The 104,888-nt window shown below is 67.3% G+C and carries 103 protein-coding genes, 1 tRNA gene and 1 pseudogene; 67 read left to right on the forward strand and 38 right to left on the reverse strand.

Features of this window, described 5'->3' with window-relative positions; all coding sequences use genetic code 11:
* Positions 1-208 precede the first annotated feature (208 nt).
* From AC07ZS_RS07915 to AC07ZS_RS07940, 6 genes are all read left to right on the forward strand, one after another.
* Positions 209-502, forward strand: a complete 294-nt coding sequence (locus AC07ZS_RS07915) for a DUF1330 domain-containing protein (RefSeq protein ID WP_494798044.1) — start codon at positions 209-211, stop codon at positions 500-502.
* A 106-nt stretch (positions 503-608) separates the two neighbouring features.
* Positions 609-1,490, forward strand: coding sequence for a TauD/TfdA dioxygenase family protein (locus tag AC07ZS_RS07920; RefSeq protein WP_494798045.1), 882 nt, complete (start codon positions 609-611; stop codon positions 1,488-1,490).
* A 22-nt stretch (positions 1,491-1,512) separates the two neighbouring features.
* A complete protein-coding gene (locus tag AC07ZS_RS07925) occupies positions 1,513-2,520 on the forward strand; it encodes an ABC transporter substrate-binding protein (protein ID WP_494798046.1) in 1,008 nt (335 codons plus the stop codon).
* A 1-nt stretch (position 2,521) separates the two neighbouring features.
* Complete coding sequence (locus AC07ZS_RS07930) at positions 2,522-3,418, forward strand: ABC transporter ATP-binding protein (RefSeq protein ID WP_494798047.1); 897 nt, start codon at positions 2,522-2,524, stop codon at positions 3,416-3,418.
* Positions 3,415-4,290 (forward strand): ABC transporter permease, encoded by an 876-nt coding sequence (locus AC07ZS_RS07935; RefSeq protein ID WP_494798048.1) that lies wholly within the window; start codon positions 3,415-3,417, stop codon positions 4,288-4,290. The genes AC07ZS_RS07930 and AC07ZS_RS07935 overlap by 4 nt, the downstream gene beginning before the upstream one ends.
* Positions 4,287-5,810: an FAD/NAD(P)-binding protein gene (locus AC07ZS_RS07940; protein ID WP_494798049.1), complete on the forward strand. Its 1,524-nt coding sequence runs from the start codon at positions 4,287-4,289 to the stop codon at positions 5,808-5,810. Before AC07ZS_RS07935 ends, AC07ZS_RS07940 begins: the two co-directional genes overlap by 4 nt.
* Here AC07ZS_RS07940 and AC07ZS_RS07945 read toward each other — a convergent pair.
* From AC07ZS_RS07945 to AC07ZS_RS07960, 4 genes are read right to left on the reverse strand one after another with little or no spacing between them, the layout of a single operon-like run.
* On the reverse strand, positions 5,729-6,160 hold the full coding sequence (locus AC07ZS_RS07945) for a tetratricopeptide repeat protein (protein WP_494798050.1): 432 nt from the start codon (positions 6,158-6,160) through the stop codon (positions 5,729-5,731). The genes AC07ZS_RS07940 and AC07ZS_RS07945 overlap by 82 nt on opposite strands.
* Positions 6,161-6,943, reverse strand: coding sequence for an ABC transporter ATP-binding protein (locus AC07ZS_RS07950; protein ID WP_494798051.1), 783 nt, complete (start codon positions 6,941-6,943; stop codon positions 6,161-6,163).
* A gap of 5 nt (positions 6,944-6,948) precedes the next feature.
* On the reverse strand, positions 6,949-7,788 hold the full coding sequence (locus AC07ZS_RS07955) for an ABC transporter permease (RefSeq protein WP_494798052.1): 840 nt from the start codon (positions 7,786-7,788) through the stop codon (positions 6,949-6,951).
* A gap of 7 nt (positions 7,789-7,795) precedes the next feature.
* Positions 7,796-8,887: an ABC transporter substrate-binding protein gene (locus AC07ZS_RS07960; protein WP_494798053.1), complete on the reverse strand. Its 1,092-nt coding sequence runs from the start codon at positions 8,885-8,887 to the stop codon at positions 7,796-7,798.
* 175 nt (positions 8,888-9,062) lie between these two features.
* Between AC07ZS_RS07960 and AC07ZS_RS07965 the strand changes: the two genes are divergently transcribed.
* A complete protein-coding gene (locus AC07ZS_RS07965; protein ID WP_494798054.1) occupies positions 9,063-9,908 on the forward strand; it encodes a transporter substrate-binding domain-containing protein in 846 nt (281 codons plus the stop codon).
* Complete coding sequence (locus tag AC07ZS_RS07970; protein ID WP_494798055.1) at positions 9,905-10,909, forward strand: cytochrome-c peroxidase; 1,005 nt, start codon at positions 9,905-9,907, stop codon at positions 10,907-10,909. Before AC07ZS_RS07965 ends, AC07ZS_RS07970 begins: the two co-directional genes overlap by 4 nt.
* A 1-nt stretch (position 10,910) precedes the next feature.
* On the opposite strand, the gene AC07ZS_RS07975 is transcribed toward AC07ZS_RS07970, so the two are convergent.
* Positions 10,911-12,263, reverse strand: a complete 1,353-nt coding sequence (locus AC07ZS_RS07975; RefSeq protein WP_494798056.1) for an LLM class flavin-dependent oxidoreductase — start codon at positions 12,261-12,263, stop codon at positions 10,911-10,913.
* Between the two features lie 332 nt (positions 12,264-12,595).
* On the opposite strand from AC07ZS_RS07975, the gene AC07ZS_RS07980 reads away from it, so the two are divergent.
* The 4 genes from AC07ZS_RS07980 to AC07ZS_RS07995 are packed head-to-tail and all read left to right on the forward strand — an operon-like array spanning position 12,596 to position 16,542.
* Entirely contained in the window at positions 12,596-13,063 is a 468-nt protein-coding gene (locus tag AC07ZS_RS07980; protein WP_494798057.1) for a rhodanese-like domain-containing protein, read from the forward strand.
* Positions 13,063-13,983: a serine O-acetyltransferase EpsC gene (gene epsC, locus AC07ZS_RS07985; RefSeq protein ID WP_494798058.1), complete on the forward strand. Its 921-nt coding sequence runs from the start codon at positions 13,063-13,065 to the stop codon at positions 13,981-13,983. Before AC07ZS_RS07980 ends, epsC begins: the two co-directional genes overlap by 1 nt.
* A 50-nt stretch (positions 13,984-14,033) precedes the next feature.
* Entirely contained in the window at positions 14,034-14,963 is a 930-nt protein-coding gene (locus AC07ZS_RS07990) for a family 2A encapsulin nanocompartment shell protein (RefSeq protein WP_494798059.1), read from the forward strand.
* On the forward strand, positions 14,938-16,542 hold the full coding sequence (locus tag AC07ZS_RS07995) for a family 2A encapsulin nanocompartment cargo protein cysteine desulfurase (protein ID WP_494798060.1): 1,605 nt from the start codon (positions 14,938-14,940) through the stop codon (positions 16,540-16,542). Before AC07ZS_RS07990 ends, AC07ZS_RS07995 begins: the two co-directional genes overlap by 26 nt.
* 3 nt (positions 16,543-16,545) lie before the next feature.
* Here the strand turns inward: AC07ZS_RS07995 and tam are convergent, their stop codons facing one another.
* On the reverse strand, positions 16,546-17,310 hold the full coding sequence (gene tam / locus AC07ZS_RS08000; protein ID WP_494798061.1) for a trans-aconitate 2-methyltransferase: 765 nt from the start codon (positions 17,308-17,310) through the stop codon (positions 16,546-16,548).
* A gap of 169 nt (positions 17,311-17,479) precedes the next feature.
* On the opposite strand from tam, the gene AC07ZS_RS08005 reads away from it, so the two are divergent.
* Complete coding sequence (locus AC07ZS_RS08005; RefSeq protein WP_494798062.1) at positions 17,480-18,442, forward strand: tripartite tricarboxylate transporter substrate-binding protein; 963 nt, start codon at positions 17,480-17,482, stop codon at positions 18,440-18,442.
* Positions 18,443-18,445: 3 nt separating this feature from the next.
* On the opposite strand, the gene AC07ZS_RS08010 is transcribed toward AC07ZS_RS08005, so the two are convergent.
* From AC07ZS_RS08010 to AC07ZS_RS08020, 3 genes are all read right to left on the reverse strand, one after another.
* The gene (locus AC07ZS_RS08010; protein WP_494798063.1) at positions 18,446-19,366 is read right to left on the reverse strand and encodes an MBL fold metallo-hydrolase; all 921 of its coding nucleotides are present in this window, start codon (positions 19,364-19,366) and stop codon (positions 18,446-18,448) included.
* A gap of 81 nt (positions 19,367-19,447) precedes the next feature.
* A complete protein-coding gene (locus tag AC07ZS_RS08015) occupies positions 19,448-20,785 on the reverse strand; it encodes an LLM class flavin-dependent oxidoreductase (protein WP_494798064.1) in 1,338 nt (445 codons plus the stop codon).
* Positions 20,782-21,348 carry a cupin domain-containing protein gene (locus tag AC07ZS_RS08020; RefSeq protein WP_494798065.1) on the reverse strand — a complete coding sequence of 189 codons (567 nt, stop codon included), beginning with the start codon at positions 21,346-21,348 and terminating at the stop codon, positions 20,782-20,784. The genes AC07ZS_RS08015 and AC07ZS_RS08020 overlap by 4 nt, the downstream gene beginning before the upstream one ends.
* A gap of 178 nt (positions 21,349-21,526) precedes the next feature.
* Between AC07ZS_RS08020 and AC07ZS_RS08025 the strand changes: the two genes are divergently transcribed.
* From AC07ZS_RS08025 to AC07ZS_RS08065, 9 genes are all read left to right on the forward strand, one after another.
* Complete coding sequence (locus tag AC07ZS_RS08025; protein WP_494798066.1) at positions 21,527-22,171, forward strand: peroxiredoxin; 645 nt, start codon at positions 21,527-21,529, stop codon at positions 22,169-22,171.
* A gap of 11 nt (positions 22,172-22,182) precedes the next feature.
* Positions 22,183-22,743: an RBBP9/YdeN family alpha/beta hydrolase gene (locus tag AC07ZS_RS08030; RefSeq protein WP_494798067.1), complete on the forward strand. Its 561-nt coding sequence runs from the start codon at positions 22,183-22,185 to the stop codon at positions 22,741-22,743.
* Between the two features lie 296 nt (positions 22,744-23,039).
* A complete protein-coding gene (locus AC07ZS_RS08035) occupies positions 23,040-24,080 on the forward strand; it encodes a 3-oxoacyl-[acyl-carrier-protein] synthase III C-terminal domain-containing protein (protein WP_494798068.1) in 1,041 nt (346 codons plus the stop codon).
* Positions 24,081-24,103: 23 nt separating this feature from the next.
* Entirely contained in the window at positions 24,104-25,144 is a 1,041-nt protein-coding gene (locus tag AC07ZS_RS08040) for a 3-oxoacyl-[acyl-carrier-protein] synthase III C-terminal domain-containing protein (protein ID WP_494798069.1), read from the forward strand.
* Positions 25,145-25,164: 20 nt separating this feature from the next.
* Positions 25,165-27,678, forward strand: a complete 2,514-nt coding sequence (locus AC07ZS_RS08045) for an ATP-binding response regulator (protein ID WP_494798070.1) — start codon at positions 25,165-25,167, stop codon at positions 27,676-27,678.
* Between the two features lie 122 nt (positions 27,679-27,800).
* Complete coding sequence (locus AC07ZS_RS08050) at positions 27,801-28,799, forward strand: sulfate ABC transporter substrate-binding protein (protein WP_494798071.1); 999 nt, start codon at positions 27,801-27,803, stop codon at positions 28,797-28,799.
* The gene (gene cysT, locus AC07ZS_RS08055) at positions 28,800-29,705 is read left to right on the forward strand and encodes a sulfate ABC transporter permease subunit CysT (RefSeq protein WP_494798072.1); all 906 of its coding nucleotides are present in this window, start codon (positions 28,800-28,802) and stop codon (positions 29,703-29,705) included.
* Positions 29,702-30,619, forward strand: coding sequence for a sulfate ABC transporter permease subunit CysW (gene cysW, locus AC07ZS_RS08060; protein ID WP_494798073.1), 918 nt, complete (start codon positions 29,702-29,704; stop codon positions 30,617-30,619). The genes cysT and cysW overlap by 4 nt, the downstream gene beginning before the upstream one ends.
* The gene (locus tag AC07ZS_RS08065; protein WP_494798074.1) at positions 30,616-31,704 is read left to right on the forward strand and encodes a sulfate/molybdate ABC transporter ATP-binding protein; all 1,089 of its coding nucleotides are present in this window, start codon (positions 30,616-30,618) and stop codon (positions 31,702-31,704) included. The genes cysW and AC07ZS_RS08065 overlap by 4 nt, the downstream gene beginning before the upstream one ends.
* A 58-nt stretch (positions 31,705-31,762) precedes the next feature.
* Here the strand turns inward: AC07ZS_RS08065 and AC07ZS_RS08070 are convergent, their stop codons facing one another.
* Complete coding sequence (locus tag AC07ZS_RS08070) at positions 31,763-31,975, reverse strand: hypothetical protein (RefSeq protein WP_494798075.1); 213 nt, start codon at positions 31,973-31,975, stop codon at positions 31,763-31,765.
* A 168-nt stretch (positions 31,976-32,143) separates the two neighbouring features.
* Here AC07ZS_RS08070 and AC07ZS_RS08075 point away from each other — a divergent pair, with 168 nt between their 5' ends.
* Together AC07ZS_RS08075 and AC07ZS_RS08080 are read left to right on the forward strand one after the other, a co-directional pair.
* Positions 32,144-32,383 carry a hypothetical protein gene (locus tag AC07ZS_RS08075; protein WP_494798076.1) on the forward strand — a complete coding sequence of 80 codons (240 nt, stop codon included), beginning with the start codon at positions 32,144-32,146 and terminating at the stop codon, positions 32,381-32,383.
* Between the two features lie 64 nt (positions 32,384-32,447).
* Positions 32,448-33,167, forward strand: coding sequence for a hypothetical protein (locus tag AC07ZS_RS08080; protein WP_494798077.1), 720 nt, complete (start codon positions 32,448-32,450; stop codon positions 33,165-33,167).
* On the opposite strand, the gene AC07ZS_RS08085 is transcribed toward AC07ZS_RS08080, so the two are convergent.
* From AC07ZS_RS08085 to cadR, 3 genes are all read right to left on the reverse strand, one after another.
* On the reverse strand, positions 33,151-33,885 hold the full coding sequence (locus AC07ZS_RS08085) for a Crp/Fnr family transcriptional regulator (RefSeq protein ID WP_494798078.1): 735 nt from the start codon (positions 33,883-33,885) through the stop codon (positions 33,151-33,153). The genes AC07ZS_RS08080 and AC07ZS_RS08085 overlap by 17 nt on opposite strands.
* Positions 33,886-34,019: 134 nt before the next feature.
* A complete protein-coding gene (locus tag AC07ZS_RS08090; RefSeq protein WP_494798079.1) occupies positions 34,020-34,352 on the reverse strand; it encodes a YnfA family protein in 333 nt (110 codons plus the stop codon).
* 16 nt (positions 34,353-34,368) lie between these two features.
* Entirely contained in the window at positions 34,369-34,800 is a 432-nt protein-coding gene (cadR, locus tag AC07ZS_RS08095; RefSeq protein ID WP_494798080.1) for a Cd(II)/Pb(II)-responsive transcriptional regulator, read from the reverse strand.
* A 75-nt stretch (positions 34,801-34,875) separates the two neighbouring features.
* Here cadR and AC07ZS_RS08100 point away from each other — a divergent pair, with 75 nt between their 5' ends.
* From AC07ZS_RS08100 to AC07ZS_RS08115, 4 genes are all read left to right on the forward strand, one after another.
* Positions 34,876-35,229 carry a DUF3703 domain-containing protein gene (locus tag AC07ZS_RS08100; protein ID WP_494798081.1) on the forward strand — a complete coding sequence of 118 codons (354 nt, stop codon included), beginning with the start codon at positions 34,876-34,878 and terminating at the stop codon, positions 35,227-35,229.
* A complete protein-coding gene (locus tag AC07ZS_RS08105) occupies positions 35,229-35,546 on the forward strand; it encodes a hypothetical protein (RefSeq protein WP_494798082.1) in 318 nt (105 codons plus the stop codon). Before AC07ZS_RS08100 ends, AC07ZS_RS08105 begins: the two co-directional genes overlap by 1 nt.
* Before the next feature lie 132 nt (positions 35,547-35,678).
* Positions 35,679-36,095 (forward strand): disulfide bond formation protein B, encoded by a 417-nt coding sequence (locus tag AC07ZS_RS08110; RefSeq protein ID WP_494798083.1) that lies wholly within the window; start codon positions 35,679-35,681, stop codon positions 36,093-36,095.
* Entirely contained in the window at positions 36,092-36,748 is a 657-nt protein-coding gene (locus AC07ZS_RS08115; protein WP_494798084.1) for a DsbA family protein, read from the forward strand. Before AC07ZS_RS08110 ends, AC07ZS_RS08115 begins: the two co-directional genes overlap by 4 nt.
* 18 nt (positions 36,749-36,766) lie before the next feature.
* Here AC07ZS_RS08115 and AC07ZS_RS08120 read toward each other — a convergent pair whose 3' ends face one another.
* The gene (locus AC07ZS_RS08120; protein WP_494798085.1) at positions 36,767-37,078 is read right to left on the reverse strand and encodes a high-potential iron-sulfur protein; all 312 of its coding nucleotides are present in this window, start codon (positions 37,076-37,078) and stop codon (positions 36,767-36,769) included.
* Between the two features lie 96 nt (positions 37,079-37,174).
* On the opposite strand from AC07ZS_RS08120, the gene hpnD reads away from it, so the two are divergent.
* From hpnD to AC07ZS_RS08135, 3 genes are all read left to right on the forward strand, one after another.
* Positions 37,175-38,041 carry a presqualene diphosphate synthase HpnD gene (gene hpnD, locus AC07ZS_RS08125; protein WP_494798086.1) on the forward strand — a complete coding sequence of 289 codons (867 nt, stop codon included), beginning with the start codon at positions 37,175-37,177 and terminating at the stop codon, positions 38,039-38,041.
* A 2-nt stretch (positions 38,042-38,043) separates the two neighbouring features.
* On the forward strand, positions 38,044-39,405 hold the full coding sequence (hpnE, locus tag AC07ZS_RS08130; protein WP_494798087.1) for a hydroxysqualene dehydroxylase HpnE: 1,362 nt from the start codon (positions 38,044-38,046) through the stop codon (positions 39,403-39,405).
* Positions 39,406-39,493: 88 nt separating this feature from the next.
* Positions 39,494-39,955 carry an SH3 domain-containing protein gene (locus tag AC07ZS_RS08135; RefSeq protein ID WP_494798088.1) on the forward strand — a complete coding sequence of 154 codons (462 nt, stop codon included), beginning with the start codon at positions 39,494-39,496 and terminating at the stop codon, positions 39,953-39,955.
* 10 nt (positions 39,956-39,965) lie between these two features.
* Here AC07ZS_RS08135 and AC07ZS_RS08140 read toward each other — a convergent pair whose 3' ends face one another.
* Together AC07ZS_RS08140 and AC07ZS_RS08145 are read right to left on the reverse strand one after the other, a co-directional pair.
* Positions 39,966-40,616 carry a glutathione S-transferase family protein gene (locus AC07ZS_RS08140; protein ID WP_494798089.1) on the reverse strand — a complete coding sequence of 217 codons (651 nt, stop codon included), beginning with the start codon at positions 40,614-40,616 and terminating at the stop codon, positions 39,966-39,968.
* A gap of 2 nt (positions 40,617-40,618) precedes the next feature.
* The gene (locus AC07ZS_RS08145; RefSeq protein ID WP_494798090.1) at positions 40,619-41,335 is read right to left on the reverse strand and encodes an HAD family hydrolase; all 717 of its coding nucleotides are present in this window, start codon (positions 41,333-41,335) and stop codon (positions 40,619-40,621) included.
* A gap of 19 nt (positions 41,336-41,354) precedes the next feature.
* Here AC07ZS_RS08145 and hemH point away from each other — a divergent pair, with 19 nt between their 5' ends.
* Positions 41,355-42,446: a ferrochelatase gene (gene hemH / locus AC07ZS_RS08150; protein WP_494798091.1), complete on the forward strand. Its 1,092-nt coding sequence runs from the start codon at positions 41,355-41,357 to the stop codon at positions 42,444-42,446.
* 25 nt (positions 42,447-42,471) lie between these two features.
* Here hemH and AC07ZS_RS08155 read toward each other — a convergent pair whose 3' ends face one another.
* The 8 genes from AC07ZS_RS08155 to AC07ZS_RS08190 all read right to left on the reverse strand — a co-directional run bounded on the left by AC07ZS_RS08155 (position 42,472) and on the right by AC07ZS_RS08190 (position 50,937).
* Entirely contained in the window at positions 42,472-43,359 is an 888-nt protein-coding gene (locus AC07ZS_RS08155; protein ID WP_494798092.1) for a YihY/virulence factor BrkB family protein, read from the reverse strand.
* 111 nt (positions 43,360-43,470) lie between these two features.
* Positions 43,471-44,346, reverse strand: a complete 876-nt coding sequence (locus tag AC07ZS_RS08160) for an alpha/beta fold hydrolase (RefSeq protein ID WP_494798093.1) — start codon at positions 44,344-44,346, stop codon at positions 43,471-43,473.
* Positions 44,343-45,446 (reverse strand): branched-chain amino acid ABC transporter permease, encoded by a 1,104-nt coding sequence (locus AC07ZS_RS08165; RefSeq protein WP_494798094.1) that lies wholly within the window; start codon positions 45,444-45,446, stop codon positions 44,343-44,345. Before AC07ZS_RS08165 ends, AC07ZS_RS08160 begins: the two co-directional genes overlap by 4 nt.
* A gap of 14 nt (positions 45,447-45,460) precedes the next feature.
* On the reverse strand, positions 45,461-46,447 hold the full coding sequence (locus tag AC07ZS_RS08170) for a branched-chain amino acid ABC transporter permease (RefSeq protein ID WP_494798095.1): 987 nt from the start codon (positions 46,445-46,447) through the stop codon (positions 45,461-45,463).
* Positions 46,444-47,181: an ABC transporter ATP-binding protein gene (locus AC07ZS_RS08175; protein ID WP_494798096.1), complete on the reverse strand. Its 738-nt coding sequence runs from the start codon at positions 47,179-47,181 to the stop codon at positions 46,444-46,446. The genes AC07ZS_RS08170 and AC07ZS_RS08175 overlap by 4 nt, the downstream gene beginning before the upstream one ends.
* The gene (locus AC07ZS_RS08180; RefSeq protein WP_297401241.1) at positions 47,178-47,939 is read right to left on the reverse strand and encodes an ABC transporter ATP-binding protein; all 762 of its coding nucleotides are present in this window, start codon (positions 47,937-47,939) and stop codon (positions 47,178-47,180) included. The genes AC07ZS_RS08175 and AC07ZS_RS08180 overlap by 4 nt, the downstream gene beginning before the upstream one ends.
* A 134-nt stretch (positions 47,940-48,073) precedes the next feature.
* A complete protein-coding gene (locus tag AC07ZS_RS08185) occupies positions 48,074-49,282 on the reverse strand; it encodes a substrate-binding domain-containing protein (protein WP_494798097.1) in 1,209 nt (402 codons plus the stop codon).
* A 167-nt stretch (positions 49,283-49,449) separates the two neighbouring features.
* Positions 49,450-50,937 (reverse strand): sigma-54 interaction domain-containing protein, encoded by a 1,488-nt coding sequence (locus AC07ZS_RS08190; protein WP_494798098.1) that lies wholly within the window; start codon positions 50,935-50,937, stop codon positions 49,450-49,452.
* Positions 50,938-51,146: 209 nt separating this feature from the next.
* Between AC07ZS_RS08190 and AC07ZS_RS08195 the strand changes: the two genes are divergently transcribed.
* On the forward strand, positions 51,147-52,388 hold the full coding sequence (locus tag AC07ZS_RS08195) for a hypothetical protein (protein WP_494798099.1): 1,242 nt from the start codon (positions 51,147-51,149) through the stop codon (positions 52,386-52,388).
* A 5-nt stretch (positions 52,389-52,393) separates the two neighbouring features.
* On the opposite strand, the gene AC07ZS_RS08200 is transcribed toward AC07ZS_RS08195, so the two are convergent.
* The 4 genes from AC07ZS_RS08200 to AC07ZS_RS08215 form a co-directional block, all read right to left on the reverse strand.
* Entirely contained in the window at positions 52,394-53,347 is a 954-nt protein-coding gene (locus tag AC07ZS_RS08200) for a DUF6882 domain-containing protein (protein WP_494798100.1), read from the reverse strand.
* Between the two features lie 265 nt (positions 53,348-53,612).
* The gene (locus tag AC07ZS_RS08205; RefSeq protein WP_494798141.1) at positions 53,613-55,112 is read right to left on the reverse strand and encodes a tripartite tricarboxylate transporter permease; all 1,500 of its coding nucleotides are present in this window, start codon (positions 55,110-55,112) and stop codon (positions 53,613-53,615) included.
* A gap of 22 nt (positions 55,113-55,134) precedes the next feature.
* Complete coding sequence (locus AC07ZS_RS08210; protein WP_494798101.1) at positions 55,135-55,668, reverse strand: tripartite tricarboxylate transporter TctB family protein; 534 nt, start codon at positions 55,666-55,668, stop codon at positions 55,135-55,137.
* A gap of 73 nt (positions 55,669-55,741) precedes the next feature.
* A complete protein-coding gene (locus AC07ZS_RS08215) occupies positions 55,742-56,701 on the reverse strand; it encodes a tripartite tricarboxylate transporter substrate binding protein (RefSeq protein ID WP_494798102.1) in 960 nt (319 codons plus the stop codon).
* Between the two features lie 135 nt (positions 56,702-56,836).
* Between AC07ZS_RS08215 and AC07ZS_RS08220 the strand changes: the two genes are divergently transcribed.
* Genes AC07ZS_RS08220 through AC07ZS_RS08230 form a run of 3 tightly spaced genes read left to right on the forward strand, consistent with a single transcriptional unit; the run spans position 56,837 to position 59,417 of the window.
* Entirely contained in the window at positions 56,837-57,514 is a 678-nt protein-coding gene (locus AC07ZS_RS08220) for a response regulator transcription factor (RefSeq protein ID WP_494798103.1), read from the forward strand.
* A gap of 56 nt (positions 57,515-57,570) precedes the next feature.
* Positions 57,571-58,962, forward strand: a complete 1,392-nt coding sequence (locus AC07ZS_RS08225; protein WP_494798142.1) for a sensor histidine kinase — start codon at positions 57,571-57,573, stop codon at positions 58,960-58,962.
* Positions 58,959-59,417, forward strand: a complete 459-nt coding sequence (locus AC07ZS_RS08230) for an RNA-binding S4 domain-containing protein (RefSeq protein WP_494798104.1) — start codon at positions 58,959-58,961, stop codon at positions 59,415-59,417. The genes AC07ZS_RS08225 and AC07ZS_RS08230 overlap by 4 nt, the downstream gene beginning before the upstream one ends.
* Positions 59,418-59,435: 18 nt before the next feature.
* Here AC07ZS_RS08230 and AC07ZS_RS08235 read toward each other — a convergent pair whose 3' ends face one another.
* From AC07ZS_RS08235 to cysS, 8 genes are all read right to left on the reverse strand, one after another.
* On the reverse strand, positions 59,436-60,350 hold the full coding sequence (locus tag AC07ZS_RS08235) for a DMT family transporter (protein WP_494798105.1): 915 nt from the start codon (positions 60,348-60,350) through the stop codon (positions 59,436-59,438).
* 28 nt (positions 60,351-60,378) lie between these two features.
* Positions 60,379-62,130 (reverse strand): tetratricopeptide repeat protein, encoded by a 1,752-nt coding sequence (locus tag AC07ZS_RS08240; RefSeq protein WP_494798106.1) that lies wholly within the window; start codon positions 62,128-62,130, stop codon positions 60,379-60,381.
* A gap of 121 nt (positions 62,131-62,251) precedes the next feature.
* Positions 62,252-62,344: transfer RNA gene (locus AC07ZS_RS08245), tRNA-Ser, on the reverse strand.
* A gap of 53 nt (positions 62,345-62,397) precedes the next feature.
* Positions 62,398-63,678: an aspartate kinase gene (locus AC07ZS_RS08250; RefSeq protein ID WP_494798107.1), complete on the reverse strand. Its 1,281-nt coding sequence runs from the start codon at positions 63,676-63,678 to the stop codon at positions 62,398-62,400.
* Positions 63,679-63,769: 91 nt separating this feature from the next.
* A complete protein-coding gene (gene tilS / locus AC07ZS_RS08255; protein ID WP_494798143.1) occupies positions 63,770-64,798 on the reverse strand; it encodes a tRNA lysidine(34) synthetase TilS in 1,029 nt (342 codons plus the stop codon).
* Entirely contained in the window at positions 64,752-65,738 is a 987-nt protein-coding gene (locus tag AC07ZS_RS08260; RefSeq protein ID WP_494798108.1) for an acetyl-CoA carboxylase carboxyltransferase subunit alpha, read from the reverse strand. Before AC07ZS_RS08260 ends, tilS begins: the two co-directional genes overlap by 47 nt.
* Positions 65,739-65,790: 52 nt before the next feature.
* The gene (locus AC07ZS_RS08265; RefSeq protein WP_494798109.1) at positions 65,791-66,441 is read right to left on the reverse strand and encodes a DNA-3-methyladenine glycosylase family protein; all 651 of its coding nucleotides are present in this window, start codon (positions 66,439-66,441) and stop codon (positions 65,791-65,793) included.
* On the reverse strand, positions 66,441-67,826 hold the full coding sequence (gene cysS, locus AC07ZS_RS08270; protein ID WP_494798110.1) for a cysteine--tRNA ligase: 1,386 nt from the start codon (positions 67,824-67,826) through the stop codon (positions 66,441-66,443). Before cysS ends, AC07ZS_RS08265 begins: the two co-directional genes overlap by 1 nt.
* A 342-nt stretch (positions 67,827-68,168) precedes the next feature.
* Between cysS and AC07ZS_RS08275 the strand changes: the two genes are divergently transcribed.
* The 6 genes from AC07ZS_RS08275 to AC07ZS_RS08300 all read left to right on the forward strand — a co-directional run bounded on the left by AC07ZS_RS08275 (position 68,169) and on the right by AC07ZS_RS08300 (position 73,606).
* Positions 68,169-69,188: a tetratricopeptide repeat protein gene (locus AC07ZS_RS08275; RefSeq protein WP_494798111.1), complete on the forward strand. Its 1,020-nt coding sequence runs from the start codon at positions 68,169-68,171 to the stop codon at positions 69,186-69,188.
* Between the two features lie 107 nt (positions 69,189-69,295).
* Positions 69,296-70,669: a L,D-transpeptidase family protein gene (locus AC07ZS_RS08280; protein WP_494798112.1), complete on the forward strand. Its 1,374-nt coding sequence runs from the start codon at positions 69,296-69,298 to the stop codon at positions 70,667-70,669.
* Positions 70,669-71,373, forward strand: a complete 705-nt coding sequence (locus AC07ZS_RS08285; RefSeq protein WP_494798113.1) for a peptidylprolyl isomerase — start codon at positions 70,669-70,671, stop codon at positions 71,371-71,373. Before AC07ZS_RS08280 ends, AC07ZS_RS08285 begins: the two co-directional genes overlap by 1 nt.
* Before the next feature lie 2 nt (positions 71,374-71,375).
* Positions 71,376-71,882 (forward strand): peptidylprolyl isomerase, encoded by a 507-nt coding sequence (locus tag AC07ZS_RS08290; RefSeq protein ID WP_494798114.1) that lies wholly within the window; start codon positions 71,376-71,378, stop codon positions 71,880-71,882.
* Positions 71,883-71,912: 30 nt separating this feature from the next.
* On the forward strand, positions 71,913-72,731 hold the full coding sequence (locus AC07ZS_RS08295; RefSeq protein ID WP_494798115.1) for a UDP-2,3-diacylglucosamine diphosphatase: 819 nt from the start codon (positions 71,913-71,915) through the stop codon (positions 72,729-72,731).
* A 20-nt stretch (positions 72,732-72,751) separates the two neighbouring features.
* On the forward strand, positions 72,752-73,606 hold the full coding sequence (locus AC07ZS_RS08300; protein ID WP_494798116.1) for a M90 family metallopeptidase: 855 nt from the start codon (positions 72,752-72,754) through the stop codon (positions 73,604-73,606).
* A gap of 4 nt (positions 73,607-73,610) precedes the next feature.
* Here AC07ZS_RS08300 and AC07ZS_RS08305 read toward each other — a convergent pair whose 3' ends face one another.
* Together AC07ZS_RS08305 and AC07ZS_RS08310 are read right to left on the reverse strand one after the other, a co-directional pair.
* On the reverse strand, positions 73,611-76,322 hold the full coding sequence (locus AC07ZS_RS08305) for a DUF349 domain-containing protein (RefSeq protein WP_494798117.1): 2,712 nt from the start codon (positions 76,320-76,322) through the stop codon (positions 73,611-73,613).
* 112 nt (positions 76,323-76,434) lie between these two features.
* Complete coding sequence (locus tag AC07ZS_RS08310; RefSeq protein WP_494798118.1) at positions 76,435-80,097, reverse strand: DUF748 domain-containing protein; 3,663 nt, start codon at positions 80,095-80,097, stop codon at positions 76,435-76,437.
* Between the two features lie 710 nt (positions 80,098-80,807).
* Between AC07ZS_RS08310 and AC07ZS_RS08315 the strand changes: the two genes are divergently transcribed.
* The 25 genes and pseudogenes from AC07ZS_RS08315 to AC07ZS_RS08435 all read left to right on the forward strand — a co-directional run.
* Positions 80,808-81,704: a transglycosylase SLT domain-containing protein gene (locus AC07ZS_RS08315; RefSeq protein ID WP_494798119.1), complete on the forward strand. Its 897-nt coding sequence runs from the start codon at positions 80,808-80,810 to the stop codon at positions 81,702-81,704.
* Positions 81,705-81,941: 237 nt separating this feature from the next.
* Entirely contained in the window at positions 81,942-83,186 is a 1,245-nt protein-coding gene (gene glyA, locus AC07ZS_RS08320; RefSeq protein ID WP_494798120.1) for a serine hydroxymethyltransferase, read from the forward strand.
* Between the two features lie 34 nt (positions 83,187-83,220).
* A complete protein-coding gene (gene nrdR, locus AC07ZS_RS08325) occupies positions 83,221-83,670 on the forward strand; it encodes a transcriptional regulator NrdR (protein ID WP_494798121.1) in 450 nt (149 codons plus the stop codon).
* A gap of 110 nt (positions 83,671-83,780) precedes the next feature.
* Positions 83,781-84,395 (forward strand): GspH/FimT family pseudopilin, encoded by a 615-nt coding sequence (locus AC07ZS_RS08330; protein ID WP_494798122.1) that lies wholly within the window; start codon positions 83,781-83,783, stop codon positions 84,393-84,395.
* A gap of 6 nt (positions 84,396-84,401) precedes the next feature.
* Positions 84,402-84,878 carry a type IV pilus modification protein PilV gene (gene pilV, locus AC07ZS_RS08335; RefSeq protein ID WP_494798123.1) on the forward strand — a complete coding sequence of 159 codons (477 nt, stop codon included), beginning with the start codon at positions 84,402-84,404 and terminating at the stop codon, positions 84,876-84,878.
* A gap of 56 nt (positions 84,879-84,934) precedes the next feature.
* Complete coding sequence (locus AC07ZS_RS08340; protein WP_494798124.1) at positions 84,935-85,972, forward strand: prepilin-type N-terminal cleavage/methylation domain-containing protein; 1,038 nt, start codon at positions 84,935-84,937, stop codon at positions 85,970-85,972.
* Positions 85,973-86,018: 46 nt separating this feature from the next.
* Positions 86,019-86,516, forward strand: a complete 498-nt coding sequence (locus tag AC07ZS_RS08345) for a pilus assembly PilX family protein (protein WP_494798125.1) — start codon at positions 86,019-86,021, stop codon at positions 86,514-86,516.
* Between the two features lie 39 nt (positions 86,517-86,555).
* Positions 86,556-90,923, forward strand: coding sequence for a pilus assembly protein (locus AC07ZS_RS08350; protein ID WP_494798126.1), 4,368 nt, complete (start codon positions 86,556-86,558; stop codon positions 90,921-90,923).
* Positions 90,924-90,927: 4 nt separating this feature from the next.
* Complete coding sequence (locus AC07ZS_RS08355; RefSeq protein WP_494798127.1) at positions 90,928-91,356, forward strand: type IV pilin protein; 429 nt, start codon at positions 90,928-90,930, stop codon at positions 91,354-91,356.
* Positions 91,340-92,539 carry a bifunctional diaminohydroxyphosphoribosylaminopyrimidine deaminase/5-amino-6-(5-phosphoribosylamino)uracil reductase RibD gene (gene ribD / locus AC07ZS_RS08360; protein ID WP_494798128.1) on the forward strand — a complete coding sequence of 400 codons (1,200 nt, stop codon included), beginning with the start codon at positions 91,340-91,342 and terminating at the stop codon, positions 92,537-92,539. Before AC07ZS_RS08355 ends, ribD begins: the two co-directional genes overlap by 17 nt.
* A gap of 55 nt (positions 92,540-92,594) precedes the next feature.
* Positions 92,595-93,170, forward strand: a complete 576-nt coding sequence (locus tag AC07ZS_RS08365) for a GspH/FimT family pseudopilin (RefSeq protein ID WP_494798129.1) — start codon at positions 92,595-92,597, stop codon at positions 93,168-93,170.
* Positions 93,167-93,703, forward strand: a complete 537-nt coding sequence (gene pilV / locus AC07ZS_RS08370; protein ID WP_494798130.1) for a type IV pilus modification protein PilV — start codon at positions 93,167-93,169, stop codon at positions 93,701-93,703. The genes AC07ZS_RS08365 and pilV (AC07ZS_RS08370) overlap by 4 nt, the downstream gene beginning before the upstream one ends.
* Positions 93,700-94,476 carry a PilW family protein gene (locus AC07ZS_RS08375; RefSeq protein WP_494798131.1) on the forward strand — a complete coding sequence of 259 codons (777 nt, stop codon included), beginning with the start codon at positions 93,700-93,702 and terminating at the stop codon, positions 94,474-94,476. The genes pilV (AC07ZS_RS08370) and AC07ZS_RS08375 overlap by 4 nt, the downstream gene beginning before the upstream one ends.
* A complete protein-coding gene (locus AC07ZS_RS08380; protein ID WP_494798132.1) occupies positions 94,473-95,234 on the forward strand; it encodes a pilus assembly PilX family protein in 762 nt (253 codons plus the stop codon). The genes AC07ZS_RS08375 and AC07ZS_RS08380 overlap by 4 nt, the downstream gene beginning before the upstream one ends.
* A gap of 4 nt (positions 95,235-95,238) precedes the next feature.
* The gene (locus tag AC07ZS_RS08385) at positions 95,239-98,526 is read left to right on the forward strand and encodes a pilus assembly protein (protein WP_494798133.1); all 3,288 of its coding nucleotides are present in this window, start codon (positions 95,239-95,241) and stop codon (positions 98,524-98,526) included.
* A complete protein-coding gene (locus tag AC07ZS_RS08390; protein WP_494798134.1) occupies positions 98,523-98,942 on the forward strand; it encodes a type IV pilin protein in 420 nt (139 codons plus the stop codon). Before AC07ZS_RS08385 ends, AC07ZS_RS08390 begins: the two co-directional genes overlap by 4 nt.
* 46 nt (positions 98,943-98,988) lie before the next feature.
* Positions 98,989-99,633, forward strand: coding sequence for a riboflavin synthase (locus tag AC07ZS_RS08395; RefSeq protein WP_494798135.1), 645 nt, complete (start codon positions 98,989-98,991; stop codon positions 99,631-99,633).
* Positions 99,630-100,760 (forward strand): bifunctional 3,4-dihydroxy-2-butanone-4-phosphate synthase/GTP cyclohydrolase II, encoded by a 1,131-nt coding sequence (gene ribBA, locus AC07ZS_RS08400; protein ID WP_494798136.1) that lies wholly within the window; start codon positions 99,630-99,632, stop codon positions 100,758-100,760. The genes AC07ZS_RS08395 and ribBA overlap by 4 nt, the downstream gene beginning before the upstream one ends.
* A gap of 48 nt (positions 100,761-100,808) precedes the next feature.
* Positions 100,809-101,273, forward strand: a complete 465-nt coding sequence (gene ribH, locus AC07ZS_RS08405) for a 6,7-dimethyl-8-ribityllumazine synthase (protein WP_297399099.1) — start codon at positions 100,809-100,811, stop codon at positions 101,271-101,273.
* Between the two features lie 2 nt (positions 101,274-101,275).
* A complete protein-coding gene (gene nusB, locus AC07ZS_RS08410; RefSeq protein WP_494798137.1) occupies positions 101,276-101,794 on the forward strand; it encodes a transcription antitermination factor NusB in 519 nt (172 codons plus the stop codon).
* Entirely contained in the window at positions 101,791-103,011 is a 1,221-nt protein-coding gene (locus AC07ZS_RS08415; RefSeq protein ID WP_494798138.1) for a pyridoxal phosphate-dependent aminotransferase, read from the forward strand. The genes nusB and AC07ZS_RS08415 overlap by 4 nt, the downstream gene beginning before the upstream one ends.
* Positions 103,008-103,445, forward strand: coding sequence for a tol-pal system-associated acyl-CoA thioesterase (gene ybgC, locus AC07ZS_RS08420; RefSeq protein WP_494798139.1), 438 nt, complete (start codon positions 103,008-103,010; stop codon positions 103,443-103,445). The genes AC07ZS_RS08415 and ybgC overlap by 4 nt, the downstream gene beginning before the upstream one ends.
* Positions 103,446-103,493: 48 nt before the next feature.
* Positions 103,494-104,192, forward strand: coding sequence for a protein TolQ (gene tolQ / locus AC07ZS_RS08425; RefSeq protein ID WP_494798140.1), 699 nt, complete (start codon positions 103,494-103,496; stop codon positions 104,190-104,192).
* A 1-nt stretch (position 104,193) separates the two neighbouring features.
* Entirely contained in the window at positions 104,194-104,637 is a 444-nt protein-coding gene (locus AC07ZS_RS08430) for an ExbD/TolR family protein (RefSeq protein ID WP_291112118.1), read from the forward strand.
* A 15-nt stretch (positions 104,638-104,652) separates the two neighbouring features.
* Positions 104,653-104,888: pseudogene (locus AC07ZS_RS08435) on the forward strand (cell envelope integrity protein TolA); the annotation flags it as partial.

Below are 104,888 nucleotides of genomic sequence, written 5' to 3' on the forward strand. Positions count from 1 at the left end.
CGGCGGGAGCGGGCGGGGGTGCTGCGGCGGGGGAGCCTCCGGAACCGCCACCACAGGCGGCGAGAAGTGCACACAGATTGAGGGCCCAAAAATTCCGATGCGTGAAGACAGACAACATTTCTTGGTATGGTGATTGGAGTTGTAACTGAACGGTTTCGACCTTAACAGCTTCTTGTTGCAGCCCTCACCCCAACCACAAGGAATTGACATGCCGAAGGCTTACTGGATTGCCACCTACCGCTCCATCAACGACCCCGCCGCCCTGGCGGCGTACGCCCAGCTCGCCGGCCCGGCCATCCAGGCGGCGGGCGGGCGCTTCCTGGCACGCGGCATGCCGACCCAGGTGTATGAGGCCGCGGTCCACCAGCGGGCGGTGCTGATCGAATTCGACAGCGTGGCGCAGGCCACCGGGGCACACGACAGCCCCGAGTACCAGGCCGCGTTGAAGGCCCTGGGTAACGGCGCGGAGCGCGACATCCGCATCGTCGAAGCGGTGGCATAAAGGCCCGCACCCTGGCCCAGGCGGCCCCGCATATCCGTTTTTCGCATATCGCTGCTCGATAAGGATCGTTCCCTGCGCGCGGTGGGCTCCCTAGCATGGGCCCACCATGATCCTTGTTGAGCTTCCCCCCGTGCGGCAGGACTTCGACATCCGGCCCCTGAGCGACGCGCTCGGTGCCGAGGTGTTGGGCCTGGACCTGTCCGCGCCCCTGTCCGACGACGACTTCACCCGCCTGCACCGCGCGCACCTGGCGCACCACGTGCTGGTGTTCCGCGACCAGCGCATCACCCCCGCACAGCAAGTCGCCTTCAGCGCGCGCTGGGGCCCGCTGCAACGCCACGTGCTGCACCAGTTCGCCCTGCCCGAACAGCCCGAGGTGCTGATCGTGAGCAACATCGTGGAGAACGGCAAACCCATCGGCCTGGGCGATGCAGGCGTGTTCTGGCACTCGGACCTGTCGTACAAGGACAAGCCCAGCCTGGGCTCGTTCCTGCACGCGCAGGAGTTGCCCGCCGAGGGCGGCGACACCCTGTTCGCCAACCAGCACCTGGCCTGGGACGAGCTGCCCGCCGAGCTCGCGCGCGCCGTGCAGGGCCGCCGCGCCGAGCACAGCTACCTCAAGGTGTACGCCGAGCTGCAGCGCCGCAGCCCCTGGCGGCCCGACCTCTCGCCCGCACAGATCGCCGCCGTGCCCACGGTGAGCCAGCCCATCGTGCGCACGCACCCCGAAACCGGCCGCCAGGCCCTGTTCGTCAGCGAGCACTTCACCACCCGCGTGGTGGGCCTGCCCGACGACGAGAGCGAGGCGCTGCTGCAAGCCCTGTACGCCCACAGCACGCAAGACCGCTATGTCTACCGCCACCACTGGCTGCCGCGCGACATGGTGTTCTGGGACAACCGCTCGGTGCTGCACCTGGCCGCGGGTTGCCCCGCCGACCAGCGCCGCCGCCTCTACCGCACCACCATCGAAGGTGATGCGCCCTTCTGACCCTCACCCTGCAAAGACCTTCATGAAAAAACGCACTTTCGTCCACGGCCTGCTGGCCGCCGCGCTGACCGCCTCGGCGTCGTTCGCCGCCCACGCCGAAGGCCAGATCCGCATCGCCCAGCAATTCGGCGTGGTGTACCTGCTGCTCAATGTGGCGGAAGACCAGAAGCTGATCGAGAAGCACGGCAAGGCCGCCGGCGTGGACGTGAAGGTGGAGTTCGTGCGCCTCTCGGGCGGCAGCGCGGTGAACGACGCGCTGCTCTCGGGCCAGATCGACATCGCCGGCGCCGGCGTCGGCCCGCTGCTGACCATCTGGGACCGCACCAAGGACAAGCAGAACGTGCGCGGCGTGGCCTCGCTGGGCAACTTCCCGTACTACCTCGTCAGCAACAACCCGGCGGTGAAGACCATCGCCGACTTCACCGACAAGGACCGCATCGCCCTGCCCGCCGTGGGCGTGTCGGTGCAGTCGCGCGTGCTGCAGCTGGCCTCGGCGCAGCGCTGGGGCCAGGACCAGTACAACAAGCTCGACAAGCTGCAGGTGGCCGTGCCCCACCCGGACGCGACGGCCGCCATCATCAAGGGCGGCACCGAGATCACCGGCCACTTCGGCAACCCGCCGTTCCAGAACCAGGCGCTGGCCGGCAACCCGAACGCTCGCATCGTGCTCAACAGCTACGACGTGCTCGGCGGCCCCTCGTCGGCCACGGTGCTGTACGCGACCGAAAAATTCCGCAGCGAGAACCCCAAGACCTACCGCGCCTTCACCGCCGCGCTGCAGGAAGCCGCTCAGTACATCACCGCCAATCCCGAGGGCGCGGCCGACATCTACCTGCGCACCGGCCAGGGCGCCATCGACCGCCAGCTGCTGCTGTCCATCATCAAGAGCCCGGAGGTGCAGTTCAAGCTCGCACCGCAGAACACCTTCAAGCTCGCGACCTTCATGCACGGCATCGGTGCGATCAAGAGCAAACCCGCCTCGGCGAAGGACTATTTCTTCGACGACGCACACAGTGCGGCGGCGAACTGACATGAATTCGGCCCACGTCCTGCAGCGCCACGCCATCGGCACGCCGATGCAGGACCTGCTGCGCGCCACGCGCGAGCAGGAGGGCGGTGCCGTGTTCGGCCCCGAGAAAGTGCCCGCGGCCGCCCTGCCCCGGCCGCTGCTGGACTTCGACGGTGTCTCGCTGGAATACGCCACCGACCGGCAGGTGGTGCGCGCCACACACCGCGTGAGCCTGTCGGTGTTCGAGGCCGAGCGCTATGTGCTGCTGGGCCCCTCGGGCTGCGGCAAGAGCACGCTGCTGAAGGCGGCGGCGGGTTTCATCGCACCGCGCGAGGGCCAGATCCGGCTCGACGGCCAGGCCATCCAGGGCCCCGGGCCCGACCGCATCGTGGTGTTCCAGGAATTCGACCAGCTGCCGCCGTGGAAGACGGTGCTGGGCAATGTGATGTTCCCGCTGCGGGCCACCGGGCGCCTGGCCCGCGCCGAGGCGCTGGAGCGCGCGCACGCGGTGCTCGAACAGGTGGGCCTGGCCGATTTCGCCGACGCCTACCCGCACCAGCTTTCGGGCGGCATGAAACAGCGCGTGGCCATCGCGCGCGCCCTGGCCATGCAGCCGCGCGTGCTGCTGATGGACGAACCCTTCGCCTCGCTGGACGCCCTCACGCGCCGGCGCATGCAGGAAGAATTGCTGGCGCTGTGGGAGACCGTGCGCTTCACGCTGCTGTTCGTCACGCACTCGATTGAAGAGGCGCTGGTGGTGGGCAGCCGCATCGGCGTGCTCTCGCCGCACCCGGGCCGCCTGCGCGCCGAGATCCAGGCGCACGAATTCGGCCTGGGCAGCAGCGGCGGGCCCGCCTTCCAGGCCGCCACCCAACGCATCCACGGCCTGCTGTTCGGGCCCGAGAATCCCACCCCATGAGCCTGTCCCACGCCCTGCCCCCGATCCGACCCGAGGCCGAATACCCCCTGCCCGCGCTGGCAGACACCCCGGCCGAGCGCCCGCTGCCCTGGCACCAGCGCGTGTGGCAGCAGGCCTGGCTGCGCAAGGCCGTGATCCTGCTCGCGCTGGCGCTGCTGTGGGAGTTTCTCGCGCGCTGGCAGGACAACGACCTGCTGCTGCCCACCTTCGGGCAGACCGCGCATGCCTTCGTCGACGGCATCGCGGGCGGCGAGCTGCTGCTGCGCGCCCGCGCTTCGCTGGCGGTGCTGCTGCAAGGCTACCTGCTGGGCATCGTGGCGGCCTTTGCGCTCACCACACTGGCCGTGTCCACCCGGATCGGGCGCGACCTGCTGGCCACGCTCACGTCCATGTTCAACCCGCTGCCGGCGATCGCACTGCTGCCGCTGGCGCTGCTGTGGTTCGGCTTGGGGCAGGCCAGCCTGGTCTTCGTGCTGGTGCACTCCGTGCTGTGGCCGCTGGCCCTGGCCACCTTCGCGGGCTTCCAGGCCGTGCCCGACACCCTGCGCATGGCCGGGCGCAACTACGGCCTGCGCGGCGTGCGCTACGTGCTGCTGATCCTGGTGCCCTCGGCCCTGCCGGCCATCCTCTCGGGCCTGAAGATCGGCTGGGCCTTTGCCTGGCGCACACTGATCGCCGCCGAGCTGGTGTTCGGCGTTTCCTCCGGCAAGGGAGGATTGGGCTGGTACATCTTCCAGAACCGCAACGAGCTCTACACCGACAAGGTGTTCGCCGGGCTGGTCACGGTGATTCTCATCGGCCTGCTGGTGGAGAACGTGGTGTTCCAGACGGTCGAGAAACTGACCATCCGCCGCTGGGGGGTGGCGCGATGAGCGCGCCGCGCCGCGTCACCATCGTCGGCGGTGGCTTCTCCGGCGTGAGCGCGGCCGTGCAGCTGGTGCGCCACAGCCCGGTGCCGCTGGCCATCACGCTGATCGAATCGCGCGACCGCGTCGGCCCCGGCCTGGCCTATGCCACGCACGACCCCGACCACCGCCTCAACGGCCCGACCTGGGTGCATGCGGTCGATCCCGTCGACGGCGAACATTTCACGCGCTGGTGCGAAGCGCACGGCGTGTTCGAGGCCGACCCGCAGGCCGTGCAGGCCAACGGCACGGCTTTCGTGCGCCGCGCGGTGCTCGGTGCCTACCTCGAAGCCATGGTGCGCAGCCACGCCAGCTGGGCGGCCACGGGCTCGACCATCCGCACGCTGCAGGACCGCGCGGTGCATGCCTGGGAGGCCGACGGCGAGGTCACCACGGTCACCGAACACGGCCAGACACTGGCGGCCGACCTGCTGGTGCTGGCCACCGGCAACGCCGAGCCGCGCCTGCAGGCCCCGCTGGACCCGGCGCTGGCCCGACACCCGGGCGTGATCGAGAACCCGCTGGTGACGGCGCGGCTGCTGGGCATTCCGCGCGAGGCGCGCGTGCTCATCATCGGCAGCGGCCTGACCTCGCTGGACGTGGTCTCCACCCTGCAGCGCCAGGGCCACGCCGGCGGCGTCACGGTGGTCTCACGCCGGGGCCTGCGCCCTCGCCCGCAACCGCTGGCCAACGGCGTGGTCACCCACCCGGTGGGCCGCCAGAACCTGGACCGCCTGCTCGGCCCCGCGCCCGCTTTCCTCACCGAGGTGAAGCCCGAGCTGCGCACCTGGATCAAGACCCTGCGCGCGCGCATCCGCGACACCGTGGCGCGCGGCGAGTCCTGGAACCTGCCGTTCGACGAGCTGCGCGATGCCGTGTGGCAACTCTGGCCCACGCTGCCCGCCGCGCAGCAGCGCCGCTTCCTGCGCAGCGTGCGCCCCTGGTACGACGTGCACCGCTTCCGCTCGCCTCCGCAGACGGAAGCCATCAACCGCGAGGCCCTGGCCGCCGGCCGGGTGGTGCATGTGGCGGCGCGGCTGCGCTCGCTGGCGGTGCAGGCGGGCACGCACCGCATCGAAGCCGTGCTGCAGCCCTCGGGCGGCGGCGCGCCGCGCACCGAGGCCTTCGACGTGGTGGTGAACTGCACCGGCCTGGACGCCGCCGCGCGCACCGCCGGCAACCCCCTGCTGCAGGCCCTGGTGTCGCACGGCACGCTGCGCTCGGATGCCGCCGGCATCGGCTACGCGGTGGATGCGAACTGCCGCGTGATCGACAGCGAAGGCGAAGCGCTCTCGCGCATCCGCCTGATCGGCCCGCCCACGCTGGGCACCTTCGGCGACCCGGGTGGGGCCATGTTCATCGCGGCGCAGATCCACCGCATGCTGCCGGACGTGTTCGAGACGCTTCAGCGCCCCGCCTTGTCGACCGCTTTTTTGAGCAGCTCGTATTCCGCGCAAGGCCTGGCGGTGCAGAGCAGCTCCAGATAACGCAGGTTCTTGCGCGCGCCGGCCACGTCGCCCAGCGCCAGGAACAGCTCGCCCTGGTACTCCAGCGCGGGCCGGTGTTCGGGGTCGTACAGCAGCGCTTCGCGGTACCAGCGCCCTGCCTCGTCGTAGCGCTTCAATTGCCGCAGGCTGTAGCCAAGCAGGTTGTAGACCTCGGCGTGCTGCACGGTCTCGCTGAGCTTCGTGAGCCGCGCGATCGCTTTTTCGTACTCGCCCGCGTAGACGGCGGCGCGCACGGCGGAGAGGTCGGGCAGGTCGGACGACGGTGGCGCCCCCGCCGCGCCCAGCGCCAGCGGCGCGGCCGCCAGGGCGGCGATGAACGCGCGCCGCACTCAGGCCTCCACCGCCTGGGGTGCCACCTCGCCCATGGCCTCCAGGATCTCGCGCTTGAGCGCCGCGAACGCCGGGCTCACGCGGTCGCGCGGGCCGGGCGGCAAGTCCACCTTCACCTGCCTGACGATGCGGCCCGGGTTGGCGTTCATCACGATCACGGTGTCGCTCAGAAAGATGGCCTCGTCCACATCGTGCGTGACCAGGATCATGGTCACGCCCTCGGCGCGCCAGATGCGCAGCAGCTCTTCCTGCAGGCGCACGCGGGTGAGCGCATCCAGCGCGCCCAGCGGCTCGTCGAGCAGCAGGATCTCGGGCTGGCCGACCAGGCCGCGCGCGATCGCGCCGCGCTGCGCCATGCCGCCCGAGAGCTCGTGCGGGTAGGCCTTCTCGAAGCCCTTGAGGCCCACCAGCTCGATGTGCGACTGGGTGGTGCGGCGCTGCTGCTCGGGCGTGAGCGTGGAATTCGTCAGCGCCAGGCCGATGTTCTGCTCCAGCGTCATCCAGGGCAGCAGGCGGTGGTCCTGGAACACGATGCCGCGCGACAGGCTGGTGCCGGCGATGCGCTCGCCGTGCAGCAGGATGTCGCCCTCGTAGTCCTTGTCCAGCCCGAGGATGAGGCGCAGCAGCGTGGACTTGCCACAGCCGCTGGGGCCGACCAGCGTCACGAAGGCGCCGGGTTCGACGTTGAAGCTGGCGTTGACCAGCGCGTCCAGGCGCGGACGGCCCGGCACGGAATAGCTTTTTGAAACGGCCTTGACTTCAAGGCGACCGGGTTCTGCCATGGTGTTTATCCTTCAAAGCCTTGTTTCCAGCGCAGGACCCTGCGTTGGAGGAGGTACATGGTGCGGTCGATGCCGAAGCCCACGAGGCCGATGATCACCATGCAGACCAGCAGCTGGTCGGTGAGCAGCAGACCCTGCGCGCGGAAGATCAGGAAGCCCAGGCCTTCGAGGCCGCTCAGGCCTTCGGCCACCACCACCAGCGCCCAGGCCAGCCCGGCCGCGTAGCGCAGCGAGACCATGATGGTCGGCGTGGCCGCCGGCAGGATGATCTTGCGCACCAGCTGCCAGCGCGTGAGCGTCATCACCTCGGCCAGCTCGATGTAGCTCTTGTCCACGCTGCGGATGCCCTGCAGCGTGTTGAGGAAGACGGGGAAGAACACCGTCTTGGCGATCACCAGGATCTTGGCCGGTGCGCCCAGGCCCAGCCACAGCACGATCAGCGGAAACCAGGCGATGCCCGGGATGTGGCGGATGGTGTCGAAGGTGGGCGAGAGAAACTGCTCGAAGCGCTTCGAGAGGCCCGCGCCGACGCCGAGCACCAGCGCGGCGAAGGCGCCGTACAGGAAGCCTTGCGAGACGAGGGACAGGCTCACCGCGAAGTCCCACAGCAGCCGCTGCTCCGTCAGCATCTTGAAGAAGGCCTCCACCACCTTGATGGGAGCGGGCAGGAAGACCGGGTCGATCCATTCCAGGCTGGCGGCGGTCTGCCACAGCAGCAGCACCCCGGCGGGCAACAGGAAGCCGATGGCGCGGCTGGGCGCGAGCCATTGCTGGAGCTTCGTCCCGAAGGACGAAGCTTCCGACGCTGGCGCCGTGGAGGGAAGGGTTTGCGTCAGCGTGTTCATGGCGCGCTCAGCGGTAGATGGAGTGCGTGCCGCCCGCGAAGAAGCGGCCGTCCACGAAGGCATCGACCTGCGCATCGGTCAGGCGGCGTTCGCTCAGGATGTCGTCGCCCTGCTTCACGTACCAGTCGATGAAGGTCTTGATGGAGTTGCGCGCGCGCTGGGCGTTGGGCTCGCCAGCCATGAACTCCCATTGGCCCAGGTGGGTGATCTGGAACTTGGCCACCTCCACCGGCACGCGGGTTTCGCGCGAGACGATCTTGGCGGCCTCGTCCACGTTGTCCAGCGTCCAGGCCATGGCGCGCTCGCGCGAGGCCAGGAAGGCTTTGACCGCTTCGGGGTACTTGTTGACGAACTCGCGCTTGGCGAAATACGTCACGCGGCCGGCGTGGTTCACGTACACACCGTCGTCCGGCACGTGGCCGATCACCTTGAGCTTGCCCGAGAGCCAGGCGCCGGTGGCGTTGCCCGCGGCCAGGTGGGTGGTGGTGGCATCGAGCGCGCCGGAGATCACCGCCGAGATCGCCACGGTGGGGTTGTCGATCGATTCGTAGCGCACGCGGCCCTTGGTCTGGCGCGTGTCCAGCGGCAGGCCCACCGAGTTCAGGGCTTCCGTGGGGGCAGACCAGTAGCAGCTGATGCGGCTGCTGCCGAACTTCTTGCCGTCCAGATCGGCCAGCGTGTTCACCGACTTGTTCGACACGGCGGCGAGCACCGGCGCGCGGTAGCGGTTGGAGGTCTCGGAAGCCCAGATGATCACGCCGTCCAGGCCGTTGGCGCGGTGCACCGTGGCCGGGTAGATCATGCGCTGCGCGATCGAGATCGCCCCCTTGCTGAGGGCGCCCGTTTCCGCACCCACCAGCTCCGCACCGCCCGATGCGATGAGGTTGACTTCCTCGGTGCCGACCTTGCTGAACTCCTCCTTGAAGATGCCCTTCTCACGGGCGATCACGGTCCAGGGGGTGAGCTGCAGGTTGATGGCCGGCAGCACTTCGGCGGCGGCGGTGCCGGCCTGGCCGATCAGGCCCAGGGCCAGGGCGGCGGCGCTGCTCAGGGCGCGCAGGCGGTTGCGGGACGTTCTGTTTTTTGTCACGACGGTCATGAGGTTCTCCAAGGTTCGTCTGTCAGGTGGTGTGAATGACGCGCCGATTCTTGGGGCGCGGCGCGCGCCGGCCAACGAAGGAAAACGGACACCCATATGCCACGACAAATGCCGCAGATGCTTATGCGCATTTCGAGCCACACGAACGCGAGGGCGCGCCCAGAATCCCTCTCCCATGAGCTCCATCGATGCCTCCCACCGACGCCCGCTGCGCCAACTGGCGTGGCTCACCGCGCTGGGCCTCGCGGCGCTGTGCGCGGCGGTGTTCATGGCGATCGAATCGCGCGCTGCTTCTTCCGCGCCCCTGCCGGTGAAACAGCTGCGCATCGGCGTGGCGCCCACCACACTGCCCGTGAGCACCGGCGAGCGCGACTACACCAACGCCGGCTTCGAGGCGGTCTACGCGCAGGAACTGGCGCGGCACCTGGGCGTGGACGCGCTCATCGTGCCGCTGCCGCCCGATGCGCAGGCACAGGCCTTGCGCCAGGGCGATGTGGACCTGGTGCTGACGCGCGCCGACGAGGCGCGCCAGAAGGAAGACGGCTTGCGCGCGCTGGGCACGGGCTACCAGTCGGGCCTGAGCGTGGCGATGCGGTCGGACACCGACGTGCGCGCCTGGAAAGACCTGGCCGGACGCCTGGTCTGCGTGACCGCGGACAACGCGCGTGCCCATGCCCAGGCCGAGCGCATCCAGGGCCGGCTCAAGGTGTTCGAGGCGCCGGCCCAGGCCCTGGTGCAGGTGCGCACCGGCGAGTGCGCGGCCGCCATCCTCGACGGCTCACAGCTCGAACCGCTGCTGGCACAGAAGGAATGGCGCAAGTTCTCCGCCACCCTGCCCGCCACGCGCGACAGCGCGCTGGAAGCCTGGCTGGCCGAGGGCCGCCAAGACCTGGCCGCGCCCATCCGCGCGGCGGTGCAGGCCATCGGCTCCACCGCGTCCTGGGCGCAGCGGCGCCAGAAGTGGGCGGCCAACGTGGCGTTCGAGGTCTACTTCGACCAGACCGGGCCGGACTGCCATTGATCCGCAGGCTCGCGGCGCTGGCGCTCGCTCTGGGCCTGACCGGCCCGGCGGCAGGCGAACTGCTGCGCGCCCTCTACGAGAGGCCCGCCAGCCAATGGCCCGCGCCCTGGGTCGATGAAGGCGTGGCCTTCGTGGAGCTGGGGGCGCTCGCGCCACCGCCCACGCCACCCGCGCCGCTCGTGCAGCTGGGCCAGCGCCTGTTCTTCGACACCCGCCTGTCCGCGAACGGCCGCGTGGCCTGCGCCAGCTGCCACCGGCCCGACCAGGGCTGGACCGTGCGCGCCCCCACGGCCATCGGCGCGAACGGCACGCCGGGGCGGCGCAACCCGCCGGGCCTGCAGGACGTGGCCACGCGCGCGCACTGGGCCTGGGACGGCGCGGCCCGCTCGCTCGCGGAACAAGCGCTGCGGCCCCTGACCGACCCGCAGGAGATGGGCAACGCTTCTCTCAGCGAGGTCGGTCGGCGCATGGGCCTGTCACCGGCCCGCATGGGCGAGGCCCTCGCGGCCTTCCAGCACACGCTGCAGTCCCGCAGCCGCTTCGACCGTTTCGCGCAGGGCGAACACCGCGCGCTGACCGACCTGGAACTCCAGGGCCTGCACCTGTTCCGCACCACCGCGCGCTGCGCCAACTGCCACTTCGGCCCCACCCTGAGCGACGGGCGATTCCACAACCTCGGCATCGCCTTCTTCGGCGAACCTTCGCAGGACCTGGGCCGTTTCGAGGTGACACGGCGGTGCGAGGACGTGGGCCGCTTTCGCACAGCGGGCCTGCGCGGGGTGGCGCGTACAGCGCCCTACATGCACCACGGCCTGTTCGATTCGCTGGCGGGGGTGCTGAACCTCTACGCGCGCGGCGGCGGCGACCCGCGCAACGGCCGCGCGGGCGTGGCGAACGACCCGCTGTACGCCTGCGCGCAGCGGGTCTCGCCCCACCTGCAGGCGCTGCCGCTGAGCGCGGCGGACATCGCCGCGCTGCAGGCCTTTCTGCAGGCCTTGTGACTCAGGCCGCGAGCCGCGCCGCGCCCGCGTGGCGGCTGACGGGCCGCTCCAGGCCCAGGTTCTCGCGCAGCGTGCGGCCTTCGTAGGCGGTGCGGAACAGGCCGCGCCGCTGCAGCTCGGGCACCACCAGGTCCACGAACTCGTTGAGCGAAGCGGGCAGCACCGGCGGCATGACGTTGAAGCCATCGGCCGCGCCGTTCTCGAACCATTCCTGCATGCGGTCGGCAATGGTCTCGGGCGTGCCGATCACCACCCAGTGCCCGCGCGCGCCGGCCAGGTACTCGTAGAGCTGGCGCACGGTGAAGCGCTCGCGGCGCGCGAGCTCGATCACCACGTGCGCACGGCTGTTGATGCCCTTGGGCGGCTCGGGGTAGTACGGCGGCGGCGCGTCCAGGTCCCAGCGGCGCAGGTCTTCGCCGGGCCAGTACGGCACCAGGGTGCTCAGGCCCACCGAAGGGTGGATCAGCGCCTGCAGCTCGGCCCACTTGGCCTGAGCCTCGGCCTCGGTGCGGCCGATCACGGGCGAGATGCCGGGCAGCACCAGCAGTTGCTCGGGCCGGCGGCCGTACTTCGCCATGCGGCCCTTCACGTCCCGGTAGAAGGCCTGGGCCTCGGCCAGGCTGGTCCAGGCGGTGAAGATGGCCTCGGCGGTGGCCGCGGCGAGCTCCTTGCCGTCTTCGGACGAGCCGGCCTGCACGATCACCGGGTGGCCCTGCGGCGAGCGCTCCAGGTTGAGCGGCCCCTTGACCTTGAGGTACTTGCCGATGTGGTTGAGCTCGTGCAGCTTGGCCGGGTCGAAGTACACGCCGGACTCGCGGTCGCGCACGAAGGCGTCGTCCTCGAAGCTGTCCCACAGGCCCTTGACCACGTCCACGAACTCGGTGGCCTTGGCGTAGCGCTCGCCGGGCGAGGGATGCGCGTCCAGCCCGAAGTTGCCGTGCACGCTGTCGTTGCTGGTGGTCACCACGTTCCAGGCCGCGCGGCCCTTGCTGAGGTGATCCAGCGAGGCGAACTTGCGCGCCAGCAGGTACGGGTCTTCGTAGGTGGTGGAGGCGGTGGCGACGAAGCCGATGTGCTTCGTCACCGCCGACAGCGCGGCCCACAGCGTGACCGGCTCGAAGTGCGAGATGCGGCCCTGGCGGCTGAAGGACTCGTCGTCGCCCGTGCCCCAGATGCCCGGGCTGTCGGCCACGAAGACCTGGTCGAACAGGCCGCGCTCGGCGGTCTGCACGACCTCGATGTAGTGGTCGATGTTGGTGCCCGAGTCGATCTGCGAGCCCGGGTGGCGCCAGGCGGCGACGTGGTGGCCGGTGGCCATGATGAAGGCGCCAAGGCGCAGTTGTCGGTTGCTCATGCGGGTGTGCTCCCAGTGGATCGAGCCCGCCAATCTAGGCGCGCGAGCGTCCCCGAGGAAGGAAACAAACCGCATATCCATAGCCGTTCTGATTCGTTGCGGCGCTGCACCATGCTGCCTAGCATTCATGCACCGGTGTTGGAAACGACTGGTCCGGCCGATGCGGGGATGCCCGGTTGTCTCCTGGGGGGAGGATTGCATCGGCCGGTTTTTTTTGGATCAGGACCCTGGCTCAGATGTTTGGGCAATTAAGAAACAAAAAAACAATGGTTTGTGTGTTGAAGCGGCGCTTTTAGAGTGCCTTCAGCTTCACACACGAAAGGGTCTTCAACATGACGGTTGCCTCCGAATCTTCCACCTTGCTCGATGCCCTGGAGGCGGTCGAACAGGCTGCCCGCACCAGTGGCTTGCCCTACGCGGGCGGCATCCCGCCCGAACTCGCCTGGTCGCTGGTCGCGGCCGGCGAAGCCCGGCTGGTGGACGTGCGCAGCGCGGAAGAGCGCAAGTTCGTGGGCCACGTGCCCGAGAGCCTGCACGTGCCCTGGGCCACGGGCACCAGCCTCACGCGCAACCCGCGCTTCGTGCGCGAGCTCGAGGCCAAGGTCGGCAAGGAGGCGCGCGTGCTCCTGCTGTGCCGCAGCGGCAAGCGCTCGGCCCTGGCGGCCGAGGCCGCCGCCAAGGCCGGCTTCACACAAGTCTTCAACGTGCTCGAAGGTTTCGAGGGCGAGATCGACGCGCAACAGCACCGCGGCGGCCAGGATGGCTGGCGCTTCCACCAGCTCCCATGGGTGCAAGACTGATGACCGACGCGCACCTGTTCGACCTGCAGCAGGTCGTGCGCGACCTCGCCGACGTGCGCCAGCGCTGGCGCACCGCGCAGAAGCGTTCGCGCGAACCCGGCGGGCGCGAACTGCCGTCGCGCGACGCGCTCAGCGCCATCCTCGACGGGCTGCGCGGCGCGCTGTTCCCGATGCGCCTGGGCCCGCCCGACCTGCGCCAGGAGAGCGAGGACTTCTACATCGGCCACACGCTGGACGCCACGCTGCACGCGCTGCTGGGCCAGGTACGGCTGGAGCTGCGCTACCAGCACCGCCACACGGGCGGCACCGACGAAGCGGCCACCGAACAGCAGGCACGCGAACTGGTGCGCGACTTCGCGCACTCGCTGCCCCGCCTGCGCGAGCTGCTCGACAGCGACGTGGTGGCAGCCTACGAGGGCGACCCCGCCGCGCGCAGCGTGGACGAGGTGCTGCTGTGCTACCCCGGCATCCAGGCCATGATCCACCACCGCGTGGCGCACCGCTTCTACCAGTTGGGCGTGCCGCTGCTCGCGCGCATCGTGGCCGAGCTCGCGCATGGCGCCACCGGCATCGACATCCACCCCGGCGCCTCGATCGGTGCGGGCTTCTTCATCGACCACGGCACCGGCGTCGTGATCGGCGAGACCGCCGTGATCGGCCAGCGCGTGCGCGTGTACCAGGCGGTCACGCTGGGCGCCAAGCGTTTCCCCACCGATGAGAACGGGCACCTGAGCAAGGGCCTGGCGCGCCACCCCGTGGTGGAAGACGACGTGGTGATCTACGCCGGCGCCACCGTGCTCGGGCGCGTGACCATCGGCCGCGGCGCCACCATCGGCGGCAACCTGTGGGTAACGCACGACGTGGCCGCCGGCGCCAACCTGAGCCAGGCCCGATCGCGGGAGGTCACCGCCAGTCCCTGAGCCGCCTCACCCCCTTTTCCCTTCCACCCACTCGACCACTCGGAGTCTTCATGTCTGACCCAACCCCATCCCAGCTGGCGCTGGGCGACAACGCCGCGCGCCAGTTGGCCAATGCCACCAAGACGGCACCCGTCCTCTCCACCATCAGCCCGCGCTGGCTCACGCACCTGCTGCAATGGCAGCCGGTGGAGGCCGGCATCTACCGACTCAACAAGGTGAAGAACCCGCAGGACGTGGAAGTCTTGTGCGCCAAGCGCGACGAGAGCGAGCTGCCCTCGACCTACGTGGACTACGAAGACCAGCCGCGCGAGTACTTCCTGAACGCGGTCTCGACCGTGCTGGACGTGCACACCCGCGTGTCCGACCTCTACAGCAGCCCGCACGACCAGATCAAGGAGCAGCTGCGCCTGACCATCGAGACCATCAAGGAGAAGCAGGAAAGCGAGCTGATCAACAACGCCGACTACGGCCTGCTGGCCAGCGTGCACCCGGACCAGATCGTGTACCCGCTCACCGGCGCCCCCACGCCGGACGACCTGGACGAGCTGCTCACCAAGGTGTGGAAGGAGCCGGCCTTCTTCCTCACGCACCCGCTGGCGATCGCCGCCTTCGGCCGCGAGTGCACGCGCCGCGGCGTGCCGCCGCCGACCGTGAGCCTGTTCGGCTCGCAGTTCCTCACCTGGCGCGGCATCCCGCTGATTCCCAGCGACAAGGTGCCGGTGGCCGACGGCAAGACCAAGATCCTGCTGCTGCGCGTGGGCGACAAGCGCCAGGGCGTGGTGGGCCTCTACCAACCCGGCCTGGCCGGCGAGCAGAGCCCGGGCCTGTCGGTGCGCTTCATGGGCATCAACCGCAGCGCCATCGCCTCGTACCTGATCTCGCTGTACTGCTCGCTCGCGGTGCAGACCGAGGACGCGCTGGCGGTGCTGGAAGACGTTGAAGTGGGCAAGTTCCATGACTATCCAGACACCTACAAGTGAGCGGCTGCCGGCCGGCTTGCCCGACCTGGCGGCGCTGAACCAGCTGGCGGGCGCGTTCTTCGCCGCCCTGCCCGGCTCACCTGCACCCGGCGCGAACCTGGCGCCAAGCTCCGCGCAGCGCGCTCTCTCGCTGGGGCCGTCCACGCCCTCGCTGGTGCCGCACGCGACCGAGCCCCACGGCCTGCCGGGCGCGGACGACCTGCGCGAACTGCTCGCCACGCCACCGCGCCACGCCGCGGCGCCGGGCAGCGCGCCCACCGACACGGCAGGCGCGTTCTACTTCACCAAGGACCTGCAAACACCGCAAGGCTTTGCCACGCAGGCGCCGCAGGCCGATGCGGCGCGCCACCCGCCGTTCGATGTGAACGCGGTGCGGCGCGACTTCCCCATCCTGCAGGAGCGCGTGAACGGCCGGCAACTGGTGTGGTTCGACAACGCGGCCACCACGCAGAAGCCGCAGTCGGTGATCGACCGCGTGTCGTACTTCTACGAGCACGAGAACTCCAACATCCACCGCGCAGCGCACGCGCTGGCGGCCCGCGCGACCGACGCCTACGAGAGCGCGCGCGAGAAGGTGCGCGCCTTCCTGGGTGCGTCGTCGGTGGAAGAAATCATCTTTGTGCGCGGGGCCACCGAGGCCATCAACCTGGTGGCGAAAACCTGGGGTGCCAAGCACGTGGGCCAGGGCGACGAGATCATCGTCTCGCACCTGGAGCACCACGCCAACATCGTGCCCTTGCAGCAGCTTGCCGCCGAGAAGGGTGCGGTGATCCGCGTGATCCCGGTGGACGACCGCGGCCAGGTGCGGCTGGACGAATACCAGAAGCTGCTCAACAGCCGCACGAAGCTCGTGGCCGTCACCCAGGTCTCCAACGCATTGGGCACGGTGGTGCCGGTGCAGGAGATCGTGGCGCTGGCGCACCGCGCGGGTGCCAAGGCGCTGGTGGACGGCGCGCAATCGGTGAGCCACCTGCGCGTGAACGTGCAGGCGATCGACGCCGACTTCTTCGTGTTCTCCGGCCACAAGGTGTTCGGCCCGACCGGCATCGGCGTGGTCTACGGCAAGCGCGAACTGCTGGACGACATGCCCCCATGGCAAGGCGGCGGCAACATGATCGCGGACGTGACCTTCGAGCGCACGGTGTTCCAGCCGCCGCCCAACAAGTTCGAGGCCGGCACCGGCAACATCGCCGACGCGGTGGGCCTGGGCGCGGCGATTGACTATGTGCAGCGCATCGGGCTGGAGAACATCGCGCACTACGAGCACGACCTGCTGGCCTACGCCACGCACCACCTGCAACCCATTCCCGGCGTGCGCCTGATCGGCACCGCGCAGGAGAAGGCCAGCGTGCTGTCCTTCGTGCTGCAGGGCTACACCACGGAGGAAGTGGGCCAGGCGCTGAACGAGGAAGGGATCGCGGTGCGCTCGGGCCACCACTGCGCACAACCGATCCTGCGGCGCTTCGGCGTGGAGGCCACGGTGCGGCCCTCGCTGGCGTTCTACAACACCTGCGAAGAAGTCGACCGCTTCATCGCGGTGGTGCGGCGGCTCAGCTCGGGCCGCCGGCGCCAGGCCTAGGCCTCAGCGGCTGGCCACGATGAACAGCCGGGGGAACGGCAGCAGCACCGTGCCGTCCGCCAGCGCGGGGTAGGCCTGGGTGATGGCGGCGAGGTAGCGGGCCAGGAACGCCGCTTTCTCACCGTCGTCCAGCGGCGCCAGGTAGGGCCGCAGGGCCGAGCCCTTGAACCACTCCACCACCGCCTCGGGGCCACCCGCCAGCGGGTGGTGGTAGGTCGTGCGCCAGACATCGACCGCCGTGCAATGCGGCTTGAGCAGCGCGTAGTAGAAGGCGGCGCCGTGCCGCGCGGGGTGCTGCACGCCCGCGATCTTGCCGGCCCAGGGCCCCTGGGCCGCGACCTCGCGCGCGAGGCGGTGCGCCGGCTCTTCGAGGTTGTCGGGCGTCTGCACCGCCAGGCTGCCGCCGGCGGCCAGCCGGCTCACCAGGCGCGGGTACAGCGCGGCGTGGTCGGGCAGCCATTGCAACGAGGCGTTGGCCAGGATCACATCGAAGGACTCGACCGGGTTCCAGGTACCGATGTCGCCGAGCTCGAAGCGCGTGCCGGGCAGGCGTTCGCGCGCGGCGGCCAGCATATCTTCGGAGCTGTCCAGGCCCGTCACCCGGGCTTGCGGAAAACGGTCGGCCAACACCTCGGTGGAGTTGCCGGGGCCGCAGCCCAGGTCGATCGCCACCTGCACGTCGCGCGCCGGCAGGGCCGCCACCAGATCGCGCACCGGGCGGGTGCGCTCTTGTTCAAAGACCGAGTAGGTGCGGGCGGACCATGTCATCGCGTGAGCTCTCCATGAGGTGGATCGGCCTCCATTGTGCGCAGGAAGAAAGGCCCCCTGCGAGAACCGACTATCGATCTTCGGAAAGCTTATTGGCGAGCGATCGGCAGCGTGCCTACCCTGCCGGGTTCGCCGTCGTTCGACGGCCTCTCAACCCAAGGATGTCTGCATGAACTCGAAGGTGCTCCAAGTCACCGCCCTCTCGCTGGTTTCTCTCGTCGCCGCCGCCACGCCCGCGCTCGCGCAGACGCCGGCCTATCCCACCAAGCCCATCACGCTGGTCGTGCCCTACCCGCCCGGCGGGCCGAACGACAGCATCGCCCGCGCCCTCGGGCCGGAACTGGCCAAGGCCCTCGCGGTGCCAGTGGTGATCGAAAACAAGGCGGGCGCGGCCGGCAACATCGGCACCGGCTTCGCCGCCCGCGCCGCAGCGGACGGCTACACCATCGCCCTGCCCGGCTCCGCGCTGTCGATCAACACCGTGATCTTCGACAACGCGCCCTACAAGATCAGCGACTTCCGCGCTGTGGGCATGGTGGCGCAAGGCCCGGTGGTGGCCGTGGCCCACCCTTCGCTGAACATCAAGACCATCGCGCAACTCGTGGCCCACGCCAGGGCGAACCCGGGCAAGCTGTCCTTCCCTTCGGGCGGCAAGGGCACTTCGCCCTACCTGGCGGGCGAGCTGCTCAAGAACACGGCGAACATCGACATGGTGCATGTGCCTTACAAGGGCACGGGCGAGTTCATTCCCGATCTGCTGGCGGGCCGGGTGCCGGTGGCCTTCGTGAGCCCGCTGATCGCGCGCCAGCACGTGGACACGGGCGCCCTGGTGCCGCTGGCCACCACCGGCACCAAGCGCCTGCGCGGCTGGGAGAACCTGCCCACCGTCGAAGAAGCGGGCGTGCCCGGCTTCCGCGTGCTGCCCTGGTACGCCGTGGTCGTGCCGGCAGCCACGCCCACCCCGGTGGTGAACAAGCTCAACGCCGCGCTGCAGCAGGCCCTGGCCTCGGCCGAAATCCAGAAGAAGCTGGTGGACCTGGGCCTGGACGCCCTGCCCGGCACCGCCGACGACGCGCAGGCCGTCGTGGTGCAGGAAGTGCAGCTCTGGAAGAACGTGCGCCTCAGCGACTGACCGTCAACGGTTGATCACCTGGCCGTCCGGCAGCACCGAGAAGGTCTCGAAATGCCGGGGCAGCACCTGCGCCGCCGCAGGTGCCACCCGGCGCACCTCCTCCTGGAAGATCTCGGCGTGCGCCAACGCGCTGCTCTGGTCCGCGCCATAGGGAAAGGTCTGCACATCCCAGTGCGTGGCCACCACCACCTTGGGCAGGCCGGTGGCGCGCAGCAGCCGCTCGGTGTAGCGGAAGATCTGCAGGCGCGGCCGGGCCGATGGCACCAGCACGATGGACGGCGTGAGGCCCTGCACCTCGCGTTCGATGTAGTTCATGGAGCCGAACATCAGGATCTCGTGGTGCCGGAAGCGCACCAGATAACCGAAAGTGCCGCCTTCGGAAAACGCCTTCAGGGGCAAAGGCCCCTGCAAGCCTTCGGGCACGATGCCGGCGTCGAAATAGCACTTGTCGCACAGCGCCGAATGCAGGCTGGGGATCACACGGATCGAGAGCTCGCCGAAGTCGTAGTCCTCTCCGCCGCGCACCGGCACCAGCTGGGACTCGGCCACGCCGTAGGCGCGGGCGATGTTGGTGGCGCTGTAGGAGCCGACCACGTGCGCACCGGTCCTCTTCGCGATGTGCGGCATGTCCATGCAGTGGTTGAAGTGCGCATGGGACAGCAGGATGTGCGTGGCTTCCTGGTTGTGCCGGTCGATCGTCTCGGTGTCGCTCGGCACGATCTCGTCGAAGCTGTAGGCCGGGCGCTCATCGCCGGGCGCGGCGTTCGCCGGCAGCATGCCGAAGCGGTTGCCGCTGTAGCGCAGGCGGGTGAAGTACGGGTCCAGCAAGACGGTGTGCCTGCCGTCGGTGATCTTCCAGGCCGCCGACCCGTAGTGGGTCAGCTCGATTCGTCCATCCGCGAAATAGTCTCTGTCAACGCTCACGAAAATCCTCGGCATCTTGGGTGAAACCGACCATCATGCGAGGGCCGGCTCTGCCCGCGCAAAGAAGGTTTTCGCGGATGCTTATGCGTTGGACGGCGATGGGAAGAAGCGGTTCTCGGGCCGGGGCAAACCAAGGTTCTCGCGCAGCGTGCTGCCTTCGTACTCGCGACGCAGCAGCCCGCGCCGCTGCAGCTCGGGCACCACCTGGTCCACGAAGGCGTCCAGCCCGCCGGGCAGCCAGGGGAACATCACGTTGAAACCGTCGCTGCCTTCGGTCTCCAGCCATTCCTGCATCTCGTCGGCAATGGTCTGCGCCGTGCCCACGAAGGCCAGGCCGGCGTAGCCGCCCAGGCGCTGCGCCAGCTGGCGCACGGTGAGGTTTTCGCGCCGGGCCAGCTCGATGGTGCGCTCGCGCGTGCTCTGGCTGGCGTTGGTGGGCGGCACCTCGGGCAGTGGCGCGTCCAGATCGAAACCCGAGACATCGTGGCCCAGGGCGATGGACAGCGAGGCGATCGCGCTGTCGGTGTGCACCAGGCCATCGAGCCGCGCGCGGATCGCTTTCGCCTCGGCCACGGATTCGGCCACCACCACGAAGGCGCCGGGCAGCACCTTGAGGTGATCGCGGTCGCGGCCGATCTTGGCCATGCGACCCTTCACGTCTGCGTAGAAGCGCCGCGCGTTCTCCAGCGTGCCTGGGGCGGAGAACACCACCTCGGCGGTCTCGGCCGCGAGCTGGCGCCCGGCTTCCGAAGCACCAGCCTGCACGATCACCGGCCAGCCCTGCACCGGCCGCGCGATGTGCAGCGGGCCGCGCACGGAGAAATACGGGCCCTTGTGGTTGAGCACGTGCAGCCGCTCGGGGTCGAAGAAGCGGCCGCTGTCCGCGTCGCGAACAAACGCATCGTCGGCCCAGCTGTCCCACAAGCCGGTGACCACGTCGTGGAACTCACGGGCGCGCACGTAGCGCTGGTCGTGCTCCATGTGGTCGTCCAGGCCGAAGTTGCGCGCCGCGTCCGGGTTGCTGGTGGTAACGATGTTCCAGCCCGCGCGGCCGTGGCTCAGGTGGTCCAGCGACGCGAAGCGCCGGGCGATGTGAAACGGTTCCTCGAACGTGGTGGAGGCCGTGGCCACCAGCCCGATGTGCCGCGTGTGCTGGGCCAGGGCCGAGAGCAGCGTGAAGGGCTCGAACGAAGTCACCGTGTGGCTGCGCTGCAGGGCTTCGAGCGGCATGTTGAGCACGGCCAGGTGGTCGGCCATGAAGAAGGCATCGAAGCGCGCGGCCTCCAGGCGCTTCACCAGGTACTTCAGGCGCTCGAAGTTGAAATTGGCATCGGCCCAGGCGCCAGGGTATCGCCAGGCACCGGTGTGGATGCTGACGGGGCGCATGAACGCGCCCAGCCGCAGCTGGCGCCGGCTCATGCCTCGCTGCCTTCGATGTCCTCGCCCAGCTCGTGCAGCAGGTGTTCGACGAACGCCTCCATCGGCGGCAGACCCGGCGGCAGCGACCGCCCCGTGTGCAAGGGAAACCAGCCGCGCCGGCCCGCGCTCAGCCGCAGGAAGACCACGTCGGGAGACTCGCCGGCATCGAACACATGGGGCACGCCGGGCGACAGCCAGACCCAGTCCCCAGCCTCGCACAACAGTCCCGTGAAACCACCCGAGGTGCGCACGCTCAACAGCGCCGTGCCTTTCAGGAAGACACAGGCCACGGCGTCTTCGCTGGCGAGCTCCTGGGGCCGTGGGTGCGCGCCGTCGTAACCCCGGCGGGCAAAGCGCACGCGCTCCGACACGTGTGCGCCCAGTTGGCGCCGCAACTCGACCAGCGCCTTCGCGTGGTCCGCCACGGCATCGCCCGGGTCCGGTCCGTCGACCCAGCGCCCCCAGCGCACGCCCACCGAGGCCGCCAGCGGGCAGACCGCGCCCTCGCACACCGAGGTGGACAACCAGAGACCGTCGGTATCGAACGTCGCAACAGCAGCCATGCGAGCCAGTGTCCGCATGCCCCGCAGCCAGCACAACGACGCATTCAGACTTAGCTCATGCGCTCAGCGTCTATGCAGTCCATATGCCACGAAGCCATAAACAAACTACTTCATAGTCGTTTGGTTATTTGGATGGCCTCTAGAGAATGCAGTTTCGCATTTAATAAAGGAGCCCTTCATGAGCAACACCCTTCGACTGGGCGACACCGCGCCGGACTTCACGCAAGACTCCACCGCAGGCCCCATCCATTTCCACGACTGGGCCGGCGACAGCTGGGTGGTGCTGTTCTCGCACCCCGCTGACTTCACCCCCGTATGCACCACCGAGCTGGGCAAGACGGCCGCGCTCTCGGGTGAATTCGCCAAGCGCAAAGTCAAGCCCATCGCGGTCAGTGTCGACCCGCTGGACTCGCACGGCAAATGGGTGCTCGACATCAACGAGACCCAGAACACCACGGTGAACTTCCCCATCCTCGCCGATGCGGACAAGAAGGTCGCCACGCTGTACGACATGATCCACCCCAACGCCTCGGCCACCGCCACGGTGCGCAGCGTGTTCATCATCGACCCGAAGAAGGTGATCCGCACCACGCTGACCTACCCCGCCAGCACCGGCCGCAATTTCGACGAGATCCTGCGCGTCATCGACTCGCTGCAGCTCACCGACAGCCACAAGGTGGCCACGCCCGCCAACTGGAAAGACGGCGACGACGTGGTGATCGTGCCCAGCCTGCAAGACCCGGCCGAAATCGCACAGCGCTTCCCCAAAGGCTTCAAGGCCGTGCGGCCCTACCTGCGCCTCACCCCGCAGCCCAACCGCTGAGGGTTCGCCGCATGTCCTCACCCACCGTCATCATCATTCCGGGCTGGCGCAACTCCGGCCCGGGCCACTGGCAAACGCTGTGGTCCGACAGCCTGCCCTCGGTGCTGCGGGTGGAGCAGGACGACTGGGTGGCGCCGGTGCGCAAGGCCTGGGTGGCGCGGCTGAGCGAAACGATTGAACGCGCACCCGGCCCGGTGGTGGTGGTTGCGCACAGCCTGGGCTGCATCACCACCACCCACCTGCCACCCGAGATCACGCAGCGCATCCAGGGCGCGCTGCTCGTGGCCCCGGCCGACCCCGAGCGCCGGGGCGTGCTGGCCGACTTCGCGCCCGTGCCCTACCAGCGCCTGCCGTACCGCAGCATCCTGGTGGCCAGCGCCAACGACCCCTACTGCCCAGTGCGCACGGCCGGCGCCTACGCCCGGGCCTGGGGCAGCGAGTTCGTGCGGCTCAACGATGCGGGGCACATCAACGTGGATTCCGGGCATGGCCACTGGCCGCTGGGACTGGCGTTGCTGCAGTCGCTGGGGGCGGACGTGTCGGCTCGTACCCAGCAGCCAGAAACCGCCTGACATCCGTTCACGGAGCACGCTGCCCAGAGGGGCTGCACAGCGTTACACACCCAGGCCCGTCTTGCACCAGGGCAGTGCATTGACCGGGCCCAGTGCATCTCCAGTACTTTTTTTCGCTTCATTCCAAAGAAGCGGCAATCCGATCTTTCAATCCAGCGCCTTGTGAAAGACGCGGGCAAAGCGCGCCCACCTCCCCAAGACTGCGCCGATCCAAATTTCTGTTGAAGCGCTAACCGCGATTCACCGGAAACCTTGGTTCTTCACCACCACAACCGGCGAAGCGCGCCCAGTCACTCATGATCATTGAAAACGTCGCCGCCAGCTTTCCTACCCGAAAAGTGAGCAATGAAGAGGTCGTGGATCTGATCCGGCTCCACTCGAAGCACTTCGATGGCGACCTTTCCCAGGCTCTGGAGACCGTCAAGACATTTCTGGACCACAGCGGATTGGTGACCCGCCAGTGGCAAGCCGAGGGAGAGCGGCCGATCGAACACCTGGAGAAGGCCGTCTCCTCGGTGCTGAAGGGCAGCGCCCTGCAATGCGCCGACATCGATCTGTTCATCTACGTGGGGGTGGGTCGAGGCTTTCGCGAGCCGGGCAACAGCTACATGGTGGCGAAATCGCTGGGCATCCTGCGGGCCGAGTGCTTCGACGTCATCGACGCCGGCATGAGCTGGACGCGCGCGATCTCTCTGGTGGACGGCCTCTTCAAGACCGACCACTACCGCAACGCGCTGGTGGTGAATGCCGAGTTCAACGTGACGGCCGGCGGCTCTCCCTCCACCGCCCACTTCCCACTTCAGAGCGCCGCGCAGCTGGATCTCGCCCTGCCCTCCTACACCGTCGGAGAAGCCGCCACAGCAACGCTGCTGCGTCCAGACCAAGCCGACAACTTCCGCATCGCCTTTCGCTCCAGGCCGGATCTGGCGGATGTCTGCACGGTCTCCAGCACGGGCTTCAAGGAATTTCTGGGTTCTGCGGGGAGCTTCGAGGCACTCGGCGAGGATCGCCTTGCGGCGAGGGGAAGCGAACTCCATCGGCACCTCGCGCAGGAACTCACCCACCTGCTCAAGGACGCAAAGCTGTCGAGAAAAGACGTGGACATCGTGTTCACTCACACGTCGTCAGCCACCGAATGGCACGCAGCCACGGCGCGACATGGGCTCGCGGACAAGATCTACCACCTCTACCCGCGCAGCGGCAACATCGTCTCGGCCTCCATCCCTGCCGCACTCGCACGTGCCAAGGAGGATGGGCGCCTGAAAGCCGGCGATCGGGTGCTGTTTCTCATGGGAAGCGCAGGCATGTCCGCTGCTGCTGGCCGCTTTGATTTCTGAGAGAGAAGAGAAGGGCTCGACTCGTGATCATTGAAAGCGTCGCGGCCAGTCTTCCCGAAAGGGAAGTCACCAATGAGGAAGTGGTGGACATCATCCGTTTCAACTCAAAGAAGTTTGATGGAGATCTTGCCAAAGTATTGCGTGTCATCAAGGCCCGCCTTGAACGCAGTGGTCTTCTCACGCGCCACTGGCTGGGCAGTGGTGAACGGCCCATCGACCATGTTGATCACGTCGTCCAAGCTGCGCTCAACGCCTCGGCCCTGCGACCAACCGATATCGAACTGTTCATCTATGTTGGAGTCGGCGGCGGTTTTCACAAATTGGGCAACGCCTACATCCTTGCCAAGGCATTGGGCCTCCTTCAAGCGGAGTGTTTCGACATTCTCGATGCCTGCATGAGCTGGACACGGGCCGTTGCGCTAACGAAAAGCATCTTCAAGACGAGACCGATCAGAAACGCCTTGATCGTCAACGCCGAGTTCAACATGGTCAAAGGTGCGGCGGGCTTTCCACAAAACTTCACATTGCAACACCCAGAGGAACTCGACTACCTCTACCCCTCCTACACCATCGGCGAAGCAGCAACCGCAACGCTTCTTCTTTCGACGGCTGCAGACAACCTCTCGGTGGCCATCCATTCAAACCCGGGTCATGCAGACCTCTGCATGATCCCCGCGGAAGGGTATCGAGGTTACTTTGACGTCAGTCACATGGTGGCTCAATTCGGGCAGGGAAGGTTCAGCGCATTGGGCCGAGAAATTCATGACCGAATAGCGCAAGAGCTGCCTATTGCCTTGCGCAAGTCGCAAATCAATCTCGCCGAAGCCGACATCGTCTTCACTCATTCATCCTCCAAGAAGGCCTGGGATGACATCGGGAAGCAACACGGGTTCTCGAACAAGACGTTTCATATCTATCCCGAAGCGGGGAATGTCGTCTCGGCCTCGATTCCAACTGCAATGGCGTGGGCCCAGAGGGCAGGCAAGTTGGTGAAAGGCAATCGTGTCGCGTTCTTGATGGGGAGTGCGGGCATGTCATTCGCGGCAGGAAAGTTCGTCTACTAAATGTGGAGAAAAGGAGACTTATGACTTCAGATCTTTTCGATCAATTCTCGAAAGCACTTCATGCCAACGCAGCGGCATCGGCGCGCAGCATGGTGGTCGCCGGGGCTCTTGGCACCTTCATTTTTGGCGCGTATGGCGTGCTGTGGCTGTATGTGACGCCTTTGGAGCACGAGAGCCTTGGGCTGAGATTGCTCGGCATGTTGGCATGTCTGGGGCTCTGGTTCAGCCCCCGCTGGCCAGAACGTTACAGGAAGCAATTGCCCTGGCTCTGGTTTGGAACGCTTTGCTACGCGCTGCCCTTCTTTTCGACGTATCAACTGCTGGCCAGCAACTACTCCACCCTTCGATCAATGATCGAAGTGGCGACCGTGTTTTTGATCATCGGGCTTTTCCCAAACTACATGCTGGCCGGAGTGAACATGGTGATCGGTGCCAGTTTGGGCACGCTAGCGGCCTACCTCATGCTTGCAGATTTTTGGACATTGAACCACGCCATCTTGATATCGGTTCATATTCCAGCCCTGCTGTACTGCAGCGCAGCCGGCATGATCTTGACGCGCAGCCACCTCAAGGGCCTGCTGATCCAAGAGAAAATCGAAACGATGAAAGCCCTCATGGGCTCGATCGCCCAGGAAATGAAAAGCCCCATGGGCCAGCTCACCCTGAGGCTGGACAAGGTGGGCACGCTCTTGCCCGACCATGTCGTTGGCGTACAAAGCCAGGTCATCCACGTCGGCGATCTGGAAGCCATCTACACCGAGATCGCCAAGTGCAAGGAAGCGATTCTGCGGGGCACGCAGGTCATCGAAATGACCATGGGCGAGATCTACGGCAAGCCGATCGACCCGTCGGGGCATGCCTATCTGTCGGCCTCCACGACGGTGAACAAGGCGCTGGCGGAGTTCTCGTACCCCAAAGCCAGTGACCGAGAGCGGATCAGCGTCCTGACCAACACCGATTTCACCTTCAAGGGCGACGAGACCCGCTTCATCTTCACCCTGTTCAACCTGCTGAAGAACGCCATCTACTATTTCGACCAATACCCGAAGGCCGGTATCGTCATCCGGGTGAACCATCAAACCGTGACGGTGGACGACACGGGGCCCGGCATGAAGCCCGAGGTGTTCGCGCGCGTGTTCGAGGCTTTTCACAGCGTGGGCAAACCGGGCGGCACCGGGCTGGGCCTGTCCTTTTGCAAACGAACCATGCGGGCCTTTGGTGGCGACATCACCTGCGAATCGGTGCTGGGCTCTTACACCCGTTTCGTGATGAGCTTTCCGCGCGTGGCTCCCCAGGAGCTCACCGCGCGCGACGAGAACGTGAAGCGCCGGGCGATCGAGATCTTCACCGGCAAGCGGATTCTGGTGGTCGACGATTCCAGGCACTTCCGGAACATGACCCAAAAGATGCTGTCCGCCCTGAACGTCGTGACCGATGAGGCCGAGGACGGCAACGAGGCCCTGGCGAAGCTGGCCGCCCAGCCGTACGACGCGATGCTGCTGGACCTGTCCATGCCCGGCCTGGACGGCTATGCCACGGCGGAGAAACTGCGCAACGGCGCCGTCCCAGGGCTGGAGCATCTGGCCATCGTGGCGCATTCCTCCGAGTCCCCCCACGCGGCCAGGGTGAGGCTGGAGCGCATCGGGGTGAACGAGTTCGTCTCTAAGGGCAGCAACCCGCTGGAGGTGTTCGACGCACTGTGCCGCGCGCATGAATCGTCTGAACAACGCGCGAAGAGCATGAAGGCCCACGCGAGGCCGTCGGGCACGAGCATCCTGCTGATCGAGGACGACGACTTCTGCCGGAAGTACGTGCGCACAGCCTTGCTGGCCGCGGGCTTCAAGGTGCTGGAAGCCCCGAACGGGCAGGTCGCGCTGACGCTGCTGAACGATGCCTCGGTGAAGATCGACGCCGTGCTCACGAACATCCACATGCCCGGCCTGGATGGGTTCGAGATCGCGCGCACCCTGCGCGCGCGCCCCCTCCCCCAGAGCGCGCTGCCCGTGATCGCGCTGAGCGCGCATTGCGATGAGGCCATGCTCTCGGAGGCTCGTGAGGCCGGCATCAACGGGTTTCTCTCCAAACCGGTGAAGGAAGCCGAGCTGACCCGGGCACTGAGTCAGCAGCTGGACGGCGGCGGGGCCGATGCCGCCCAACTGGAGGCCGTGGCGCCGCCCGCACCGGCTGGCACCCCGGTGATCCTGGATGTCGCCAAGCTGGAGGGGCTGCACCGCATGGGTCTGGTCGCAGATGACCTCTTGCAAGGGTTGAACGAAGCGCACGCGAAGGTGGAGGAACTGGCCACCTATGTGAAAGCCCTGGACATGTCGCAGGCCAAGGCCCTGCTGCATGGCTTGATGGGCCTGACCGGGCAGCTGGGCGCCGAAGCGGCCCACGGGGAAATGCGGGCCCAGTACGTTTTCATGCTCGAATCCGGTCACTGGCCGACCGACAGCAACTGGCTGCCGCAGTTGCGTCAGCGGCTGGCCGAGACCGAGCGCCAGCTCAAAGCCCACCTGAAGCTCAAGCGCTGAAACGCCCAGCGGGAACGCCTTTTATTCCATCCAGGAATAAAGAAACAAGAACAAAGTCGTTTGGATTCTCTGGGCCGGCGCCCAGAATCTGACACATCCTGTTTCCTGCTTGGAGCTTTCCCATGAAAAACACCCTGCGCGCGGCGCTTGCGGCCGTCGCCCTGTCCACCTCTGCCCTGGCGGGCGCCCAGACCACGCTGCTGAACGTCTCTTACGACGTGGCGCGCGAGTTCTACAAGGACATCAACGTGGCGTTCGCCGCGAGCTACAAGAAGTCGACCGGCAAGGACATCAAGGTGGACCAGTCGCACGCCGGCTCCAGCGCCCAGGCGCGTGCCGTGGCCGACGGCCTGGAGGCCGACGTGGTGACGTTCAACACGACGACGGACGTGGACTTCCTGGCCGACAAGGGTGTGGTCGCCAAGGACTGGCGCCAGAAATTCCCCAACGGGGCCGCTCCCACCACCTCGACCATGCTGTTCCTGGTGCGCAACGGCAACCCCAAGGGCATCAAGGACTGGGACGATCTGATCAAGCCCGGCGTGCAAGTGGTGGTGGTGAACCCCAAGACCGGTGGCAACGGCCGCCTGGCTTACCTGGCCGCCTGGGGCTATGTGCGCAGCAAGGGCGGCAGCGACGCCGATGCCGCCGAGTTCGTGGGCAAGCTCTACAAGAACGTGCCGGTGCTCGCTCGCGGCGGTCGTGACGCCACGGGTGTCTTCCTGCAACGCAACATCGGCGACGTGCTGATCACCTTTGAGTCCGAAGTGGTGTCGGTGGACGCCGAGTTCGGCGCCGGCAAGGTCGATGCGATCCACCCGAGCGCGTCCATCGTGGCGGAAAACCCGGTGGCGATCGTCGAGCGCACGGTGAACAAGAAGGGCACGGCGGCCGAGGCCAAGGCCTACCTCGATTTCCTCTACAGCCCCGAAGGCCAGGAGATCGCCGCCAAGCACAACATCCGCCCGCGCAACGAGGCCGTGCTGAAGAAGTACGCCACCGCGTTCAAGCCCATCAAGCTGTTCAACGTGAGCGACTATTTCGGTTCGCTGGCGGAAGCGCAGAAGGTGCACTTCAACGACGGCGGTCAGTTCGACAAGCTGTACACGGTCGGCAAGTAAATGGCCTCCGCTCCTTCTGCCGTGCTGGCCGGCGGCGCTGCCGCCGCCGCTCAGCGCGGGTCCCCCACGCCCCGGCGCAGCAAGCGCCGGGTGCTGCCGGGCTTCAACATCACGCTGGGCTTCACGGTTTTCTACCTGAGCCTGATCGTCCTGATTCCGCTGTCGGCGCTGTTCTTCAAGACGTTTTCGCTGACCTGGCCGCAGTTCTGGGAAGCGGTCACCGCGCCTCGCGTGCTGGCCTCGTACAAGCTGACCTTCGGCGCCTCGCTGATCGCGGCCACGGTGAACGCGGTCTTCGGCCTGCTGGTGGCCTGGGTGCTGGTGCGCTACAGCTTCCCCGGCAAGAAGATCGTGGACGCGCTGGTGGACCTGCCCTTTGCGCTGCCCACCGCCGTGGCGGGCATCTCGCTGACCGCGATCCTGGCCGGCAACGGCTGGATCGGCCAGTACACGGAGCCGCTGGGCCTTCAGCTGGCCTTCAACCCGAATGGTGTGGTGATCGCGCTGATCTTCATCGGCCTGCCTTTCGTGGTGCGCACGGTGCAGCCGGTGCTCGAGGATTCCGAAAAGGAACTCGAAGAGGCCGCCACGTGCCTGGGCGCCACGCGCTGGCAGACCTTCAGCCGCGTGATCTTCCCGAGCATCGCGCCCGCCCTGCTCACCGGGTTCGCCATGGCGTTCGCCCGCGCGGTGGGTGAGTACGGTTCGGTGATCTTCATCGCCGGCAACATGCCCATGGTGTCGGAGATCACGCCGCTGATCATCATCAGCAAGCTGGAACAGTACGACTACGCCGGTGCGACCGCCGTGGCGCTGGTCATGCTGCTGTTCTCGTTCGTGCTGCTGTTGCTCATCAACGGCCTGCAGACCTGGCAACGCAAGCGCTCGGGGGGGAACCTGCAATGAGCACCGCCACTTCTCCGCGCACCGCGCGCAAGGGCACCACCGAAGCGGCTTGGGTGCGCTACACGCTGATCGGCGTCGCGCTGCTGTTCATGGCGCTGTTCCTGGTGCTGCCGCTGGCGGCCGTGTTCACCGAAGCGCTGCGCAAGGGCTTCGACGCCTACTGGGAAGCGCTGAAGGACCCGGACGCCTGGTCGGCCATCCGCCTGACGCTGCTGACGGCCGCGATCGCCGTGCCGCTGAACCTGGTGTTCGGGGTGGCGGCGGCCTGGGCCGTGGCCAAGTACGAGTTCCGGGGCAAGTCTTTCCTCACCACGCTGATCGACCTGCCGTTCTCGGTGTCGCCGGTGGTGGCGGGCCTGATCTACGTGCTGGTGTTCGGTGCGCAAGGCTGGCTGGGCCCCTGGCTGTCAGAACATGACATCAAGATCGTGTTCGCCGTGCCCGGCATCATCCTGGCCACGATCTTCGTCACCTTCCCCTTCATCGCGCGGGAACTCATCCCGCTGATGCAGGCGCAAGGCAATGACGAGGAGCAGGCCGCGATCGTGCTCGGCGCTTCGGGCTGGCAGACCTTCTGGCACGTGACCTTGCCCAACATCAAGTGGGGCCTGATCTACGGCGTGATTCTCTGCAACGCACGCGCCATGGGCGAGTTCGGTGCGGTGTCGGTGGTGTCGGGCCATATCCGCGGCCAGACCAACACCATGCCGCTGCATGTGGAGATCCTCTACAACGAGTACCAGTCCGTCGCCGCCTTTGCCGTGGCCTCGCTGCTGGCCTTGCTGGCCCTGGTCACGCTGGTGATCAAGTCGGTCGCCGAATGGCAGATGGAGCGCGAATTGAAGGCGCTGGCCGAGCTGCCCCCCGAACGGCCCACGCCGGCCAACCCAACCCTGCTGGGACAGACACCATGAGCATTGAGATCCGCGACATCAACAAGAACTTCGGCACCTTCCAGGCGCTGAAGAACGTCAACCTCGACATTCACTCGGGCGAGCTGCTGGCCCTGCTCGGCCCCTCGGGCTGCGGCAAGACCACGCTGCTGCGCATCATCGCGGGGCTGGAGACGCCGGACACCGGCAGCATCCTGTTCAGCGGCGAGGACACCACCGACGTTCACGTGCGCGAGCGCAACGTGGGCTTCGTGTTCCAGCACTACGCGCTGTTCCGCCACATGACGGTGTTCGAGAACGTGGCCTTCGGCCTGCGCGTGAAGCCGCGCGGCCAGCGCCCGAGCGACGCGCAGATCAAGACCAAGGTGCTCGACCTGCTCAAGCTCGTGCAGCTGGACTGGCTGGCCGACCGCTACCCCTCGCAGCTCTCGGGCGGGCAACGCCAGCGCATCGCCCTGGCGCGAGCACTCGCGGTGGAGCCCAAGGTGCTGCTGCTCGACGAGCCCTTCGGCGCGCTCGATGCCAAGGTGCGCAAGGAACTGCGCCGCTGGCTGCGCCGCCTGCACGACGAGCTGCACGTGACCAGCGTGTTCGTCACCCACGACCAGGAAGAGGCCCTGGAGGTGGCGGATCGCGTGGTGCTGATGAACCAGGGCCAGATCGAACAGATCGGCGCGCCGCAGGAGGTGTGGGAACACCCGGCGAGCCCGTTCGTGTACGGCTTCCTGGGCGACGTGAATCTGTTCCATGGCCGCGCGAACGAAGGCCAGCTGCACCTGCAGGGCGTGTCGATCGATTCGCCCGAGCACGCCGGCGCGCAGGACGCCAAGGCCTTCGCCTATGTGCGCCCGCACGACCTGGATGTGCAGCGCTACGCGGCCGGCCTGCCCGGCATCGTGGCCAAGCTGGAGCGCGCGGTGGTGGTGGGCCCGATCGCCCGACTCGAACTGCTGCCGGTGGACGCGCAGGCCCCGGGTGGGTATGACCCGCTGATCGAGGCGCGCATGTCGTCGGAGCGTTTTCGCGAACTGGGTTTCAACGAAGGCGACACGCTGGTGGTCTCGCCCAAGAAGGCCCGTGTGTTCCTGCAGCCGCAAGCCGCCTGAATCCACAAGACTTACGCCGCTTACATCGGGTATCAGTGCCCGATGCAGGCGGCGTTTTTCATGCGGCGAGCTTGATCTTGCCCTCCGTCACGTAGCGCTTGAAGTCGGTCAGCGGCATGGCCGCAGAGCCGCGCACGTCCTCGTCCACCCAGCTGAGGGTGGCGTCGTTCAAGCCTGTCTCCACCTTCACGGGCCCGGGGCGGATGACGATGTTGGGGCCATCGCCTTCCCGGTATTCGACCTTGCCAACGATGTGTGCGGTTTGTGCCATGGCGCGCTCCTCTGAATGGAAGTCTTCAGGATCAAGGACAGGCGGTGATGGGTCTGTGCGTTGACGTACAGAACTTCGCACACGCGGGGCTTAGTCTGGACCCAGCCGCTTCTTCCGGCTGTTGTCTTCCCTTCCTGCCCCCGTGCAGCTTTGCAAAGGACCTTGACCATGAACACGAGCAAACTTCTCACCACCACCGTGGCAGCGCTGACCGTCGTCGGCGCCGGGCTGGTGTACGCCCAGACCACCACGCCGAGCACCCCCGCGCCCATGACGCAGGACCCGGCCACCCAGGCGCAGCCCACCACGCCTGCACCCGCCACGACCATGCCCGCCACGCCCAGCCAGGACACGACGCAGCGCAGCACGGTGCCGATGACCACCGACGCCCAGGCCGACCGCAACTGACCCTGGACGCCCCCATGGGCCCGATGAGGCCCCGGGGCCCCCCTGCCTCTTCAAGAACAAGACCATGCGCATTCCACCGTCCCTCGCGCAGGACATCCGCAACGGTGCGCTGATCGGCGCGGCGTTGCTCATCTTGCTCATGCCGCCGGTTTCACTGGTGCCGCGTCAAGTCGCGCAGGCCAGTACCGCCGCGGCGATGCCGCTCACACCGGACTTCGGTGGCATCGAAACCTCCGCCGACACCCGCGAACTCGTGCAATGGATCGCCCGCACCGGCGACAACGTGGGCAAGCCCTTCGTGCTGGTGGACAAGGCCGCCGCCAGGCTGCATGTGTTCAATGCCGATGCCAGCTTGCTGGACAGCACCCCGGTGTTGCTCGGCTCGGCACCCGGTGATGAGTCCGTGCCCGGCATCGGCGACCGGCCGGTGGAGCAGGTGAAACCCCATGAACGCACCACGCCAGCGGGCCGTTTCGTCGGCCACCTGGGCCACAACCTGACCGGTGAAGATGTGGTCTGGGTCGATTACGGCGCGGCGGTGTCGATGCACCGCGTGCGGCCCACACTGCAACCCAAGGAACGGCGCGCCGAGCGGCTCGCCTCGGCGACCATCGAGGACAACCGGATCTCGTACGGCTGCATCAACGTCCCCGCCGCCTTCTACGAAGCGCGCCTTCAGCCGATCTTTTCGGCGATGGAGGCCGTGGTGTATGTCCTGCCCGAGCACAAAACCCTGAGCGAGGTGTTTGAACTGACAGCGAAGCGCTCTACAGGCGCCGTGTGACCGGGGTGTGTGCGCACGCGAGTTTGTCGTACGCGCGCCGCACCACACCGTAACACTCGCAGCTGCGGGCTTCGAGCCCGTCACGGTCCAGGATGGAGATATGGCCTCGGTGGTACTCGATCAACCCGGCTTTCTGCAGCTTGAGCGCGCCGCTGGTGACGCCTTCGCGCCGCACGCCCAGCAGGCTCGCAATGCGCTCCTGCGTGGCCTGCATGTCGCTGTCGTTCTGACGGTCCAGGTGCTGGAGCAGCCAGCGGCAGAGCTGCTGGTCAAGCGCGTGGTGGCGGTTGCACGCCGACGATTGCGCCATGTGCGTGAAGAGCGCGTGCGTGTAGGCCAGCAGGTGCGGCAGCAGTTCGGGCGAGCGCCGGGTGTGGTGCAGCAGGGCTTGCACCCCCATGCGGCCGGCGTGGCCGGGCCGCTGCACGATGGCATCGCACAAAGCGCTGGTGTCGCCCATGAAGGCGCACACGCCGACCATGCCCTCGTTGCCCACCACCGCCACTTCGGACGACGCGCCATCCTCCAGCGAGGACACCAGCGACACGGTGGCGGTGACGGGGAAATACACGTGCCGGACGTCGGCACCGGCCCGGTGCAACACGGCACCGGCGCTCAGGTCTTCCCACTCGAGGTCGGGTTCCAGCAGCTCCCATTCGGCGCCCGACAGCAGGGCCAGCAAGTGGTTGCTGGGCAGCGGAGACGGATTGGTGGTCATGGCAGTTCCCTTTCAGCAGGTCATACGATTCGCAGGCCCCTCCCGGAAGAGGGGCACAGCCCAGATTAGGCTGGGGATCGCATGCACGCGGTGTCGGACGAAGTGCCCTTTTCGCCGTAGGAGAACGAGAGGTATCAGGCGCCCTGAGGCTGCAGTGCGATCACCGCCATCCCGATCAGGGCAATTACCGCTCCCGCCACGTCCCAGCGGGTGAGCGACACGCCGTCCACCAGCCGCAGCCAGACCAATGCGACGGCGATGTACATGCCGCCGTACGCCGCGTAGGTGCGGCCGGCGGCAGCGGGATGCAGGGTGAGCAGCCAGGCAAACAGGCCCAGCGCCAGCGCCGCCGGCAACAGCAGCAGAACGCCTTTGCCCTGCTTGAAGACCAGCCAGGTGAGGTAGCAACCCACGATCTCGGCGAGCGCGGTGACGGCGAAGAGGAAGGTGATGCGCAGGGCGTCCATGGGATGGATCCGGTCGTCAGTGGCCGGGGTGGCAGGCACAGGCCTCCCCATGGGCGGCCGACACCAGCTCCGTCAGGATGCCGCAGGGCTCACCCCCCTCGTGCGCACCGTCGCAGCGCGAACGAAGTTGCAGCAATTGTTTCTCCAGCGCCCGCATGCTCTTGAGGCGGGCGCGCACGCGGCTGAGTTGTTCGTCGACGAGCTCGTCCACATGCAGGCACTGTCCACCAGGATCGTCCACGAAGCCGAGCAGTCGCTTCACGTCGGCCAGCGGCATGTCCAGGGCGCGGCAATGGCGGATGAACGACAGCCGCTCCAGGTGCGGCTGGTCGTAGTTGCGGTAGCCGTTGTCCAGCCGCGCGGGTTCGGGCAATAGCCCTTCCTTTTCGTAGAAACGGATGGTTTCCACGTCCACGCCCGTGGCCCGGGCCAGTTCCTTGATCTGCATGGCTTTTCTCCTTGTTGACACTGTAGCCGCTTTAAGGTTTTCAATACAGCACCCAACCAGAAACCCCGACACACCATGGAATTTGACGCCACGCTCTATGCCCGCCTCCTGGCCCGCCTCATGACCCTTCCGCCCCAGGCGCACCACGACCGCTGGTTGATGCTGGAAGCGGCGCACGTGGTCGGTCAGACCCGTTTCGGGCCTCACCTCGAAACCCACTGGCTGATGCTTGCTCAGGCCTGGCGCGACCGGGACGCCGGCGAAATGGCGGGCCAGGCTTTTCGCCTGCTGCTGGTGCCCCTGGGCCACCTGACTGGGCGCTTGCCGATCGGGAACCCGGGCCGCGCCAACGTGAGCGCGTTCAGGCCCCAACCGGTGCGCGCGGACATCGCCGAAGCCATTGCCCAGGCCACTTCTACAATCCCTTGATGCGTTCGTGGCTCGCCGTCTTCCTGTTGGTGCTGTTGCCGTTGCAGTTCTCCTGGGCTGCAGCGATCACGCCGGCGCCCCAGGAGGCGGTGCACTGCCCTCACCCCCATTGCGCCACCAGCGCGCCGGGGCTGGACGCGGCCACGGCACACGCCGATTGCGGCACCTGCCACAACGGCTGCCCCTTGGCCCTTTTCCACGAGTCGCCCAGCCACCTCGTGATCGCAGCGGCCTTCCCGCTGACAGAAGCGACGGTTCTGCCCGCGTCACGGCCCGGCGACCGGCCCGACCGGCCTCAGTGGCCCCCCCGGGGCTGACCCCGGGCATCGGCTTCAGCCGCCTGTAGCGCCTCTGAGGGCGCTGCTTCCCTTGCGCCCCTTCCTCCCGCAGAAGCGAGCGGCCGTCAGGCCGCCCGCGCTTTCCCTCGTCGCCACGCCAGAAAGCCACCCATGAAAACCCCCTGGCCCCTTCTCTTCACAGCCTGGCTGCTTGCGCTCGCCGCGACCGCCGGCGCGCTGTTCATCGGCGAGGTCATGTTGATGACGCCCTGCCAGCTCTGCTGGTACCAGCGCATCTTCATGTTCCCCCTGGCCCTGATCCTGGGCATGGCCTGTTTCGCCGAAGACCGGCGCGGCGCGGTCTACGCGCTGCCGCTCGCCCTGGGCGGCGCCGCCATGGCGGGCTACCACACGCTGCTGATCGCCGGCTTCATCCCCAAGGCCTGGCTGCCCTGCAGCGCCGGCGTCTCGTGTGCCGACCAGCGCCTCGACATCCTCAACGGCATCCAGATTCCCTGGCTGTCCCTGATCGCTTTCATGGCCATCGGCCTTCTGCTCACCCTTTTCCTCCGAAAGACTCCTCGATGACCTCCAAGAAAATCACCGTGATCGCGCTCGTCGCCGTCGTGCTGGCCGCGTTCGGCCTGGGCGCCTACCTGTACCAGCAGCGCGTGCAGAACTCGCAAATGGACAAGGTCACACAGCAGCAGGCCCGCCTGGTGCGCATGCATTCCCCGGTGTTCGGCCCCCAGGGCGCACCCGTGACCATCGTCGAGTTCTTCGACCCGGCCTGCGAGACCTGCCGCGCCTTCCACCCCGTGGTGAAGGGCCTGCTGGCGCAGTACCCCGCCGACGTGCGCGTGGTGATCCGCTACGCGCCCTTCCACCAAGGCTCGGACCAGATCGTCCTGCTGCTGGAAGCGGCCAAGCGGCAGAACAAGTACGCGGCCGTGCTCGACGCCGTGCTGGACGCGCAACCGCAATGGGCCGACCACGCCCAACCCAATCTGCGCGTGGCGTTCCAGGCCGCCGAGCAGGCCGGGCTCGACATCAACCAGGCCATCGAGGACGCCCAGCGCCCCGAGCTGGCGGCCGCACTGCGGCAGGACATCGAAGACCTCACCGCGCTGGAAGTGACCAAGACGCCCACCTTCTTCGTCAACGGCCGGGGCCTGCCCAGCTTCGGGCGCGAACAGCTCAACGCCCTGGTGGCCGAGGAAGTGGCCAAGGCCCGCAAATGAGCCCGGGCCGTGCCCGCGTCAGCCCTTGGGCACGTGGGCGCTGCACCAACCGTTGGCCACCACCATCTTGCCCGTGAAGATGGTGCAGCCCCCCACCCCGTCGCCGGGCTTGCCGGTGAACAGCTGGCAATTGCGGCAGCTCTGTGCCGGGGTGTGTTTGGGAAACTTGCGGGCGTCCACCTTCTGGGTGTCGGGCGTGTAGCCCAGGGCCACGGCGGTGGGGTCCTTGTCGCTCACCATGGCGGGCTGGGCCGTTGCCGAAGCGGCCCAGCCGGCCGCGCCGGCGGCGACCGCTTGCAGCAGGAAGACGCGACGATTGGAATCGTTCATGGGGCACCTCGTGGGGGACTCGCCGGATCGCCTGCCCATCCTACCCGCAGGCGGTGTGCCCGGGTGCGTACACTTGGCACCCGGATCGCACCACGCATGAGCCCTCAAGACTACGTCCAGCAAAAAGCCGCCGCCTCGGGCAGCAGCTTCTACTACGCCTTCCTGTTTCTGCCGGCCGAGCGCCGCGCCGCCATCACGGCCTTTTACGCCTTCTGCCGGGAGGTGGACGACGTGGTGGACGAGGTCAGCGACCCCGGCGTGGCCCAGACCAAGCTGGCCTGGTGGCGCCGTGAGGTGGCGCAGGCCTATGCCGGCGAACCCAGCCACCCGGTGATGAAGGCGCTCATGCCACTGGCCAAGACCTACGAGATCGAGACCCGCCACCTGCTGGCCGTGATCGACGGCTGCCAGATGGACCTGGAGCAGAACCGCTACCTCGACTTCGCCAACCTGCAACGCTACTGCCACCTGGTGGCCGGCGTGGTGGGGGAAGTCGCCGCGCGCATCTTCGGCCAGACGCAGATCGCCACCACCGAATACGCCCACCGCCTGGGCCTGGCCTTCCAGCTCACCAACATCATTCGCGACGTGGGTGAGGACGCCACGCGGGGCCGCATCTACCTGCCCGTGAACGAGCTGCAGAGTTTCAACGTGCGGGCCCACGAACTGCTGCAGCGCGGCGCCGCGCCCGGCACCGACGCGGCCGACTTCCAGCGCCGCTTCAACGCGCTGATGCAGTTCCAGTGCACGCGCGCCCTGCAGACCTACGACGACGCCCTGGCCCTGCTGCCCGAGGCCGACCGCCGCGCGCAAAAGCCCGGCCTGATGATGGCCAACATCTACCGCACCCTGCTCAAGGAAATCGCGGCCGACCCGCTGCTGGTGCTGACCCAGCGCGTGAGCCTGACGCCCCTGCGCAAATTCTGGCTGGCCTGGAAAGTCCAGGCCTTAGGCAGGCTTTGAGCGTGAAGCTCGCCATCGTGGGCGCTGGCTGGGCCGGCATGGCGGCGGCGGTAGAAGCGGCACAGCGCGGCGCCAACGTCACCGTGTTCGAGTCGGCCCGCACGCTGGGCGGCCGCGCGCGCGCCCTGGCCGTGCCGTTGCCCGACGGCACACCGCTCGTGCTGGACAACGGGCAACACATCCTCATCGGCGCTTACAGCGACACGCTGGCGCTGATGCAGCGTGTGGGCCTGGACCTTTCCGAAGCCCTGCTGACCTTGCCCCTGGCCCTGCCCCACACCGACGGTTCGGGATTGCAGACGCCGGCCTGGGCCGCGCACTGGCCCGCGCCGCTGGACGCGCTCGCGGCCATCGCCACCACCCGCAGCTGGCGCTGGCGCGAGCGGCTCGCACTCGTCGGTGCCTCGCTGGGCTGGCAGCGCCGCGGCTTCCAATGCGACCCCCAGCTCACCGTGGCCGAGCTCTGCGCGCGCCTGCCAGCGCGCGTGGTGGAGGAACTGATCGAACCCCTGTGCGTGTCCGCGCTCAACACCCCCACGGTGGACGCGAGCGCGGCCGTGTTCCTGCGGGTGCTGCGCGATGCGCTGTTCGGCAAGGGCTTCGCGGGTTTCAGCGCCTCCAGCCTGCTGTTGCCGCGCACCGACCTTTCGCGCCTGTTTCCCGACGCGGCGGCCGAATGGCTGCTGCGCCACGGTGGCTCGACCCAGTTGCGCATCGGCACCCGGGTCAGCACGCTGCGCCCGCTGGCCGCTCAGTGGATGCTGGGCCACGAGGGCGGCGAGGACGCTTTTGACCGCGTGATCTGGGCCACCGCCGCGAGCCCCGCCGAAAAAGCCATCCGCCAGGCCGCCGACGCCTGCGACGAAACCACCGAGCCGGTGCTGAAAGCCTGGGCGCGCTGCGCCCGCGCCCTGCCCTTCACGGCCATCACCACCGTCTACGCCTGGGCGCCGGGCGCGCGCCTGGCCTCGCCCATGCTGGCCCTGCGCGCCGAGCCCGACGCCCAGACCGCACCCGCGCAGTTCGTGTTCGACCGAGGCCTGCTCAACCCCGCCGACCCGGCCCTGCAAGGCGTGCTGGCCTTCGTGGTGAGCACCAGCGGCGAGGACCGCGACGACCTGCAGGCCCAGGTGCTCGAACAAGGCCGGCGTCAACTCGGCCTGCCCCTGCTGCAAGCCGTGCAGACCGTGGTGGAAAAACGCGCCACCTTCGCCTGCACGCCCGGCCTGTTGCGGCCGGCACAGACCATCGCACCGGGACTTTGGGCCGCCGGCGACTACATCGAAGGGCCCTACCCCGCCACGCTCGAAGGCGCGGTGCGCAGCGGCCTCGCGGCGGCCCGGCTCGCCACCGAATCCCGCTGATCGGTCCCGTCTGCGGAACCTCTGGGCCGCAGGGTGTTCACACCGTGTGACACTTTTTTCACCGCTCAGCCAGAAGGAGACCTCGCGGATGCACGCCCCCCACCCCGCCCGACAACTCATCGCCGCCGCCGGCCTGTGCCTGCTCGCGCTCAGCACCAGCGTGGCGCAGGCCCAAAGCATGGTCAGCGTCCAGGGCAGCACGCTCAACATGCGCGAAGGCCCGAGCACCGGCGCTGCCGTGCTGTGGGAACTCAAACGGGGCTACCCGCTGCAGATCACCGAGCGCAAGGGCAGCTGGATCAAGGTGCGCGATTTCGAGGGCGACACCGGCTGGGTGGCGCGCTCGCTCACGGGCAGCACACCGCACCACGTCGTCAAGGCCAAGGTCGCCAACATCCGCAGCGGCCCGGGTGCACAACACCGCATCGTGGGCAAGGCGGAATACGGCGAGCTGCTGCGCACGCGCGAGAAGCGCGCCGACTGGGTGCGTGTGGAGCGTGAGGAAGGCGCGGGCGGCTGGATCGCCAAACAGCTGCTCTGGGGCTTCTGAGCCCCGGCGCTCAGCCGTGCTCGCGCACCGCGAGGTAGGCCGGGCGCGCCATGCTGCGCCGTATCCAGGCGTGCGTGAGCGGGTGGGCGTCCATCAGCACCTTCGACGGGCGCGACCAGTTCAGCACGCTGGCCACGCACAGGTCGGCCACGGTGAAGCGCGCAGCGGCCAGATGATCCTGGCCGGCAGCCTGCTGGCGCTGCAGGTGCTGTTCGATCACGCGCAGCGGCACCGCCAGGCGGCGCTCGGCCGCGTCGGCCAGCTCGGGCTTGCGCCGCTCCAGCGGCATCACCAGCCGATGCATGAGCACCGTGAGCGCGTCGGCCTCGGTTTCGGTCACGGCCCAGAAGCTCCAGCGCAGCGCCTCGGCGTCTTCGCGCGGCGTCGCGGGTGTGATGCTCGCGCCGTCGGCCTTGCCGTGGTGCCGCGCGATGTACAGCGCGCAGGCCATGCTCTCCCACACCACCACATCGCCTTCGGGCCGCGCATCCACCACCGCGGGCACGCGGCCATTGGGGTTGATCGCGAGGAACTCGGGCGTGCGCGTGCCGCGGTCCTGGTAGGCCTGCTCGACGTGCCGGAAGTCCAGGCCCAGTTCGGTGGCGGCCCACAGCGGTCGCACGGCGCGGGAGGCGGGAATGCCGTAGATCGTGAGACCCATGCTCAGCCCAGCTGGCGGCACAGGGCCATCAGGTCGGCCACCGTGACATGGGGCTGCAGCGGTGCGTGTTCCCATGCGTGGCCGGCGCGGTTGAGCCAGGCCACCTGCATGCCCGCACCCAGCGCGCCCACCACGTCCAGTTGCGCGTCATCGCCGATGTGCAGCACCTCGGCGGCGCCCACGCCCGCGCTGTCGGCCGCCGCATGGAAGATGCGCGCATCGGGCTTGCCCACGCCGAACTCATGCGCACTGAAGGCGGCATGGAAGTGCTGGCCCAGGCCCACCGTGTGCACGTTGGCATTGCCGTTGGACAAGGCCACCACCGGGTAGCGCTTCGCCAGAAACTCCAGCGCCGGCAAGGCGTCCTCGAACAGCTCCACGCGCTGGCGCTCGGCAAAGAAGATGTCGAACGCCGGCTCGGCCAGCGCCGGGTCGTCGCCCGCGCGCGTCAGCACCAGGCGGATCGCCTCGCGGCGCAGGGCGCTCAGATCGTGCGCGAGATCGGGCCGCAGGGTGTGCATCTGGTTGCGCACCTCGCGCAGGGCTTTGGGGTCGCCCCACTGCGCGGCGGTGGCGGGGGCGTGCTCCCGCAGCCAGGCGGCCAGCACGGCCTCGGCGCGCTCGATGATGGGCCAGATCGGCCACAGCGTGTCGTCCAGATCGATGGTGATGGCGCGGATGCGGCTGACGTCCAGCGCCGTGGGAAGGGGGGTATTCATGTCTGCGGGAGAATAGCGCATGCCCTTCCGCCCCGAACCGACGATCCCCCATGGCCAGCCGGCGCGCACGGCCATCGTCTATTGCAATCTCGGCACGCCCGATGAACCCAGTGCCCCCGCCCTGCGCCGCTACCTCGCCGAGTTCCTTGGCGACCCCCGCGTGGTGGAAATCCCCAGGCTGGTCTGGTGGCCCATCCTGCACGGCATCATCCTGCGCACCCGCCCGAAGAAGTCGGCCGCCAAGTACGCCAGCGTCTGGCTGCCCGAGGGCTCGCCGCTGAAGGTGTGGACCGAAAAACAGGCCACGCTGCTGCGCGGCTACCTGGGCGAGCGCGGCCACCAGGTGACGGTGCGGTACGCCATGCGCTACGGCAGTCCGTCCATCGCGTCCGTGCTCGATGAACTCAAGGCCCAGGGCGTCACCCGCGTGCTGGTGCTGCCGGCCTACCCGCAGTACAGCGGCACCACCACCGCCAGCGTGATCGACGCCGTGACGGCCTGGAGCCAGCCCGTGCGCAGTCTGCCCGAGCTGCGCTTCGTGAACCGCTACCACGACGACCCCGGCTACATCAAGGCGCTGGCCCGGACGATCCGCGCGCATTGGACGGCGCACGGCCAGGGCGACCACCTGGTGATGAGTTTCCACGGCGTGCCCGAGCGCACCCTGCACCTGGGCGACCCCTACCACTGCGAATGCCGCAAGACCGCGCGCCTGCTGGCCGAGCAACTGGGCCTGGCGCCCGAGCGCTACACCCTCACCTTCCAGTCCCGCTTCGGCAAGGCCAAATGGCTGGAGCCCTACACCGAGCCCACGCTGGTGGCGATGGCGAAGAAGGGATTGAAGAACGTGGACGTGGTCTGCCCCGGCTTCACCAGCGACTGCCTGGAAACGCTGGAAGAAATCAACATGGAAGCGCGCGAGGCGTTCCTGCACGCGGGCGGTCAGCAGTTCCAGTACATCCCCTGCGTGAACGACTCACCCGAGTGGATTCGCGCGCTGGCCGATCTGGCCGAACGGCACCTGCAGGGCTGGCCCACGAAGGCGGCCGACAACCCGATGGAGCTGCAGGCCAGCCGGGAACGGGCCTTGGCGCTGGGCGCGAAGGGCTGAGCCGCCGCCCCATCTCGGGGCCGCTTCAGGCGGTATCGCCTGCCCTTTCTTCCGTGCTGCGCAGCACCCCGTTGATCTCGGCGCCGAAGATCAGCGTGGTGGCGCTGATGTACAGAAACACCAGCGTGGCCACCACACCCGCGAAGCTGCCATAGAGCAAAGCCAGCTTGCCGGCGGTGCGCAAGGTGTACGACAGGCTGGCGGCCGCTCCTACCCAGAGCGCAGCGCCCACCACCGCGCCGGGAATCACGGTGTAGAGCCGCTGGCGAATGTCCGGCAGCCAGCCGTACATCAGGGCATACAACATCACCAGCACCAGAAACGCCGAGCCGTAGCGCACGCTGTTGCGCGCCCACAGGGTCTCCTGCCCCACGCCCACGTTCTCGGCCAGCAGCAGCCACACATACGGCATCACCACCACCGAGCTGAAGGCCAGCAGCACCCCGGAGCCCACGACCACCGTGAACAGCGTGACCTTGATGCGCGCCTTCCAGAACGGCAAGCCGCGTTCGATGCCATAGGCGCGGTTCAGCGCCGAGCGGATCGCCTGCATGCCCGATGACGCGGTCCACAGCGTCACGACCACGCCCACGGCCAGCAAGGCCTGGTTGCGCTGGGCCAGCACCTGTTCGATGACCGGCTGCATCACGTCGCGCACCACCTGCGGCGTGTAACCCACCACACGGCCGACCAGCGCCGCCGCATCGCCGGGTTTGCCCAGGTAACCCGCCGAAGCCGACAGGAGGATCAACAGGGGGAACATGGCCAGCACCGACGAGAACGCCAGGCTGCCGGCCTGGTTGGCGCTCTGGTGCAGGATGTAGTTGCGGATGGCGAGCAGGATGACGCGCAAGCCAGGGGCATTCAGCGCGAGGTGCTGAACGCGATGCCAGGCATGGCGAGCTCGGCTCATCGGCGAAGCGCGGAAACGCAGAACTCAGAACGCATAACACGGCTCCTGGGGGTGCGGGCGGGCACCAGCCGCCATGTTAGTTGAACCCCCGCGTCGTCCGCGCGGCCCGGCTCAGTGCCCCACCAGAAACCGCTGCACCAGCTCGAACTGCTCCGGCACGTTGAGCGCCGGTGCGTGCCCGCACCCGGCAATCGTCACCACCAGCGCGCGCGGCCCGCGGTCGCGCATGGCTTCGGCCGTGTCGGCCAGCAGCAGGTCTGAGTCCGCGCCGCGCAGGCACAGCACGGGCACGTCGATGCGGTCGTAGGTGGGCCACAGGTCGTAGTCCGCGGGGTGGTGGCTGAACTGCATCACCATGGCCGGGTCGTAGTGCGGCGTCACGCGGCCGTCGGGCAGGCGGCGCGCCGAGCTTTCGGTGAGCAGGCGCCACTGGGTGTCGCTCAGGTAGCCATACGGCTTGTAGACGGTGCGGAAGTACTGCTCCAGCTCGCTCACGGTGGCGAAGGCCGCCGGGTTGCCCGCGTAGCTGCGGATGCGCTGCACCGCCGCGTCGGCCAGCTTGGGGCCGATGTCGTTGAGCACCAGGCGTTCGATGCGCCCGTGCAGCGGGCCGGCGGCGCACACCATGCCGATGGCGCCACCCATGGAGGTGCCCACCCAGTGAAAGCGCTTGATGGCGAGCTGGTCGACCAGCGCGGTGGCGATGCGCGAGTAGAAGTCCAGGCAGTACTCGGCTTCGGGCTTCGGACTCCATTCCGAGAGGCCACGACCGATGGTGTCGGGGCAGATCACGCGCCAGCCCTGCGCGGCAAGGTGCGTGGCCAGCGGGTCCATGTCGCGCCCGGTGCGGGCGAGGCCGTGCCAGGCGACGACGACTTGCCCCGTGGGCGCCTCGGGCTCCCAGTCCATGAAGTGGATCTCCCGGCCCTCGCAGGTGAGGTAGCGCGAGCGCGGGGTCACGGCGGTGGTGGCGACGGCGGTGTTCATGGTTGCTCGCCTTTCAGCCGCGCCAGCGAGGCCCGCTCGCGCAGCTTGCCCACGATGCCCGTGGGGAAGTAATAGACCGAGAGCACGAAGAGCACGCCCAGCCAGAGCAGCCAGCGGTCGGGCGTGAGCAGGGCCGGCAGCAGCGGCAAGCCTTCGGTGGCGCTGCCGGCCATGCGCAACAGGTCTTGCAGGTAGCTTTGCGCCACCACGAAGAGCACGCTGCCGATGAACGCGCCATAGAGCGTGCCCATGCCGCCGATGACGACGATGAGCAGGATGTCCAGCATGATCTCGAACGAGAGCGAGGTGTCCGGCCCGTTGTAGCGCAGCCAGAGCGCGAGCAGGCAGCCCGCGAGCGTGGCGAACGAGGCGGACAGCACGTTGGACAGCGTGCGGTAGACCACCGTGCGGTAGCCCAGCGCCTCGGCGCGGAAGTCGTTTTCGCGGATGGCCTGCAGCACGCGGCCAAAGGGCGAGTTCACGATGCGCAGGATGGTGAGGAAGATCGCGGTGACGGCCAGGAAGATCAGGTAGTAGGTGATCAGCCGGCCGTTCAGATCGACCTCGCCCAGCGGCGTCTGCAGCGGTTCTTCGGTCAGCGTGAAGCCGGGCGACAGCAGCTCGGGCACACGGAAGGTCAGGCCGTCCTCACCGCCGGTGAAGTCGGACAGCTGCGAGGCCAGCGTGAGGAAGGCCGAGGCCACGGCGAGCGTAATCATGGCGAAAAAGATCGCCTTCACGCGCAAGGAGAACAGGCCGATCAGCAGCGAGAGCACGAGCGAGACGACGAGCGCGCCGAACACGCCGACCAGGATGGCCGCCCACGACGGCGTTTCCGCCGCATTGAGCGCGATGGCCACACCGTAGGCGCCGATGCCGAAGAACATGGTGTGGGCAAAGCTGACGATGCCGGTGTAGCCCAGCAGCAGGTCGAAGCTGGCCACCAGCGCCACGAAGATCAGCACCTTGGCTGCCACGTTGAGCGCTTTCACGCCGGGGAACAGGAAAGGCGCGAACGCCAACCCAAGGAAGAGAACAATCAACAAGGCCACCAGCCATCGGCTGCGCGGCAGGTCGTTGGACAGAAGACGGGACAGCATGCTTCAGCTCCTGTTCAACGGTTGGTGACGGGGTACACACCCTGCGGCCGCCACAGCAGGATGGCGACCATGAGGGCAATGTTGGAGAACAGCGCGACCTTGGGCATGAGGAAGCCGGTGTAGTTGGCCATCAGCCCCACCAGCAGCGCGCCGATGAGCGCGCCCAGCGTGGAGCCCAGGCCGCCGATGATGATGACGATGAAGATCAGCACGTTGACCTGCGCACCCATCTGCGGCAGCACGGTCTGCTGGTACAGGCCCCACATCACGCCGCCCAGGCCGGCCAGCGCGCTGCCCACCACGAACACGCCGATGAAGAGTTGCCGGATGCGGTAGCCCAGGGACTCGACCATTTCGCGGTCCTGCACACCGGCGCGCACCAGCAGGCCGACCTTGGTGCGGTTGAGCGTCCACACCATGGCGGCGAAGACGGCCGCGCCCACCAGCACGGCCAGCAGGCGGTACTTCTCCACCGAGGCATCGCCCAGGATGAAGGAGCCGCGCAGGCTCTCGGGCAACGGCAGCGCGATCTGCCCCGGGCCCCAGATGACCTTGATCATCTCCTCGCCGATGATCATGCCGCCCATGGTGATGAGGATCTGCTTGAGGTGCATGCCGTACACCGGGCGGATGATGAGCCGCTCGAACACCCAGCCCAGCGCGCCGGCCACCGCCATGGCCACCAGCATGGCGGGCAGCAGCGCGACGAGGTTGAGCCAGAGGCTGTCGGCCGTGGTGTAGCTGCCCATGCTGGCGAGCACGGTGGTGGCCACGAAAGCGCCCAGCGCGATGAACACGCCGTGGCCGAAGTTGAGCACGTCCATGAGGCCGAAGACCAGCGTGAGGCCCGAGGCGATGATGAAGACGATCATGCCCATGGCCAGGCCCGCCACGGTGAGCGTGAGCCAGGTGGACGGGCTGCCCACGGCGGGCAGTGCGAGCAGCGCCAGCGCGGGCACCAGGGCCAGCGGCTTCCAGTCGAAGTCGGCGTTGAGTTTCATTGATGTGCTCCCAGAGAGAGACCGAGCAGCTTCGACTGCAGCTGCTCATCGGCCGCAAGTTCGGCCATGGAGCCGCTGTGCACGACGCGGCCGTCGTCCATCACGGCCACACTGTCACCGAGCTGGCGCGCGAAGTTGAAGTTCTGCTCGACGAGCAGGATGGTGGTCTTGGCGGCCTTGAGTTCGCGGAAGGCCGCGATCATGTTCTGGATGATGGCGGGCGCCAGGCCCTTGCTGGGCTCGTCGATCAGCAGCAGCTTGCGCGGCTCGACGATGGCGCGCGAGACGGCCAGCATCTGCTTCTGCCCGCCGCTGAGCTTGCCGGCCGGGTGCAGCCAGAATTTTTTCATGGCCGGAAACAGGCCGAAGATCCATTCGAGGCGCTGGGTGTCGATGTCGTCCAGGTTGCGCGCGCCGCGCGCGGCGAGCAGCATGTTCTCGCGCACCGAGAGGTCCGAGAAGATGCCCATGCTCTCAGGCACGTAGGCCACGCCGCTGCGCGCGATGTCGGGCGTGGGGCGTTGCGTGATGTCCTGGCCGTCGAGTGTCACCGTGCCCTGGCTGGCGTGCCACAGGCCCATGATGGTGCGCAGTGTGGTGGTCTTGCCCGCGCCGTTGCGGCCCAGCAGCATGGTGAGCTGGTTGGCGGGCACCGCGAGGTCCACGCCGTGGAGGATGTGGTACGCACCGATGTGGGTGTGCACGCCCTTGAGCGTCAACAGGTCCTGGCTCATGCGTTCACCTCTTCTTCCGGGTTGATGCCCAGGTAGGCCTGCTGCACCACGGGCGAGGCGATCACGGTGGCGGGTTCGCCGTCGGCCACGAGTTCGCCGTTGTGCAGCACGATGATGCGGTCGGAGAGTTCGCGCACCACGTCCATCTTGTGTTCGACCAGCAGGATGGTCTTGCTCTTGTCTTCCTTGAGCTTGCGGATGAGGTTCAGGATCACAGGCACCTCGTCCACGCTCATGCCGGCGGTGGGCTCATCGAACATGAAGACCTGCGGCTCCAGCGCCATCAGGATGCCGACCTCCAGCTTGCGCTGGTCGCCGTGCGGCAGGCTGGAGGCCAGCGCGTCGCGCTTGTCGGCCAGGGCCACGGTTTCCAACACCTCGTCGGCCCGCTGAAGCAGGTCGCGCCGGTCGCTCCAGATGCGCCACAGGTTCAGGCCCGCGCGCGCCCTCGCCTGCACGGCCAGCCGCACGTTCTCCTGCACCGTGAGGTTGGGGAACAGGTTGGTCAGCTGGAACGCCCGGCCCAGCCCGGCCTGCGCACGGGCCGGTGCGCCGAGCGCCGAGATGTCCTTGCCACCGAGCAACACACGGCCCGCGCTGGCCTTGATCTGGCCCGAGATCAGGTTGAAGTAGGTCGTCTTGCCCGCGCCGTTGGGGCCGACGATGGCGGTGAGCGTACCGGGTGCGAACGCGCACGAGACGGCATTCACCGCCACGTGCCCGCCGAAGCGGACCGTGAGGTCTTGGGTTTCAAGCATGGGAAATCCGGGGAACGGAATGATCAGGCGCCGCCAGTGCGGCGCCCCTCCAGACATGCCGTGGAACCGGCTTTGCCGGGCCACTGGCATGGTCCCCCTTTTCAAGGGGGAAGCCGCGTCAGCGGCGCAGGGGGTTACCGGCCATTCCGAATAGGAATGGCAAGGTCCCCGGGTTTGATCTCGCGCACCAGCTCGGGCACACCCCAGGCGAAAGCCGGGTCGGCCTTGATCTTGAAGTGGTACATGCTCTGCATGGCCTGGTGGTCTTCCTTGCGGAAGGTCATCGTGCCCTTGGGCGTCTCGAAGCTCATGCCTTCCATGGTCTGGATGAGCTTGTTGGTGCTGGTGTCGCCGTTGGTTTTCCTGAGCGCGGTCACCACGGCCATCGCGGCCGAGAAGCCGCCGGCGGTGAAGAAGTCCGGCGGCGCCTTGTACTGCTTGTAGTGCTCGGCCACCATGGCGTCGTTCACCGGGTTCTTCGGGATGCCGAAGTAGTAGTACAGCGCACCCTCCATGCCGGGGAACTGCTTGTAGGCCACCATGGCGGGCAGGATGTTGCCGCCCGTGGCGAGCTTGATGCCGTAGCGCTTTTCCAGCTCCATCTCGGCGATCTTGGGGAACGGGGTGGGCGCGCCGGACCAGCCGACCGAGATGTACTTGGTGCCCGGCTGGTCCTTGAGCTTGTCGACGATGCGCAGCAGGCCGGCGGTGAAGTCGGTCGTGCCCACGGGCAGGTATTCCTCGTGAACGATCTTGGCCTTCTTGGTGAAGTCCTTGGCGGCTTTCACGCCGTCACGGCCGAAGGCGTTGTCGTTCGCCAGCATGGCAATGACGTTGCCCGGCTGGTCCAGCGCCACGGCATTGGCAGCGGCGTCCTGGCTGCTGTTGCGGCCGGTGCGGAAGATGTACTTGTTCCACTTGTCGCCGGTGATGGAGTCGGCCACGGCGGGCTCGACCAGCAGGATCTTCTTGTATTCCTCGGCCACGGGCAGCATGGCCAGCGCCACCGGCGAGGCGGTGGGGCCGATCGCGAGATCCACCTTGTCGTCGGCATAGGCGGTGGCCAGCAGGCTCTTGCCCACATCGGGCTTGCCCTGGTCGTCCTTCTCGATCACCACGATCTTCTTGCCGCCCACCATCATGGTGCCGCCGGTGGCATAGCTCAGGCCCATCATCAGCCCGGCCTGGGTCTGCTTGGCATACGCCTCGAGCGGGCCGGTCTTGCTGTGGATGTGGGCGATGCGGATCTCGCCCTTGCTGGCCTGGGCCGATGCGACCGAGGTGCCCAACGCTGCGGTGCAGGCGAGCGCGATGACCGCCAGGCGGCGGGTGGTGTGAGTCATGTCTTGTCTCCTGGTTGGAAGGATCGTGACAGCGCGATGCGCCGTGCGCTCCTTATTGCAGACTTCGTGCCAGAGGACAAGGCCTTTGATTTCAAAGGATTTTCATCGAACTTGACTGCGGCACGTCCAGATTTCAGACAGCCCCGGATCGCGGAATTGTCTGAGATTCAGTCAATCGTCTGAATTTCAGACGCATCACCTTGTGCCGCCAACCGGTCGTAGAGGCTGGCGCGCGAGATGCCCAGCAGCTTCGCCGCCGCGGTGCGGTTGCCACCGGTGCGTGCCAGGGCCTGGGCGATGGCGCGCTGCTCCAGCTCGGCGATCTGCTCGGGCAGCGGGCGCAGCACTTCGCCCGCGGCCTGCGCGCGCGGCGCGGCGCTGGTGGGCATCGAGGCGAGGGCCAACGCGGGCAGTCCGGCTTCCTGCAACACCGCCCCCACCTGCGCGCCCGCGATGTGGTGCGAATCGCTGCGCAGCGCGAGCTGCTCCAGCACGTTGCGCAGTTCGCGGATGTTGCCGCGCCAGGGCTGCGCGGCCAACAGGGCCTGGGCATCGGCGTTGAGCTCCAGTTGCGCGCCGCCGCCGCGCGCGGCGATGTCTTCGCACAGGGCTTCGATCAGCAAGGCGATGTCGTCCCGGCGCTCGCGCAGCGGCGGCACGCGGATCGGCAACACGTTGAGGCGGTAGTACAGGTCTTCGCGGAAGCTGCCTTCGCGCACCATCTGCTGCAGGTCGCGCGAGGTGGCGGCGACCACGCGCACATCAAAGCGCACCAGCTTGTTCGAGCCCAGCGGCTCGATCTCGCCTTCCTGCAGCGCGCGCAGCAGCTTCACCTGCACCGACATCGGCATGTCGCCGAGCTCGTCGAGGAACAAGGTGCCGCCATCGGCCAGCTTGAACTTGCCGTCGCGGCCTTTCTTGTCGGCGCCGGTGTAGGCCCCGGGCGCCACGCCGAAGAACTCGGCTTCCAGCAGCGTGTCGGGCACGGCCGCCATGTTCACGCTCACGAACGAGCGCCCCGCGCGGGGCGAGGCCGCGTGAATCGCGTGTGCAAGCAATTCCTTGCCGGTGCCGGTCTCTCCCAGCAGCAGCACCGGGCTGGCCGACTGCGCCGCGCGCCGCGCCTGGCGCTTCACTTCGAGCGCGGCGGCGCTGCTGCCCACGAAGCTGGCGAAGGTGTACTTGCTGCGGCGCTGGCTGGCGAGTTCGCGCCGGGCCTCGCTCAGGTCCTGCTCCAGCCGCGCAAACTTGCTGATGAGCGGCTGCAGCGTGGTCTCGGGGTGGTCGAACAGCACGATGCCCAGCACGCCGATCACCTCGCCCGCATCGTCGCGCAGCGGGATGCGGCTCACCACGAAAGTGCCCGCGCGGTTGGTCAGCAGGTCGATGAGAATGGGTTTGCCAGTGGCCAGCACCTGGTGCATCTGCGTGTTCTGCACCACGCGCGAGACCGGGTGGCCCACGAAGTCTTCCTCACGCTCGAAGCCGAGCGCCGGCAGGAAGCGGCGGTACTGGTCGTTGATCCAGACCACGCGCGCGTCGCGGTCCACCAGCATCATGCCCTCGCTGGCGTTGGCGAACAGATCGAACATCGACCGCGCAGCGAGTTCGAGGATGCTTTGCGCGTCGCGCGGCAGGCGGTTGTCCCGGGTCATGGCGGGATGGTACCCCTCACAGGTCCGCGTTCATTCCGTCATCAAAAAGTAATGAATAGGGACTAATCTGAGAAAAACAAGCTGAAGCCGACATTCCCATGGTTCTTTCATCGGCCCCCTCCCTTTCGACATGCCCTTTGCCACTCCTTGACGGCGTGAACGGCGGGGCAGACAGTCTCCCGCATGGTGGCTCATCGGGGGAAGCGCATGTGATCGCCCAGGCACCGGTCAGAGACCCAAGGCACCTCGAAGGCTCGGCGACGGCCAGGCGCCTGCATTCACAGCTCGACGCCGCCTGCGGCATCGCCTACCTCACCCGGGGTCCCCAGGGCGTTGCCGCCGGGTTGAGCAAAGCGCCTCTGGAAAAAACCGGACTCGAAGACCGCGCCCCGATCAGCGACGGTTTTCCGGTGGAAGCGCTGGGCGCCTTCCAGGCCATTCACTGCATTGGCGGCGCCATCGAAACCGGCTCGGCCATCAAGAACTTGTCGAACACCTGTCAGACCTTGTCGCGCCGAAAGGAAACCCAGGCCGCCTTCGCGCAGAGCCAGCTCGCTCTCGACGATGCGCATCGTCGGGCCATGGCATCGAAAGCCAGCCCGGCCGATGTGCAGGAACTCTGCGACGCGGCCAGGCAGGCCTGGCAAGCGCGCTCGTCGAAGATTCAGCTGGACGCGGCCCTTCAGCAGGCGCCGGAACACATCGTCGATGTCGTGCGCTACGCCATCGTGTCGTGGACGTCGCGCGTGTTCTCCATCCTGAAGCTGGCCTTCAAGGCCAGCACGTGGATCTCGCTGGCCGTCAGCATCATGGGGGTGCTCGGGTCGGCATTCCAGGTGCTGGCGGGCGTCGTCAAATGGTATGCGTCGAGCCGGCTGATCCAGCGCGCCAAAACAGCCCTGCGCCAGATCGAAAACGGCGCATCGACGGCCGTCAGGACACCGTTGCAAACCCATCTGATGCAACACATCCACCGCAGAAGAAGCAGCGAACTGCACAAGGCGCGAGACAAGCGGACCAAGGCCCGAATCGAGACGATCGCAGGGGTTCTCGCCTTCGTATTCAGTGCACTCGCATTCGTCTTTCCACCCCTGGGCTTCGTGGCCATCGCCACGGGATTGGTCTATACGGGCTACCGGGTGTACCGAGGCATCCGGTCCTTTTTCTCGACGCGCGAGCTGAACCGCCGAGAAGCAGCCCTGCACGCCGACTTCCCATCCCCGCACGAGTCATCCGCCAAGATGAAAATGGCGGAAGAAAACCCTTCCTATGCCGTGCATTGCGTGATCGAGTTGATTCGGCAGAACAACGCGGCATGGTTGAACGAAGTCCTGGCCCAGATCGGCGTGCAGCGCGCCGACAGGGATGCCGTTTTCCTGCTGGCCCAAACCCACGACACGGTGGAGGCCAGCCGTTGCCTGGAACGGATGCTTTTCGAGAGCGGCTGGTGAATCCCTCAACGCGCCACCGTCTTGGGTTCATCAAAGCTCAAGTACATCCAGGTGCCGTCGGTGTCGCCTCGGTAGGCGCCGGCAGCGCCGTCGTGCTGCGCGGCCACGGCAGCAAACTGCCACGCTTCCTCCTGTGAGCAGCTCACGACCCGCGTGATCCACCGTTCAAAGCCCAGGGTGCGCACCTGTTCCGCAGCGCGCTGCAAATGCTTGGGCACCGAGGGATGCGCCCAACCCCACGTGAAACGCCCCTCTCCCGAGCTGTAGATCCCCACCACCTGCGCGGTGGCCTGCATCATGCGACCGTCTGCAAAGGTCCAGTGCAAGAAGCCTATGCCCATATCGAAGTGCCATCGGGTTTCGCTGCCCAGGCCCCAGGCCTGACGGTGTTTCGCTGTCTGTTGATCGAGCCAGGCCATGGCGGTGACCAGCCATTGGTCCTCGAACGATTGCGGCGAGGTAAGGGCTGCGGCCATCCTGTCCCAGGCGCGCGGCAGTCGCTCCGCCACGGACAACGGTTCGCCGGGCGCCGATGTGGCCTCATGGCCTTTGGGCATGTTGCAGTCGAACTCGATGTTGAACCTGCCGTCGGGATACAGGGTGAACGTCAGGCCCCAGAGGCGCTCGCCGGTCGTCTGCAGGAGATCGTCACGAAGAAAGAGCGCGGCATCTTCAGGCGCGGCCACTGCGTCGGTTCCGGCAAGCCGCTCTCGCTCGATCTTGTTGTCGTGAAGCAAATAGAACTGAATGCGCGCCATCTTGTTCAGGATGACCGCGTGGCAGGTCACGGACTCCCATGGCCGCCCACGCACGAAAGCGATGCAGGCGTCTTTCAACTCTTGATGAGCCTGTTCAACCGATCTGGAAGTGTTCATTGCAGAAACCCGAATCTCGCGAAGTTGCCATTGACTCAACGCGCGAAGGCGGGCTTGCCTCCCACGCTGTTCATGGGCGGCCATGCTCGGTAATTCGGAATCGATCGTCCATCTCCTGTCAAGGCTGACAGGCTTGACGATCCAGAAGGACTTTGACCTAGCGAGAGACGGCATCTCGTTGCCGCCAACCCGTCATTCGTTCCAGATATCGGCACCCGAGTTCAGGCGCAGGCAGATACCGCGGGTGATGCCAACAATGCATGAGCGTCCGTCGCGTTGTATGCATGTCACAGCCAAGGCCATCCAGACCCGGGATTCTTCCAAGCCGATCGATCAAATCGCGCCGAGGCTAACTCGGGGCAGGCCCCTTGAACCGGGCCATCAAGCGCGGCAGGACCAACACCAGCAGCACCACGGCCAGCAGCGTGGCCGACATGGGTCGCTGCAGGAAGACCATGAAGCTGCCTTCGCCGATGGACAGGGCGTTGCGCATTTGCGCTTCGGCCATGGGGCCGAGGATGAGGCCCACGATCACCGGTGCCGTAGGGAAGTCGTAGCGGCGCATCACCACGCCGAGCAGGCCCAGACCGTACATGAGGAAGAGGTCGAACGCGCTCTGGCGCATGCCGTACACGCCCACGGTGGCGAAGATCAGGATGCCGGCGTAGAGCTGCGGGCGAGGAATCTTCAACAGCTTGACCCACAGGCCGACCATGGGCAGGTTGAGCACCAGCAGCATGACGTTGCCGATGTAGAGCGAGGCGATCAGCGCCCACACCAGGGCGGACGAGGTCTGGAACAGCTGCGGACCGGCGTTGATGCCGTAGTTCTGCAACGCACTCAGCAGGATGGCGGCGGTCACCGAGGTGGGAATGCCCAGCGTGAGCAGCGGCACCAGCGTGCCGGTGACGGCCGCGTTGTTCGCGGCCTCGGGCCCCGCCACGCCTTCGATGGCGCCGACGGTACCGAAATCGGCCTTGTGCTCGGGCGCAGCCAGCTTGCGTTCGGTGGCGTAGCTGAGGAAGGTGGGGATCTCGGTGCCCCCGGCGGGGATGGTGCCGAAGGGGAAACCGATGGCGGTGCCGCGCAACCAGGCGGGCCAGGAGCGGCGCCATTCGCTGCGCGTCATGTGCGCCTTGTTCATCTTGTTCATGGTGGCCTCGCTGCGGCCTTCGTAGAGCGCGTTGTAGAGCGCTTCGGCCACGGCGAACAGGCCGACGGCGACCAGCACCACTTCGATGCCGTCCATGAACTCCAGGATGCCGCCGGTGTAACGCACCTGGGCGGTGATCTGATCGATGCCCACGAGGCCCAGCGCCAGACCGAAGAACAGCGCGGTGAGGCCGCGCAGCGTGCTCTGACCGAGCACCGCGCTCACGGTGGTGAAAGCCAGCAGCATCAGGCAGAAATACTCGGGCGGGCCGAGCTTGACCGCGAACTCGGCCAGCATGGGCGCGAACAGGGTCACCAGGATGGTGGCGATGGTGCCGGCCACGAAGGAGCCGATGGCGGCGGTGGCCAGGGCCGCGCCCGCGCGCCCGCTCTTGGCCATCTTGAAGCCTTCCAGCGCGGTGACCATGGTGCCGGTCTCGCCCGGCGTGTTGAGCAGGATGGAGGTGGTCGAGCCGCCGTACATGGCGCCGTAGTAGATGCCGGCGAAGAAGATCATGGAAGCCGTGGGCTCGACCTGGCCCGTGATGGGCAGCAGCATGGCCACGGTGACGGCCGGGCCCAGCCCGGGCAGCACGCCGATGGCGGTGCCGAGCGCACAGCCCGCGAAGGCCCACAGCAGGTTGATCGGGGTGCCGGCGGTGGCAAAGCCCGCGAGCAGTTGGTTGAAGGTGTCCATCATGTCGGTTCCGCCTTCTCGTTCAGATCCAGCCGCTGGCGGTCAAGCCCGGCAGGTTCACGGCCAGCAGCTTGGTGAACAACCAGTACACGGGCGCCGCAATGACGATGCCGGTGACCGCGTCCTTCACGGTCTGGCGCAGGTCGCCGATGGGTTTTCCCTCGCTGGCGCGCAGGCCGCGCACGGCCAGCGCGAAGCACAGCGCGCAACTGAGGATGAAGCCGATGGTGGTGATGAGCGCCGCGTTGAGCAGCACGCCGGCCGAGACCCAGGCCAGTGCCCGCCAGTCGCCGCGCGGTGCGCCCGAGGGTTCTTCCATGTGGCGGTAGCCGCCGGTGCGCACTTCCCAGATGAGCATCACGCCGCAGATCGCCAGCGCCGCGCTCACCACCCAGGGCAGGAAGTCGGGGCCGACGCCGGCATAGCCCGCGTCGGAGGGAATCGCCGCCGCGCCGAAGGCGAGCACGGCGGCCACGATCAACGCGCCGATGCCCATGGCCAGCTGGCCAGGGCGGTGGTCGGGCGCCGCAGCGTCCGCCTGGGGAGAGGGGTTCATAACGGATCCTTGTCCAAACGGATCACCCCGGCGCGCAAGCACACCAGGGTGAGGGCTCTGCGGCGAGGCAGGGTCAGACCATGCCGGCGCGCACCATCGTCGCGCGCAGGGAAGAGAAGTCCTTGTCCACGAACTCCTCGAAGGCCTTGCCGGTCAACAAGGCGGGCGTCCAGTTGTTCTTCTCGACCGCGGCAGCCCACGACTTGCTCTGCGTGGCCTTGACGACGATCGCGGTGAGCGCGTCGCGCTGGGCCTGGGTGATGCCGGCCGCGCCGTAGACGCCGCGCCAGTTGCCGATCTCCACGTCGATGCCCTGCTCTTTCAGCGTGGGCACGTCGATGCCCTTGACGCGCTGGGCCGAGGTGATGGCGATGGCGCGCATCTTGCCGCTCTCGATGTACTGCTGGAACTCGCTGTAGCCGCTGCCACCGACGGTGACGTTGCCACCCAGGATGGCCGCCGTGGCCTCACCACCGCCGCGGAACGGCACGTAGTTGATCTTGGAAGCGGGTACGCCCACCAGCTGTGCGATCTGGGCCGCGGCAATGTGCTCGGTGGCACCGCGCGAGCCGCCGCCCCATTTGATGCTGCCGGGATCCTTCTTGAGCTGCTCGACCACGTCTTTCATGGACTTGAAGGGCGAGTTGGCGGGCAGCACAAACACGTTGTACTCGGTGCTCAGGCGCGCAATCGGCGTGAGCTGGGTGACGGACACCGGTGGCTTGCCGGTGATGATGCCGCCGAGCATGACGGCGCCCATGACCATCAGCGCATTGGGGTCGCCCTTGCTCGCGTTGTAGAACTGCGCCAGGCCGATGGCCCCTGCCGCGCCACCCTTGTTCTCGTAGGTCACCGAGGCGGCCACACCGGCATCGCGCATGGCGTCACCGAGTGCGCGGCCGGTGCCGTCCCACCCGCCGCCCGGGTTGGCGGGAATCATCATCTTGATGTTGGCATTGGCCCAGGCTGCGTTGGGCAACGCGCCAGCAGCGGCCAGCGCCGCCAGGGATTTGAGGAAGGTATCGCGACGCATGGTTTGTCTCCTGGAGTGGCTGAACCGATGTCCCTATCTTCTGCCTGCTCGCTGTCAGTTCGCTGTCCGATTCATTGGTGAAAACCCTAGGAATGCAACGAACGGTCCCACGTGCCGCGCCCATAATCGACGGCCATGAAGCTGCTCCTGATCGAAGACAACGCCACCATGCAGACCACCCTGCGGCGCAGCTTCGAGCGGCGCGGCATGCAGGTGCTGGGCTGCGAGGACGGCGCCCGCGCGCTCGCGCTGTGGCAGGCCAGCCTGCCCGATGCGGTGCTGCTCGACCTGAGCCTGCCCGGCCTGGACGGGTTGGAGGTGTTGAGCCAGGCGCGCGCCGCGGGCTTGAGCACGCCGGTGATCGTGCTGACCGCGCGCGGCACGGTGGGCGACCGCATCCTCGGCCTGAACACGGGGGCGGACGACTACATGCCCAAGCCCTTCGACCTCGACGAGCTCGAGGCGCGCGTGCGAGCCCTGGTGCGGCGCTCGGGCGGTAGCGCCGAGAACACCGCGCGCGGGCCGGCGTGGTGCGGCATGCACGTCGAGAAGGACAGCGGTGCGGTGTACTTTGACGGTCGCCCCATGGAGCTCGCGCCGCGCGAACTGGCGTTGCTGCAGGCCCTGCTGGGCAAGCCCGGGCACGCCATCGCCAAGGAGCGCCTGTTCGAGCTGGTGTTTCCAGGCGAGCACCAGGTGCAGCCGGAGGCCATCGAGGTGGTGGCCTACCGCCTGCGCAAGAAGATCGCCCACACCGGCGCGCAGTTGGTCACCTTGCGCGGCCTGGGCTATCTGCTGAAGGCCACGGCTTGAAGCCCGCGCCCCAGCCCCCCCGGGCGCGCGCGGCGTCGTTGCGCCGCACGCTGCTCATGGGCATCCTGCTGCCGGTGTTCGCCTTCGTGGTGATCAACACCGTCGTGCTGTACCGCCAGGCGCTCGACGCCGCCGACACCGCCTACGACCGCACCCTGCTGGCGACCGCGAAGTCGCTCGGCGAACAGCTGCGGGTCACCGGTTCGGGCGAGAACGTGCGGGTGGAGTCCACCCTGCTCTACTCGGCGCTCGAGGCCTTCGAGGCCGACAACCGCAGTCGCATCTTCTACCGCGTGAACGGCCTCAAAGGTGAGATGGTCTCAGGCTTCGACGACATGCCCGACTGGCGCCGCGACATTCCACAGAAAAACCTGTATGCCGCGCTGGTGAACTTCTACGACGACGAGTACCGGGGCATGCCGGTGCGCATGGCGGTGCTTCTGCAGCCGGTCTCAGGCGTGTACGAACAGGGCATGGCCACCATCCAGGTGGCCGAGACACTGGAGTTGCGCCAGACGCTGGCGCGCCAGATCCTGATCGACACGCTGTGGCGGCAGGCCGGTCTGGTGGTGGTGATCGCGCTGGTGGTGGTGTTTGTCGTGCAGCGCGCCACGCGCCCGGTGCGCGCGCTCAGCCACGCGCTGGGCATGCGCAACGAGAACGACCTCTCGCCCCTCTCCACGCAAGACGCGCCGCGCGAACTGCTGCCTTTGCTGGACGCGACCAACCAGCACATGCAGCGCCTGTCGCACCTTCTGGAACACCAGAAGCGTTTCGTGCGCGACACCTCGCACCAGTTGCGCACGCCGCTGGCGGTGCTCAAGACCCAGGTGCAGTCGGCGCGGCGCGGCGACGTGCCTCCTCAGCAAGCCCTGGAGGAGATCAGCCACACCGTGGAACGCGCCACGGAGCTGGCCAACCAGATGCTGGCGCTGGCCAAGGTGGAGCAGTTGCGCCAGGACGGCCGACCGCCGGTGATCGACTGGTCCGGGGTGGTGCGCGCGGTGGCGCTCGACCTGTCGGCCCTGATCGCCGACCGCTCGCTCGATTTTTCGCTCGACACACAGGCCGCACCGGTGCAGGCGCACGAATGGGCCTTGCGCGAACTCAGCCGCAACCTGCTGCACAACGCGATCAAGAACACGCCCGCAGACTCCTGCTTGTCGGTGCACCTGGTGGTGGACCGGCAGACCGCCGCACTCACCATCCGCGACGAAGGTCCCGGCATCTCGCCCGGCTTGCGCGAGCGCCTGTTCCAGCCCTTCGCCACCGACCAGCAGCGCGCACCCGGCGTGTCGGGCTCCGGCCTGGGCCTGGCGATCTGCCGCGAGATCGTGCTGTCGCTCGACGGCGGCATCGAACTGGACAACCGCACCCATCAGGGTCAGGTCATCGGGCTGGACGCGATCGTGCGCCTGCCCCTGGCCATGGCCCCCGTCACCCCATGAAACCTGCCCCCGACCCCGCCAGCGACAAGGTGCGCCTGGACAAATGGCTCTGGGCCGCGCGCTTCTACAAGACGCGCGGCCTGAGCAGCGAAGCGATCGACAAAGGCCACGTGCGGCTCAACGGCCTGCCGGTCAAACCCTCGCGCGACGTGAAGCCGGGCGACACGCTCGAACTGCGCATCGGGCCGGACACGCGCACCGTGATCGTGAAAGGCCTGAGCGGCGTTCGCGGCCCGGCGCCGGTGGCCGCCCTGCTCTACGAGGAAACCGCCGCCTCGCTCAAGCTGCGCAGCGAAGCCGCCGAACGGCGGCGCCTGGCACCAGAGCCCGCTCACAGCCAGCCCATGGGCCGGCCCACCAAACGAGACCGGCGCCAGATCGAAGACCTGCGCGACGCGCCGCCGCGCGGCGAATGGAACGAGCGCTGGAGCGCCTCGCTGGACGACGAGGAATAGGGTGAACAGGCCCTGGCCCTAGCCCTTGCGCAGGCCCAGCCACATCACGGTGGCCACCACCACGAGTCCGCCGACCACCTGGACCGGGGCGATGGCCTGCCCCAGGATGGCCCAGGCCAGCACCAGCGCGAAGATGGGCTCGATGTTCATGATGGCCGAGTTGCCCACCACGCCGAGCTTGGGCAGCACCGTGAACATGATGGTGAAGGCCGTGCCATAGAGGAAGGTCAGGCCCAGCAGCCCCCACCATCCCGTGGGTGCGCTGGGCAGGGACAGGCCGCCCTGCGCGGTGGCCGCCGCCATGGCCATCACGGCGACGATGGCCATGGTGGTCGCGGTGCGCAACCGACCGTCGAGCCCGGCGGTTTCCTGCTGGGTCAGCACCAGCGCCAGGCCGAAGGTGGCGGCCGCGGCCAGCGCAAACGCCACGCCCACGCCGATCCGGGCCCAGTGGCCGGACGCCCCCAGCCCCGATGCCGCCCCGAACACGTCGAGCGCCAGCGCCAGACCGATGAGCATCACCGGCATGGCCTTGAGCACGCGCGGCTGCGGCCTCTGGCCGTAGAACACGCGGGCCCAGAGCGCGGTCCACAAGGGATAGGTGTTGAAGGCCAGCAGCGCCAGGGCCACGGGCAGGCGCGCCACCGCCGCGTAGAGGCACAGGCTCTGCACCCCCACCAGCAGGCCGATGCCCAGCAAGGCCTTGCTGTGCCGCGCCTGCAGGCGCATCGGCACGCGGTAGGCCAGCAGGATGGCGGCAACCACCAGCGCGGTCACGGTGCTGCGAAAGGCCACGGCCGTGGCCACGCTCACACCGTGGTCGAACGCGAGGCGCGCGGCCACGTGGTTGGCCCCCATCATGAAGGCGATGAGCAGCAGGGTGGCGAAGGCGGCGCGGCTCAGGGCCGCGGGGGCGTGGGTGGCAGTGGTCATGCCCCGATTGTCGGTCAGGCCTTGCTTGCTATCGCAACTGCTGGCCGAACAGATAGGTCATGTTGACCCGCCGGGCCTCGTAGCGGTCCACGAAGCGGATGGTGTCGGTCTCGTGGAACAGCGCCGAGTTGAACAGCACCGCACGGTTGCAGCGGTGCGGCACCGTCACGCAGCCAGCGTTGTGCTGCGCCAGGAATTCGTAGATGCGGGTGCTGTCGGCGTTGTACTGCTCGAAGGTCCAGTCGGCCGGTGCCGGCACGTCGTAGACCTTGAGGCCGCCGCTCTCGGGGTCGAGGTTGTGCTCGCTCGGCGCGATCCAGAAGTTGAGGTTGACCTTGGCGAAGTCGGCATGCACGTTGATGCCGCGCGTCACCGCAGGCTCGTACTTGAAACCCCAGAGCTGGGTCAGCAGGTAGTCCTTGAACACGCGCGGCATGCGCTGCTTGAGCTCGCGCGCAAGTTGCAGGTGCAGCGGGCTGTTGAAGCCCCGGTTGGCGAAGGCGCCCAGGTAGCTGTTGGCGTACTCGCCGTGCCACACGCGCGAGGCGTGGGCAAAGTCCTGGAAGGCCTTGAGCGCTGGCGCGGACAGGAAGTGGTCAATGGTCAGAATTTCAGGCGTGCCCGCCAGGTAGACCTCTTCCAGGGCAAGCCAGTCGTTCTCGGGGTTGAGCACGTCGGGCATGGCATCGGGCATGGCATGGAGCCAGGGTGTGGCCAGAAACTCCTGCAGGCTCGACAGTTCCCTGGCCGAAGCGCGCAGCGCGCTGCCCGGAGGCAGGTCCTTCGACTGGCTCAGCAAGGCGCTGCCGGTCTTGAGGAACGGCGCCAGGCCGGGCACGGCGTGGCCGTTCGCCTGCAGCCACTGCGCCTGCTGCACGTCGTGCTTGAGCCGGAACGCGCTCAGCGCCAGACCCGCGTGCCGCAAAGCCGGCGCACGGTACACGCTCTGCAGGTACACCTCCAGGCTCTTGCGACCGGCCGCGATGACCCGGGGCGTGTCCACGCTGTCGCTGAGCACCGTGGCCGCCAGGTTGGTGTGCGCCTGGACCATCGCCGGGTCCAGCGCAATGGCCTTCTCGCAACTCGCCACGGCCTCGGGGATGCGGCCCAGCTGCTTGAGCGCATTGCCGCGCTCCACCCAGGCCTGGGCGTGTTTCGGGTGCGCCTGGCTGGCGCGCTCGGCGCGGGCCAGGGCCTCGTCGTACCGGGCCAGTTCGTTGAGCGCGTTGCTGAGATTGCACAGCACCACGGGGTTGTCGGGCTCCGCCGTCAGCGCCCGTTCGTAGCTGCTCAGTGCTTCCTGCTGGCGCCCGAGCCGTTGCAACACATTGCCCTGGTTGCACAGCAGCGCCACGTGCGCCGGGTGGGCCTGCAGGGCATGCTCGAAACAGGCCAAGGCTTCAGGCAGTTGCCGCAATTTCTTGTGCAGCAGGCCGAGGTTGATCGCGATGTCCGCGTCGTCGGGCAGCAGCGCCTGCGCCTGCTCGTAGGCGGCCAATGCCTCGGCATCGCGGCCCAGCTGCTGCAGGGTGTACGCCAGGTTGTTCAGCGCGTCGGCATTCTGCGGCGAAGACTGCACCGCGCGGCCGAAGTAGCCTGCGGCCCGTTCCAGTTGGCCGGCCTGCGATTCCAGCAGCCCCAGATGGTAGAGCACCGCGAACTCGGCGGGAAATTGCCTGAGCACGCCTTCGTACAGCGAGCGGGCCGCGTCCAGCAGGCCTTGCGAGTGGTAGTGCACCGCCAGTTGCATCTGTTGGGCGGGTGCGAGGGAAGCGTTCATCGCGGCTCCTTGACGATCAAAATGGCCACGGCCCCGAAGCGACTGGACGTAAAAAAGCCCCAACGCCTTGCGGCGGTGGGGCTTGATGTTCAGAAGCCCGCGTCTGGGCGCCTGGCATAACTGGCGGAGCGAGAGGGATTCGAACCCTCGATGAGGCTCTACACCCCATACTCCCTTAGCAGGGGAGCACCTTCGGCCACTCGGTCATCGCTCCGGAAGCTGCGTATTATGCCTCAACTCAGGAGGCATTTCCCTCTCGTGGAGGGTTCAAGCCGTGATGGTGTCGGCGGTCTGGTCGAGATCGAACTCGCGGTGCAGCGAACGCACGGCCAGCTCCATGTATTTCTCGTCGATGACCACCGAGGTCTTGATCTCGGAAGTCGAGATCATCTGGATGTTGATGCCTTCCACGCTCAGGCACTTGAACATGCGGCTGGCCACGCCGACGTGGCTGCGCATGCCGATGCCGACGATGCTCACCTTGCAGATGCGCGTGTCGCCCACGACCTCGGCGGCACCCAGCGTGGGCACGACCTTGGCCTTGAGCAGGTCCATCGTCTTCTGGAAATCGTTGCGGTGCACCGTGAAGCTGAAGTCGGTCTTGCCGTCCTTGCTCAGGTTCTGGATGATCACATCGACCTCGATGTTGGCGTCGGCGACCGCGCCCAGGATCTGGTAGGCGATGCCGGGGGTGTCGGGCACGCCGAGCACCGAAATCTTGGCCTCGTCGCGGTTGAAGGCAATGCCGGAAACGACGGCTTGTTCCATGTCTTCGTCTTCCTCAAAAGTGATCAGGGTGCCGGAGGCGGCTTCTTCATTCAGGTCGATGTCCCAGGGCGTGAAGCTGGAGAGCACGCGCAGGGGCACCTTGTACTTGCCGGCGAATTCCACCGAACGGATCTGCAGCACCTTGCTGCCCATGCTGGCCATTTCCAGCATTTCTTCAAAACTCACGCGCTGCAGGCGGCGCGCTTCGGGCACCACGCGCGGGTCGGTCGTGTACACGCCGTCCACGTCGGTGTAGATCAGGCACTCGGCCGCCTTGAGCGCGGCCGCCACGGCCACGGCGGAAGTGTCGCTGCCGCCACGGCCCAGCGTGGTGATGTGGCCTTCGGGATCCACACCCTGGAAGCCGGTGACGATGACCACCTTGCTGGCGGCCAGATCGGCGCGGATGCGCACGTCGTCGATCGACTCGATGCGGGCCTTGGTGAAGGCGCTGTTGGTCTTGATGGGCACTTGCCAGCCGGCGTAGCTCACCGAGCCAATGCCCTCGGCCTGCAACGCGATGGCCAGCAGGGCCGACGAGGCCTGCTCACCGGTGGCAGCCAGCATGTCGAGCTCGCGGTTGTAGGCGCTGTCGGTCTTGCCCGGTGCCAGCTCCTTGGCCAGCCCGAGCAGGCGGTTGGTTTCGCCGCTCATGGCGCTGGGCACCACCACGAGCTGGTGACCGGCACGGTGCCATTTGGCCACGCGCCTGGCCACGTTGCGGATGCGCTCGGTCGACCCCATGGAGGTGCCGCCGTACTTGTGAACTATCAAGGCCATCGGGAGGGATTGGATTGGGTTGATTGCGGCCGCGCAACCGGTTGTCCGCGCGGCATGCCGGGGCTCTCAGCCCCCTCAGGGCAACCGCGAATTATATCGGCGCCGCGAAATGCAGGCTGGCGCCCTCGCGGGTGACAAAGCCGCTGGCCACCTTGAGGTGGATGCGGTGGCCGCGCGTGGTGCAGGCGGCGATCTGGTCCAGCAGTTCGTCCAGCTGGGCCGCGCTGGCCACCACATCGGCCTCGACGCGCAGCCAGTGCCGCAGCACGTTGGCCTGGCGGTCGCGCGACAGCGACTGCAGCCGGTCGATCACAGGCGGCGTGCCCACGTGCGCGAGATCGATGTCGGCCAGCGCGTCGAGCAGCCGCTGCGCCTGGGCCGCGTGGCCCGCGCTGCGCGCCAGCATGGGCCGAAAACCGGGAAAACAGGCCTCCCACGCGGGCGTCAGCAGCGCCCGGATGCGGTTGCGCGTGAAGCGCTGGTCGGTGTTGCTCGGGTCGTCCACGAACGCGTGGCCGGTGGACGCAAGCCAGCCGCGCAAATCGCGGGACGGCACCTCCAGCAAAGGCCGGCCAAACACGGCACCATGGCGCTCGAAGCGCTCGGCCATGGCCGCCAGCCCCGGCAGGCCCGCCCCCCGGCTGAGCGCGAGCAACACGGTTTCCGCCTGGTCGTCGGCATGCTGGCCCAGCAGCACGCAGGCAGCGCCTTCCTCCCCCGCCATGCGAGCCAGCGCGAGGTAGCGGGCCTGGCGGGCGGCGTCCTCCGGGCTTTCACCCGGGGCATGGGCGGCCTGCACGCGCGCGACGCGCAACGCGACACCATGCAGCTCGCAAAACGCCCGGGCGTGGGTTTCAAATTGGTCGGCCGCCGCCTGCAGGCCATGGTTCACATGCAGCGCGATCACCCGGCCCGGCCAGCGCCGCTGTGCGGCAAGCAGCAGGGCGGTGGAGTCGGCCCCTGCGCTGTAGGCCAGGGCGATGGGGGCCGTCGGATGCGCGAAGCCCCAGCGCCCGCACCAAGCGGCCAACGCCTGTTCACAGGGGTTGGCCGGGGCTGGCGAGGCCTGCGCCTCAGCGCTTGTCTTTGCTCTCGGCCTTGGTGTCGGCGAAGCGGCCATAGCCGTCCAGACGGGCATGGCGCCGGTCCAGCAGTTCCTTCACCTTGAGGTCGGCCACCTGGCGCCAGGCGTCGTTCAGGGCGCGCTTGAGGAAGGCGGCCATCTGCTTGTGGTCGCGGTGCGCACCGCCCACGGGCTCGTTCACGATCTTGTCGACCAGGCCCAGCGCCTTGAGGCGGTGGGCGGTGATGCCGAGGGCATCGGCCGCGTCGCTGGCGCGGTCGCTGGTCTTCCAGAGAATGGAGGCACAGCCTTCCGGGCTGATGACGGAGTACACCGAATACTGCAGCATGAGCACCTGGTCGGCCACCGCGATGGCCAGTGCACCGCCCGAACCACCCTCACCGATGATGGTGGAGATGATGGGCACCTCCAGCTGCGCCATCTCGAAGATGTTGCGACCGATCGCTTCGGACTGGCCGCGCTCTTCGGCATCGATGCCGGGGTAGGCACCGGGCGTGTCGACGAAGGTGAAGACGGGCAGCTTGAACTTCTCGGCCAGCTTCATCAGGCGCAGGGCCTTGCGGTAGCCCTCGGGCTTGGTCATGCCGAAGTTGCGCAGGCCGCGCTCTTTCGTGTCGCGCCCTTTCTGGTGACCCAGGACCATGCAGGGCTGGCCGTTGAAGCGCGCCAGACCACCCACGATGCTCAGGTCATCGGAGAAATGGCGATCGCCGTGCAGCTCCTGGAAGTGCGTGAAGATCTCGCGCACGTAGTCCAGCGTGTAGGGGCGGTCGGCGTGGCGGGCGATCTTGGTGATCTGCCACGGCGTGAGGTTGCTGTAGATGTCCTTGGTGAGCTGCAGGCTCTTGCCAGCCAGCTGTTCGATCTCTTCCGAGATGTCCACCGCAGATTCGGTCTGCACATAACGCAGTTCTTCGATCTTGGTTTCGAGTTCGGCAATGGGTTGCTCGAAATCGAGAAAATTCTTTTTGGCCAAGGTGTGCTCCTTTGGTCTTGTTTGCCACGACGTCCCGGCGAAGCCGGCGCGCTCAGTAACTGACCGGCAGCGGATCGAGCGACCGCCAAATATACCAAGTTGCCACGCTGCAGAACGGCGCCCAGGAGTTCGCGACCTCCCGAATCTCGCTCCGGCTCACGGGTTCGCCGGAAAAATACGCCCGGCTGATGCCATTCTGCAAACCAAGGTCGTCCAGAGGTAGTACGTTGGGCCGCATCAAATGGAAGATCAGGAACATTTCAGCCGTCCATCGGCCGATGCCGCGGATCGCGACCAGCTCGGCAATGATGGCCTCGTCGTCCATCTCCGCCCATTCGCTCACGTGAACCTGGTCGTTGGCGAAGTGCAGGGCCAGGTCCACCAGGTACTCGACCTTGCGGGCCGACAGGCCGGCCGCGCGCATGTCGTCCACCTTCAGCTTGAGCACCTGGGCGGGGGCCATCTTCCTGGGCAGCTTCTCGAAACGGTCCCAGACCGACTGGGCCGCTTTCACCGAGATCTGCTGGCCGACGATGCTTCGCGCCAGCGTGATGAAGGCGTCACCCCGCGACTGCAGGCAGGCGCTGCCGTGCTGGGGAATGAGCTTCTTCATCACCCGGTCGCGCTTCATGAGGTGGCGGCACGCATCCTCCCAGTAGCCGGGGGCCTCGGGATTGATCTCGGGCAGGACGGACGGCGCCATCAGTTGCGCTCCCAGGTGGTGCCGGCGGGACTGTCCTTGAGCACGATGCCCTGCTCCAGCAATTGCTGCCGGATGCGATCGGCCCCGGTGAAGTCCTTGCTTTGCTTGGCGGTGGTGCGTTGGTCGATCAGGTCGAGGATGGCGGTTTCATCCAGGCCGCCTTCGGCCCCGCCGCCCTGCAGATAGCTGGCGGGATCGGCCTGCAGCAGCCCGAGCGTGCCGCCCAGCGCGCGCAACAGGCCGGCCAGGCCGGCATCCTTGCTCCGGTTGACTTCGCCCGCCAGCTCGAACAGCACGGCCACCGCTTCGGGCGTGCCGAAGTCCTCGTCCATCGCCGCGCGGAAACGCTCGGCATGAGGCTGGTTCCAGTCGATCTGCGCCTGCGCCGCAGGCGGCACATGCGAGAGCGCGGTGTACAGGCGCTTGAGCGCGCCCCGGGCATCGTCCAGATGGGCGTCGCTGTAGTTCAGCGCGCTGCGGTAGTGGGCGCGCAGGATGAAGAAGCGCACCGTCTCGGGGTCGTACTTCGCCAGCACCTCGCGGATGGTGAAGAAGTTGCCCAGGCTCTTGGACATCTTCTCGTTGTCGACCCGCACGAAACCGTTGTGCACCCAGAAGCGCGCCAGCGGCTTGCCGGTGGCACCTTCGCTCTGCGCGATCTCGTTTTCGTGGTGCGGGAACTGCAAGTCGGCGCCGCCACCGTGGATGTCGAAGGTCTCGCCCAGGGTGCTGCAGCTCATGGCCGAGCACTCGATGTGCCAGCCGGGCCGGCCAGCGCCATAGGCGCTGTCCCATTTGGCTTCGGCCGGCTCCTCGGGCTTGGCCGATTTCCAGAGCACGAAGTCCAGCGGGTCGTTCTTGTCGCTGGCCACCGCCACGCGCTCGCCCGCACGCAGGTCATCGAGCGACTTGCCGGAGAGCTTGCCGTAGCCGGGGAACTTGCGCACCGCGTAGTTCACGTCGCCGTTGTCGGCCTGGTACGCCAGCCCCTTGCCGCGCAGGGTCTCGATCAGCGAGAGCATCTGCGGCACGTACTCGGTGGCCCGGGGTTCGAGGCTCGGAGGTTCGATGCCCAGTGCGCCGATGTCCTGGTGCATGGCGGCGGTCATCTCGTCGGTCAGTGCGCGCAGCGTGATGCCGCGCTCGAGCGCGCGCTTGATGATCTTGTCGTCGATGTCGGTGATGTTGCGCACGTAGGTGACGCGCAGGCCGCTCACCTTGAGCCAGCGCTGCACCACATCGAAGGCCATCATCATGCGGGCATGGCCGATGTGGCAGAGGTCGTAGATCGTCATGCCGCAGACGTACATGCGCACGTGGCCCGGCTCGATGGGCTGGAAGTCCTCAAGCCGGCGCGACAAGGTGTTATAGATTTTCAGGGTCATGAAAGGGGAGCGGGAACGGGATTCCGGATGGCAGTCGGAGGGCGAAAAGCGGGGCTTTCACAGGCCTTGCGCGGCACCATCCGAAGAGCGGGCCCGTCGGCGTTCCCTGCGGTCTGGCGCAACCGTCGGAACGGGACCCCTCAGATACAATCCATCGTTGTCAGTATATCCAGCCCGGTGACGCGTCCACAGCCTGCCGCCGGGCATTCGATCAACGTGTCACTGGCCCCTTCATGAGAGGGCGTCCAGGTTTGTTTTCGAGGTGCCATGTCTCGCCACGTTCCATCCGATACCCACTGCAACGGCCGTCCCTCCTCCCCCACCACCAGAAACGGTTTTTCCATGCGACTGCGCCAACTGGCCCTCGTGGCCCTGACAGCCGCCAGCCTCGGCAGCCCGCTGGCCTGGGCACAAGGCGATGAGTACGCCGAGGTCAACCGGCTGGTGCGCGCCGGTCAGCTCAACGAAGCCATGCTCAAGGTCGACCAGTACCTGGCCGGCAAACCGCGCGACCCTCAGATGCGATTCATCAAGGGCGTGATCCAGACCGAAAGCGGCAAGTCGACCGACGCCATCGCGACCTTCGCCAAGCTCACGGAAGACTACCCGGAGCTGCCCGAGCCCTACAACAACCTGGCCGTGCTGTATGCCGGCCAGAGCCAGTTCGACAAGGCGCGCGCCGCGCTCGAAATGGCGATCCGCACCAACCCGAGCTATGCCACGGCCCATGAGAACCTGGGCGACGTCTACGCCAAGCTGGCCAGCCAGGCCTACAGCAAGGCGCTGCAACTCGACTCGAACAACCCCGGCGTGGCACCCAAGCTCAGCCTGATCCGCAACCTGTTCGCGGCCGACGCGCGCGGCGCGCGGCCGGCCACGTCCGTCGCGGCGGCAACCCCGCCGGCCGCCCCGGCGCCTGCGGCCGTTCCGGCGGCACCGCCCGCTGCGAAAGCCCCTGTCGCGGCTGCGCCTGCACCAGCGGCGCCCGCCGCTCCAGCCGCTCCCGCACCGGCCGCCGCCGATGCCCAGGCGGATGTGGAAGCCGCGGTGGCCGCCTGGGCCAAAGCCTGGTCGTCGAAGAACGTGTCCGCCTACCTGGGCGCATACGGCCCGGCCTTCACGCCGCCGGGTGGCCAATCGCGCGTCGCCTGGGAGGCTGAGCGCCGCTCGCGCATCGAACCCCGCTCGCGCATCGGCGTGGGCATCAACGACCTGAACGTCACGGTCAACGGCGACCGCGCCTCCGCGCGCTTCCGCCAGGACTACACCTCCGACAACCTGAACGTCACCAGCCGCAAGACGCTGGACCTGGTCAAGAACGGCAACCGCTGGCTGATCGTTCGGGAATCCACGGGCTCTTGATGGTCAGTCGGCGGTTCGCGCAACGGGGCCATGCCAGCCTCACGACCGATCTGCTGAGGCCGGGGCCCGACAACGTTCAACGCGTGACACCGAAACATCGGACGTTCGTGGTTGCCACGGCCTTGGCCGTGGCCGCGCTTCTGGCCCTGTCGCTGCACAAGCGAGCGGCCGACGAAGGCGGGACCATCACCGAGCCCGTCACGACCACCCCCGCCGCCTCCCTGATCGAGAGCGCCCTCACCCGTGTGCAGGGCGCGGTCCAGGATGCAGCAAGCAGCCCCCCGTCCGGGCTGACGCCCGTCCACCTCACGGACGAGCATCTCCAACAGGTCAAACCCATGATGGGTCAGGCCGAGGCCCGCCTGATCGAGATCTACCGCCTCATCGGGAACGCGCAACACCGGGAAGCCTTGAAACGGGCCGAAAGCCTGGTGCGCGACCACCCCAACTTCCAGCTGGCGCACCTCGTCCACGGCGACCTGCTGAGCCAGCAGACCCGTCCCGTGCGCCGGCTCGGCGACGTGCCCGACACCCAGGCCCTGGCGGCATCGGAACAGCTCGCCGCCCTGCGGGAAGAGTCGCGCCGCCGGCTGTTGGCCTTGACCGAACGCCCTCCCGAAGGCAGCGTGCCGACGCAGTTTCTGACGCTCTCCCCGCAGAGCCGCCATGCGATCGCGATCGACGCCTCGCGCTCCCGCCTCTACCTCTTCGAGAACCTGAACCCGGCTCGCGGCGGCGGCGAAGCGGAGCGAGCCCCCCGACTCAAGCTGCTGGGCGACTATTACATTTCCGTGGGTCTTTCCGGCATCGAAAAGACCCTTGAGGGCGACAAGCGGACGCCCCTGGGCGTCTACTACATCACCAGCTCCCTCAATCCCGCCGACCTGCCCGACCTGTATGGCGTGGGCGCCCTGCCCATCAACTACCCCAACGCGCTCGACGTGCAGCGCGGCAAGACGGGCAGCGGCATCTGGTTGCACGGCACCCCCAGCGAGCAGTTCGTGCGCGCACCCCAGGCCTCCGACGGCTGCGTCGTGCTGTCCAATCCCGATCTGCAGCGACTGCTGGGTACCGTGCAGATCCGCACGACGCCGGTGGTGATCGCCCCCTCCCTGCAGTGGGTGAAACCCGAGGCCCTGGCGAGCGACAGGGCGCAATTCGAAGCGGTGCTCGAAGCCTGGCGGCAGACCCGCAGCGCGGGCCATCCGGCGGAACTCAAGGCGTTCTACTCCAGCCGCTTCATGAACCAGGGCCGGGACCTCGCCCAGTGGTGGCCCCGCGTCGAAAGCGAACTGCGAGCCAACGGCTCGCGCGAGCTCCAGATGAAGGACCTGTCCGTGCTGCACTGGCGCGACAAGGACGACACCATGGTCGTCACCTTCGGCGAGGTGGCCGCGGGCCAGAGCCGGGGTGTGACCAAACGCCAGTACTGGGTGCGCGAGCAAGACCGCTGGACTATTTTTTTTGAAGGAACGATCTGATGACGCCGACCTCTCTTTCCCTGCGCCGGCGCGCAGCCCTCTGGCTCACCGCCCTGGCGGCCGGCGCGGCCCTGCTGCCCATGGCAGTTCAGGCCCAGAGCGCCACCGCACCTCGCGTGAAGCTCGCCACCTCCCAGGGCGACATCGTGATCGAGCTCTACCCCGACAAGGCACCGAAGACGGTCGAGAACTTCCTGCAGTACGTGCGCGACCAGCACTACGAAGGCACGGTGTTCCACCGGGTGATCGGCAACTTCATGGTGCAGGGTGGCGGGTTTGACGGCAGCTACAAGCAGAAACCCACGCGCCCGCCCGTGGCCCACGAAGGCCAGGCGGCCCTGGCTCTGGGCGGTCCGCGCAACGTGGTGGGCACCGTCGCCATGGCCCGCACCAACGACCCCCACTCGGCCACGTCGCAGTTCTTCATCAACGTCAAGGACAACGCCTTCCTCGACCCCACACCGATCCCACCCGGCGACCCGGTGCCCCAGTTCGAGTACCGTGGCAAGATCTACAAAGACGTGCCGCGCGCCAGCCTGCTCAATGCGGGCGAGCTCTATGGCTACACCGTCTTCGGCAAGGTCGTTGCCGGCATGGACGTGGTGAACAAGATCAAGGACATGCCCACCGGTGCCGGTGGTCCGTTCCCGACCGACGTGCCCAAAACCCCCATCACCATCCTCAAAGCCACCCTGGAGAAATGACCATGGCCAACCCCCAAGTCGAACTGCACATTGCCGGATACGGCGTCGTCACGCTGGAACTCGATGCTGAAAAAGCACCGCTGTCCACCAGCAACTTCCTGGCCTATGTGAACAAGGGCCACTACAACAACACCGTGTTCCACCGCGTGATCCCCGGCTTCATGGTGCAAGGCGGCGGCTTCGAGCCCGGCATGACCCAGAAACCGACCGATGCCCCGATCGCCAACGAAGCCAACAACGGCCTGAAGAACGACACCTACACCGTGGCCATGGCCCGCACCAGCGACCCGCACTCGGCCACGGCACAGTTCTTCATCAACGTGTCGAACAACGGCTTCCTCAACCACACCGCCCCCAGCGCGCAAGGCTGGGGCTACGCCGTCTTCGGCAAGGTGGTCTCGGGCAGCGAGATCGTGAAAAAGATCGAGGGCACGCCCACCGGCCGCAAGGGCTTCCACGACGACGTGCCGAAGGCCGACGTCGTGATCGAAAAGGCCGTCGCGATCTGATCCCCGGGGGCGACATCGTCCCCGTCCCGCATGACCGCCCTCCTCGTCGACCGCTTCGCCGAATGCATCGCTCCCGCGAACTGGCAAGCGGTCGATGTCATTTCAGACCTGCATCTGCAGGCCGGTGAACCCGACACCTTTGAAGCCTGGGCCGCCTACCTGGGCCGCCCGGCGTCCGAGCGCGCCGACGCGCTGTTCATCCTGGGCGATCTGTTTGAGGTGTGGGTGGGCGACGACGTGCTTTCCCCCCGCACCTCCCCGTCGATCGATCACGCCTTCTGGCGCGACTGCGCGGCGGCACTGAAGGCTTACAGCGCGCACGCACCGGTGTATTTCATGGCTGGCAACCGGGACTTCCTTCTGGGGCCGGCCGGGCTCGATGCCTGCGGCATGCAAGGTCTGAGCGACCCCACCGTGCTGGACTTCCTCGGGCAGCGCTGGCTGCTCAGCCACGGCGATGCCCTGTGTCTGGCCGACACCGACTACATGCGTTTTCGCGCCCAGGTGCGAGAGCCCGCATGGCAGCACGCCTTTCTCGCGCAACCCCTGGCACAGCGCGAAGCCGTCGCTCGCGACATCCGCACCCAGAGCGAGGCGCGCAAGCGGACCACGGGCAGCGACCCCAGCCTCTGGGCCGATGTGGACACCCCGGCCGCGCGCGACTGGCTGCGGCATGCCGACGCCCAAACCCTGATCCACGGCCATACGCACCGCCCCGCCACCCACGACCTGGGGGACGGTCTTCAGCGCGTCGTGTTGAGCGATTGGGACATGGCTGCGCGACCGGCCCGGGCCGAGGTCTTGCGCCTGGATGCGCAGGGCCTGCATCGCCGGCCCTGGCGGCCCTGAGTGGCCCGACCACCATCTGAATGTTTGAACTGATCCAACGCTGGCTTCCCCGGGCGCTGCGCCGCCCGACCCCGATTCCCGACGCCCTCTGGCAGCGGATCGTGGGACAACACCCCTTCCTCGCGGCGCTCGATGCGCACGCCCTCGAACGCCTGCGCCTGCTGTGCACCCATTTCCTGGTGGAGAAGGAATTCCACGGCGCCAACGGCCTGGCCGTGACGGACGCCATGGCGCTGGCGATCGCGGCGCAGGCCTGTCTGCCGCTGCTTCACATGCATGCCGTGTCGGGCGAACCGGTGCGCGACCCGCTCAAACTGCTGGACTGGTACGGCGATTTCGTCGGTATCGTGGTGCAACCGGGCGCCGTGGTGGCGCGGCGCAAAACCACCGACGGCGCTGGCGTGGTGCACCACTACGAAGAGGTGCTGGCCGGTGAAGCCATGGACCGTGGGCCGCTCATGCTCAGTTGGGAAGACGTCGCCCACGCAGGCGAGAACGCGTGGCAGGGGCACAACGTGGTGATCCATGAATTCGCGCACAAGCTGGACATGCACGACATGCAGATGGGCGACGCGCCCGACGGCGCCCCGCCCCTGCCCTCGGGTTTCATGGGCACGCGCCAGCGCAGCGAAGCGCGCGTGATCTGGCAACGCACCATGCAGGACAGCTTCGAGCGTTTCCGCGAAGCGGTTGCCATGGCCGAGCGCTTCGGCGGCGAGCCGCCCTGGCTGGACGATTACGCCGCGAAGGACGCGGCCGAGTTCTTCGCGGTGACCTGCGAGGCCTACTTCGTCAACCGGCCGCGTTTCGAGACCGAGTTCCCCGAGCTGCTGCCGCTGTACGACGGCTTCTTCCGCCCGGGGCTCCGAGGCTGACCGCTCAGCGCTTGAGCAGCACCTTCAGCACGTTCTGCAGACGGCGCTCGGCCGCCGCGTCGAAGGTGGAACCCAACACGGCGCTCACATCTTCCGCCCAGGTATCGGTCGGCGCAGCGGCGTGGCGGCGCGTGAGCAACTGCAGCTGCAGCATGCGGCGCTCGCTCAGGTGTTCGGCCGGCGTCGGCACCTCGGCGGCCATTTCCAGGCGCAGCAGCGTTTCACCGGACAGGGGCGCCGCAGGTTTTGACACGGCCGATGCCCAGGCCGTGCGGTGCGCGGCGCTCACGCGCGAGCCCAGGGCCTGAGCGGTCGGCAACTGCTCAGCATCGCGTTGCTGCCAGGCTGACATGAGTTGCGTGAGCACCTCGCCGTGGGCTTGGGCTGCAAGCTTGCGCAGGCTGGACTGGGCCGCCTCGATCGCCTGGCGCTGCGCGCGGAACGCCGCGTCGCCCAACCTCGGGCCGCGCGGCTCGCGCTCTTCCCGCCAAGGCGACGCACCGGGCCCGCGCGCATCGCGTCCACCGCGCGCATCGGGGCGCCCTGGCGCGCCGTCACGTCGGCCATCGGGGCGATCACTGCGGCGGCCATCGCGGCCGGCCGGTTCGGCTTTCTTCATGCCCGGACGATCGTCCCCGCGCACGGCCACCAGCTTCTTCGGCGGCGCAGCGGGTTTGGCGGGTGCGGCTGGCGCTGAGGCCTCGTCGGCGGCCGCCGCTTCCGCGGCCTCCGCAGGTGCCGCATCGGGTGCGGAGGCGGGTGCTGCAGGCTCGGCGGATGTCGGCACGGCCACAGGCGCGGCGGCCTGCCCCGCCAAGGCCTGCTCCAGCTCATTCATGGCTTCGCGGATGCGTTGCGCATCGCCGCTCGCGCTCGCAGCCTCCAGAGCGCGCGAAGCATCCAGCACGCGCTGGTCGTGCGCGTTCAGGGCCGTGGCGGCTTTCTCGCGCTCGGTGCTCTTGCGCGCGAAGGCTTCGTCGATCGGCTGGCGGAACGCTTCCCACAGTTTCTGTTCGTGCTTGCGCTCCAGCGGCACGGTATGGGCCTCGGCCTGCCAGCGCTGCTGCAGGGCCTTGACGGCGTCGATGCGCAACATGGGCGCCGCGCCCAGCGCGGTGGCCTCCTCGATCAGGGCCTTGCGCCGCGCCGTGCTCTCGGCCTGGGCCGTTTCCAGGCGCTCATGCGCCTTGTGCATGGTGTCTTTCCAGACCGGCTGGATGTCGGCAAACGCCTTCTCGCTGAGGTGCCCGGCTTCGCGCCAGCGCTCGGAGAAGGCATGCAGCTCGCGAACCTGGGCTTTCCAGTCGCTGCTGTCGGCGTGCGACTGCGTCCAGGCCTTGAGTTCTTCGATGATGGCCAGGCGCTGCGCCTTGTGCGCTTCGCTTTGCTGGCGCACCTGCACCAGCCAGGCCTCGACCACCTTGTGCGCCTCGGTGCAGGCTTCGTCGAAGCGTTTCCACAGCGCGTGGTTGGGCTGACCACCCTGGTCGGTGGTCTTCCACTGATCGCGCAGGCTGCGCAGGGTTTCCTGCATCTTTCGACCGCCCAGGCGCTGCCCTTCAGGCGCCTGCAGCAAGGCTTCGGCCTTGGCCACCAGTTCTTCGCGCAACTGGTCGGCGCGCCAGCGCTGCCAACCTTCCAGTTCACCGGCTTGCCCCAAAGCGGCCTGGGCCCGCGCATCGAGCGCGGCCGGGATGGATCGACCGTGGCTCTTGAGCAGGCCACGCACGTCGGCGGCGGCCTTGGGCGTGGCCTTGCCGTGGCCTTCGGCGAGCTCACGCTCGAGCACGGTCAGCGCCTGTTCCAGTTCGGCCGACGCGCGGGCGCGCTTCTCCTGCTGAGCCTGCTTGTCCTGTGGTGCCTTCTCCGCAGGGGCGCTCACGTCCTGGCCGCGCGCGACACGCAGTTCGTCGGCCCACACCGGCACGGCGGGCAGGGGCGCCTGGGGATTGGCGTCGGCAGCCACGGCCTGGGCCAAAGCCGCCTCGAAGGCGTCCCACACCAGCTGCAGCTGCTGGCGCGACCCGTCGAGCATGGGCGGGAACTTCACGTCCACGCTGGGCCATTGGGGATCTTGCGACAGGGCACTCGCCTGCTGCTGCCACTGGGTCACGTCGCTGCGCAGCGTCTCGGCGATCTGCTGGGCATCGCGCCAGGGTTTGGTGGACAGCACTTCGATGCGCTGCGCGATCAGCACCGCGGCCTCGCGCTCGACCTGCACCCGGTGTTGCAGATCTTCAATGGCTTTGACCCTTTCGGCCAGTGCCTGGCGCAAGGTGGCCAGTGGCTCGCGCGAAAGCGGTGCACCAGCACGCGCGGCATCGCGCTGCCAGGCCAGCGCATCGGCCAGGTTCAAACGCGACTGGTCGATCAGGCCCTGGGCCTTCTGCGCCCACTCCGTCGACATCTGCTCCTGGGACTTCTGGCGTTTGACTTCGTCGAGCTTTTCCTTCAACGGCTTGGCCGCGCCGCGGTCGCGGTGCGAGAGCTCCTTGAACACCTCGTTCATCTGTTCCAGCGCGGGACCGGTGGCCAGCCAGTCGCGGATGCGCGCAGCGCGCTCACCCGAAGTCGGAGCGGAAAACGCCCCTCCGGTGACGGCATCCAGGGGGTGGGCGGCATTGGGGCTGGCCGGCTTGGGAGGAGTGGGCGTGTTCACAGCGGACTCGGAAGCGTTGGACGAAGACGGGGTTTTGCGCAGGGAAAACAGCGACATGAAAGCGAGGCTCAATCGATTCGGGTGTCGGCACCACGATGGCGCGACCAGAGCGTATTGTCGCCGCAGTTGGCGCGCCCCCGCGCGCGCCATGGCGGGCACGCGGGGAAGCTCAGCGCGGCGCGAGCTTCAGTTCGGCTTGCGGACGCCACTTCTCGCCCTGGGCGCCCACTTGAGGCGCACCCAGGAACATGCGGTCTTCCGGCAATTGACGGCCGGCCAGGTAGTCCTTCACGACCACACCGCGCGCCACCGCGAGTTCGCGGATCGCGTCGGCGCTGACCGGGATGGAGGCCAGCAACAAGGCCTCCATTTCAGCCTGCGGCAGGTCCTTGGCCATGCCCACCAGGTTGCGGGGCTTGGGAATGTCGGTCCGCCGATAGACCTCCTTGAGCAAGGCCGGGTATTCGGCGGGGCTCACCGCGAGCGAGTCGCTGATGGCGGCACCGTCCCGCGCCAGCTGGCGGCGCTTCTCGGCCAGCACGCGCTCGTCCAGGCGCGCGCGCTGGTAGCCACTTCGCTCGGCCTCCAGGTCGCCGTGGCCCACCACGGTGATCTGCAGGTTGGGCCGATCGGTCAGGGCCTTGGCCACGGTGTCCAGCCGTTGCCGGGCCTCACCGTCCAGTGCCTTGCTGCCCGGTGTGAACACCACCTGGTTCATTTCCTCCCCGCCACCGCCGAGCGCCCCGGCGATCAGGGAAAACGGCGAGGTGATGGCTTTGCCGATCAGGTTGAAGATCAGCCGGAAGATCAGGGGCGCCAGCTTGAACTGCGGGTCGTTGAGCGAGCCGCTCACGGGCAGGTTGATGTCGATGACGCCGTTGCGGTCGGCCAGCAGGGCCACGGCCAGCTTCACCGGCAGGTTGGGCGCCTCGCTTCCGGCCACGCGATCACCGAAACTGAGCTGGTTGAGGATGATCTGGTTGCTGGCCGTCAGCTGCCCATTGGGCTCGATCTTGTAGGCCACATCCATGCTCAGCTTGCCGCGCTCGATGCCGTAGCCGGCGTACTTCACGGTGTAGGGTGAGAGCGGCGGCAGCTCCAGGTTGCGCACCAGCGCCCGGATGTCCAGCGCCAGCGGCTGGGCCAGCGGATTGAGCTTGCCATCGATCTCCAGCGCTGCCGTGCCCTCGGCGCGCCCGCGCAATGTCAGGTCGGCCATCTGTGGCGCGCCGCCCGGCGGCACGCTGGCGAACGCGCTCAGGCTGCCGGTGAGTTCGCTGAGGTTCGCGGAATAGTTGGGCTTGATGAAGCGGTCGGAGAACAGCACGCGGCCATTGACCAGGCTGATCGGCCCGAAACGGATGTCCGGGTCGGGCACGGCGCTGGCACTGGGTGGCGAAGGCACCGCCGCGGGGGTCGTCGCCGGCGCTGCAGCACCCGTCGGTGTCGGGCCCTCACCTTCGTGTTTCACGAGGCCTTGCAGGTTGATGCGCCCCGTGTCGTCGATGATCACGCGGGCGAAGTAGTCGCTGAGCACGGTCTCCTGCACCGCCACCCGGGTGACTTGGCCGGGCGCCATGGCGAGGCGCAGGCCTCGCACCTGCAGCGACTTCCAGGCCAGCAGCTCTTCGGCGGGCGACAGCGTGTTGGCGGCGAAATCGTCCAGCCCCACGTTGCCGGCGACCGCCAACCGCAAACCTGCCGAGGGCAATGCCGCCTCGACCGTGCCACGGTAGCTGGTGTCCGCGCGCAGCAGGTCCAGATTCAGGCGGTCACCGAAATACGGCTCCAGCGCGTGCAGCGGCAGCTTGTCGGCCTGCACCTTCAACTGGGTGCGCAGACTGTCGGCGTCGCGCTCCGTCTTGCCCGGCAGGCGCAGTGTGCCGTCGAGTGCGAGCCGGCCAGGCTCAGCGCGGTTGCCGCGCGCCGCGCCCATGCGCAACTGCAGCGAGAGCGGCATGTCGGGCTGGCTGCTCGCCAGGGGCTGGAGGTTCTTGACCTGCAGCCGGATCTGATTCACGTCGAGCCTGACGGGCCGGGCCAAGGCCAGGTCTTCGAGGGCGACAGTCCCCCCGTCGATCTGCACATCGGCCAGCGTCACCTGCCACGGTGACGGCTCTGCAGGCTTCGCCTGCGGGGCATCGCCCGAGGCTTTCATCCAGCCATCCACCATCCAGCGCCCGGCCTTGTCGCGTTGCGCGCGCACCTGAGGCCGGTCGAGAGCGACCTTGCCCACGGTCACGGTGCTGCCCGCGAGGTCCAATCGAACGTCCTGCACCTGGAGGCTGCGCAGACTGGCCTGCGGCTGGCGAATCGTCCCCAAGCGGGCCTCGCTCAACTCAACCCGGGACGCGTTGACCAGCAGTCCCATGGGCTGGCCGGCCTTGGCCGCCCGCCATTCCACATCGAGGTCGGCAGCGAGCCGCCCGTCGAGCTCGTGCGTCAGCACGCCGGCGACGTACGGCCCGAACGTCGACAAGGGAAGTTCGCCCACCGAAACCTGCGCCTTGGCCTCGGCGTCGGTGGCAGAGCCCTTGAGCGTCATTGGCGTCTGGCCCAGCCGCGCGGACACCTCGAAGGGCACCGGCGCCCGCACCGGCCAGCTCAGCGACTGGGCTTGCACGCTCAAGGCGTCCAGCGCCAGTTGCGCGGCTGGCGCGGTGGATGCATCGCGCCAACGCACCGTGCCGCCGTCGAGACTCAGCCTGGCCACACTCACCGCCCAGGCGGGAGCGGGTGCCTTGGGCGCCGCAGATGCGGTGGGTGCTGCGGCGGGCGAGGCCTTGTCGGCCCAGGCCTGCGCCACGCGCTGCAGGTTCAACAGCCCCGACGCATCGCGCGAGATCGACACCGTGGGCGACTTCAATTCAACCGCGGCCAGGTCCACCTGCCCAGCCAGCGGCTCCACCCGGTTGAGCGTCACGCCCAGGCGCTCCCAGGCCAGCAGCTCGGCCGTGGTTGACGGCCCGGTTCGCTCGACCATGCGCAGGCCCGCGAGCGCCACGGTACCCGAGAGAGAAAGACGCGGCGTCTCCTGCTGCTCGAACGCGAGCTTGAGCCCCAGTTGCAGAGAGCCGGCCTCGGGCTTGACGGGCCAGGCCGCCGGCCAGTAAGGCAGGTAGGGCGCCAGGTCGAGCTCGGGAATGTCCACGCTGGCGTCGGTGTCCCGCGTCTGGGCGAACGGTGTGGTGCTGGCGCTGGAGTCGAAGGCACTCCCATTGAGCACGAAAGCCAGGTGGGGCTGGGTCACCACATCCCGCCGCGAAGGCAGGTTGCTCAGGAAGGGCACGCCGACCGTCAACCCGCTCAACTGGTGGGTGACCCCCACGCTGTCGTCCACGAACACCAGCTCGCCGTCGGACAACTTGAGGTTGAAAAGCGCAAACTGGGCTGGATCGGACGGGGGTTCATCCTCCTTCGGGCGCAGGCGCTGCAAGACATCGTCCACGTCGTAACGCCCTTCCCCCAGGTGGCGCAACTGCAACCGGGGATGCTCCAGCACCAGGGCGTCGAGCACCGGCGCGAGCCGGAACAGCGATTGCAACTCGGCATCCACATAGACGCGACCCAGCGAAAACTGCTCGCCATCGCCGGCGGCATTGGCCACCCGCAGCCCCTCAATGGACATTTCCAGCGACCAGGGGCGGAAATCGACCCGCTCCACCGTCACCTGGCGCCCCAGCTTGGCCGTGGCTTGTTGGGCCAGCTGCCATTTCAGCAAAGGCGGTACACCCAGCCAGGTCACCAGCCAGAGCAGGAGAAGCCCCAACAAGGCCAGCATCAGACGCCGAGCCCACCGACCTTGGGTCCACCTGGAAAAAAAGCTGTTCATCGTGCGTTCGCTCGTCCACTCATCCCACGAGTGTCGTCGAACTGTGGGGACACGGCAGCGCACACATATATAGAGCCCCAAAAAACAAGAAACCCCGGCAAGCAGGGCCTGCCGGGGTTGACGGCGGGCCAAATGCTCTTGCCGTCGGTTTTGGCGGAGGGAGTTTGGTTGTCTCTCCAGCCTGGAAGCAACAGATTGCTCCCGTTGGGAGCTGACTTGCGGTTCACCGCGTCGTCAGCAAATGCCAGTCTTCAGACAGGCCACTGCAGGTTACTCCCGTTGCCGCGCTCGATCAAGAGCGCATCGGGCATTGGCCATGCAGATTTTCAATCACGCCCGAACCGGCCATTCAGCGGCCCCAAAATCCCGTTTTGGAACATGAAAGGTGGCCGGGACCCGACAAACGGTCATCGACGGCGCATCGATCCACAAGCCTTGCAGACCCAGGGCTTTCCGCTAGCAAAGCCCTTTTGTTTACATCTGTTCACACTTGTTTATACCCAAAAGTAGGCTTAATTCAATTCATAAACATTGACTTGATATTAATAAATCCATAGGATGCGCCAGCTTTGCCCGCCGGAGGGTAAACCCGAACCGTCTATCCCCGGCCAACTCGGCCGCCCCTCCCTTCCAGGATCGGGCTATCGATGGCGACCAATCCAGTCGACCCAGCTCCCACGAGCGAGGTCGGCGCAGAAAGGAGCGATGACATGAACGCGCACCACGCAACGCCACCCAAGAGCACCTCAGGTGCCGTGGCATCCCTCAAAACCGCTGTTGGCGACGCCTACCAGGGCTTCTTCGACATCACCCACAACAGCCTGGCCCTGCTGGGCACCCTGGCGGCCGTGGCACTGATCACCCTGAGTGCCCGTGCGGACCTGCGCGCCAGCGCGGAAGAGCAACTGCTCGGCTGGCTGCTGGAGCGCCAGGAAGCCGCCAGCGTCGATGCGGTGTACGCCGCCGAGCCCAGCGCGGTCGACCGCGTGACCGCCGCTCAACCCGGCGACCTGCCCAAGCAGCAGGCCAATGTGACCTACTGGCTCAGCCGCAAGTACCGCGTGGCGCCCGAGCCCCTGAGCGCGCTGGTGGCGGAGGCCTTCGAGGTCGGCGAAAAAGCCAAACTCGACCCCACGCTCATCCTGGCCGTGATGGCGATCGAGTCCCGCTTCAACCCGTTTGCGCAGAGCCCGGTGGGCGCGCAGGGCCTGATGCAGGTGCTGACCCGCGTTCACACCGACAAGTACAACGACTTCGGCGGGCAACTGGCCGCGTTCGATCCGGTGTCCAACCTTCGTGTGGGCGCGCGTGTGCTGCAGGACGCGGTCAAGCGGGCCGGCTCGGTCGAAGGCGGCTTGCGGCTGTACGTCGGCGCGGTCACCACGGACGGCAACTGGTACATCGACAAGGTGATGGCCGAACACATGCGCATCCAGAGCGTGGCGCTGGGCAAGCCCATGCAGCGCTATGTCCCGCAGGCGCGCCCGACCACCGTGGTGGCGCCGGCCGCACCGGCGCCTGCCGCACCTCCGGCTGCCGAAATCGAGGCAGAAGGCCCGGCCGCACCCAACGCGCTGCCACCCGGCGCAGCCCTCAGCCGGTCCTGATCGGCAAACGCCCGCCGTCCTCGGCTAAACTAGCCGGGTACGCAACTGGCGATAGGCGAGCGCCCCGGCATCTTCTGCCGGAGGTTGCCGCTGACGTGGCCCCCCTGCCCGATCTGTGATCGTCTTCAGGGACAACCACTGGGAAGCGTACCGCTCGGCCCCAAGGGTTCGGGTGTTCAGCCGTTCGCCTGGGCAGCCCTTGTCACCGCGCAAGGTTCCACGTCTTGAAGGACTGCCATGTACGACCGCAACATCCTCATCCAGCAAACCGACCCTGAACTGTTTGCCGCCATCCAGGCCGAAAACGCGCGCCAGGAACACCACATCGAGCTGATCGCCAGCGAGAACTACGCCTCGCCAGCCGTGATGGCCGCGCAAGGCACGCAGCTCACCAACAAATACGCCGAGGGCTACCCTGGCAAGCGCTACTACGGTGGCTGCGAGTACGTGGACGTGGCCGAGCAGCTGGCGATCGACCGGGTCAAACAGCTCTTCGGCGCCGAAGCCGCCAACGTGCAGCCGCACTGCGGCGCCTCAGCCAACGAGGCCGTCTTTCTCGCTTTCCTCAAGCCCGGCGACACCATCATGGGCATGAGCCTGGCCGAAGGCGGCCACCTGACCCACGGCATGGCGCTCAACATGAGCGGCAAGTGGTTCAACGTGGTGTCCTACGGGCTCAACGACAAGGAAGAGATCGACTACGACGCCATGGAGCGCAAGGCGCACGAGACCAAGCCCAAGCTGATCATCGCGGGCGCCTCGGCCTACAGCCTGCGCATCGATTTCGAGCGCTTCGCCAAGGTGGCCAAGGACGTCGGCGCCATCTTCATGGTGGACATGGCCCACTACGCCGGCCTGATCGCCGCTGGTGTCTATCCCAACCCGGTGCCCCACGCCGACGTGGTGACCTCCACCACCCACAAGAGCCTGCGCGGCCCGCGCGGCGGCATCATCCTGATGAAAGCCCAGCACGAGAAGGCCATCAACAGCGCGATCTTCCCAGGCCTGCAAGGCGGCCCGCTGATGCACGTGATCGCCGCCAAAGCCGTCGCCTTCAAGGAAGCGCTTTCGCCCGAATTCACAGCCTATCAGCAACAAGTGCTGACAAATGCCAGCATCGTCGCCGAAACACTGACGTCGCGCGGCCTGCGCATCATCAGCGGCCGCACGGAAAGCCATGTGATGCTGGTTGACCTGCGCGCCAAAGGCATCACCGGCAAGGAAGCCGAAGCGGTGCTGGGCAGCGCGCACATGACGATCAACAAGAACGCCATCCCGAACGACCCGGAAAAGCCCATGGTCACCAGCGGCGTGCGCATCGGCACGCCAGCCATGACCACCCGCGGCTTCAAGGACGAGGAGGCTCGCCTGACCGCCAACCTGATCGCCGACGTGCTGGACAATCCGCGCGACCCGGCCAACATCGAGGCCGTGCGCGCCAAGGTGAATGCCTTGACCGCCCGCTTCCCGGTCTACAAGTGATGACCCCAGGCCGCACAACGGGAACGCCCTGCGCATGAAATGCCCGTTCTGCGGTCATCTTGAAACCCAGGTGGTGGAGACCCGCGTCTCGGAAGACGCGGACTTCATCCGCCGCCGCCGCCAGTGCGGCCACTGCGAGAAGCGGTTCACCACCTACGAGCGGCCGGAAGTGAGCTTTCCGGCCGTCGTCAAGAAGGACGGCCGCCGGATGGACTACGTGCCCGCCAAACTGCGCGCCTCGTTCGTCCTGGCGCTTCGCAAGCGGCCGGTCAGCACCGAGCAGGTGGACTCTGCGATCGAGCGCATCGAGGAAAAGCTGCTGAACCTGGGCGCCCGGGAAGTGCCCGCTGCCCGCCTGGGCGAGATGGTGATGAGAGAGCTGAAAAAGCTCGACAAGGTCGCCTACATCCGGTTTGCCAGCGTGTATCGAAGCTTCGAGGACATCGACGAATTCAGAGCCCTGGTGGACGAAGTCCGCCGCTGAACGTGCTTGAAAGCACGGGGGGCCAGAAACGGCTTCCCGCTTGTCGCAAGGTACCCGGCATTCATCGGCTCCCGAAGGTCGTTAGCAGCTGTAACAGGCAGACTGGCGCGATGGAAAATGTCCGCCCCTGTGCACCCTGTTCGCCAAGCGCGCGACATCGCGGCGTCACGCTGACCGAGCTGATGATCAGCATTGCCATGCTCGCCATCCTGCTGGCGATCGCCGCACCGAATTTCCAGGGCATGACCGCATCGAGCCGGCTGACCTCCGCCAGCAATGAACTGCTGGGAACGCTGCAGCAGGCGCGCGCCCAGGCCATCCGCACGGGTGCGCGGGTCACCGTGTGCAAAAGCACCAACGGAGCCCAGTGCAGCATCGCTGCCGACGTCGGCTGGGATCGAGGATGGATCGTGTTCCAGGACACGACGCGCATCAATTTCGATGCCCAGGTGGAGGACGGCGAAGCGATCCTGAGCCGTATCACGGCCATCCCGGGGGGCACGACCATCGGCGGCAACGCCGCCGTGGCGAACTACGTGTCGTTCGCGGCGGACGGTCGGCCCAGGCTCATGGGCGGCGCCGTTCAGACGGGCACCCTGCGCGTTTGCACCACCGCCAACTCACTCACGAACAACACCCGCGCCCGCGACATCGTGGTGACATTGACCGGTCAAATCAGTGTGACGCGCCCTGCGGGCGTGGCCGACGACTGCCCCTCCCCTTGATCCGACATGAAAAAACGCACACGCCTTCCCCATGGTCCCCGCCACCTCCGCGGCGCCTCGCTGATCGAAGTGCTCGTCGCCGTGCTGATCCTGAGCCTGGGTCTGCTCGGCATGGCGGCCTTGCAGTCCCGCGCCGTGAAGGGCAACATCAGCAGTGGACAGCGTGCGCAGGTCGTCATGCTGAGCCACTACGCTCTCGATGTCATGCGGGTGGACCGCGAAAGCGCCCGGGGCGGCGCCTACAACACCGGGGCCAACTTCATCTGCAACCCCCTGGCCTTCAACGGCGCCACGCTGGCCGAAACTTCCCGCAGGGACTGGCTGACCGCCGTCAAGCGGAACATCGGTCGCGCCGACGACAACACCACCTGCGTCAGCATCGCCTGCGATGCTGACTTTGCCTGTACGGTCCAGATCCGCTGGGATGACAGCCTCAGCGGCGGGCTGGCCAATCAGACATTTGTCATCGCCTCGCGAGTTTGAAGCACCCCATGTCACATCCCATGACGTTTCTTTCGCACCGCCATGGCCGACCGCCGATGAAGAGCCGCACGCGCGGCTTCACCCTGGTCGAACTGCTGGTGGCCATGACGCTGGGCCTGGTGCTGATCGGCGGCGTGATCAGCGTGGTGGTCACGACGCGGCAGACGCTGCGCGTCAATGAGAACCTCGCGCACATGCAGGAGGGCGCGCGGTTTTCCTTCGAAATCATGGCCCGTGAGATCCGCGAAGCAGGGATGGTGCCCTGCGGCACGCGCTTGACGGCCAATGTCCTGCGCACGGCCGGCTCACCCAACGTCGCCTGGTGGGCCAGCACCGATGCCGGCATGCTGCGCGGGTTCGACGGTGACCAGGACAGCATCGATATTGCGGGCTTTGGTGCGGCACTGGGCGACCGGGTCGCGGGAACGGACGCCATCATGGTTCTGCGCCCGGCCGGCGATGAACTCTCCTTCCGCCAGATCACGGCCCATGACGTCGGCGGTACGAGCTTTTCGTTTTCGTCGCCGACCGCTTTCACCGACGCCCAGGTGGTCATGGTGTGCGACGGGCGCAGCAGCGCTCTGTTCCAGATCCAGACCGTATCCGAGGTCCCGCCCACCATCCAGTACGGTGCCGCGGCGCTCAACTGCTCCAGCGCGCTGGGCAATGTCCTGCCGCAATGCGCGGGCGCGGTGGCCAAGACGTTCGACCCGGACGCCACCGTGGCGCGCTGGGACCCCGCGTTCTGGTATGTCGGCATCAACCCCCAGGGCGGCCGCTCCCTTTACCGTGCCCGCATGGCGCTGAATGCCGACGGGCTGGTGGTGACTGTGCGGGAAGAAATGTCGCCCGGCGTGAACAACCTGCAGATCGACTACCTCACCCGCAACCGGGACATTGCCAACGGACTGGCGACCGAGTGGGTGCCGGCCTCGCACGCCAATTTCAATACGGGCTGGACGAGCACCGCCGCCGACGTGGTGGCCACCCGCCTGACGCTGAGCCTGAGCAGCGCCGAGGCCGTCGGATCCGATGGACAACCCATTCAGCGCGAGCTGATCGTGGTCGCGTCCTTGCGCAACAGGGATTTCTGACATGCCAAAAACGATTCCAGTCTCTCCTCCGCCTCGCCAGACCGGCGTGGCGCTGATCGTCGCGCTGATCATGGTCGTCATCATGTCCTTGCTGGGACTGGCCGGCGTGCGCATGATCTTCCAGGAAGAAAAGATGGTGGCGTACACGTACGACCGCACCTTGACCTTTCAGGCGGCCGAAGCCGCACTGAGGCAGGCCGAAAGCAGCATTGATCAAGTCAAGCCGGAACCCTTGGTGGGAGAGGCCTGCGCCAACTTCACGTCGGGCATTTTTGTGGTGCGCACCTGCCCGCCTCCGCCCCCGGGGGAAGCCACGCCTCGCTGGATGGACACCGAGTTCAACGGCTGGGCCGATGCCGCTCCCGTGGGTGCAGGTACTTTGGCGATCACCCCCCAGTACTTTGTCGAGTTCCTGGGCAGCAGTTTTCCCTGCAGCCTGGACCCCACCGAGGCGCCCGTGTGCAGACGCTACCGCATCACGGCCCGCGCGGGCGGGGACGGCCGGGCACAGGCCATGGTCCAGTCACTGTATGCCGTGGAATGACGCCACACATCCAATATCCAGGGACGTAAGGAAATCTCCATGAGCGCACTCAAATACATCGCCGCCACACTTCGATGGGCCATGGTCGGACTCGCCGGTGCCTTTGCCATTGCCTCGCACGCCCTGGTCATCCCCAACGTCCCGCTCTCGGTCCAGCAGAGCGTCAGCCCGCTCATCATGCTGGTGGCCGGCAAGGACCACCGCTTCTTCTACGAAGCCTACAACGACGCCAGCGACATCGACGGCGATGGCGTGCTCGACGTCCGTTACAAGCCCAGCATCACCTACTTCGGCCTGTTCAACTCGGCCCTCTGCTACACGCACAACAACGGCAGCAGCAACACCGGCTTGTTCAGTCCGGCGGGCACGGCGGCCGCCAACTACAAGTGCCCCGGCCAGTGGGCAGGCAACTGGCTGAACTACGTGACCACCAGCCGCATCGACGCCATGAAGGTGGTGCTGTACGGCGGCACGCGCGAAGTGGACACCACCACCAGCACCATTCTGCGGCGCGCCTACATTCCGCAAGACGCCCACTCATGGGCCAAGGAGTACACCAGCCTGGCGGTGGACGGTTACCTCATCAGCGACTACACCCCGCTAAGCCAGCCCTCCTCGTCGAGCCGCCGGCACTTCTTCGGCAACCTGACGGCCAACGCGAGCACCAATTGCTCGACGCTCAGCACCTGCAGCGACCTCCCGCCCTTGCTGTCCGTGGTCACCGACTCCACCAAACGCGTCTGGGAGTGGGCCTCCAAGGAGCGCCCCGTGCTGGACGGCACCCACGGCGGCACGCGCACCGACCGGGCCGTGCGCGTCGAAGCCTGCAAGACGGGTTACACGGGCGGCTGCAAGCTCTACCCAGGTGGTCAGTACAAGCCCATCGGCCTGCTCCACGAGTACGGCGAAAACGAGGCCATGCTGTTCGGCCTGCTCAGCGGCAGCTACGACAACAGCGTGGCCGGCGGGCGCCTTCGCAAGGTGATCTCTTCTTTCAAGAACGAGGTCAACGCCACCAGCGGGCGGTTCACGAGCAACGCCACGATCGTGAAGACCTTCGACAACCTGCGCATCCGCGACTACAACAACGGCAACACCAGCCAGCAGTACCGCGGCGGCTGGGTCACGACCCGCGCGCCCAACGTGGGTGAGTTCCCGGACTGGGGCAACCCCATCGGCGAAATGATGTACGAGTCCCTGCGCTACTTCGCCGGGAAGAAGAGCGCCACCACGGCCTACATGGGCACGACCACCGTCGATGGCGAGGTGGGCTGGTCCAGCGCCACCTGGGACGATCCCTATGAATCGACCAGCGCGGCCAAGGCCCCCATGTGCGCGCGAGGCAACATGCTGGTGATCTCGGACATCAACGTCTCCTACGACTCCGACCAGTTGCCCGGTGTGGCCAGCGCCTTCGCGACCTCGCCTGCGTTTTCGGGCGATCTGACCGACTTCAATGCCCTCACCGAAGCCACCACCATCACGGCCAATGAGTCCGACGTGCCCGGCAACCGCTTCATCGGCCAGTCGGGCAGCAGTTTCGACTCGGCGCCGTCGCCAAAGAATGTGACCAACCTGGGTCAGGTGCGCGGTCTGGCACCCGAAGAGCCAACCAAGCAGGGCAGCTACCACGCCGCCGCCGTGGCCGCCTTCGGCAAACGATCGGACCTCCGAACGGCAACGGGCATGTCCGGCAAACAAAATGTGGACACCTTCGTGGTGGCACTGGCCTCGCCGCTGCCACGCATCGAAGTGCCCATGAACGCGGGCAAACGCATCACCCTCGTGCCTTTCGCGAAATCGATCAGCGGCAGCAGCATTTCCAGCGCCAAGGGCGCCTACCAGCCGACCAACCAGATCGTCGACCTGTATGTGGAAGAGATCGTCAACTCTGGCACGGCCGACGCCAACGCCTCGGTGAACGGCGGCCGCTACTACGCCAAGTTCCGCATCAACTACGAAGACGTGGAACAGGGCGCCGACCACGACATGGATGCCATCGTGGAATACACCGTCCGCGCCAACGCGGACAACACGGTGACCGTCATCCTCAAGCCGATCTACCAGGCCGGCGGCATCCAGCACCGCATGGGCTACATCATCTCGGGCACGTCTGCCGATGGTGTGTACCTCGAAGTGCAGGACGAAAGCGACCAGACGCCCTACTTCCTGAACACGCCACCGGGGCAATTGCCGGGGTACTGCGACAAGACCTCGGTGCCCAATGACTGCAAACGCCTTCCCTACCTGGGCGCGTCCTCGGGCGGCGACACCGCCACCCGCATCTTCAGCCCCGGCAGCGCCACCGGCGCCACGCTGCTGAAAGATCCACTCTGGTACGCCGCGAAATGGGGCGGCATGCTGGACAGCAACGGCAACAACCGCCCTGATCTGACGGCGGAATGGGATGCCGACGGCGACGGCGTGCCCGACACCTACTTTCTGGTGCAGAACCCGCTCAAGCTCAAGGAGTCGCTCAAGAAGACCCTGGACAACATCGCGGCGCGTTCGAGCAGCGCCAGCAACGTGTCGGCCAACAGCACCAGCATCTCCTCGTCTTCAAAGCTGTACCAGGCGATCTTCAACACCCAGCGGTGGTCCGGTGACCTCGTGGCCTACCCCGCCACGACCAACGGCGTGGGGTCCACGCCCGCCTGGCAGGCCGCGCAGGCGATGCCGGCCTGGAGCGAACGCAATGTGTTCATGCGAGCGCTCACCTCCATCTCGACACTGAGCACGGTCAAGCTCGGCAGCTACAGCAGCCTGTCGGCATCGGATCAAACAGCGCTCACCAACAACACCGTGTTCGAGTACCTGCTGGGCCGCCGCACGGCGGAAGTGCAGAACGGCGGCGCTTTGAGGGACCGCGGCACCGCACTCGGTGACATCGTGCACTCGTCCCCGTTCTACGACCGGAACACCGACGTGATCTACGTCGGCGCCAACGACGGCATGCTGCACGCCTTCCGTGGCAGAGACGGCCGCGAGCTGTTTGCGTTCGCGCCCCGTCAGTCGGTCTCGCGTCTGCGCAACCTGGCTTCGACCAGCTACGTTCACGACTACTATGTGGACGGCGATGTGGTGGTGTCGGATCGGACCGCCGCCTCCGGTGGCAAGAGCTACCTCTACAGCCTGCTCGGCCGTGGCGGCAAGGGCCTGTTCTCGCTGAACGTATCGACGCCCGATTCCTTCGGCACTGACTCGTTCCTCTGGGAGTACACGCCGCAAGGCAGCACGGTGGCGGCTGCGGACGCCAACCTGGGCAAGATGCTGGGGCGCCCCACCGTCGTCAAGCTCAACAATGGCAAGCTTGGCCTCATCGCGGGCAACGGCTATGAAAGCACGGGCGGCAAAGCCGTGCTCTACATCTTCATCATCAACACCGACGGCTCGCTCGACAGCGTGAAGACCATCGACACGCTGGTGGGTGGCGACAACGGGCTGGCGGGCCCGGCCGCCTACGATGCCAACAACGACGGCACGGTCGACTACATTTTTGCCGGCGACCTCAAGGGCAATGTGTGGAAGTTCGACGTGACGTTGAACGACCCGAACGCCTGGCACGTGTCCTACGCCGGCGCCCCGCTCTTCCAGGCACGCGACCAGAACGGCACTCCGCAGCCGATCACCGCCCCCATGTACACCGCCTTGAACAACAAGAGCGGCGACCCGAACCGGAACAAGCTGTTTGTCTTCTTCGGCAGCGGCGCCTATTTCAGGACCGGCGACGCGACCGACATGCAGCGGCAGACCTGGTACGGCCTGATCGGCGACGGGCTCGCGCCGATCAACAGCAACCGGGCTGCCGGCGCGCTGCGCCAGCGGTCGGTGACCGCCGTCGGGATCGTGGGCGGCATGTCCAGCCGCACCTTCTCGACTGCGGCACCCAACGACATGGTCGGCATGAGCGGCTGGTACCTCGACTTCACCGTCCCGGTGGAAGGCGAGCGCATCACGACCGCGGGAAAAATCATCAACTTCATCGTGCCGGCATTGACCGTCAGTTCGATGTACCCGGTCACCAACGACCCATGCGTTCCGGGCGGGCGAGGCTACCTCAACATTCTCGACCCCTTCAGTGGCTCGGCATTCAACCTCGGCATCCTGGACATCAATCGCGACAACGACTTCACGAACGACAAACTGACCGCAGCCAACGGTACCCAGGGGTTCATCGGATCGGTGGATCTAGGCGTCGGCATTCCGACCGAACCCCTGCCCATGGGCGCGCCTGGAAAGGTCATCGTCTTCGTGGGTGGCTCCGGCAACTCGGGCGGCGACGTGAGCGACGGCTCCGGCGGCGCTGGCGGCGGCGGTGCGGGCGGCCCCAACATCAAGCACATCTCGGGCAAAGGACCGCTGGGCATGAAGGGGCGGATTGCCTGGCGAGAAATCGTGAGAGACTGACACCATGATGACGATCAACCCACATCGCCGGACGCGCGGCTTCACCCTGATCGAAATGATGATCACGGTGGCCATCATCGGGATCCTCGCTGCGGTGGCCCTTCCCAACTATCGGAGCTATGTGCTGCGCACCAACCGCGCCGTCGCGACAGGCTGTCTGCAAGAGATGGCCCAGCACATGGAGAGGCGCTACACCACCAGCATGGCCTACAACGCGCCGGCGGGATTGCCCGCCCTGGCCTGCACCAACGAAGTGGCGACGCGTTATAGCTTTGCCTTCGCCGACGGCCAGCCGACGGCTACCACGTACCGGATCGAAGCCATACCGCAAGGGCCGCAGGCGCCCGATGCGCAGTGCGCAACCCTGGGTCTGACGCAACAGGGCACCAAATCCATCTCAGGCACCGCATCGGTCAATGACTGCTGGCGCTGAAAACCGCACGGGCGTCACCGAGCAGTTGCAGCGCCTGGCTGAGCGGTCCTTGCGCCTGTCCAATCCCAACCCGCGCGTCAGCTGCGTCATCACCACACCCGACGGCCGTGAAATCGGTGTCGGCCACACCCAGCAAGCCGGCGGGCCTCACGCCGAGGTGATGGCCTTGCGCGATGCGAAGGCGCGCGGTGAATCGGTGGCGGGAGCCACCGTCCACGTCACACTCGAACCCTGTTCGCACCATGGGCGGACGCCGCCCTGTTGCGACGCCTTGATCGCAGCCCATGTCGACAGGGTCGTGGTGGCCACTGTTGACCCCAACCCCCTGGTGGCGGGCCACGGCATCGAGCGCCTGCGTGCGGCCGGCATCAACGTCGACCTGCTGCCGATCGACCACGATGCCGCTCGGGCGTCCCGTGAACTCAACATCGGCTTCTTCAGCCGCATGATCCGCCACACCCCCTGGGTGCGCATGAAGGTCGCCGCGTCGCTCGACGGCGTCACCGCGCTGGAGAATGGTGTCAGTCAATGGATCACGGGCGATGCCGCCCGCACCGACGGGCACGCCTGGCGCGCCCGCGCCTGCGCGGTGCTCACCGGCATCGGCACGGTGCTGGAAGATGATCCGCAGCTCGACGTCCGCCTCGTGGACACGCCTCGCCAGCCGCATCTGGTCGTGATCGACAGCCGCTTGCAGACGCCCCTCACCGCCCGCCTCTTCCAGACACCGGCCAACGGTCTGTCCCGTCGGATCTGGATCTACCACGCCACCCGGGATGCCGAGAAGGAGCGCGCCCTGCAGGCCCTGGGCGCGACCCTGATCCCCATGCCGGCAGCCCATGGCAAGGTGGATCTGCCCGCCATGCTCGTTGATCTGGCCCGGCGCGAAGTGAACGAGCTGCATATCGAGGCCGGTCACAAGCTCAACGGATCGTTCCTGCGCGAAGGCCTGGTGGACGAGCTGCTGCTCTACCTCGCGCCGCAATTGCTCGGGCGTGGTGCGGGCCTGGCCGACTTCGGCCCCCTGCAGCATCTGGCGGACGGCCTCTTGTTGCGCTACGCCTCCGTGGACAAGGTAGGGGCCGACCTGCGCATCATGGCCCGCATGCAAGGCCGCGACAGCTTCCTCACCCATTCCGGCGAGGATACAAAAAGCAATACCAAGCAACTATCGACTGGATGATACCGCCCATCAAAAATGATCCTTTGGGATTATTTTTGATTGATAGAGTGCCGGCATGCAAAAAGCACGACCGCGCCTCCCGGCGAACTCGCATGCGCCTCTGGGCACCTCACTGATCGAGCTGCTGGTGGTGATCGCGGTGCTCGCCGTCCTGTCATCGCTCGCCATCCCGTCCTTCGCCAGCATCGCCCGGCAATACCGAGTGAACGCGGTCACCGAGGCATTCATGGCATCGGTCCAACTCGCTCGGGTGGACGCCATGCGCCTGGGCCAGGACATCGTCCTGCGGCGCGATACCGGGTGCATCGCCACCTTGCCCACCACGGCCGATTGGCGCTGCGGCTGGCGCGTGTTCGCGGACCTCAACGGCAGTCACGAGCGAGAGGCCGCCGAAGCCGAGCTCCAGTCCGTTGCCCTCCCTCCTGGGGTCTACCTCCAGGCGCAGGGCGCCGGAAGCCCGCAATACCTGACCATCAACCGCTATGGTCAGATCAACGTCCGGGGCCAACGGTTCGCTGTGTTCCCTGCCGGCATGACCGCGATGGACGGCCAGCTGATCTGCTTCTCTACCGGCACGCGCCTGCGCACGGTCAGAAACGCCAAGGACTGCGACGATCAGGCCGCGTCATGAAGCACGCGCGTCATCACCAACGCGGCACCAGCCTGATCGAAGCACTGGTGGCCCTGCTCGTGCTGGCCCTGGGCGTCATGGGCATGGCGGCGGTTCAAACCCGATCATTGGCCACGGCCCGCACCACCAACCTGCGGGCACTGGCCATCCAGGCGGCCGAAGACTTGCAAGACCGTATCCAGGCCAACGCCGCCCTGCGATACAAGCCGCCCCTCGTCAACCCCTACCTCACGCCCTGGGGACCGCCCCCTGCCAGCGACAGAAACTGCGCCGCCACTGTTTGCGACGGTCCGCAGCTGGCGACGTTCGATCTCATGCAATGGAAAAAGGAACTGGCCCGGTCATTGCCCGCTGGTGACGGGCTCGTCTTTGCGTCCCCGACAGACGCCACCCAATGGGGCATTCTGGTGGCCTGGACGGAGACCAAGACCCGAACCGAACCCCTGGCCTCCGCCAGCCAGCCGGACACCGGTGTGCCGGGCGCGAACTGCCCCGGCACATTCACCTGCCACCTGATCTTCATCCGGCCGTGAGAGCATCGCGCCAGTCAGGCTTGAGCCTGATCGAACTCATGATCGGGCTGGTCGTCGGCCTCATGGTGGTGATCGCGGCCATGGGCAGCCTGGGGTACACGCGTGCGGCGTCCCAGGTCGTGGGCGACAGCACGCGCCTGCAGCAGGACGCCGCCACCGCCTTTCGCATCATCGGGCAGACCGCTCGCCAGGCGGGGGCCAGGCGCCTGGTGGACATGCCCGGTGGCATGGTGACCTTCAACCCGCAGTACAAGGGTGTTGAAGTCAATGCCAACACCGGCTTGGCCATCAGCATCAAGGGCACCGACGGCGCGCGCAATGGGCCCGATACCCTGACGATCGACAGGGACCACACACTGGCCTTGGGCACCAAGGCCGGCGCGGCAAGCTTCGACAGCGTCGATTGTGTGGGCGGCAGTGTCACGCCTGGAAAAAACGTCAGCAACATCATCCGGGTCGATGCGGGCCTGTTGAAGTGTGGTGGACCCGGAGGGCAATACGGCATGGTGGCCGGCGTTGAGGACTTCCAGGTCTGGTACGGGCTCCGGGAAGGTGACGGGCTGCGCTACACCACCGCCAGCGCCCTGACCAAGCTCTCCCCTGCCCCCTGGGATCAGGTCGAAGCCTTGCGCATCTGCCTGCGCCTGGCCGGCGAACTCAGAAACCAGCCGGGTGCGCAAACCAAGGGCTGCCAGGACGAAGCCATCCCCGACGATGGCCGGCTGCGCCGCGTGTTCTTTCGCGTCTTCAAGCTGCGCAACGCCGACCTATGAACACCCCCTCGTCCCACGCAAGAAGCGCTCGCCAGCAAGGGATTGCGCTCATTGTCGTGATGGTCATGCTTTTGCTGGCCACCATCGTCGTGCTCGGCAGCACCCGCCTGGGCTGGCTCAACGAACGCATGGTGGGCAGCGAAAGCGATCATCAGCGCGCATTCGCGGCGGCCGAAGCCCTCATCCGCGACGCGGAGCGCGACATCAAGGGCTTGCAGGCCGACGGCATCACGCCCTGCCAGAAAGGTCCCTCCTTCATCGGCTGCCGCCCGTTGGCGGCCGGCGCGCCGTTCTTTCCGCAGAGCCTGGCCGACCTCGACCTGCTGCGGGCGCGCCTCAAAGCCGGCACGAACAACTGCCTGCGCGGGGTCTGCCTGCCGGACACCACCGACACCCTGAACCGGGAGCCCTGGACGACCCAGCTCGCGGCCATGACGGCCGGCACCGGCGACGCCTCCGTGCCAGCCCGGTATGGCGAATTCACCGGGCTCGACCCCGCCTCCACCGGCAATGCCTTGCTGCAGTGGTCCCGGCCCGGCGTGACACCCGCCGTGGCCGCTCGCGCCTGGTACTGGGTGGAGGTCTTCCTGTACACCGAAGCCGCCGGCATGGCGGCAGTGTCCGAACACCGCCTGGCGCCCGATCCCACGCAACCTTTTGTCTATCGCATCACCGCCTATGTGCAAGGCATGAAGCCTGGCACGCGGGTCTGGCTGCGTTCGGTCTATGTGCCCCGCCCCACAGCCGATCTGGAGTGACTCTTTGCGCCCCACCCTGATCACCATCGCCTGCGCCACCCTCCTGCCCCTGGCGACCCATGCCGCGCCCCTGAAGCTCGCGCAATCGCCGGCCGCGCTGGGGCGCGAACCCGCCCCCAACGTGATCGTCTCCGTGGACGATTCCGGCAGCATGGGACGCGCAGGCATTGCCACACTCCAGGCCGCATTGCGGCAGACCTTCTCGGCCACCAACGTGCCCGACGACCGTGTGCGCCTGGCCTGGCAATCCATGAACCGATGTGCCGGCATCCCGAGCGACAACGCCGCCTGCAAGGGCCAGAACGGCATGGCCCGGCTCAACGGCGCGCACCGCCTCAACTTCCTGAACTGGGTGGACCGGTTGATACCGAACAACCAGACCCCCTCCCACCTCATGATCGATGAGGCGGGCAAGTACCTGAGCCGGACCGATCTCGGCGTCCACAGCCCCTGGGCCGCCAACCCCGGTGTGACGGAGGCCCCTCTCCTGTCGTGCCGGAAGTCGTACCACGTCTTCATGACGGACGGCGCCTGGAACACCGTGCCCTACAGCGGCCGCGACGCGGCGGGGCTGGACAACCAGCACATCGCCCGGGGCGGCAATGCCGACAACACGAGCCTCACCCTGCCCGACGGCGTCAAATACGACACCGCATCCGCACAGACCCGGCTGTACCGGGACAGCTGGGGAAGCGACATGGCGAGCAGCCTCTCCGACCTGGCCTTCTACTACTGGTCGCGCGACCTTCAACCGGGCCTGACCAACAACGTGCGCCCCAGCCCCAAAACGCCCTGGCCTCGTCAAAACTTTGGCACCGTCCAGCGCCCGGCGGAACTCGACGCGTACTGGAATCCTCGCAACGACCCCGCCACCTGGCAACACCTGGTGACCTACACCATCGGTTTCAACGATGCCGCCGCCTGGACCGGTCTGCCGACCTGGAGCGGCAACACCTTCAACAGCCTGGGCGGCCTCATCAACGGCGACGTCCATTGGCCCTCGCCGTTCTGCCTCTACTTTTCCAACGCCAATCAGCCTTGCGACAGTGCGCTCAACCTGAGTTGGCTCGCCCGCGAGAACGAGCGCAAGGTGGAGCTGTGGCACGCGGCCCTCAACAGCCGCGGACGTTTTGTGCCCGCCAACAGCGACACCGCGCTGCTCGACGCCTTCCAGGGCATCCTGGACGACATCCTGAGCCAGACCTCGCAGCCCCTGGTCAGCATCGCGAGCAGCACCAACCGCCTTCGGTCCGACGGGCTCATCTACGTCGCCGGGTTCGACTCCAGCAACTGGAGCGGTAACCTGAGCGCCTACGCCGTCAACGCCGCCACCCAGAGCGTTGGCAGCACGCCGTCCTGGTCTGCGCACCAGTTGCTGGACGCCGGCACGCCCGAGGCACGGCAAATTCTCACGCACACCGGCACCGGGGCCGTCAGCTTCCAGTGGGACAACCTGAGCCCGGCACAACAAGGCGCGCTGAAAGGCGCGGACAGCGACACCGAGGGAAAGCGCCGCCTGAACTACCTGCGAGGACACCGTGGCGACGAGAGCGACAAGGTCGGCGGCACACTGCGCCGTCGCGATTCGCGCCTGGGCGACATCGTGAACGCCAACATCTGGCAGGCCCGGCAACCCGTGCGCCTGGGTTTCGAGCACCCCGGGCATGCCGACTTCCGCCGCCGGCAGGCGGGCCGCCAACCCATGCTGTACGTGGGCGCGAACGACGGCATGCTGCACGCCTTCAGCGCCGAGGACGGCCGTGAACTCCTGGCCTATGTGCCCATCGGGGTCTACGGGCACCTGCGGGGCTACACGCGGCCCGACTACAGCCACCGCTACTTCGTGGATGGACAGGCGTTCACCGGCGATGCCGATCTCAGCGGCATGGCGAACAACGCGGGCCAGCAGCCCGACTGGCACACGCTTCTGGTCGGCACCCTGGGCGCTGGCGGCAGGGGCTACTTCGTGCTGGATGTCACCACGCCGCTGGCGGCCACGGCGCCCACGTCCACCTTCAAACCATCGGGCGTTCTGTTGGACAGGAGCTTTTCAGGCGAAGGGCCGGCACCCGATGAAGCCGCCAAGGACATCGGCCACATCCAGGCCCAGCCGGTGGTGAGCGCCGCCGACAGCAGTCGCAGCGAGCAGATCGTCAAACTCAACAACGGCCGCTGGGCGGCGGTCATGGGCAACGGCGTCAACAGCGTGAACGAGCGCCCTGTCCTGCTCATCCAGTACCTGGATGGCGCGCGGGAACTGCTGCGCATCGTGGCCCATGCCTCCACCGACCAGGGCAACGGCCTGTCCGCACCGCGCCTGCTCGACATGAACGGGGACGGCACGATGGATGTGGCCTACGCGGGCGACCTTCAAGGCCAGCTCTGGAAGTTCAATCTCACCCACACCGATGCCACGAAATGGGGCGTCAGCGACTGGAGCGGCGGCGGCGTGCCGTGCAAGGACGCGTCCTGCACGCCGTTCTTGACCGCCCGCGACGCGGCCAGCCCAACCACCCCGCAGCCCATCGCCACGGCACCGCTGTGGATGGCCCATCCCCTGGGTGGCGTCCAGATCCTGTTCGGCACCGGCCGCAATCTGGAGGAAGCCGACCGGGCCAACGCCCGGGTACAGACGATCTATTCGGTGTGGGACCGAAGCCAATACACCGTCGTGAAAGGGGTCGGTCTGTCCGAGACCGCAGACCCGCGCTCCTCGATCCCGGGACGCATGGCGCTCGTCCAGCAATCCGTGACCGGTGCCGTGACCAGCCGCGCCTCCGGCACCGAAGCACCGACCCACTACTTCAACACTTCCCGCCAACCCGTCGCCTATTCCCGCACCGACGCCAAGGCGCCCCGCGGCTGGTACATGGACCTGCCGGACGCTGGCGAGCGGGTGTTGAGCAACCCCCAGCTGTTCGAGGGCCAGAAGGTGATCGTCGCCACCTCTGCCCCACCCCAGGGAAGCGCCGAAGAGACCTGCGCCTTCGAGCAGGCACAGGAAAGCGGCGCGATCAACGTGCTCAACATGATCACCGGACAGCCGTCAAAAACCCCCGTGTTCTCCAGCACGGACGCCACCATGTCCATGGCCCATGCTTCGCGCGTGCGCTTCGGCAACGGCGAGTCCACCTTCATCTACACCCCTGGGGGCGATCTGAACCTGCTCTCGCTCTCCAACGCCTCGGGCGATCCGACCTGCGGCCCCGGCAAGCCTGCTTGCATCAAGACGCAGACATTGACGGCCGGCAAAGTGCCGGGCCGGCGGGCGGACTGGCGGGCCTTTGAATGAGCGCTCAACGGGGTTTCACGCTGATCGAGGTCCTGATCGTCACAGCGATCGTGGCGGTGCTCACCGCCATCGCCCTGCCGCAATACACCACCTACGTGCAGCGCAGCCACCGTGCCAATGCCCGGGCGGCGCTGTTGCAGGCCGCCCAATGGCTGGAGCGCGCCGCCACCGCGCAAGGCGCCTACCCGGAGCGGGCAGCCATTCCATCCGGGGTGCTGGCGGTGGAAGGCGATCGGTACACGATTGGCTTCAAAACACTGAGCGCCAGCGCGTTCGTGCTGCAGGCCACGCCCCGCGCTGTGCAAGCCCGGGACGAATGCGGCGTCTTCGAGCTCAACGAAGCGGGTCTGAGAACACAATCCGCCTCCGCGCAGGTGCCGGCCCCCCTCTCCGCGCAGGACTGCTGGAACCGCTAGCACCGGCTTCCAGGCCCGGTTTCCGAAACCCTGCGAAAATAGCGGGATGTTTACCGGCATCATCACCGGCGTGGGGCGGATCGCCGCCCTCCACGACCTGGGCAGCTCTTTGGACCATGGCAAGCGACTCACTCTCGAGGCGCCGCCGGGCTACCTCGACGACGTCGGTCTGGGCGACAGCATCGCCCTCAACGGCGCCTGCATGACCGTCACCTCGCTGGACCTGCCCGGGCAGCGCTTCACCATCGACATCTCGGCCGAGTCCCTCGCCCGGACCACCGGTCTGGCCCAGACCGGCCGCCGCATCAACCTGGAAAAGGCGCTGCGCGCCCACGACCGCCTGGGCGGGCACATCGTCTCGGGCCACGTGGACGGGGTGGGCACGGTCACCCGCTTCGCCCAGGTGGGCGAAAGCTGGGAATTGCGCATCCTGGCACCGACCGAGCTGGGCAAGTACCTGGCCTACAAAGGCTCGATCACCGTCAACGGCGTCAGCCTCACCGTCAACCAGGTGGCCGACAGCGCCGCAGGCTGCGAATTCAGCATCAACCTCATTCCCCACACGGTCGAGAACACCGCGCTGGGCGAGCTGACCAACGGCAGTCCGGTCAACCTCGAAATCGACACCGTCGCGCGCTACGTCGAGCGCATGCTCAGCGCCGGCGCCCACCCCACCAAGGAACCCGCATGAACGCCCCCGAAACCCTGGCCCCGGTGGCCATCTCGCCGGTCGAGGACATCGTCGCCGACATGCGCGCCGGCCGCATCGTCATCCTGGTCGATGAAGAAGACCGTGAAAATGAAGGCGACCTGGTGCTGGCCGCCGACCACGTCACGCCCGAAGCCATCAACTTCATGGCCCGCTTCGGCCGCGGCCTGATCTGCCTCACCCTCACCCGCGAGCGCTGCGAGCGCCTGCGCCTGCCGCCCATGGTGCCGCGCAACGGCACCAAGATGGGCACGGCCTTCACCATCTCCATCGAGGCGGCCGAGGGCGTCACCACCGGCATCTCGGCCGCCGACCGCGCCCGCACCGTGCAGGCGGCCGTGGCCCCTGACGCGCAGGCCGGCGACCTGGTTCAGCCCGGTCACATCTTCCCCTTGCAGGCGGTGGAAGGCGGGGTGCTCATGCGCGCCGGCCACACCGAAGCCGGCTGCGACCTGGCCGCCATGGCCGGCTGCAGTCCCGCGTCCGTGATCTGCGAGATCATGAAAGACGACGGCACCATGGCGCGCCTGCCTGACCTGCAGGTCTTCGCCGCCGAACACGGCCTGAAGATCGGCACCATCGCCGACCTGATCGAACACCGCAGCCGCAACGAATGCCTGGTGAAGAAACTCGGCACGCGCAGCCTGAACACCGCCTTCGGCGAATTCCAGGTCACGGCCTTCAGCGACCAGCCCAGCGGCGCCCTGCACCTGGCCCTCGTGAAAGGCCAGTGGAAGCCCGAGGACAGCGTGGCCGTGCGCGTGCACGAGCCCCTCTCGGTGCTCGACGCGCTGGAAGTTGGTCGCTCCATGCACTCCTGGAGCCTGGAAGCCAGCCTGCGCCACATCGCGCAGGCCGGCGCGGGCGTGGCCGTGCTGCTCAACTGCGGTGAAACCGCCGGCCAGCTCCTGGCCCAGTTCGAGGGCACCGCGCGCTCGGCCCAGGCCCCCGAGCGGGGCCGCATGGACCTGCGCACCTACGGCGTGGGCGCGCAGATCCTGCGCGACTGCGGCGTGCACCGCATGCAGCTCATGGGCAACCCGCGCCGCATGCCCAGCATGACCGGCTACGGCCTCGAAATCACGGGCTACCTCAGCCGCAACGGCTGACCCGCCGTCTCCTTTTTCCTCCTACCCCCACAGAAACGGACCCCTCCCATGTTCGGCGCAGACAAAGGCACCCCCAGCGTGCTCGACGGCAGAAAACTCAGCATCGGCATCGTCCAGGCCCGCTTCAACGAATCCATCACCGACGCCCTGTTCAACGCCTGCCTGGCCGAACTGCTCGCCCTGGGCGTGCAGGACAAGAACATCGCCCACGTGAAGGTGCCCGGCGCACTCGAAGTGCCGGTGGCCCTGCAGGCCATGGCCGAGCGCGACGACTTCGACGCGCTGATCGCCCTGGGCTGCATCATCCGCGGCGAGACCTACCACTTCGAGCTGGTGGCCAATGAATCCGGCGCCGGCGTGACGCGCCTCTCGCTGGACTACCAGATCCCCATCGCCAACGCCATCCTGACCACCGAGAACCTGGAGCAGGCCGTGGCCCGCCAGACCGACAAGGGCCGCGATGCGGCCCGTGTGGCGGTGGAAATGGCCCACCTGCTGCAAGAGATCGGCTGAACATGTCCGCAGAAACCCCCACCCCGGCCGGTGCCAAGAGCGCCGGCACCGCGCGCAAGGCGTCCGACAAGTCCGCCCGCACCCGCGCCCGCGAGTTCGCCCTGCAGGCGATCTACCAGCACCTGGTGGGCCGCAACGCCGCCGTCGACATCGACACCTTCACGCGCGACCTGGCCGGCTTCCACAAGGCCGACAGCGTGCACTTCGACGCCCTGCTGCACGGCTGCATCGCCGAGGCTCAGGCACTCGACGCCCTGATCGTCCCCCGCCTGGACCGCCCGCTCGCGGAACTCTCGCCCATCGAACACGGCGTGCTCTGGATCGGCGCCTACGAGTTCCAGCACTGCCTGGACGTGCCCTGGCGCGTGGTGCTCAACGAATGCATCGAGCTGGCCAAATCGTTCGGTGGCACCGACGGCCACAAGTACGTCAACGGCGTGATGCACCAGCTGGCCTCGCAACTGCGCCCGGCGGAAGTGGCCGCGTCGCCGGCCCCCACCGCGCGCAAGACCGCTCCATGAGGATTGCCCAGCGCGCACAGCGCGTCGAACCGTTCTACGTGATGGAGCTGGCCAAGGCCGCCTCCGCGATGGCGGCCCAGGCCGGTGCCGGCGACCGGCCGATGATCTACCTCAACATCGGCGAACCCGACTTCACCGCCCCGCCCCTGGTCACCGCCGCCGCCGAACGCGCCATCCACGCCGGCCGCAGCCAGTACACGCAGGCCACCGGCCTGCCCCCACTGCGCGAAGCCATCGGCGGCTGGTACGCCTCGCGCTTCGGCCTGCGCATCGACCCGGCCCGCATCGTGATCACCGCCGGCGCCTCGGCCGCGCTGCAGCTGGCCTGCCTGGCGCTCATCGAAGCCGGCGACGAGGTGCTCATGCCCGACCCGAGCTACCCGTGCAACCGGCAGTTCGTGCAGGCCGCCGAAGGCCGTGCGGTGCTGATCCCGTCCGGTCCCGAACAGCGCTTCCAGCTCAGCGCCGAGCAGGTCGACGCCGCCTGGGGTCCGGCCACGCGCGGCGTCCTGCTGGCCTCGCCCTCCAACCCCACCGGCACCAGCATCGCCCGCGAAGAGCTCGAACGCATCACTCGCCTCGTGCGCGACCGCGGCGGCGTCACCCTGGTCGACGAGATCTACCTCGGCCTGAGCTTTGAAGACGAGTACGGCCACAGCGCACTGGGCCTGCCCGACGGCCTGGGCGACGAAGTCATCAGCATCAACAGCTTCTCCAAATACTTCAACATGACCGGCTGGCGCCTGGGCTGGCTGGTGCTGCCGCCGGCCCTGGTGCCGGCGGTGGAGCGCCTGGCACAGAACCTGTTCATCTGCGCCAGCACCATCGCCCAGCACGCCGCGCTGGCCTGCTTCGAGCCCGACAGCCTGGGCGAGTACGAGCGCCGCCGAGCCGCCTTCAAGGCCCGGCGCGACTACTTCATTCCGGAGCTCGACCGACTGGGCCTCAACGTGCCTGTCATGCCCGACGGCGCTTTCTACGCCTGGGCCGACGTGCGCGGCCTGTGCGAACGCTGGGGCATCCCGCCCCAGGGCACTCGGCCCGACGAAGGCGGCAGCTGGGCGCTGGCATTCGAGCTCATGAAACGCTGCCAGCTCGCCACCACGCCCGGGCGCGATTTCGGCCAGGCCGATCCCGGCCGCTACCTGCGCTTCTCCACCGCCAACTCGATGGCCCAGCTCCAGGAAGCCGTGGCCCGCCTGGAGCAGGCCCTGTGAGCGCGCCCCAAGCCCTCTTCACCTGGCCGGTGCGCGTGTACTGGGAAGACACCGACGCGGGCGGCATCGTCTTCTACGCCAACTACCTCAAGTTCTTCGAGCGCGCCCGCACCGAGTGGCTGCGCCACCTGGGCCTGGGGCAGCAGGCCTTGCGCGACGAGGTCGGTGGCATGTTCGTGGTGAGCGAAACCCAGGTGCAATACCACCGCCCGGCGCGCCTGGATGATTTGCTTCTGGTTACAGCCCACGTGCGGGAAGCGGGCCGGGCCTCCCTGACAATCGAGCAGCGCGCGCTCCTGCAGCCCCCGCTGGCCGGCGAGGCCCCCCTGCTGCTGTGCGAGGGCACGATCCGGATCGGCTGGGTCGATGCCCGAAGCCTGCGCCCCCAGCGCATCCCGACCCAGGTGGCGAGCGCGCTGCAGGGCCCGGCCTGACGGGTCACCCACCGAAACTTTTTCCCCATCTACCGCCTCCGAACACCCATGACCCAAGATCTCTCCATCGTTCAATTGATGCTCAACGCGAGCTGGGTGGTGCAGGCCGTCGTGGCGCTGCTGGTGGTCGTCTCCGTGGTGAGCTGGGCCGCCATCTTCCGCAAGGTGTTCGCCCTGAGGCGCGTGCGCAGCTACAACGAAGACTTTGAACGCGAATTCTGGTCGGGCACCAACCTCAACGACCTCTACGCCTCCGCCGCCCAGAATGCCAAGCACGGTGGCCCGATGGAGCGCATCTTCGCCAGCGGCATGCGCGAGTACCAGAAACTGCGCGAGCGCCGCATCACCGACAGCGGCGCCCTGCTCGACGGCGCGCGCCGCGCCATGCGGGCGAGCTTCCAGCGCGAGCTGGACGCACTGGAAACCAACCTCTCCTTCCTTGGCTCGGTCGGCTCGGTCTCGCCCTATGTGGGCCTGTTCGGCACCGTCTGGGGCATCATGCACGCCTTCATCGGCCTGGCTGCATTGGCGCAGGTGACCCTGGCCACAGTGGCCCCCGGCATCGCCGAAGCCCTGGTCGCCACCGCCATCGGCCTGTTCGCCGCCATCCCGGCGGTGGTGTTCTACAACCGCTTCTCGCACGACATCGACCGCGTGGCCAACGCCATGGAGACCTTCATGGAAGAGTTCTCCAACATCCTGCAACGCAACCTCGGCGTGCATCCCCAAACCCCGTCGGGACACTGACATGCCAGCCGTCTCCTCCCGCGGCCGGGGCCGCCGCACCATCAACGAGATCAACATGGTGCCCTTCATCGACGTGATGCTGGTGCTGCTGATCATCTTCATGGTCACCGCCCCGCTCATCACGCCAAGCCAGATCGCCCTGCCCAGCGTGGGTCAGGCCGGGCGCCAGCCCGACCGCTTCGTGGCCGTGGTGATCGACAAGGACGAGCAGATCAAGGTGCGCGAAGGTTCCTCCAGCGCCGAACCGCAACCCGTCTCCATGGGCCAACTCGTCGCGCGCGTGCAGCAGTTGCAGGCCAGCCGGGGCAGCCCGCCGGAAGGCGGCGTGCCGGTCGTGATCAGCGCCGACAAGAACGTCAAGTACGAAGCCGTTGTTCGCGTCATGGATACCTTGCAGCGCGCCGGCATTGCGCGCGTCGGCCTCTCCGTGCAAACCTCGCGCTGAGCCACGCCACCCGCCATGCAATCGACCGCCGACCACCTCGACCTCGCACCGCCGCGCAACGGGCGCTGGATCGGCCCCATGGGCCTGGCCCTGTTCGCCCATGGTCTGCTGGTGATCGCCCTCACCCTGGGCGTGCAATGGCAGAACGACGGCGAGCCTGTCACCGTCGAGGCCGAGCTCTGGTCCCGCACGCCGCAGCAGGCCGCGCCGCGGGCGGTGGAGCCGCCGCCGCCGCCGCCCACCCCGGCTCC

Source organism: Hydrogenophaga sp. GW456-12-10-14-TSB4 (assembly GCF_059424305.1).

What these genes read in the sequence shown, in the direction of transcription:
- AC07ZS_RS07915 (WP_494798044.1), top strand. Translation starts at nt 209, where the DNA reads ATGCCGAAGGCTTACTGGATTGCCACCTACCGCTCCATCAACGACCCC.
- AC07ZS_RS07920 (WP_494798045.1), top strand. Translation starts at nt 609, where the DNA reads ATGATCCTTGTTGAGCTTCCCCCCGTGCGGCAGGACTTCGACATCCGG.
- AC07ZS_RS07925 (WP_494798046.1), top strand. Translation starts at nt 1,513, where the DNA reads ATGAAAAAACGCACTTTCGTCCACGGCCTGCTGGCCGCCGCGCTGACC.
- AC07ZS_RS07930 (WP_494798047.1), top strand. Translation starts at nt 2,522, where the DNA reads ATGAATTCGGCCCACGTCCTGCAGCGCCACGCCATCGGCACGCCGATG.
- AC07ZS_RS07935 (WP_494798048.1), top strand. Translation starts at nt 3,415, where the DNA reads ATGAGCCTGTCCCACGCCCTGCCCCCGATCCGACCCGAGGCCGAATAC.
- AC07ZS_RS07940 (WP_494798049.1), top strand. Translation starts at nt 4,287, where the DNA reads ATGAGCGCGCCGCGCCGCGTCACCATCGTCGGCGGTGGCTTCTCCGGC.
- AC07ZS_RS07950 (WP_494798051.1), bottom strand. Translation starts at nt 6,943, where the DNA reads ATGGCAGAACCCGGTCGCCTTGAAGTCAAGGCCGTTTCAAAAAGCTAT.
- AC07ZS_RS07955 (WP_494798052.1), bottom strand. Translation starts at nt 7,788, where the DNA reads ATGAACACGCTGACGCAAACCCTTCCCTCCACGGCGCCAGCGTCGGAA.
- AC07ZS_RS07960 (WP_494798053.1), bottom strand. Translation starts at nt 8,887, where the DNA reads ATGACCGTCGTGACAAAAAACAGAACGTCCCGCAACCGCCTGCGCGCC.
- AC07ZS_RS07965 (WP_494798054.1), top strand. Translation starts at nt 9,063, where the DNA reads ATGAGCTCCATCGATGCCTCCCACCGACGCCCGCTGCGCCAACTGGCG.
- AC07ZS_RS07975 (WP_494798056.1), bottom strand. Translation starts at nt 12,263, where the DNA reads ATGAGCAACCGACAACTGCGCCTTGGCGCCTTCATCATGGCCACCGGC.
- AC07ZS_RS07980 (WP_494798057.1), top strand. Translation starts at nt 12,596, where the DNA reads ATGACGGTTGCCTCCGAATCTTCCACCTTGCTCGATGCCCTGGAGGCG.
- epsC (WP_494798058.1), top strand. Translation starts at nt 13,063, where the DNA reads ATGACCGACGCGCACCTGTTCGACCTGCAGCAGGTCGTGCGCGACCTC.
- AC07ZS_RS07990 (WP_494798059.1), top strand. Translation starts at nt 14,034, where the DNA reads ATGTCTGACCCAACCCCATCCCAGCTGGCGCTGGGCGACAACGCCGCG.
- AC07ZS_RS07995 (WP_494798060.1), top strand. Translation starts at nt 14,938, where the DNA reads ATGACTATCCAGACACCTACAAGTGAGCGGCTGCCGGCCGGCTTGCCC.
- tam (WP_494798061.1), bottom strand. Translation starts at nt 17,310, where the DNA reads ATGACATGGTCCGCCCGCACCTACTCGGTCTTTGAACAAGAGCGCACC.
- AC07ZS_RS08005 (WP_494798062.1), top strand. Translation starts at nt 17,480, where the DNA reads ATGAACTCGAAGGTGCTCCAAGTCACCGCCCTCTCGCTGGTTTCTCTC.
- AC07ZS_RS08015 (WP_494798064.1), bottom strand. Translation starts at nt 20,785, where the DNA reads ATGAGCCGGCGCCAGCTGCGGCTGGGCGCGTTCATGCGCCCCGTCAGC.
- AC07ZS_RS08020 (WP_494798065.1), bottom strand. Translation starts at nt 21,348, where the DNA reads ATGGCTGCTGTTGCGACGTTCGATACCGACGGTCTCTGGTTGTCCACC.
- AC07ZS_RS08025 (WP_494798066.1), top strand. Translation starts at nt 21,527, where the DNA reads ATGAGCAACACCCTTCGACTGGGCGACACCGCGCCGGACTTCACGCAA.
- AC07ZS_RS08030 (WP_494798067.1), top strand. Translation starts at nt 22,183, where the DNA reads ATGTCCTCACCCACCGTCATCATCATTCCGGGCTGGCGCAACTCCGGC.
- AC07ZS_RS08035 (WP_494798068.1), top strand. Translation starts at nt 23,040, where the DNA reads ATGATCATTGAAAACGTCGCCGCCAGCTTTCCTACCCGAAAAGTGAGC.
- AC07ZS_RS08045 (WP_494798070.1), top strand. Translation starts at nt 25,165, where the DNA reads ATGACTTCAGATCTTTTCGATCAATTCTCGAAAGCACTTCATGCCAAC.
- AC07ZS_RS08050 (WP_494798071.1), top strand. Translation starts at nt 27,801, where the DNA reads ATGAAAAACACCCTGCGCGCGGCGCTTGCGGCCGTCGCCCTGTCCACC.
- cysT (WP_494798072.1), top strand. Translation starts at nt 28,800, where the DNA reads ATGGCCTCCGCTCCTTCTGCCGTGCTGGCCGGCGGCGCTGCCGCCGCC.
- cysW (WP_494798073.1), top strand. Translation starts at nt 29,702, where the DNA reads ATGAGCACCGCCACTTCTCCGCGCACCGCGCGCAAGGGCACCACCGAA.
- AC07ZS_RS08065 (WP_494798074.1), top strand. Translation starts at nt 30,616, where the DNA reads ATGAGCATTGAGATCCGCGACATCAACAAGAACTTCGGCACCTTCCAG.
- AC07ZS_RS08070 (WP_494798075.1), bottom strand. Translation starts at nt 31,975, where the DNA reads ATGGCACAAACCGCACACATCGTTGGCAAGGTCGAATACCGGGAAGGC.
- AC07ZS_RS08075 (WP_494798076.1), top strand. Translation starts at nt 32,144, where the DNA reads ATGAACACGAGCAAACTTCTCACCACCACCGTGGCAGCGCTGACCGTC.
- AC07ZS_RS08080 (WP_494798077.1), top strand. Translation starts at nt 32,448, where the DNA reads ATGCGCATTCCACCGTCCCTCGCGCAGGACATCCGCAACGGTGCGCTG.
- AC07ZS_RS08085 (WP_494798078.1), bottom strand. Translation starts at nt 33,885, where the DNA reads ATGACCACCAATCCGTCTCCGCTGCCCAGCAACCACTTGCTGGCCCTG.
- AC07ZS_RS08090 (WP_494798079.1), bottom strand. Translation starts at nt 34,352, where the DNA reads ATGGACGCCCTGCGCATCACCTTCCTCTTCGCCGTCACCGCGCTCGCC.
- cadR (WP_494798080.1), bottom strand. Translation starts at nt 34,800, where the DNA reads ATGCAGATCAAGGAACTGGCCCGGGCCACGGGCGTGGACGTGGAAACC.
- AC07ZS_RS08100 (WP_494798081.1), top strand. Translation starts at nt 34,876, where the DNA reads ATGGAATTTGACGCCACGCTCTATGCCCGCCTCCTGGCCCGCCTCATG.
- AC07ZS_RS08105 (WP_494798082.1), top strand. Translation starts at nt 35,229, where the DNA reads ATGCGTTCGTGGCTCGCCGTCTTCCTGTTGGTGCTGTTGCCGTTGCAG.
- AC07ZS_RS08110 (WP_494798083.1), top strand. Translation starts at nt 35,679, where the DNA reads ATGAAAACCCCCTGGCCCCTTCTCTTCACAGCCTGGCTGCTTGCGCTC.
- AC07ZS_RS08115 (WP_494798084.1), top strand. Translation starts at nt 36,092, where the DNA reads ATGACCTCCAAGAAAATCACCGTGATCGCGCTCGTCGCCGTCGTGCTG.
- AC07ZS_RS08120 (WP_494798085.1), bottom strand. Translation starts at nt 37,078, where the DNA reads ATGAACGATTCCAATCGTCGCGTCTTCCTGCTGCAAGCGGTCGCCGCC.
- hpnD (WP_494798086.1), top strand. Translation starts at nt 37,175, where the DNA reads ATGAGCCCTCAAGACTACGTCCAGCAAAAAGCCGCCGCCTCGGGCAGC.
- AC07ZS_RS08135 (WP_494798088.1), top strand. Translation starts at nt 39,494, where the DNA reads ATGCACGCCCCCCACCCCGCCCGACAACTCATCGCCGCCGCCGGCCTG.
- AC07ZS_RS08140 (WP_494798089.1), bottom strand. Translation starts at nt 40,616, where the DNA reads ATGGGTCTCACGATCTACGGCATTCCCGCCTCCCGCGCCGTGCGACCG.
- AC07ZS_RS08145 (WP_494798090.1), bottom strand. Translation starts at nt 41,335, where the DNA reads ATGAATACCCCCCTTCCCACGGCGCTGGACGTCAGCCGCATCCGCGCC.
- hemH (WP_494798091.1), top strand. Translation starts at nt 41,355, where the DNA reads ATGCCCTTCCGCCCCGAACCGACGATCCCCCATGGCCAGCCGGCGCGC.
- AC07ZS_RS08155 (WP_494798092.1), bottom strand. Translation starts at nt 43,359, where the DNA reads ATGAGCCGAGCTCGCCATGCCTGGCATCGCGTTCAGCACCTCGCGCTG.
- AC07ZS_RS08160 (WP_494798093.1), bottom strand. Translation starts at nt 44,346, where the DNA reads ATGAACACCGCCGTCGCCACCACCGCCGTGACCCCGCGCTCGCGCTAC.
- AC07ZS_RS08165 (WP_494798094.1), bottom strand. Translation starts at nt 45,446, where the DNA reads ATGCTGTCCCGTCTTCTGTCCAACGACCTGCCGCGCAGCCGATGGCTG.
- AC07ZS_RS08170 (WP_494798095.1), bottom strand. Translation starts at nt 46,447, where the DNA reads ATGAAACTCAACGCCGACTTCGACTGGAAGCCGCTGGCCCTGGTGCCC.
- AC07ZS_RS08175 (WP_494798096.1), bottom strand. Translation starts at nt 47,181, where the DNA reads ATGAGCCAGGACCTGTTGACGCTCAAGGGCGTGCACACCCACATCGGT.
- AC07ZS_RS08180 (WP_297401241.1), bottom strand. Translation starts at nt 47,939, where the DNA reads ATGCTTGAAACCCAAGACCTCACGGTCCGCTTCGGCGGGCACGTGGCG.
- AC07ZS_RS08185 (WP_494798097.1), bottom strand. Translation starts at nt 49,282, where the DNA reads ATGACTCACACCACCCGCCGCCTGGCGGTCATCGCGCTCGCCTGCACC.
- AC07ZS_RS08190 (WP_494798098.1), bottom strand. Translation starts at nt 50,937, where the DNA reads ATGACCCGGGACAACCGCCTGCCGCGCGACGCGCAAAGCATCCTCGAA.
- AC07ZS_RS08200 (WP_494798100.1), bottom strand. Translation starts at nt 53,347, where the DNA reads ATGGCCGCCCATGAACAGCGTGGGAGGCAAGCCCGCCTTCGCGCGTTG.
- AC07ZS_RS08205 (WP_494798141.1), bottom strand. Translation starts at nt 55,112, where the DNA reads ATGGACACCTTCAACCAACTGCTCGCGGGCTTTGCCACCGCCGGCACC.
- AC07ZS_RS08210 (WP_494798101.1), bottom strand. Translation starts at nt 55,668, where the DNA reads ATGAACCCCTCTCCCCAGGCGGACGCTGCGGCGCCCGACCACCGCCCT.
- AC07ZS_RS08215 (WP_494798102.1), bottom strand. Translation starts at nt 56,701, where the DNA reads ATGCGTCGCGATACCTTCCTCAAATCCCTGGCGGCGCTGGCCGCTGCT.
- AC07ZS_RS08220 (WP_494798103.1), top strand. Translation starts at nt 56,837, where the DNA reads ATGAAGCTGCTCCTGATCGAAGACAACGCCACCATGCAGACCACCCTG.
- AC07ZS_RS08225 (WP_494798142.1), top strand. Translation starts at nt 57,571, where the DNA reads ATGGGCATCCTGCTGCCGGTGTTCGCCTTCGTGGTGATCAACACCGTC.
- AC07ZS_RS08230 (WP_494798104.1), top strand. Translation starts at nt 58,959, where the DNA reads ATGAAACCTGCCCCCGACCCCGCCAGCGACAAGGTGCGCCTGGACAAA.
- AC07ZS_RS08235 (WP_494798105.1), bottom strand. Translation starts at nt 60,350, where the DNA reads ATGACCACTGCCACCCACGCCCCCGCGGCCCTGAGCCGCGCCGCCTTC.
- AC07ZS_RS08240 (WP_494798106.1), bottom strand. Translation starts at nt 62,130, where the DNA reads ATGAACGCTTCCCTCGCACCCGCCCAACAGATGCAACTGGCGGTGCAC.
- AC07ZS_RS08250 (WP_494798107.1), bottom strand. Translation starts at nt 63,678, where the DNA reads ATGGCCTTGATAGTTCACAAGTACGGCGGCACCTCCATGGGGTCGACC.
- tilS (WP_494798143.1), bottom strand. Translation starts at nt 64,798, where the DNA reads ATGGCCGCTTCGCCGACACCAAGGCCGAGAGCAAAGACAAGCGCTGAG.
- AC07ZS_RS08265 (WP_494798109.1), bottom strand. Translation starts at nt 66,441, where the DNA reads ATGGCGCCGTCCGTCCTGCCCGAGATCAATCCCGAGGCCCCCGGCTAC.
- cysS (WP_494798110.1), bottom strand. Translation starts at nt 67,826, where the DNA reads ATGACCCTGAAAATCTATAACACCTTGTCGCGCCGGCTTGAGGACTTC.
- AC07ZS_RS08275 (WP_494798111.1), top strand. Translation starts at nt 68,169, where the DNA reads ATGCGACTGCGCCAACTGGCCCTCGTGGCCCTGACAGCCGCCAGCCTC.
- AC07ZS_RS08285 (WP_494798113.1), top strand. Translation starts at nt 70,669, where the DNA reads ATGACGCCGACCTCTCTTTCCCTGCGCCGGCGCGCAGCCCTCTGGCTC.
- AC07ZS_RS08290 (WP_494798114.1), top strand. Translation starts at nt 71,376, where the DNA reads ATGGCCAACCCCCAAGTCGAACTGCACATTGCCGGATACGGCGTCGTC.
- AC07ZS_RS08295 (WP_494798115.1), top strand. Translation starts at nt 71,913, where the DNA reads ATGACCGCCCTCCTCGTCGACCGCTTCGCCGAATGCATCGCTCCCGCG.
- AC07ZS_RS08300 (WP_494798116.1), top strand. Translation starts at nt 72,752, where the DNA reads ATGTTTGAACTGATCCAACGCTGGCTTCCCCGGGCGCTGCGCCGCCCG.
- AC07ZS_RS08305 (WP_494798117.1), bottom strand. Translation starts at nt 76,322, where the DNA reads ATGTCGCTGTTTTCCCTGCGCAAAACCCCGTCTTCGTCCAACGCTTCC.
- AC07ZS_RS08310 (WP_494798118.1), bottom strand. Translation starts at nt 80,097, where the DNA reads ATGAACAGCTTTTTTTCCAGGTGGACCCAAGGTCGGTGGGCTCGGCGT.
- AC07ZS_RS08315 (WP_494798119.1), top strand. Translation starts at nt 80,808, where the DNA reads ATGAACGCGCACCACGCAACGCCACCCAAGAGCACCTCAGGTGCCGTG.
- glyA (WP_494798120.1), top strand. Translation starts at nt 81,942, where the DNA reads ATGTACGACCGCAACATCCTCATCCAGCAAACCGACCCTGAACTGTTT.
- nrdR (WP_494798121.1), top strand. Translation starts at nt 83,221, where the DNA reads ATGAAATGCCCGTTCTGCGGTCATCTTGAAACCCAGGTGGTGGAGACC.
- AC07ZS_RS08330 (WP_494798122.1), top strand. Translation starts at nt 83,781, where the DNA reads ATGGAAAATGTCCGCCCCTGTGCACCCTGTTCGCCAAGCGCGCGACAT.
- pilV (WP_494798123.1), top strand. Translation starts at nt 84,402, where the DNA reads ATGAAAAAACGCACACGCCTTCCCCATGGTCCCCGCCACCTCCGCGGC.
- AC07ZS_RS08340 (WP_494798124.1), top strand. Translation starts at nt 84,935, where the DNA reads ATGAAGAGCCGCACGCGCGGCTTCACCCTGGTCGAACTGCTGGTGGCC.
- AC07ZS_RS08350 (WP_494798126.1), top strand. Translation starts at nt 86,556, where the DNA reads ATGAGCGCACTCAAATACATCGCCGCCACACTTCGATGGGCCATGGTC.
- AC07ZS_RS08355 (WP_494798127.1), top strand. Translation starts at nt 90,928, where the DNA reads ATGATGACGATCAACCCACATCGCCGGACGCGCGGCTTCACCCTGATC.
- ribD (WP_494798128.1), top strand. Translation starts at nt 91,340, where the DNA reads ATGACTGCTGGCGCTGAAAACCGCACGGGCGTCACCGAGCAGTTGCAG.
- AC07ZS_RS08365 (WP_494798129.1), top strand. Translation starts at nt 92,595, where the DNA reads ATGCAAAAAGCACGACCGCGCCTCCCGGCGAACTCGCATGCGCCTCTG.
- pilV (WP_494798130.1), top strand. Translation starts at nt 93,167, where the DNA reads ATGAAGCACGCGCGTCATCACCAACGCGGCACCAGCCTGATCGAAGCA.
- AC07ZS_RS08380 (WP_494798132.1), top strand. Translation starts at nt 94,473, where the DNA reads ATGAACACCCCCTCGTCCCACGCAAGAAGCGCTCGCCAGCAAGGGATT.
- AC07ZS_RS08390 (WP_494798134.1), top strand. Translation starts at nt 98,523, where the DNA reads ATGAGCGCTCAACGGGGTTTCACGCTGATCGAGGTCCTGATCGTCACA.
- AC07ZS_RS08395 (WP_494798135.1), top strand. Translation starts at nt 98,989, where the DNA reads ATGTTTACCGGCATCATCACCGGCGTGGGGCGGATCGCCGCCCTCCAC.
- ribBA (WP_494798136.1), top strand. Translation starts at nt 99,630, where the DNA reads ATGAACGCCCCCGAAACCCTGGCCCCGGTGGCCATCTCGCCGGTCGAG.
- ribH (WP_297399099.1), top strand. Translation starts at nt 100,809, where the DNA reads ATGTTCGGCGCAGACAAAGGCACCCCCAGCGTGCTCGACGGCAGAAAA.
- nusB (WP_494798137.1), top strand. Translation starts at nt 101,276, where the DNA reads ATGTCCGCAGAAACCCCCACCCCGGCCGGTGCCAAGAGCGCCGGCACC.
- AC07ZS_RS08415 (WP_494798138.1), top strand. Translation starts at nt 101,791, where the DNA reads ATGAGGATTGCCCAGCGCGCACAGCGCGTCGAACCGTTCTACGTGATG.
- tolQ (WP_494798140.1), top strand. Translation starts at nt 103,494, where the DNA reads ATGACCCAAGATCTCTCCATCGTTCAATTGATGCTCAACGCGAGCTGG.
- AC07ZS_RS08430 (WP_291112118.1), top strand. Translation starts at nt 104,194, where the DNA reads ATGCCAGCCGTCTCCTCCCGCGGCCGGGGCCGCCGCACCATCAACGAG.